Source organism: Streptomyces fragilis (genome assembly GCF_003112515.1).
In the GTDB taxonomy this organism is placed as follows: domain Bacteria; phylum Actinomycetota; class Actinomycetes; order Streptomycetales; family Streptomycetaceae; genus Streptomyces; species Streptomyces fragilis.
The window spans coordinates 172,297-287,639 of record NZ_BEVZ01000004.1 but is presented as its reverse complement, the minus strand read 5'-3'; the positions used below and the strand labels follow the sequence as shown (position 1 = coordinate 287,639).

The 115,343-nt window shown below is 72.8% G+C and carries 94 protein-coding genes, 5 tRNA genes and 2 riboswitches (2 of these 101 only partly in view); of the genes, 67 read left to right on the top strand and 32 right to left on the bottom strand.

Annotated elements, in window-relative coordinates:
* Positions 1 to 1,745 carry the 5' portion of an alpha-1,4-glucan--maltose-1-phosphate maltosyltransferase gene (locus Sfr03f_RS14475; RefSeq protein WP_439959678.1) on the bottom strand. Its footprint begins 823 nt before the window's first position, so only the first 1,745 of its 2,568 coding nucleotides appear in the window; it begins with the start codon at positions 1,743 to 1,745; the stop codon falls past the left edge of the window.
* A 470-nt stretch (positions 1,746 to 2,215) separates the two neighbouring features.
* Here Sfr03f_RS14475 and Sfr03f_RS14470 point away from each other — a divergent pair, with 470 nt between their 5' ends.
* Positions 2,216 to 4,840 (top strand): glycosyltransferase family 1 protein, encoded by a 2,625-nt coding sequence (locus tag Sfr03f_RS14470; protein ID WP_108954308.1) that lies wholly within the window; start codon positions 2,216 to 2,218, stop codon positions 4,838 to 4,840.
* A gap of 39 nt (positions 4,841 to 4,879) precedes the next feature.
* Here the strand turns inward: Sfr03f_RS14470 and Sfr03f_RS14465 are convergent, their stop codons facing one another.
* From Sfr03f_RS14465 to glgX, 7 genes are all read right to left on the bottom strand, one after another.
* Complete coding sequence (locus Sfr03f_RS14465; RefSeq protein WP_108954980.1) at positions 4,880 to 5,392, bottom strand: DUF1990 domain-containing protein; 513 nt, start codon at positions 5,390 to 5,392, stop codon at positions 4,880 to 4,882.
* An 89-nt stretch (positions 5,393 to 5,481) separates the two neighbouring features.
* Positions 5,482 to 7,140, bottom strand: coding sequence for a M4 family metallopeptidase (locus Sfr03f_RS14460; protein WP_108954307.1), 1,659 nt, complete (start codon positions 7,138 to 7,140; stop codon positions 5,482 to 5,484).
* A 556-nt stretch (positions 7,141 to 7,696) separates the two neighbouring features.
* Complete coding sequence (locus Sfr03f_RS14455; RefSeq protein WP_245967616.1) at positions 7,697 to 9,451, bottom strand: ABC transporter ATP-binding protein; 1,755 nt, start codon at positions 9,449 to 9,451, stop codon at positions 7,697 to 7,699.
* A 122-nt stretch (positions 9,452 to 9,573) separates the two neighbouring features.
* Complete coding sequence (locus Sfr03f_RS14450; protein ID WP_245967564.1) at positions 9,574 to 11,376, bottom strand: ABC transporter transmembrane domain-containing protein; 1,803 nt, start codon at positions 11,374 to 11,376, stop codon at positions 9,574 to 9,576.
* A complete protein-coding gene (locus Sfr03f_RS14445) occupies positions 11,373 to 13,346 on the bottom strand; it encodes an ABC transporter ATP-binding protein (protein WP_170145086.1) in 1,974 nt (657 codons plus the stop codon). The genes Sfr03f_RS14450 and Sfr03f_RS14445 overlap by 4 nt, the downstream gene beginning before the upstream one ends.
* The gene (locus Sfr03f_RS14440) at positions 13,343 to 15,223 is read right to left on the bottom strand and encodes an ABC transporter ATP-binding protein (protein ID WP_108954305.1); all 1,881 of its coding nucleotides are present in this window, start codon (positions 15,221 to 15,223) and stop codon (positions 13,343 to 13,345) included. The genes Sfr03f_RS14445 and Sfr03f_RS14440 overlap by 4 nt, the downstream gene beginning before the upstream one ends.
* A 155-nt stretch (positions 15,224 to 15,378) precedes the next feature.
* Positions 15,379 to 17,634, bottom strand: a complete 2,256-nt coding sequence (gene glgX, locus Sfr03f_RS14435; RefSeq protein WP_108954304.1) for a glycogen debranching protein GlgX — start codon at positions 17,632 to 17,634, stop codon at positions 15,379 to 15,381.
* A 400-nt stretch (positions 17,635 to 18,034) separates the two neighbouring features.
* Here glgX and Sfr03f_RS14430 point away from each other — a divergent pair, with 400 nt between their 5' ends.
* The 5 genes from Sfr03f_RS14430 (at position 18,035) to Sfr03f_RS14410 (ending at position 22,092) form a co-directional block, all read left to right on the top strand.
* The gene (locus tag Sfr03f_RS14430; RefSeq protein WP_108954303.1) at positions 18,035 to 19,195 is read left to right on the top strand and encodes a L,D-transpeptidase; all 1,161 of its coding nucleotides are present in this window, start codon (positions 18,035 to 18,037) and stop codon (positions 19,193 to 19,195) included.
* A gap of 91 nt (positions 19,196 to 19,286) precedes the next feature.
* Complete coding sequence (locus Sfr03f_RS14425; protein WP_108954302.1) at positions 19,287 to 20,054, top strand: enoyl-CoA hydratase/isomerase family protein; 768 nt, start codon at positions 19,287 to 19,289, stop codon at positions 20,052 to 20,054.
* Positions 20,055 to 20,254: 200 nt separating this feature from the next.
* Positions 20,255 to 20,761, top strand: a complete 507-nt coding sequence (locus Sfr03f_RS14420; RefSeq protein ID WP_108954301.1) for an ATP-binding protein — start codon at positions 20,255 to 20,257, stop codon at positions 20,759 to 20,761.
* Positions 20,762 to 20,869: 108 nt separating this feature from the next.
* Positions 20,870 to 21,805 carry a helix-turn-helix domain-containing protein gene (locus Sfr03f_RS14415; protein WP_108954300.1) on the top strand — a complete coding sequence of 312 codons (936 nt, stop codon included), beginning with the start codon at positions 20,870 to 20,872 and terminating at the stop codon, positions 21,803 to 21,805.
* 74 nt (positions 21,806 to 21,879) lie between these two features.
* Positions 21,880 to 22,092 (top strand): EF-hand domain-containing protein, encoded by a 213-nt coding sequence (locus tag Sfr03f_RS14410; RefSeq protein ID WP_108954299.1) that lies wholly within the window; start codon positions 21,880 to 21,882, stop codon positions 22,090 to 22,092.
* Positions 22,093 to 22,284: 192 nt separating this feature from the next.
* Here the strand turns inward: Sfr03f_RS14410 and Sfr03f_RS14405 are convergent, their stop codons facing one another.
* Both Sfr03f_RS14405 and Sfr03f_RS14400 read right to left on the bottom strand, forming a co-directional pair.
* Positions 22,285 to 23,475, bottom strand: a complete 1,191-nt coding sequence (locus Sfr03f_RS14405) for a spore photoproduct lyase family protein (protein ID WP_108954298.1) — start codon at positions 23,473 to 23,475, stop codon at positions 22,285 to 22,287.
* Between the two features lie 221 nt (positions 23,476 to 23,696).
* Complete coding sequence (locus Sfr03f_RS14400; protein WP_108954297.1) at positions 23,697 to 24,260, bottom strand: glycoside hydrolase family 25 protein; 564 nt, start codon at positions 24,258 to 24,260, stop codon at positions 23,697 to 23,699.
* 155 nt (positions 24,261 to 24,415) lie between these two features.
* Here Sfr03f_RS14400 and Sfr03f_RS14395 point away from each other — a divergent pair, with 155 nt between their 5' ends.
* Positions 24,416 to 24,994: a nucleosidase gene (locus tag Sfr03f_RS14395; RefSeq protein WP_108954296.1), complete on the top strand. Its 579-nt coding sequence runs from the start codon at positions 24,416 to 24,418 to the stop codon at positions 24,992 to 24,994.
* A gap of 129 nt (positions 24,995 to 25,123) precedes the next feature.
* Here Sfr03f_RS14395 and Sfr03f_RS14390 read toward each other — a convergent pair whose 3' ends face one another.
* From Sfr03f_RS14390 to gcvT, 6 genes are all read right to left on the bottom strand, one after another.
* On the bottom strand, positions 25,124 to 25,789 hold the full coding sequence (locus Sfr03f_RS14390; protein WP_159105648.1) for a hypothetical protein: 666 nt from the start codon (positions 25,787 to 25,789) through the stop codon (positions 25,124 to 25,126).
* Between the two features lie 31 nt (positions 25,790 to 25,820).
* Entirely contained in the window at positions 25,821 to 27,104 is a 1,284-nt protein-coding gene (locus Sfr03f_RS14385) for a hypothetical protein (RefSeq protein WP_159105647.1), read from the bottom strand.
* Between the two features lie 113 nt (positions 27,105 to 27,217).
* A complete protein-coding gene (locus tag Sfr03f_RS14380; RefSeq protein ID WP_108954293.1) occupies positions 27,218 to 28,585 on the bottom strand; it encodes an L-serine ammonia-lyase in 1,368 nt (455 codons plus the stop codon).
* A 204-nt stretch (positions 28,586 to 28,789) separates the two neighbouring features.
* Complete coding sequence (glyA, locus tag Sfr03f_RS14375) at positions 28,790 to 30,061, bottom strand: serine hydroxymethyltransferase (protein ID WP_108954292.1); 1,272 nt, start codon at positions 30,059 to 30,061, stop codon at positions 28,790 to 28,792.
* A gap of 5 nt (positions 30,062 to 30,066) precedes the next feature.
* Positions 30,067 to 30,444 carry a glycine cleavage system protein GcvH gene (gcvH, locus tag Sfr03f_RS14370; protein ID WP_108954291.1) on the bottom strand — a complete coding sequence of 126 codons (378 nt, stop codon included), beginning with the start codon at positions 30,442 to 30,444 and terminating at the stop codon, positions 30,067 to 30,069.
* Positions 30,445 to 30,532: 88 nt separating this feature from the next.
* Positions 30,533 to 31,666, bottom strand: coding sequence for a glycine cleavage system aminomethyltransferase GcvT (gene gcvT / locus Sfr03f_RS14365; RefSeq protein ID WP_108954290.1), 1,134 nt, complete (start codon positions 31,664 to 31,666; stop codon positions 30,533 to 30,535).
* 42 nt (positions 31,667 to 31,708) lie between these two features.
* Positions 31,709 to 31,832: riboswitch (glycine riboswitch) on the bottom strand.
* Positions 31,833 to 31,955, bottom strand: a riboswitch (glycine riboswitch).
* 233 nt (positions 31,956 to 32,188) lie between these two features.
* Between gcvT and Sfr03f_RS14360 the strand changes: the two genes are divergently transcribed.
* The 11 genes from Sfr03f_RS14360 to Sfr03f_RS14310 all read left to right on the top strand — a co-directional run bounded on the left by Sfr03f_RS14360 (position 32,189) and on the right by Sfr03f_RS14310 (position 44,399).
* Positions 32,189 to 32,902, top strand: coding sequence for an AAA family ATPase (locus Sfr03f_RS14360; protein WP_108954977.1), 714 nt, complete (start codon positions 32,189 to 32,191; stop codon positions 32,900 to 32,902).
* Between the two features lie 67 nt (positions 32,903 to 32,969).
* Positions 32,970 to 33,743 (top strand): enhanced serine sensitivity protein SseB, encoded by a 774-nt coding sequence (locus Sfr03f_RS14355; protein WP_108954289.1) that lies wholly within the window; start codon positions 32,970 to 32,972, stop codon positions 33,741 to 33,743.
* A gap of 156 nt (positions 33,744 to 33,899) precedes the next feature.
* A complete protein-coding gene (locus Sfr03f_RS14350; protein WP_108954288.1) occupies positions 33,900 to 34,685 on the top strand; it encodes an enhanced serine sensitivity protein SseB C-terminal domain-containing protein in 786 nt (261 codons plus the stop codon).
* A 576-nt stretch (positions 34,686 to 35,261) separates the two neighbouring features.
* The gene (locus tag Sfr03f_RS14345) at positions 35,262 to 36,929 is read left to right on the top strand and encodes an ABC transporter substrate-binding protein (protein WP_108954287.1); all 1,668 of its coding nucleotides are present in this window, start codon (positions 35,262 to 35,264) and stop codon (positions 36,927 to 36,929) included.
* 108 nt (positions 36,930 to 37,037) lie between these two features.
* Positions 37,038 to 38,042, top strand: coding sequence for an ABC transporter permease (locus Sfr03f_RS14340; RefSeq protein WP_108954286.1), 1,005 nt, complete (start codon positions 37,038 to 37,040; stop codon positions 38,040 to 38,042).
* Positions 38,043 to 38,050: 8 nt separating this feature from the next.
* Positions 38,051 to 39,001 (top strand): ABC transporter permease, encoded by a 951-nt coding sequence (locus Sfr03f_RS14335; RefSeq protein WP_372514396.1) that lies wholly within the window; start codon positions 38,051 to 38,053, stop codon positions 38,999 to 39,001.
* Positions 39,002 to 39,007: 6 nt separating this feature from the next.
* Positions 39,008 to 40,045: an ABC transporter ATP-binding protein gene (locus Sfr03f_RS14330; protein WP_108954284.1), complete on the top strand. Its 1,038-nt coding sequence runs from the start codon at positions 39,008 to 39,010 to the stop codon at positions 40,043 to 40,045.
* Complete coding sequence (locus Sfr03f_RS14325) at positions 40,042 to 41,151, top strand: ABC transporter ATP-binding protein (RefSeq protein WP_108954283.1); 1,110 nt, start codon at positions 40,042 to 40,044, stop codon at positions 41,149 to 41,151. Before Sfr03f_RS14330 ends, Sfr03f_RS14325 begins: the two co-directional genes overlap by 4 nt.
* 194 nt (positions 41,152 to 41,345) lie before the next feature.
* Positions 41,346 to 42,023, top strand: a complete 678-nt coding sequence (locus tag Sfr03f_RS14320; protein ID WP_108954976.1) for a trimeric intracellular cation channel family protein — start codon at positions 41,346 to 41,348, stop codon at positions 42,021 to 42,023.
* A gap of 83 nt (positions 42,024 to 42,106) precedes the next feature.
* Complete coding sequence (locus Sfr03f_RS14315) at positions 42,107 to 42,967, top strand: thioesterase family protein (protein WP_108954282.1); 861 nt, start codon at positions 42,107 to 42,109, stop codon at positions 42,965 to 42,967.
* Between the two features lie 262 nt (positions 42,968 to 43,229).
* Positions 43,230 to 44,399 (top strand): cysteine desulfurase family protein, encoded by a 1,170-nt coding sequence (locus Sfr03f_RS14310; RefSeq protein WP_108954281.1) that lies wholly within the window; start codon positions 43,230 to 43,232, stop codon positions 44,397 to 44,399.
* 61 nt (positions 44,400 to 44,460) lie between these two features.
* On the opposite strand, the gene Sfr03f_RS14305 is transcribed toward Sfr03f_RS14310, so the two are convergent.
* Positions 44,461 to 45,135 (bottom strand): N-acetylmuramoyl-L-alanine amidase, encoded by a 675-nt coding sequence (locus Sfr03f_RS14305; RefSeq protein ID WP_245967614.1) that lies wholly within the window; start codon positions 45,133 to 45,135, stop codon positions 44,461 to 44,463.
* 61 nt (positions 45,136 to 45,196) lie between these two features.
* On the opposite strand from Sfr03f_RS14305, the gene mnmA reads away from it, so the two are divergent.
* The 3 genes from mnmA to Sfr03f_RS14290 all read left to right on the top strand — a co-directional run bounded on the left by mnmA (position 45,197) and on the right by Sfr03f_RS14290 (position 47,378).
* The gene (mnmA, locus tag Sfr03f_RS14300; RefSeq protein ID WP_108954279.1) at positions 45,197 to 46,327 is read left to right on the top strand and encodes a tRNA 2-thiouridine(34) synthase MnmA; all 1,131 of its coding nucleotides are present in this window, start codon (positions 45,197 to 45,199) and stop codon (positions 46,325 to 46,327) included.
* A 135-nt stretch (positions 46,328 to 46,462) separates the two neighbouring features.
* Positions 46,463 to 46,672: a hypothetical protein gene (locus Sfr03f_RS14295; protein ID WP_108954278.1), complete on the top strand. Its 210-nt coding sequence runs from the start codon at positions 46,463 to 46,465 to the stop codon at positions 46,670 to 46,672.
* Positions 46,673 to 46,724: 52 nt separating this feature from the next.
* Positions 46,725 to 47,378, top strand: coding sequence for a class I SAM-dependent methyltransferase (locus Sfr03f_RS14290; RefSeq protein ID WP_108954277.1), 654 nt, complete (start codon positions 46,725 to 46,727; stop codon positions 47,376 to 47,378).
* 120 nt (positions 47,379 to 47,498) lie between these two features.
* Here Sfr03f_RS14290 and Sfr03f_RS14285 read toward each other — a convergent pair whose 3' ends face one another.
* Positions 47,499 to 48,029 (bottom strand): SRPBCC family protein, encoded by a 531-nt coding sequence (locus Sfr03f_RS14285; RefSeq protein ID WP_108954975.1) that lies wholly within the window; start codon positions 48,027 to 48,029, stop codon positions 47,499 to 47,501.
* Positions 48,030 to 48,152: 123 nt separating this feature from the next.
* Positions 48,153 to 49,082 (bottom strand): ketopantoate reductase family protein, encoded by a 930-nt coding sequence (locus Sfr03f_RS14280; RefSeq protein ID WP_108954276.1) that lies wholly within the window; start codon positions 49,080 to 49,082, stop codon positions 48,153 to 48,155.
* 180 nt (positions 49,083 to 49,262) lie between these two features.
* Between Sfr03f_RS14280 and Sfr03f_RS14275 the strand changes: the two genes are divergently transcribed.
* The 11 genes from Sfr03f_RS14275 (at position 49,263) to gatB (ending at position 62,272) form a co-directional block, all read left to right on the top strand.
* Positions 49,263 to 50,258, top strand: coding sequence for an ABC transporter ATP-binding protein (locus Sfr03f_RS14275; RefSeq protein WP_108954275.1), 996 nt, complete (start codon positions 49,263 to 49,265; stop codon positions 50,256 to 50,258).
* Entirely contained in the window at positions 50,255 to 51,001 is a 747-nt protein-coding gene (locus tag Sfr03f_RS14270) for an ABC transporter permease (protein WP_108954274.1), read from the top strand. The genes Sfr03f_RS14275 and Sfr03f_RS14270 overlap by 4 nt, the downstream gene beginning before the upstream one ends.
* Before the next feature lie 118 nt (positions 51,002 to 51,119).
* On the top strand, positions 51,120 to 51,659 hold the full coding sequence (locus Sfr03f_RS14265) for an LOG family protein (protein WP_108954974.1): 540 nt from the start codon (positions 51,120 to 51,122) through the stop codon (positions 51,657 to 51,659).
* Between the two features lie 27 nt (positions 51,660 to 51,686).
* The gene (locus Sfr03f_RS14260) at positions 51,687 to 52,376 is read left to right on the top strand and encodes an SDR family oxidoreductase (protein ID WP_108954973.1); all 690 of its coding nucleotides are present in this window, start codon (positions 51,687 to 51,689) and stop codon (positions 52,374 to 52,376) included.
* A 211-nt stretch (positions 52,377 to 52,587) separates the two neighbouring features.
* A complete protein-coding gene (locus Sfr03f_RS14255; RefSeq protein ID WP_108954273.1) occupies positions 52,588 to 53,592 on the top strand; it encodes a methionine synthase in 1,005 nt (334 codons plus the stop codon).
* Between the two features lie 14 nt (positions 53,593 to 53,606).
* On the top strand, positions 53,607 to 55,892 hold the full coding sequence (gene ligA / locus Sfr03f_RS14250; protein WP_174721587.1) for an NAD-dependent DNA ligase LigA: 2,286 nt from the start codon (positions 53,607 to 53,609) through the stop codon (positions 55,890 to 55,892).
* Between the two features lie 418 nt (positions 55,893 to 56,310).
* Positions 56,311 to 58,599 (top strand): putative bifunctional diguanylate cyclase/phosphodiesterase, encoded by a 2,289-nt coding sequence (locus Sfr03f_RS14245; RefSeq protein ID WP_108954272.1) that lies wholly within the window; start codon positions 56,311 to 56,313, stop codon positions 58,597 to 58,599.
* A gap of 111 nt (positions 58,600 to 58,710) precedes the next feature.
* A complete protein-coding gene (gene gatC, locus Sfr03f_RS14240) occupies positions 58,711 to 59,010 on the top strand; it encodes an Asp-tRNA(Asn)/Glu-tRNA(Gln) amidotransferase subunit GatC (RefSeq protein ID WP_108954271.1) in 300 nt (99 codons plus the stop codon).
* A gap of 2 nt (positions 59,011 to 59,012) precedes the next feature.
* Positions 59,013 to 60,506, top strand: coding sequence for an Asp-tRNA(Asn)/Glu-tRNA(Gln) amidotransferase subunit GatA (gene gatA, locus Sfr03f_RS14235; protein WP_108954270.1), 1,494 nt, complete (start codon positions 59,013 to 59,015; stop codon positions 60,504 to 60,506).
* Entirely contained in the window at positions 60,503 to 60,742 is a 240-nt protein-coding gene (locus Sfr03f_RS14230; RefSeq protein ID WP_108954269.1) for a hypothetical protein, read from the top strand. Before gatA ends, Sfr03f_RS14230 begins: the two co-directional genes overlap by 4 nt.
* A 15-nt stretch (positions 60,743 to 60,757) precedes the next feature.
* A complete protein-coding gene (gene gatB, locus Sfr03f_RS14225; protein ID WP_108954268.1) occupies positions 60,758 to 62,272 on the top strand; it encodes an Asp-tRNA(Asn)/Glu-tRNA(Gln) amidotransferase subunit GatB in 1,515 nt (504 codons plus the stop codon).
* Between the two features lie 100 nt (positions 62,273 to 62,372).
* Here the strand turns inward: gatB and Sfr03f_RS14220 are convergent, their stop codons facing one another.
* Both Sfr03f_RS14220 and Sfr03f_RS14215 read right to left on the bottom strand, forming a co-directional pair.
* Positions 62,373 to 63,530 (bottom strand): PQQ-dependent sugar dehydrogenase, encoded by a 1,158-nt coding sequence (locus Sfr03f_RS14220; RefSeq protein ID WP_108954267.1) that lies wholly within the window; start codon positions 63,528 to 63,530, stop codon positions 62,373 to 62,375.
* 114 nt (positions 63,531 to 63,644) lie between these two features.
* Positions 63,645 to 64,643, bottom strand: coding sequence for an aldo/keto reductase (locus Sfr03f_RS14215; protein ID WP_108954266.1), 999 nt, complete (start codon positions 64,641 to 64,643; stop codon positions 63,645 to 63,647).
* 100 nt (positions 64,644 to 64,743) lie between these two features.
* Here Sfr03f_RS14215 and Sfr03f_RS14210 point away from each other — a divergent pair, with 100 nt between their 5' ends.
* The 6 genes from Sfr03f_RS14210 (at position 64,744) to serA (ending at position 74,833) form a co-directional block, all read left to right on the top strand.
* The gene (locus Sfr03f_RS14210; protein WP_108954265.1) at positions 64,744 to 65,685 is read left to right on the top strand and encodes a 2-hydroxyacid dehydrogenase; all 942 of its coding nucleotides are present in this window, start codon (positions 64,744 to 64,746) and stop codon (positions 65,683 to 65,685) included.
* A gap of 372 nt (positions 65,686 to 66,057) precedes the next feature.
* The gene (locus Sfr03f_RS14205) at positions 66,058 to 69,261 is read left to right on the top strand and encodes a putative bifunctional diguanylate cyclase/phosphodiesterase (protein WP_435841931.1); all 3,204 of its coding nucleotides are present in this window, start codon (positions 66,058 to 66,060) and stop codon (positions 69,259 to 69,261) included.
* Between the two features lie 244 nt (positions 69,262 to 69,505).
* A complete protein-coding gene (locus tag Sfr03f_RS14195) occupies positions 69,506 to 71,356 on the top strand; it encodes an acetolactate synthase large subunit (RefSeq protein WP_174721586.1) in 1,851 nt (616 codons plus the stop codon).
* A gap of 20 nt (positions 71,357 to 71,376) precedes the next feature.
* Positions 71,377 to 71,901 (top strand): acetolactate synthase small subunit, encoded by a 525-nt coding sequence (ilvN, locus tag Sfr03f_RS14190; protein ID WP_108954261.1) that lies wholly within the window; start codon positions 71,377 to 71,379, stop codon positions 71,899 to 71,901.
* A gap of 117 nt (positions 71,902 to 72,018) precedes the next feature.
* On the top strand, positions 72,019 to 73,017 hold the full coding sequence (gene ilvC, locus Sfr03f_RS14185; RefSeq protein ID WP_108954260.1) for a ketol-acid reductoisomerase: 999 nt from the start codon (positions 72,019 to 72,021) through the stop codon (positions 73,015 to 73,017).
* A gap of 226 nt (positions 73,018 to 73,243) precedes the next feature.
* On the top strand, positions 73,244 to 74,833 hold the full coding sequence (serA, locus tag Sfr03f_RS14180; protein ID WP_108954259.1) for a phosphoglycerate dehydrogenase: 1,590 nt from the start codon (positions 73,244 to 73,246) through the stop codon (positions 74,831 to 74,833).
* Positions 74,834 to 75,129: 296 nt separating this feature from the next.
* Here serA and Sfr03f_RS14175 read toward each other — a convergent pair whose 3' ends face one another.
* Complete coding sequence (locus Sfr03f_RS14175; RefSeq protein WP_174721585.1) at positions 75,130 to 76,644, bottom strand: MFS transporter; 1,515 nt, start codon at positions 76,642 to 76,644, stop codon at positions 75,130 to 75,132.
* Positions 76,645 to 76,740: 96 nt separating this feature from the next.
* Between Sfr03f_RS14175 and Sfr03f_RS14170 the strand changes: the two genes are divergently transcribed.
* A complete protein-coding gene (locus Sfr03f_RS14170; RefSeq protein ID WP_108954257.1) occupies positions 76,741 to 77,319 on the top strand; it encodes a TetR/AcrR family transcriptional regulator in 579 nt (192 codons plus the stop codon).
* Positions 77,320 to 77,376: 57 nt separating this feature from the next.
* Here Sfr03f_RS14170 and Sfr03f_RS14165 read toward each other — a convergent pair whose 3' ends face one another.
* The gene (locus Sfr03f_RS14165) at positions 77,377 to 78,507 is read right to left on the bottom strand and encodes a PucR family transcriptional regulator (RefSeq protein ID WP_245967562.1); all 1,131 of its coding nucleotides are present in this window, start codon (positions 78,505 to 78,507) and stop codon (positions 77,377 to 77,379) included.
* 149 nt (positions 78,508 to 78,656) lie between these two features.
* Between Sfr03f_RS14165 and Sfr03f_RS14160 the strand changes: the two genes are divergently transcribed.
* From Sfr03f_RS14160 to Sfr03f_RS14135, 7 genes are all read left to right on the top strand, one after another.
* The gene (locus Sfr03f_RS14160; protein ID WP_108954255.1) at positions 78,657 to 79,583 is read left to right on the top strand and encodes a proline dehydrogenase family protein; all 927 of its coding nucleotides are present in this window, start codon (positions 78,657 to 78,659) and stop codon (positions 79,581 to 79,583) included.
* A gap of 54 nt (positions 79,584 to 79,637) precedes the next feature.
* Positions 79,638 to 81,269 carry an L-glutamate gamma-semialdehyde dehydrogenase gene (gene pruA / locus Sfr03f_RS14155; RefSeq protein WP_108954254.1) on the top strand — a complete coding sequence of 544 codons (1,632 nt, stop codon included), beginning with the start codon at positions 79,638 to 79,640 and terminating at the stop codon, positions 81,267 to 81,269.
* Positions 81,270 to 81,606: 337 nt separating this feature from the next.
* Positions 81,607 to 81,756 (top strand): hypothetical protein, encoded by a 150-nt coding sequence (locus tag Sfr03f_RS30640; protein WP_170145085.1) that lies wholly within the window; start codon positions 81,607 to 81,609, stop codon positions 81,754 to 81,756.
* Positions 81,757 to 81,858: 102 nt separating this feature from the next.
* On the top strand, positions 81,859 to 82,902 hold the full coding sequence (locus tag Sfr03f_RS14150) for a 3-isopropylmalate dehydrogenase (RefSeq protein WP_108954253.1): 1,044 nt from the start codon (positions 81,859 to 81,861) through the stop codon (positions 82,900 to 82,902).
* Between the two features lie 269 nt (positions 82,903 to 83,171).
* Positions 83,172 to 84,266: a branched-chain amino acid aminotransferase gene (locus tag Sfr03f_RS14145; RefSeq protein ID WP_108954252.1), complete on the top strand. Its 1,095-nt coding sequence runs from the start codon at positions 83,172 to 83,174 to the stop codon at positions 84,264 to 84,266.
* A gap of 369 nt (positions 84,267 to 84,635) precedes the next feature.
* The gene (cimA, locus tag Sfr03f_RS14140) at positions 84,636 to 86,234 is read left to right on the top strand and encodes a citramalate synthase (RefSeq protein ID WP_108954251.1); all 1,599 of its coding nucleotides are present in this window, start codon (positions 84,636 to 84,638) and stop codon (positions 86,232 to 86,234) included.
* A gap of 105 nt (positions 86,235 to 86,339) precedes the next feature.
* On the top strand, positions 86,340 to 87,752 hold the full coding sequence (locus tag Sfr03f_RS14135; RefSeq protein ID WP_245967561.1) for a hypothetical protein: 1,413 nt from the start codon (positions 86,340 to 86,342) through the stop codon (positions 87,750 to 87,752).
* Between the two features lie 107 nt (positions 87,753 to 87,859).
* Here the strand turns inward: Sfr03f_RS14135 and Sfr03f_RS14130 are convergent, their stop codons facing one another.
* The 4 genes from Sfr03f_RS14130 to Sfr03f_RS14115 all read right to left on the bottom strand — a co-directional run bounded on the left by Sfr03f_RS14130 (position 87,860) and on the right by Sfr03f_RS14115 (position 91,789).
* Complete coding sequence (locus Sfr03f_RS14130) at positions 87,860 to 88,996, bottom strand: serine hydrolase domain-containing protein (protein ID WP_108954250.1); 1,137 nt, start codon at positions 88,994 to 88,996, stop codon at positions 87,860 to 87,862.
* A 223-nt stretch (positions 88,997 to 89,219) separates the two neighbouring features.
* Complete coding sequence (gene gltX, locus Sfr03f_RS14125; protein WP_372514366.1) at positions 89,220 to 90,695, bottom strand: glutamate--tRNA ligase; 1,476 nt, start codon at positions 90,693 to 90,695, stop codon at positions 89,220 to 89,222.
* Positions 90,688 to 91,464: a fumarylacetoacetate hydrolase family protein gene (locus Sfr03f_RS14120; RefSeq protein ID WP_108954248.1), complete on the bottom strand. Its 777-nt coding sequence runs from the start codon at positions 91,462 to 91,464 to the stop codon at positions 90,688 to 90,690. The genes gltX and Sfr03f_RS14120 overlap by 8 nt, the downstream gene beginning before the upstream one ends.
* 142 nt (positions 91,465 to 91,606) lie before the next feature.
* A complete protein-coding gene (locus tag Sfr03f_RS14115) occupies positions 91,607 to 91,789 on the bottom strand; it encodes a hypothetical protein (protein WP_108954247.1) in 183 nt (60 codons plus the stop codon).
* A gap of 622 nt (positions 91,790 to 92,411) precedes the next feature.
* Between Sfr03f_RS14115 and Sfr03f_RS14110 the strand changes: the two genes are divergently transcribed.
* The 8 genes from Sfr03f_RS14110 (at position 92,412) to Sfr03f_RS14075 (ending at position 102,827) form a co-directional block, all read left to right on the top strand.
* Positions 92,412 to 96,152, top strand: coding sequence for a sensor histidine kinase (locus tag Sfr03f_RS14110; protein ID WP_159105646.1), 3,741 nt, complete (start codon positions 92,412 to 92,414; stop codon positions 96,150 to 96,152).
* Positions 96,153 to 96,575 (top strand): roadblock/LC7 domain-containing protein, encoded by a 423-nt coding sequence (locus Sfr03f_RS14105; protein ID WP_108954246.1) that lies wholly within the window; start codon positions 96,153 to 96,155, stop codon positions 96,573 to 96,575.
* Between the two features lie 107 nt (positions 96,576 to 96,682).
* The gene (locus Sfr03f_RS14100; protein ID WP_108954245.1) at positions 96,683 to 97,075 is read left to right on the top strand and encodes a DUF742 domain-containing protein; all 393 of its coding nucleotides are present in this window, start codon (positions 96,683 to 96,685) and stop codon (positions 97,073 to 97,075) included.
* On the top strand, positions 97,056 to 97,634 hold the full coding sequence (locus Sfr03f_RS14095) for a GTP-binding protein (RefSeq protein WP_108954244.1): 579 nt from the start codon (positions 97,056 to 97,058) through the stop codon (positions 97,632 to 97,634). The genes Sfr03f_RS14100 and Sfr03f_RS14095 overlap by 20 nt, the downstream gene beginning before the upstream one ends.
* 466 nt (positions 97,635 to 98,100) lie before the next feature.
* Complete coding sequence (locus tag Sfr03f_RS14090) at positions 98,101 to 101,142, top strand: sensor histidine kinase (protein WP_108954243.1); 3,042 nt, start codon at positions 98,101 to 98,103, stop codon at positions 101,140 to 101,142.
* Positions 101,143 to 101,152: 10 nt separating this feature from the next.
* Complete coding sequence (locus tag Sfr03f_RS14085; RefSeq protein WP_108954969.1) at positions 101,153 to 101,566, top strand: roadblock/LC7 domain-containing protein; 414 nt, start codon at positions 101,153 to 101,155, stop codon at positions 101,564 to 101,566.
* A 96-nt stretch (positions 101,567 to 101,662) separates the two neighbouring features.
* Positions 101,663 to 102,265: a DUF742 domain-containing protein gene (locus Sfr03f_RS14080; RefSeq protein WP_108954242.1), complete on the top strand. Its 603-nt coding sequence runs from the start codon at positions 101,663 to 101,665 to the stop codon at positions 102,263 to 102,265.
* On the top strand, positions 102,246 to 102,827 hold the full coding sequence (locus tag Sfr03f_RS14075; protein ID WP_108954241.1) for a GTP-binding protein: 582 nt from the start codon (positions 102,246 to 102,248) through the stop codon (positions 102,825 to 102,827). Before Sfr03f_RS14080 ends, Sfr03f_RS14075 begins: the two co-directional genes overlap by 20 nt.
* A gap of 476 nt (positions 102,828 to 103,303) precedes the next feature.
* Here the strand turns inward: Sfr03f_RS14075 and Sfr03f_RS14070 are convergent, their stop codons facing one another.
* The gene (locus Sfr03f_RS14070; RefSeq protein ID WP_108954240.1) at positions 103,304 to 103,501 is read right to left on the bottom strand and encodes an acyl-CoA carboxylase epsilon subunit; all 198 of its coding nucleotides are present in this window, start codon (positions 103,499 to 103,501) and stop codon (positions 103,304 to 103,306) included.
* Positions 103,502 to 103,559: 58 nt separating this feature from the next.
* On the bottom strand, positions 103,560 to 105,092 hold the full coding sequence (locus tag Sfr03f_RS14065) for an acyl-CoA carboxylase subunit beta (RefSeq protein ID WP_174721606.1): 1,533 nt from the start codon (positions 105,090 to 105,092) through the stop codon (positions 103,560 to 103,562).
* A gap of 462 nt (positions 105,093 to 105,554) precedes the next feature.
* Here Sfr03f_RS14065 and Sfr03f_RS14060 point away from each other — a divergent pair, with 462 nt between their 5' ends.
* The 8 genes from Sfr03f_RS14060 to Sfr03f_RS14025 all read left to right on the top strand — a co-directional run bounded on the left by Sfr03f_RS14060 (position 105,555) and on the right by Sfr03f_RS14025 (position 109,146).
* Entirely contained in the window at positions 105,555 to 106,154 is a 600-nt protein-coding gene (locus tag Sfr03f_RS14060; protein ID WP_108954238.1) for a YceI family protein, read from the top strand.
* Positions 106,155 to 106,311: 157 nt separating this feature from the next.
* Positions 106,312 to 107,832, top strand: coding sequence for a hypothetical protein (locus Sfr03f_RS14055; RefSeq protein ID WP_108954237.1), 1,521 nt, complete (start codon positions 106,312 to 106,314; stop codon positions 107,830 to 107,832).
* The gene (locus tag Sfr03f_RS14050; protein WP_108954236.1) at positions 107,829 to 108,575 is read left to right on the top strand and encodes an HAD family hydrolase; all 747 of its coding nucleotides are present in this window, start codon (positions 107,829 to 107,831) and stop codon (positions 108,573 to 108,575) included. The genes Sfr03f_RS14055 and Sfr03f_RS14050 overlap by 4 nt, the downstream gene beginning before the upstream one ends.
* Positions 108,576 to 108,670: 95 nt before the next feature.
* A tRNA-Gln gene (locus Sfr03f_RS14045) sits at positions 108,671 to 108,742 on the top strand.
* Between the two features lie 21 nt (positions 108,743 to 108,763).
* Positions 108,764 to 108,836 (top strand) — tRNA-Glu (locus tag Sfr03f_RS14040).
* A 28-nt stretch (positions 108,837 to 108,864) separates the two neighbouring features.
* Positions 108,865 to 108,937, top strand: a tRNA-Glu gene (locus Sfr03f_RS14035).
* Positions 108,938 to 108,973: 36 nt separating this feature from the next.
* Positions 108,974 to 109,045: transfer RNA gene (locus tag Sfr03f_RS14030), tRNA-Gln, on the top strand.
* Positions 109,046 to 109,073: 28 nt separating this feature from the next.
* A tRNA-Glu gene (locus tag Sfr03f_RS14025) sits at positions 109,074 to 109,146 on the top strand.
* 117 nt (positions 109,147 to 109,263) lie between these two features.
* On the opposite strand, the gene ndgR is transcribed toward Sfr03f_RS14025, so the two are convergent.
* Positions 109,264 to 109,980: an IclR family transcriptional regulator NdgR gene (gene ndgR, locus Sfr03f_RS14020; RefSeq protein ID WP_108954235.1), complete on the bottom strand. Its 717-nt coding sequence runs from the start codon at positions 109,978 to 109,980 to the stop codon at positions 109,264 to 109,266.
* Positions 109,981 to 110,136: 156 nt separating this feature from the next.
* Here ndgR and leuC point away from each other — a divergent pair, with 156 nt between their 5' ends.
* From leuC to Sfr03f_RS14000, 4 genes are all read left to right on the top strand, one after another.
* Positions 110,137 to 111,561 carry a 3-isopropylmalate dehydratase large subunit gene (leuC, locus tag Sfr03f_RS14015; protein ID WP_108954234.1) on the top strand — a complete coding sequence of 475 codons (1,425 nt, stop codon included), beginning with the start codon at positions 110,137 to 110,139 and terminating at the stop codon, positions 111,559 to 111,561.
* A gap of 33 nt (positions 111,562 to 111,594) precedes the next feature.
* Positions 111,595 to 112,188, top strand: coding sequence for a 3-isopropylmalate dehydratase small subunit (gene leuD, locus Sfr03f_RS14010; RefSeq protein WP_108954233.1), 594 nt, complete (start codon positions 111,595 to 111,597; stop codon positions 112,186 to 112,188).
* Positions 112,189 to 112,514: 326 nt separating this feature from the next.
* Entirely contained in the window at positions 112,515 to 112,745 is a 231-nt protein-coding gene (locus Sfr03f_RS14005) for an SCO5555 family protein (protein ID WP_108954232.1), read from the top strand.
* A gap of 136 nt (positions 112,746 to 112,881) precedes the next feature.
* On the top strand, positions 112,882 to 113,556 hold the full coding sequence (locus tag Sfr03f_RS14000) for an HU family DNA-binding protein (RefSeq protein WP_108954231.1): 675 nt from the start codon (positions 112,882 to 112,884) through the stop codon (positions 113,554 to 113,556).
* A gap of 121 nt (positions 113,557 to 113,677) precedes the next feature.
* Here the strand turns inward: Sfr03f_RS14000 and Sfr03f_RS13995 are convergent, their stop codons facing one another.
* Positions 113,678 to 113,890, bottom strand: a complete 213-nt coding sequence (locus tag Sfr03f_RS13995) for a hypothetical protein (protein ID WP_108954230.1) — start codon at positions 113,888 to 113,890, stop codon at positions 113,678 to 113,680.
* A gap of 160 nt (positions 113,891 to 114,050) precedes the next feature.
* Positions 114,051 to 114,692: a 2-phospho-L-lactate guanylyltransferase gene (cofC, locus tag Sfr03f_RS13990; protein WP_108954229.1), complete on the bottom strand. Its 642-nt coding sequence runs from the start codon at positions 114,690 to 114,692 to the stop codon at positions 114,051 to 114,053.
* A gap of 201 nt (positions 114,693 to 114,893) precedes the next feature.
* On the opposite strand from cofC, the gene Sfr03f_RS13985 reads away from it, so the two are divergent.
* On the top strand, positions 114,894 to 115,343 hold the 5' portion of the coding sequence (locus Sfr03f_RS13985) for a lysophospholipid acyltransferase family protein (protein ID WP_108954228.1). Its footprint extends 345 nt past the window's final position; the window shows 450 of its 795 coding nt (coding positions 1-450); its start codon is at positions 114,894 to 114,896; its stop codon lies off the right edge, out of view.

Genomic DNA, 115,343 nt, shown 5'->3' with positions numbered 1-115,343 from the left:
ACCTTCTCCCAGAACACCACCGGCTTGGTGTGCGGGTTGTCGACGCGGAAGATCCGCACCCCGTGGTCCATCCAGAACCGCAGGACGCGGACGGTCTCCTGGACCAGGCCGGGCATGTCCTGGTCGAAGGCGATCGGGTAGATGTCCTGGTACTTCTTCGGCGGGTTCTCCGCGTAGGCGATCGACCCGTCGGGGCGGTGGTGGAACCACTGCGGGTGCTTCTCCACCCACGGGTGGTCCGGGGAGCACTGCAGCGCGAAGTCCAGCGCGATCTCCAGCCCCAGCTCCGACGCCCTCGCCACGAACGCGTCGAAGTCCTCGATCGTCCCCAGGTCCGGGTGGACCGCGTCGTGCCCGCCCTCCTGCGACCCGATCGCCCACGGCACGCCGACGTCCCACTCGTGCGCGGAGAGGGTGTTGTTGGGGCCCTTGCGGTGGGTGCGGCCGATGGGGTGGATCGGCGGGAGGTAGACCACGTCGAAGCCCATCGCGGCGACGGCCGGCAACCGCTCCGCGGCCGTGCGGAAGGTGCCGCTGACCGGCGGCCCGTCCTGCGGCACCACGGCGCCCTCGGAACGCGGGAAGAACTCGTACCAGGACCCGTACAGCGCCCGCTCCCGCTCCACCAGCAGCGGCAGCGGGTCGGAGGCGGTGACCAGTTCGCGCAGCGGGTGGCGGTCCAGTGCCGCGGTCACCTCGGGAGTGAGGGCGGCCGCCAGACGGGAGGCCACCGGGCGCTCCTCGTCGCGCAGCGCGTCCACCGCGGCCAGCACGGCCTCGCGGTCCGGACCCTCGGGGACGCCCCCGGCGGCCCGCTCGTGCAGGCGCGCGCCCTCCTCCAACACCAGGTGGGTGTCGATGCCGGCCGGGACCTTGATGCGGGCGGCGTGCCGCCAGGTGCCCACCGGGTCGCTCCACGTCTCGACGAGGAAGCTCCAGCGGCCGGTGCGGTCCGGGGTGACGACGGCGGCCCACAGGTCGGTGCCGGGAGCGACCTCGCGCATCGGCGTCCACGGGCCGGGCCCGCCGTCCGGGTCGATCAGCACCACGTTGGCGGCGACGGCGTCGTGCCCCTCGCGGAACACCGTCGCGGTGACCTCGAAGCTCTCGCCGACCACCGCCTTCGCGGGACGCCGGCCGTCGGCCACGCGGGGACGGACGTCCTCCACGGGTATGCGCCCCACGGTCGCCGCGGGGGCGAGGGGGCGCGGGGGCCGGGCGGGGGTCCGGCGGGAGGGGGACGTCCTCTCCGGCGACGGTGCCTTCCTGGAGGACCTGCCCGGCGACTTGCCGGGCGACTTGCCGGGCGTCCTGCCCTGGGGCTGGGCGGAGGCCTTGGCGAGGCCCTTCCGCGAGCCCTTCACGTCCTTGCCGTCCTTGCCGTTCTTGCTGTCCTTGCCGTTCTTGCTGTTCATCAGGTTCCGGGTCGAGTCCGAGGGTTCGTCCGCGGCGGGCTTGCCGCCGCCGGGGCCGGCGAGGCGGTCCCCGGTCCCCGGTGGCCGGGGATGCGGGGCGCCGTCCTCACCGGGATGGGCGGCGGCCCGGCCCTCCGCCGTGCCGTCCCCGGTGGGACCGTGCTGCGGGGCGGGATCCTCCGGTGGGGTCGCGCCCCCGGAGCGCGGGGGTGGGGTGTGCGCCGGAGCGGCGCCGTCGGACGCCGGGGCGTCGCGTGGTGGCTGCGGCCGAGGGCGGGCTGCGGCGTCCGGCTCCTGCGGACGGGCCGTCGGACGAGATGTGGCGGGCATGACCACTCCTCCGCGTCAACGTGGGTGGGCGGATGGGGAGATGCGGGGTGGGGGCGGGTGAGGCTTCGCGGGTCGGGGGGCAACGGGCCGAACGGGTGGGGCGGGAGGACGGGAAGGCGGTCCCCACCGGAACCGCCGGAAGGGGGTACCGGGGGAGCCTTCCCACCCTCTTCGGGTGAGCAATCCGGCGCTTTGTTAACTACTCATGCGTATCCGGGAGCACAAGACCGGTCCCGTACCCGATCGCTACGATCCGGACTTGTACATCCATCGACGTATTCCCCCCTGAGCGGCGGGTATTTCACCCGCCCGCGCCGCGTGTCGTGCGCCGTATGCCCCGGCGGCACGCCGGTGAACCCGCACGCCGTGGTTGATCCGTCCGTACGCGGATACCGTCAGGGGTGACGACGGGGACGCATTCGTGCGGATGTGTCCCCCATATTCTCCGCACGCCCAGCCGAGGTGGAAACGTGAAGGCGATCCGTCGATTCACCGTCCGTCCCGTCCTCCCCCAACCCCTGCGGCCACTCAGTGATCTGGCGCGGAACCTGCGCTGGTCCTGGCACGCCGAGACCCGCGACCTCTTCCGGTCCGTGGACCCCGAACGCTGGGCGGCCTGCGGCGACGATCCGGTGCGATTGCTGGGCAGCGTCCCGCCCGCCCGGCTCGCCGAGCTGGCCCAGGACGGAGAGTTCCTGGCCCGGTTGTCCGCGGCCGCCGAGAACCTCGCCGAGTACACCGGCGGTCCCCGCTGGTACCAGGAGCAGTCCGGCCCGCTGCCCTCGGCGGTGGCCTACTTCTCGCCGGAGTTCGGCATCACCGCGGCCCTGCCGCAGTACTCCGGCGGCCTGGGCATCCTGGCCGGCGACCACCTGAAGGCCGCCAGCGACCTGGGTGTCCCGCTGATCGGGGTGGGACTGCTCTACCGGCACGGCTACTTCCGGCAGTCGCTCTCCCGCGACGGCTGGCAGCAGGAGCACTACCCGGTCCTCGACCCGCACGAGCTGCCGCTCACCCCGCTCTCCCGGCCCGACGGATCCACCGCCCACGTCTCGCTCGCCCTGCCCGGCGGCACGTCGCTGCGGGCGCGGATCTGGCTCGCCCAGGTCGGACGGGTGCCGCTGCTCCTGCTCGACTCCGACGTCGAGGACAACGGCGCCGGCGAACGGGGCGTCACCGACCGTCTCTACGGCGGCGGCAGCGAGCACCGGCTGCTGCAGGAGATGCTCCTGGGCATAGGAGGTGTCCGGGCGGTGCGCGTGTACTGCGAGCTCACCGGCCACCCCGAACCCGAGGTGTTCCACACCAACGAGGGCCACGCCGGCTTCCTCGGCCTGGAGCGCATCCACGAACTGGTCAGCCAGGGACTGGACTTCGACTCCGCGCTGGAGTCGGTGCGGGCCGGCACGGTCTTCACCACCCACACCCCCGTCCCGGCCGGCATCGACCGGTTCGACCGCAACCTGGTCGCCCGGCAGTTCGGGCAGGACGCCGAGCTGCCCCGCGTCGACGTCGACCGGGTGCTGCGGCTCGGCGCGGAGACCTACCCGGGCGGTGACCCCGGCGTCTTCAACATGGCGGTGATGGGCCTGCGCCTGGCCCAGCGGGCCAACGGCGTCTCCCTGCTGCACGGCAAGGTCAGCCGCGAGATGTTCGCCGGACTCTGGCCGGGATTCGACCCCGAGGAGGTGCCGATCACCTCCGTCACCAACGGCGTCCACGCGCCGACCTGGGTGGCGCCCGAGGTGCTCAGGATGGCCGGGCGCGGCGTCGGCGAGCAGCGGGCCGAGGAGGCGCTGAGCGTCGGCGGCTCCGAGCGGTGGGACGCCGTCGCCGACGTCCGCGACGACGAGATCTGGCAGCTGCGCCGTTCCCTGCGGGCCCAGTTGGTCGACGAGGTCAGGCGGCGGCTGCGCGACTCCTGGCGTCAGCGCGGCGCCGGCGACGCCGAGCTCGGCTGGATCGACGGGGTCCTCGACCCGGACGTCCTGACCATCGGCTTCGCCCGCCGGGTGCCGTCGTACAAGCGGCTCACCCTGATGCTGCGCGACCACGACCGGCTGCGCTCGCTGCTGCTCCACCCGGAGCGGCCGGTGCAGCTGGTGGTCGCGGGCAAGGCCCATCCGGCCGACGAGAGCGGCAAACGGCTGATCCAGGAGCTGGTGCGGTTCGCCGACGACCCGCGGGTGCGGCACCGGATCGTCTTCCTGCCCGACTACGGCATGGGCATGGCGCAGAAGCTCTACCCGGGCTGCGACATCTGGCTGAACAACCCGCTGCGGCCGCTCGAGGCGTGCGGCACCAGCGGCATGAAGGCCGCGCTCAACGGCTGCCTCAACCTGTCGGTCCTCGACGGCTGGTGGGACGAGTGGTACCAGAGCGACTTCGGGTGGGCGATCCCCACCGCGGACGGGACCGGCACCGGACCGGAGCGGCGCGACGACCTGGAGGCCGCGGCCCTGTACGACCTGCTGGAGCGGCGGGTCACCCCGCGGTTCTACGAGAAGGCCGGCGACAGCGGTCTGCCGGACCGCTGGATCGAGATGGTCCGCCGCACCCTCACCCACCTGGGGCCCAAGGTGCTGGCGGGCCGGATGGTGCGGGAGTACGTCGAGCGGCTCTACGCCCCGGCCGCCCGCTCCCACCGGGCGATGGACGCGGACGCGGCCCGCGAGCTCGCCGAGTGGAAGGCGCGGGTGCGCGGCGGCTGGCCGGGTGTGCGGGTCGGCCACGTGGAGACCTCGTCCGCGACGGCCACCGCCGAGCTGGGCGCCACGCTCACCCTGCGGGTCCGGGTCGCGCTGGGCGGGCTCTCCCCGGAGGACGTCGAGGTGCAGGCGGCGGCGGGCCGGGTCGACGCCGAGGACCGGCTCACCGCCCCGACGACCGTCCCGCTCAAGCCGGCGTCCAACGGGCCCGACACGGAGGGGAACTGGGTGTACGAGGGCCCGCTCACCCTGGACCGCACGGGGCCGTTCGGCTACACGGTGCGGGTGCTGCCCGCGCATCGGCTGCTCGCCTCGGGTGCGGAGCTCGGGCTGGTCGCGCTGCCCTCCGAGGACCTGGTGGAGGCGGCCGGGCTGCTCATGCGCTGACGGGCCCCCGCGCGGCGCCTCCCGGCGCCGCGCGGCCCCTCAGAACTCGGCAGGCGGGTCGGCGAGGCGGCGCAGCACCACGCCGCAGCGCCTGGCGTAGGCGTGCTGGAAGCCGCGGGTCGCCGGACCGCCGGCCTTGGCGTACCACTTGGCGGGGCGGGAGAACGCGGTGACGGTCAGCCAGACGGTGCCGTCGCCGGTGCGGCTGACCACGAAGGCCTCCTCCCCGCTCTCCGGGTGGCCGGGCAGCGTCCCGTAGGCCCAGCCGGCGCGGCGCGGCTCGTCCATCGTCCACACCACCCGGCAGGGCGCCCTGACGATGCCGGCCAGGGTCACCGTGACGTCGACCCCGGGCGCCGCCCGCTCGGCCGAGGTGGTGATCCCCACGCCCATCTCGCGGTGCATCCGCCAGGTCGTCAGGGCCTCGGCGGCCCGGCGGAACACCTCCTCGCCCTCGCCGAGCCGGGTGCGCTCGTGCAGCGAGTGGAAGCCGGGCGGGCAGGGGACGCCGCCGTCGCGTGTGGCGCCGACGTCCTCGTAGGTGAACGACATGAGGCCCAAGACTAAGCGGCACCCGGGGGCATATGCCCTCCGGGTGCCGCTCGGTCGTTCGACGATTTCCGGTCAGTCCCCGACCGGCGTCACTTGACGTTGACCGCGGCCCAGGCCGCGTTCACCGCGTTGTACTCCGCGCTGCCCGAGCCGTACAGCGAGGTGGCGGCGCTCAGCGTGGCGGTGCGGGCGCCCGCGTACTTGGTGGTGGACGTCATGTAGGTGGTCAGCGCCTTGTACCAGATCTGCAGCGCCTTGGCGCGGCCGATGCCGGTGACCGCCGTGCCGCTGTAGGTCGGAGAGTTGTAGCTCACGCCGTTGATGGTCTTGGCGCCGCTGCCCTCGGAGAGCAGGTAGAAGAAGTGGTTGGCCGGGCCGGACGAGTAGTGCACGTCCTTGGAGCCGAGGCTGGAGGACCAGTAGTCGGCGGAGGCGCCGTCCTTGCTGGGCTTGTCCATGTAGCGCAGCGGCGTGCCGTTGCCGTTGATGTTGATCTTCTCGCCGATGAGGTAGTCACCGGTGTCGGTGGCGTTGGCGGCGTAGAACTCGGTGCCGGTGGCCAGGATGTCCGAGGTGGCCTCGTTGAGGCCGCCGGACTCGCCGCTGTAGGTGAGCTTGGCGGTGACCGAGGTGACGCCGTGCGTCATCTCGTGGGCCGCCACGTCCAGCGAGGTCAGCGGGTGGGTGTTGCCCGAGCCGTCGCCGTAGGTCATGCAGAAGCAGGAGTCCTGCCAGAAGGCGTTGACGTAGGCGTTGCCGTAGTGGACGCGGGAGTAGGCGGCCTTGCCGTCGTTCCTGATGCCGCTGCGGTTGAAGGTGCTCTTGTAGAAGTCCCAGGTCTTCTGGGCCCCGTAGGCGGCGTCCGTGGCGGCGGTCTGGTCCGTGGAGGAGCTGGAGGCGACTCCGGTGCCCCAGATGTCGTCCGCGTCGGTGAACAGGGTGCCGGTGCCGGAGGTGCCACGGGCCAGGTTGTACGTCTTGTGGCCGCCCCGGGTGGAGTCGGTCAGCTGGTACGTCGAGCCGGAGAGCGTGGTGTTCAGCGTGACGCTGCCGGAGTACATGGTCTTGCCGGTGCCGGTGTGCACGCCCTGGAACTCGTGGATCTTCTCGCCGGAGACGGCGTCGGTGATCACGTGGAGCTCGTTGGGGGTGCCGTCGGCCTGCAGGCCGCCGACCACCGTCTCGTAGGCCAGTCTCGGCTCGCCGTCGGCGGCCCAGACCACCTTGCGGGAGGACTCGACGGCGGACTTCTCCGCGTCGGCGGCCTCGGAGGCGGACAGCGCCTGGGTCTTCGCCTTGGCCGCGGGGACCTCGGCGGTCAGGTCGGCCTTGATCTCGGCCTTGACGTTCTTGGTGACGCCCAGGTGCTTGCCGGCGCCCGAGGTGTGGACGACGAGGTCGCCGCCGAGGACCGGCAGTCCGCCGAAGGTGCGCTCGTAGCGGGTGTGCACGGAGCCGTCGCGGTCCTGGACCACGTCCCGGACGACCAGTTCCTCCTGGGCGCCCAGGCCTATCTTCCCGGCCGTGTCGGCCGTGCGGCCCTCGGCCGCCTTGAGCAGGGCGGTGCGGGCCGCGGGGGACAGCTGCACCGGCATCGCGGCGGGGACGGCCGCGGTCTGCGCGGCGGAGGCCGCGGCGGTGTCGGGGGCGCCGGTGGCGGTGCCGGCCGTGACGAGCAGGGAGCCTGCGGCGAGTGCGGTGGCAGCGGCCAGCGCGGTGCGCCGATGACGCGCGTAGAAGGCGGACACGCGATCTCCTTGTGTGGAAGTCCGGGCGGCGGCCGGGGTCGGGCCGATCCGGACGGCTTGCAGGGGAAGGCAGTGCGGGAGGTGCGGGAGGTGCGGTGGTGCCGGTGCAGCGGGCTGCCGTGGAACTGTGACACCGGGGGCGCGTACATGTCATGACCGTGAGGTCAGGTTGGCCGGAAAGCGGCAGGCGGGTGAACGTTTCGGGAATGTGACGCGGGGCGGTGATCGGTAAAGCCGCAACCAAGGGCGGCCCGGTCCCGCGCAAAGGAAGATCAAAGAGCCCGACCGCCGTCCCTGGCCCGGCCCTTGGGAGGCCCCGGCGGAGCGGCCGGCGCGGGTCATGGCCCGGCAAACCGGCCGGGGGTTCGAAAAAGACGGACGGCCGGTGAGGGCGTTGGCTGAAAACCGCCGCAACCTGAGGGGCCGACGGCGTGCCGACGGCGTGCCGGGGCGGGTCGGGACCGACGCGGGTCGGGACCGGCGCGGGGCGCGGGGCGGCGCGGTGTGCGGGGGGTCGGCGCGGGGCGGCGCGGGGTCAGGATGGGGTGGGGCGGGGTCAGCGCGGGGTGGGGGCGCCGTGCCAGGTGTGCCAGAGGGCCGCGTAGTCGCCGCCCGCGGCGACCAGTTCGTCGTGCGGGCCCAGCTCCGTGAGCCGGCCGTCCCGCATGACGGCGACCCGGTCCGCGTCGTGCGCGGTGTGCAGCCGGTGCGCGACGGCGATGACCGTCCGGCCCTCCAGCACCGCGGCCAGTGCGCGCTCGGTGTGCCGGGCGGTGGCCGGGTCCAGCAGCGCCGTCGCCTCGTCCAGGACCAGCGTGTGCGGGTCGGCCAGCACCACCCGGGCCAGCGCCAGCTGCTGCGCCTGCGGCCCCGACGTGCGGTACGCGTCCTCGCCGAGCACCGTGTCCAGCCCGTCCGGCAGCGCGGACGTCCACTCCGCGCCCACCGCCTTCAGCGCCGCCCACAACGCCGTGTCCGTCGCGTCCGGGTCGGCGATCAGCAGGTTGTCCCGCACGGTGCCGAGGAAGACGTGGTGCTCCTGGGTCACCAGCACCACCTGCCGCCGCAGCCGCTCCGGCGTCAGCGACACCACCGGCACCCCGCCCACCGTCACGGAACCGGCCGTGGGCGCGTCGATCCCGGCGATCAGCCGGCTCAGCGTCGTCTTGCCCGCGCCGGAGGGGCCCACCACGGCCAGCCGCTCACCGGGCCGCACCGTCAGGTCCACGTCGTGCAGCACCTCGGCCCCGCCCGCGTAGGCGTACCGGGCCGCCCGCACCTCGATCCGGTCGCCGTCCGGCTCCGCCGCGACGGACCGTGCGGCGGCGGGCGCGCGGGAGAGGCCCTCGACCCGGGCGAACGAGGCGCCGCCGGACTGGAGCTGCTCCATGTGGCTGAGCACCTCGTCCAGCGGGCCCTCCAGCTGACGCATGTACAGCGCGGCGGCCACCACCGTGCCCAGCGCGACCGAGCCGCGGGACAACAGCCACCCGCCGATCAGCAGGACGGTGACCAGCGGCAGCGCGTAGGAGATCTCCACCGCCGGGAAGAACACGTTGCGCAGGAACAGCGTCCGCATCCGCGCGCCGCGGGAGACCCCCAGCGCCTCACGGCCGGCGGCGGTCCGCGCCGCGCCGAGCCGGAACGCCTCGACGGTGCGCGCGCCCGAGGAGGTGGCGGAGAGGATCTCGGCCACCTGGGAGTTCGCGGCGCCCTCGGCCAGGTACGCGGTCCGGGCGCGGCGCAGGTACCAGCGCGCCGCCAGGTAGGAGGGGACCAGCCCGGCCAGCGCGCAGCTGCCGAGCAGCGGGTCCGTCAGGACCACCGCGACCAGCAGGAGCACCAGCTGCGCCGAGGCGATGACGATCTGCGGCCCGGAGTCGCGCAGGGTGGCGCCGACGGCTGCCACGTCCGCGGTGCCCCGGGTGGCCAGATCGCCGGTGCCGGCCCGCTCCACCACGGAGGCCGGCAGGGCCAGGCACCGGTCGACGAACGTCTCCCGGACCCGGGCCAGGGCGCGCTCGCCCATCCGGTGGGCGGCGTAGCGGGCCCAGCGGGACAGCAGCAGCTGGACCACCGCGGCGACCACGACCGCCAGGGCGAGGCGGTCCACGACCGACACCGCCGCCCCGGCCCGGACCTCGTCGACGATGCGGCCCACGAGCCAGGGCCCGGCGAGCCCGGACAGCGCGGCGAGGGTGGTCAGGGCGACCACCCCGGCGAAGCCGCGCCGGTCCTCCCGCACGAGCCGGGCCGCCGCACGTCGCACCTCGGCGGGCCGGGCGACGGGCAGTTCACGGCCCGGGGACAGGGCGTCCGCCGGGGTCGCCGTGGTGGCGGACGGCGTGCCGTCCGTCGTCGTGCCGTCCGTCGACGCGGCCGTCGTCGTGCCGTCCGTCGACGCGGCCGGCGGTGGGGTGGTGGGCGGCGTGGTCATCGGACCGGCTCCTCGCTCGTCGGGACGTCCTCGGGGCCGGCCGCGGCACCCGACTCGCGGGCCACCAGGGCGCGGTACCGGGGCTCGCCGACGAGCAGGTCCTGGTGCCGTCCGGTCGCCACCGCCCGCCCGCCCTCCAGCAGGTGCACCACGTCGGCCCGGTCGAGCATCAGCGGCGAGGTGGAGGTGACCACCGTGGTCAGCCCGGCCCGCGCCGCCCGCAGGCGGCCGGCCACCAGGTCCTCCGTGTGGGCGTCCAGCGCCGAGGTGGGCTCGGCCAGCAGCAGGACCTCCGGGCCGGCGAGCAGCGCCCGGGCCAGCCGGATCCGCTGCCGCTGGCCCCCGGAGAGGTTGCGGCCCTGCGCGTCGACCGCCGAGTCCAGGCCGTCGGGCAGCCCGCGCACCACGTCCTCCGCCGCGGCCGTCCGCAGGGCGCGGGCCCGCGCCTCGTCGGAACCGTCCCCCGGGCCCCGGCCGAGCAGCACCCGCAGGGACCCGGCGAACAGGTCCGCCTCGGCCTCCGCGAGCAGGATCCGCTCCCGCACCCGGGCCGTCGCGATCCGGTCGAGCGGCACCCCGCCCCAGGTGGCGGACGTCGGACCGTACCGGGCGAGCCGGTCCAGCACCGCGGTGCCGTCCTCCGGGTCCGCGCAGACCAGCGCGGTCAGGACGCCGGGGCGGACGGTGACGCCGGAGACCGGGTCGTGCAGCTCGGCCGGCCCGTCGGGCGCGTCCATCGCCTCGGCAGGCGCGGGGCCGGGATCCGGCTCCAGGCGGAGGAAGGCGACCACCCGGCGGGCGGCGACCAGTCCGCGGCTGAGCAGCTGCACCCCCTCGACGAGGAAGAACACCGGGTAGACCAGGGCGATCACGTACCCGTAGACCGACACCAGCTGGCCGGGGGTGATCTCGCCGAGGGCGGCAGGCCGGGCGGCCGACCAGATCACCGCGGCGAGCAGCACCGTGGGCAGCCCGAGACCGAGCGACTGCATCCAGCTGGTGACCGCGCCCACCCGGTAGCCCTGCTCCCGCAGCAGCGCGGAGTCGCGGCGGAACGCGTCGGCGAACAGGGCCTTGCCGCCGAGCCCGTTGAGGACCCGCAGGCCGCCCGCCAGGTCGCCGATGCGCGCGGTGAGGGTGTTCTGCCGCTCGCGGTAGACCGTCTCCGCCGCCTGCAGCCGGGACGTCAGCGGACCCAGCGCGAGCGCCAGGGCAGGCACCCCGAGCAGCGCCACCACGGCGGGCAGCGGCGACACCGAGAACAGCAGGGCAGCCACCAGCAGATAGGTGACGACCGCGCCGAACCCGGGGCCCACGACGGTGAGCGCGGCGGCGATGGTCTGCACGTCGCCCACGCCGATGGTCATGACCTCGCCGGCCGAGACCCGGCGGGTCAGGGCCGGGCCCAGCCGCACCGACTGGCCCAGGAGCAGTTTGACCGTGCGGAAGTTGGCGTCCATCCGGACCTTGGTCATGGTGCGGTGACGCAGCAGGCTGACCCCGGCACCGGCCAGCGCCGTCGCCAGCAGGGCCGCCGTCCAGACGGCCGATGCGGTGGGGTCGCCCGGGCCGCGGCCGGGGTGGTCCGCGCCGAAGCCGTCGTCGAAGACCCGCTCGAGGAGGTAGGGCGCCACCGCGAACAGGCCCATCCACACGACGGAGTACACCGCCCCGGCCGCCGACCGGCCCGCCTGACGGGTGACCAGCCACGTCAGGTAGCGCGCCCCGCCCCGCAGGTCCGGATCCCCCGGATCACCGTCGACGTCGACGACGCCCCCGCCGGGGCGCCACCGGATCACGCGAGGCTCTCCCGCCAGGCGCGGTGCAGGTCGGCGAACCGGCCCTCCCCGCCGACGAGCGCGCGGGGCGACCCGTCCTCGACGATCCGGCCCTTCTCCATCACCAGCACCCGGTCGGCGATCTCCACGGTGGAGAGCCGGTGCGCGATGACCACCGCGGTGCGGCCCTTCAGCACCGTCGACATGGCCCGCTGGACGGCCTGCTCGCCGGGCACGTCCAGCGAACTGGTCGCCTCGTCGAGGATCAGCACGGCCGGGTCGGCCAGCAGCGCGCGGGCGAACGCCACCAGCTGGCGCTGGCCGGCGGAGATCCGGCCGCCGCGCTTGCGGACGTCGGTGTCGTAGCCGTCGGGCAGCGCGGCGATGAAGTCGTGCGCGCCGATGGCCTTGGCGGCGTGCTCCACGTCCTCGCGGGTGGCGTCCGGGCGGCCGATGGCGATGTTCTCGGCGACCGTGCCGGAGAACAGGAACGCCTCCTGGGTCACCATGACGACGCCGCGCCGCAGGTCCGCGTTGGCGAGGTCGCGCAGGCCGACGCCGTCGAGCCGGACCTCTCCCTCGGTCGGGTCGTAGAAGCGGGCGAGCAGCTTGGCCAGCGTGGACTTGCCCGCGCCGGTGGAGCCGACCACGGCCACGGTCTGCCCGGCCGGGATCGTCAGGTCGAAGCGCGGCAGCACCTCGCCGCCGGTGCGGTAGGCGAACCGGACGGAGTCGAAGACCACCTCGCGGCCCGGGCGCCCGTCCGCCGTCGGAGGCAGCTCGCGCGGGGCGGCCGGCTCGGGGACGGCCGGGACCTGGGCCAGCAGACCGGCGATCTTCTCCAGCGAGGCGGCCGCCGACTGGTAGGAGTTGAGGAACATGCCCAGCCGGTCGATCGGGTCGTACAGGCGGCGCAGGTAGAGCACCGAGGCGGCGAGCACGCCCAGCGCCAGTGAGCCGTCCGCCACCCGGTAGGCGCCCCACAGCACGATGCCCGCGACGGTGACGTTGGCGACCAGCCGGGAGCCCACCACGTACCGGGCCATCTCGACCAGGGCGTCGCCGTTGGTCCGCTCGTGCCGCTCGTTCAGCGGCGCGAACTCGGCGTCGTTGGCGTCCTCCCGGCGGAAGGCGCGGACCGGGCGGATGCCGTTCATGGTCTCGGTGAACTTGACGATCACCGCGGCGATCGCGGTGGACCGCTCGCGGTAGATCCGCCCCGCGCGGTCCTGGTAGCTGCGCACCAGCAGGGCCAGCGGCAGGAAGGAGGCCAGCGCCACCGCGCCGAGACCGAGGTCCAGCCACAGCAGCAGGGCGGAGATGTAGACGAAGGAGACGACCACCGTGATCAGCTCCTGCAGCCCCTCGCTGAGCAGCTCGCGCAGCGACTCCACGTCGGTGGTGGCCCGGGAGATCAGCCGGCCCGAGGTGTACCGCTCGTGGAAGTCGACGCTCAGGGCCTGCGCGTGCCGGAAGATTCGGCCCCGCAGGTCCAGCAGGGCGTTCTGGTTGACCCGGGCGGAGCAGGTGATGAAGGCGTACTCCAGGCCGCCGCTGGAGGCGGCGGTGATCAGGTAGGCCACCGCGACCAGCAGCAGCGGGCCGTGGTCGCTCACCCGGAACGCGGGCACGGCGGTGTCGATGGCGTACGCCACCAGCAGCGGACCGGCCTGCACGGCGGCCTGCTGGAGCAGCAGCAGGACGACGGCGAGCGCCACCCGGCCGCGGAGCGGCGCGAGCAGCGAGCGCAGCAGACCGGCGGTGGCGCCGGGCGGGGTGGGCAGGACGTCGCGGTCGAAGTCGTCGCCCGCGCCGCCGGAGTCCCCCGTGTCGCCCGCGTCACCGGCGTCGCCCGCGTCCTGCGCGGACGGCGCGGCGGTGAGGGCCTTGCGGCCCTCGGGCCGGGCGTCGTGCCCGTCGGCGGACCGGCCGTCCCGCCGGTCGTCGCGTTCGTCGCGTTCGTCGTGCTTCTGTGCGGCGGGAGCCTTCATCGGCGGGCCTCCTCGGGCTCCAGGGGGGCGCCCGACATCAGCCAGGCGTACTCGGCGTTGGTCCGCAGCAGCTCGTGATGGTCGCCCACGGCGGCGATCCGGCCGCCGGAGAGCAGCGCCACCCGGTCGGCGAGCAGCACCGTGGACGGGCGGTGGGCGACGATCAGCGCCGTGGTGTCGGCCAGCACCTCGCGCAGCGCGGCCTCCACGGCGGCCTCGGTGTGCACGTCGAGCGCGGACAGCGGGTCGTCGAGGACCAGGAAGTCGGGGCTGCCGACGACCGCGCGGGCCAGCGCCAGGCGCTGTCGCTGGCCACCGGACAGGCTCAGGCCCTGCTCGCCGACCTGGGTGTCGACGCCCTGCGGGAGGGCGTGCACGAACCCGGCCTGGGCGACGCCGAGGGCCCGCCCGAGGACCTCGGGGTCCGTCCGCTCGTCCCGGTCGGCGGCGCCCATCAGGACGTTCTCGCCGACGGTCGCGGAGAACAGCGTCGGGTCCTCGAAGGCGACCGCCACCCGCGCGCGCAGTTCCTCGCGCGGCATGGCGGTGATGTCGACGCCGTCCAGGGTGATCCGGCCCTCGGTGATCTCGTGCAGCCGGGGGATCAGGGCGGTCAGGGTGGTCTTGCCGGAACCCGTGGTGCCCACCAGGGCCAGCGACTCGCCGGGACGCACGTGCAGGTCGACGCCGTCCAGGACGGGCGGGGCGTCCGCCGGGGCGTCGGGGTAGCGGAAGCGGACCCCTTCGAGCCGCAGCCCGCCCTCCTTCACCGCGGTGGGCGCCTTCGCCGTCGCCCGGGAGACCGGGGAGGCCGAGGTGGCCGGGGATGCCGGGGATGCCGGGAGGGCCTGGGAAGCCGCGGTGGCCGGGCGGTCGTCGGCCGCGGACTCGGGTTCCGTGTCCATGACCTCGAAGTAGCGCGCGGTGGCGGTGGCCGCCTCCTGGCTCATCGCGAGCAGGAACCCGATGGAGATCACCGGCCAGTGCAGCGCCAGCGCCGTCGACAGGAAGGCCACCAGGGTGCCCGCGGAGAGCGTCCCGTCGGCGACCCGCACGGTGCCCAGCACCAGGCAGGTGCCGATGGCCAGCTCCGGCAGCACCACGATGACGGCCATGATGCCGCCGAGCAGCCGCGCCTTGCGCAGCTCGGTGCCGCGCAGCCTGTGCGTCAGCTCCCGGAAGGCGCGGGCCTGGCTGCGGTGGCGTCCGAAGCCCTTGATCACCCGGATGCCCAGCACGCTCTCCTCGACCAGGGTGGTCACGTCGCCCACCTGGTCCTGCGCGGTGCGGGAGGCCTCGGCGAACCGCTTCTCGAAGACCGTGCAGACGACGATCACCGGGATCACCGGGATCAGGACCAGCAGGCCCAGGGACCGGTCCATGCTCAGCATGACGATCACGCCGGCCAGGATGGTCACCCCGTTGACCAGCAGGAAGGTCAGCGGGAAGGCGAGGAACATGCGGATGATCATCAGGTCCGTGGTGGCCCGGGAGAGCAGCTGCCCGGACGGCCAGCGGTCGTGGAAGGCGATCGGCAGCCGCTGGAGCCGCCGGTAGAGCGCCTCGCGCATGTCCGCCTCCACGGAGGAGAGCGGACGGGCGACCAGCCAGCGCCGCAGGCCGAACAACAGCGCCTCGGCCAGGCCGAGCAGCAGGACCCACAGCGCGCCGAGCCACACCCCGGCGGTGTCACCGTCCGCGATCGGGCCGTCGACCAGCCACTTGAGGACCAGCGGGATGACCAGGCTGGTCAGCGAGGCGAGGACGGCGACGACTGCGGCGGAGAACCATCGCGCCCGGACCGGGCGGAGATGCGGCCACAGGCGCAGGAGGGTGCGGACGGCTGGGGAACGCTCGGTGGCGGCGGTACTGGGCATCAGGAGCGAGCCTAAGCTTCGATCCTGACATCGCCCAGCGAATTTCCGGGGGGCCGGGAGCCCCGGCGGGCGCACCGGTGGCGGGGCGGGGAGCACCGCCCGCGCCCCCGTGACCACCGCCGCACCCCCGTGACCCCGCCGTTGCCTCCCGGCGTTCAGACCGCCCGGAGCAGCAGCACCGTGCGCGGAGGGACCGTCACCGTGGTGCCCGCCCGGTAGGTCTCACCGGGTTCCTCCCGCTGCTCCTCCATCCCGGTGTCCACCACCACCTCGTACCGTTCGGCCCAGGGCGCGTCCGGAAGGGTGAAGGCCACCGGTTCGTGCCCGGCGTGCAGCACGGCGAGGAAGCTGTCGTCGACGACCGGCTCGCCCCGCGCGTCCCGGCCGGGGATGTCCCGGCCGGAGAGGTACATCCCCAGCGTGGTGGTGGAGGCGAACCAGTCGTCCTCGGTCATCTCGGCGCCGTCCGCGGTGAACCAGGCCAGGTCGCGCAGGCCGTGGTCGGCGTGCGGGCGGCCGGAGAAGAAGGCGCGCCGCCGCAGCACCGGATGGCGGTGGCGCAGCGCGATCAGCCGCGAGGTCAGCTCGAACAGCTCGCGCCAGGCGCTCTCCTCGAGCAGCGACCAGTCCACCCAGCCGATCTCGTTGTCCTGGCAGTAGGCGTTGTTGTTGCCGCCCTGGGTGCGGCCCATCTCGTCGCCGGCCACCAGCATCGGCACGCCGGTGGACAGCAGCAGGGTGGTCAGCAGGTTCCGCAGCTGCCGTCGCCGCAGGGCGTTGACGTCCTCGTCCGCCGTCTCGCCCTCGGCGCCGCAGTTCCAGGACCGGTTGTCGCTCGTCCCGTCGCGGTTGCCCTCGCCGTTGGCCTCGTTGTGCTTGTGGTGGTACGAGACCAGATCGCGCAGGGTGAAGCCGTCGTGCGCGGTGACGAAGTTGACCGAGGCGTACGGCCGGCGGCCGCCCCAGGCGTAGAGGTCGCTGGAGCCGGAGAGCCGGTAGCCGAGGTCGCGGACGTCCGGCAGCGCGCCGCGCCAGTAGTCGCGCACGGCGTCCCGGTACCGGTCGTTCCACTCGGTCCACAGCGGCGGGAAGGCCCCCACCTGGTAGCCGCCCGACCCCACGTCCCAGGGCTCGGCGATCAGCTTCACCCGGCGCAGCACGGGGTCCTGGGCGATCACCGCGAGGAAGGGCGAGAGCATGTCGACGTCGTGCATCGAGCGGGCCAGCGCCGCCGCCAGGTCGAAGCGGAAGCCGTCCACGCCCATCTCGGTCACCCAGTAGCGCAGCGAGTCGGTGATCAGCCGCAGCACCTGGGGGCGCACCACGTGCAGGGTGTTGCCGCAGCCCGTGTAGTCGGCGTAGCGGCGGGCGTCGGACTGCAGGCGGTAGTAGCCGCGGTTGTCGATGCCCTTGAGGGACAGCGTGGGACCGAACTCGCCCGCCTCGGCGGTGTGGTTGTAGACCACGTCGAGGATCACCTCGATGCCCGCCGCGTGCAGGGCGCGCACCATCCGCTTGAACTCGCCCACCTGCTGCCCGTCCGTGCCGGTGGCCGCGTAGCCGGCGTGCGGGGCGAAGTAACCGACGGAGTTGTAGCCCCAGTAGTTGGTCAGGCCCCGGCGCAGGAGGTGGTCCTCGTGCGCGAACTGGTGCACCGGCAGCAGCTCCACGGCGGTCACACCGAGGCGGGTGAGGTGCTCGATCGCCGCCGGGTGGGCCAGGCCCGCGTAGGTCCCGCGCAGCTCCTCCGGGATGCCGGGGTGGCGCATCGTGAAGCCGCGGACATGGAGTTCGTAGATGACCGAGTCGGACCACGGCGTCTTGGGCCGCCGGTCGTCCGCCCAGTCGTCGTCGTCGTGGACCACCACGCCCTTGGGGACGAACGGCGCGGAGTCCCGGTCGTCGCGGACGGTGTCCGCGACCTGCTGGTCCGGCCAGTCGCGGACGTGTCCGTACACCTCCGGCGGCAGGCTGAACTCCCCGTCGACGGCGCGGGCGTAGGGGTCGAGGAGCAGCTTGGCGGGGTTCCAGCGCGCGCCGGTCCACGGGTCCCACCGGCCGTGCACCCGGTAGCCGTACCGCTGGCCGGGGCGGACCCCGGGCACGAAGCCGTGCCAGATCTCGTGGGTCAGCTCGCCCAGCGGCAGCCGCCGCTCGGCGCCGTCCGGGTCGAACAGGCAGAGCTCGACCGCCTCCGCGCCGCCCGCCCACAGGGCGAAGTTGGTCCCGGCGACCCCGTCCGGACCCACCCGGTACCGGGCGCCCAGCGGGGTGGACGATCCCGGCCACACCGAGGGCGCGGGCGCCGCGACGCGCGCGGTCCCGGACGGCACGGCGGCCCGGCGGGCGTCGTGGCCCACGTCGGCGGCGTACTGATCCGCCACTGCCTCCTGCTCGGCTGCGCTCGACACCGGTCCGCCTCCTGCGGCTCGTGGGGCGACAACGGGCGGAGGGCCGCGCGTCCCGCGCGACGGCTCCGGTGCGTCGTCCTACCCCAGGTTTCTGCCCATCCCGGGCGTCCAGCTCACGTCCCCGGACGGCGCGCCGACGGGAACGCTCCGGAAGTATTCGCCCTCTGACAGGTTTGGAGCCGAACTTGGGACGAAACGGTGACCTTCCGGCCGGGGAAGGGGAACGATCCTGCCCTTACGATTCGTCATGGCGCGCGTGACGCGCCGGGAGGGGGTCTGACCAGGCCCGATGAGGGGAAAAGGGGGAGCACACGTGAACGTGTGGTCTACGAGGGGAACCACGACCGGACGGCGTCCCGGGGGGAGGCGTGCGGCCACCGCGTCCCTGCTGGCGGGCCTCATGCTGATCACCGCGACCGCCTGCGGCGGCGGTGACGACACGGACGCCAAGGGCAAGGGTTCCGGGAACGGCGCCGCGAGCGCCGCGCCGGCGAGCAAGCAGTCGGACGCCGTGGTGACGGTCAGTCCCCAGGACGGTGCCACGTCGGTGAAGACGACCGGCGCCCTCAAGGTGGCCGTCGAGAAGGGCAAGCTGACCAAGGTCGAGGTCGAGGACGACGAGGGCGGGAAGGTCGCGGGCGAGATCTCCTCGGACGGCGCCGCCTGGATCCCCTCCACCCACCTCGCGTCCGGCGCCAAGTACAGCGTCCATGCGGAGGCCAAGGACGCCGACGGCCGGGTCGCCGTGAAGGACACCAGCTTCACCACGCTGACCCCGGCCAACACCTTCATCGGCCACTTCACGCCGGAGGACGGCTCCACCGTCGGCGTGGGCATGCCGTTCTCCATCCGCTTCACCCGCGGCATCACCGACCCGGCCGCCGTGGAGAAGGCGATTGAGATCAAGACCGAGCCGCAGGTCGAGGTCGAGGGCCACTGGTTCGGCAACGACCGTCTGGACTTCCGCCCCGAGGAGTACTGGAAGTCCGGCACCAAGGTCACCGTCCGGCTCAACCTGGACGGCGTCGAGGGCCGGCCGGGCGTCTACGGCAGCCAGGCCAAGACCGTCTCCTTCACCATCGGCCGCAGCCAGGTCTCCTACGTGGACGCCAAGAAGCTGACCATGAAGGTCGAGCGGGACGGGAAGGTCCTCAAGACCATCCCGGTCACCACCGGCGCCCCGGGCTACGAGACCTGGAACGGCGCGATGGTGATCAGCGAGAAGTACCGCGTCACCCGCATGAACGGCGACACCGTCGGCTACGACGGCGAGTACGACATCGAGGACGTCCCCCACGCCATGCGCCTGACCCAGTCGGGCACCTTCATCCACGGCAACTACTGGGGCGGCGACGCCTTCGGCAACCGGAACGCGAGCCACGGCTGCGTCGGTCTGCGCGACACCCGCGGCGGCTGGGACAAGAGCGCGCCCGCCCGGTGGTTCTTCGAGAACTCGCTGCTCGGCGACGTGGTCGAGGTGAAGAACAGCGCGGACGGCACGGTCGCCCCGGACAACGGCCTCAACGGCTGGAACATGTCCTGGGAGGACTGGAAGAAGTAGGCTCCCCGCCCCTCCTTCCCAGCTCACGGCGGACCCGGTGTGACACAGCGCACCGGGTCCGTTGCCGCTGGTCCCCCGTAATCTGCTGGGCATGACCGTTCATCTCGAAGTCGCCGAAGGCGTCGGCACCCTGCGCCTGGACCGCCCGCCCATGAACGCCCTGGACATCGCGACCCAGGACCGCATCAAGGAACTCGCCGAGGAGATCACCCGGCGCGACGACGTCCGCGCCGTGGTCGTGTACGGCGGGGAGAAGGTGTTCGCCGCCGGCGCGGACATCAAGGAGATGCGCGCCATGGACCACGCGGCCATGGTGGCCCGCGCCAGGGGCCTGCAGGACTCGTTCACCGCGGTCGCCCGCATCCCCAAGCCGGTCGTCGCCGCGATCACCGGCTACGCGCTGGGCGGCGGCTGCGAACTGGCGCTGTGCGCGGACTACCGCATCGCCGGCGACAACGCCAAGCTCGGCCAGCCGGAGATCCTGCTCGGCCTGATCCCCGGCGCCGGCGGCACCCAGCGCCTGTCCCGCCTGATCGGCCCGTCCCGCGCCAAGGACCTGATCTTCACCGGCCGCCACGTCCGCGCCGACGAGGCGCTGACGCTGGGTCTGGTGGACCGCGTCGTGCCGGCCGCCGACGTGTACACCGAGGCCCACGCCTGGGCCGCCAAGCTGGCCCAGGGCCCGGCCATCGCGCTGCGCGCCGCAAAGGAGTCGGTGGACGCCGGGCTGGAGACCGACCTGGACACCGGTCTGGCCATCGAACGGAACTGGTTCGCGGGGCTGTTCGCCACCGAGGACCGCGAGCGGGGGATGAAGTCCTTCGTCGAGGAGGGCCCGGGCAAGGCCAAGTTCCTCTGATCCGCGGGGCGGTGGTTCCGGATCCGGGTGAACCGGCCGGAATCACCCCCTCCGGCGGTTCCCTCCGTGAAAGCTCTGGCCAGCGCTGAGTAATGTTTCCATGGCATATGTCGCCCGAACGGACGGAATCGATCGCTCCGGTGTGCGGATTCCTGCGGAACCGCCCCCGGAGCGCTCCGCGGCCGGTCATGATGGGGGGCATGGCGGGGCTGGAGGGCATCGAGCAGTCACGGGCACCGGGCGGCGTACCCCTGACGCGCTGGTCGCCCGCGGTGGAGGACGAGCGGGCGCTCTCGGCCCTCGTGACCCACGGCAATCCGGCCGAGGCGGAGGTCGTCGTCCCCACCTGCCCCGAGTCCCGGGGCACCGCGCGCCGGCTGGTCCAGATCGTCGTCCTGCGCCACTGGGCGCTGGGCCCCAAGCTCGCCGAGGACTGCACGCTGCTCGTCTCCGAACTCGAGGGCAACGCCGTCCGGCACACCGGCGCCGCCCAGTACGGGCTGCGCATGCGCCGCCGCCGCGGCTGGATCCGCGTCGAACTCCGCGACCCCTCCCGGGGCCTGCCCTGCCTGCTGCCCGTGCAGCCGCTGGACGAGAGCGGGCGGGGCCTGTTCCTCGTCGACCGTATGGCCGACCGATGGGGCGTCGACCTGCTGCCGCGGGGCAAGCGGACGTGGTTCGAGATGCGGGTCGCCGACCGCGTCTAGCCCGGCGGGCCGGGCGGGCGCGCCCGCGGTGCGGGGCCGCCCGTGAGAGCGCGCGGGGGCCGCGTGCCGGTTGAGTCTCCAGCCGGTGGAGACCCCAGACTCGGCGGCATGACCGACGACAGGACCCCCGGCGGGGCGGACGGCCCCCTGCTGACCATCGGCGACCTGGCCCGCGCCACCGGCCTGACGGTGCGCACCATCCGTTACTGGTCGGACGAGGGCGTCCTGCCCCCGGTGGGCCGTTCCGCCGGCGGCTACCGCCTCTACGACGCCGCCTCCGTCGCCCGCCTGGAGCTGATCCGCACCCTGCGCGAGCTGGGCCTCGGGCTGGAGGACGCGCGCCGGGTGGTGTCCGGGGAGACCACGGCCGCCGAGGTGGCCGCGCGCCACGTCGCCGCCCTGGACGCGCAGATCCGCGCGCTGCGGATCACCCGGGCGGTGCTGTCGACCGTCGCCGACCGCGGTTCGACCACCGAGGAGATGACCCTGATGAACAAGCTCGCCCGCCTGTCGGCCGCCGAACGCGCCCGCGTCATCGAGGAGTTCGTGGAGGAGACCTTCCAGGGACTGGACACCGCCGACCCGGTGATCAAGGAGCGGATGCGCGGCGCCGCGGCCGACCTGCCCGACGACCCCACGCCCGAGCAGGTCGACGCGTGGGTGGAACTGGCCGAGCTGCTGCGGGACCCCGAGTTCCGTGCCCGGATGCGTGCCGCCGCCGAGTTCAACGCCCGGGACCACACCGCCGGGACCCCGCCCGGCGCCTCCGTGTGGTTCATGCGGCGCCTGGTCCGACTCGCCTCCGACGCGCGCCGCCGCGGCGTCGCCCCCGAGTCGCCCGAGGCCGGCGAGATCCTGCGCGAGCTGCTCGGCGAACAGGCCGACCTCACCGCCGTCCTGGCCCGCCTGGAGGCCAACACCACCGACAAGCTGTCGCGTTACCGCGAGTTGCTGGCGGTGGTGAAGGGCCGGCGGCCGGACGCGGACCACCGGGAGGAGTTCGGCTGGGTGGTCGCCGCCTTGCGCTCCCGAGCGGCCGGATAATCTTTCCGCGTCAACCAGACATGGACGCAGACGTCATCACGGACGCGCGCACGGCACGAAGGGGAGGGTCCGGCATGGCGGACATCCAGGAAGCACGCAAGGAGTTCGATCGGCTCGACGCCGACGGGGACGGCTTCGTCACCGCCGCCGAGTTCAAGAAGGCGCTCGCGCAGGCCGGCGACTGGAACGTCACCGAGACGGTCGCCGCGACGATCATCGCCCAGCGGGACCTGGACGGCGACAAGCTGCTCTCCTTCGACGAGTTCTGGGCGTACCTGTCCAAGTGACGGCCTGATCACCGGCCACCGGCCGACCGGCCCCGGAACCGCCCCGCGCCCTCGCCGGCCGGGGCGGTTCCGCGTCCCCGGGCCGCCTGGGCCGGGAACGCGTAGCTGGCGGTCGCGGCGGTCGTCGCGGCCGCCGTGGCTGGTAACGCGCCGCCCGTCGGCCGCGGCGGTCGCGCCGGTCGGCCGTGGAGGTCAGAACGCGTACCGGACGCGCAGCCAGGGGGCGTGGACCTCGATGAGCTCGCGCAGGCGGAGCAGGGCGTCGCGCTTGACCTCACGGGCGTAGCGCACGTTGACGGCGCCGTTCTCCGAGCGCTTGGTCTCCTGGGCGGCGGGCTGCCACAGGAGGTCCTCGGCCCGGGGATGCCAGCCCAGGTTCACCTCGTGCAGCTGCTGGTTGTGGGTGAGCATGATGATCTCCGCGGCCGCCTGCTCCTTGACCCGGGCGGGGAGGACGTCGTCCATGTGGCCGAGCAGCTCGGCCCAGTCCCGCTGCCATCCGGGGCGCAGCACCACCGGGGAGAGGTTGAAGTGGACCTCGTAACCGGCGTCGAGGAAGTCGGCCGCGGCGGCGATGCGGTCCGCGACCGGGCTGGTGCGGATGTCCAGCAGGCGCGAGTCGGCGCCCGGCATGACCGAGAAGCGCACCCGGGTCCGGCCCTGCGGATCCAGGGCCAGCAGGTCGGGGTTGACGAACTTGGTCGCGAAGGACGCCTTCGCGGTGGGCAGTCGGCGGAACGCGGCGACCAGGTCCGCCGTGTTGTCGCTGACCAGCGCGTCGACGGAGCAGTCTCCGTTCTCGCCGATGTCGTACACCCACGCCTGGGCGTCGCACTGGTTCGGCTCACGCTTGGGCCCCTGGGCCCGCACGTGACGGCCGACGTGGGCGACGATCGCCTCGATGTTGGTGAACAGCGTGATCGGGTTGGCGTAGCCCTTGCGGCGCGGCACGTAGCAGTAGGCGCAGGCCATGGCGCAGCCGTTGGAGGCGCCCGGCGCGATCCAGTCGGCCGACCTGCCGTTGGGGCGGGTGGTGAGGGTCTGCTTGACGCCCAGGACCAGGGTCTCGGTCTTCACTCTGGCCCACCGGGCGACGTTGCCGTCGTTGCCGTGCAGCGAGGGGATGCGCCAGTGGCCGGCCACCTCCGTGACGGGTACGCCCGGCAGGCGGGCCAGGATCTGCCGGCCGCGGGGAGAGGCCAGCGCGGCTGGCTCCGCGTAGACCTCGCGCACGTCCAGCATCCGCTTGGCTTCCGGGCTGTCCCGGAATCCGCCGCCCGGCGGCGCGGCGGGTACCGCGTCCGCCCAGTCGAAGAGCGACTGCTGTACCGGGGTCTCGGGGCCCGGGGTCTCCGGGGAGGACCCGGCCGGGGTCCGGTCCACAGCGCTGCTCCTGTCCCTGTCTCGGCGGTGAGCCCTCCGTCCGGTGGGCCCGCGGGCGGCGGTGGCCGGCCGTCCCGCCGGGGGAGCTCTCCTTCGACCTTACGCGGCGCGCGGCCGGGACGACGATCCGCGCGACGGGCGCCCGGCGTGACGGGCGGCACGCACCCCCACCGCCGGGCCGTTCCCCGGCACCTGCCCGGTCACCGCAGGTGAGGGACGCCTCACCCGGCGCTCTCCGCCCACTCGCGCAGGGCGTCCGCGCTGGGGAACCGTGCCACGTTCTTGTCCACCGGGTCGTCGGTGTACTGGTGGACGAGCCACTCCGCCTTGATCCCCGGCTTCCCCTTCGCCACGCCGTAGTGGGCGATCCACAGGCCGTCGCCGGCGTAGGAGGTCCGGTCGTGCCGCAGCCAGAACGTCCGGTTGCAGTACAGGAGGGTCCGGTTGCGCGGCCTCAGCGACTTGACCTCCCGGATGAACCGGTCCTTCTCCGCGTTGCTCGCCCGCGTCCCCCGGCCGGTCGTCTCCCAGTCGCAGGCCAGCAGGTCGCCCGGCTCCGCCAGGGCCTTCTGTGTGAAGTACTCGGCCTGCCCGGTGATGTCGCCGGGCCACAGGAAGTGGTAGAACCCGACCACCAGGCCGGCCTCCCGGGCGCGTCCGACCTGCGCCTCCATCCTGGGGTTGACGTAGGAACGTCCTTCGGTCGCCTTGACGATCACGAAGGCGAGCCCGTCGGTGTCGTAGGACGCGGACTGGTGCGAACTGACGTCGATGCCGTGAAGCATGTGGGGGTCTCCCTCAAGTTGCTCCGGGATGAGAGGGGTTGAGGGGAGCATTCCCCTCCTGAACGGGACTGACCCTCCCCATCGACGCATATCGGCCTCCGGGGCGTCCGGCCCCGGACGACGGCGGGTGGGAGGCCGAACGTACCGTTGACGCCATGGAACTGATCGGTGAGATGTCCCCCGAGCGCCCGCTGTACGTCCTGGCGGTCAAGGAGGAGGCGGCGGAGCTGCGCACCGGGGCGCCGGTGCTGCTGACCGGCATGGGCAAAGTCAACGCCGCCGCGGCGCTGGCCGGGGTGCTGGGGCGCGGGGTGCTGCCGCGCGAGGTCGTGAACCTCGGCACGGCGGGGGCGCTGCGGCCCGGGTGGACCGGGACGCACGTGATCACCGAGGTGATCCAGCACGACCTGGACTCCCGGCTGCTGGCGGGCCTGACCGGGGAGGTCTACGGGGCGCCGATCACCCTGGGCGAGGGCGAGGGCCCCGTGCTCGCCACCGGGGACAGCTTCATCTCCGACGACGCCGCCCGCGACCGTCTCGCCGAGCAGGCCGCCCTCGTCGACATGGAGGGCTACGCCCTGGCCCACGTGGCCCGGCAGGCCGGCGTGCCGATCCGGCTGGTGAAGCACGTCAGCGACGACGCGGGCGACGGCGCCGCCCGCACCTGGCGCGAGTCGGTCGCCGCCTGCGCGGTGGAGCTGGCCCGCTGGGCGGAGCAGCACGTCGAGGCGTAGCCGAGGCCGCCCGGGCCCGCCCGCGGGACTCGGGCCCGCACCGGGTGCCCGGCGCGGCCGGGGTGCCCGCACCCGGGGCACCCGGAGAGGCGCACCCGCCCCCGGGCACCCGCACCTCGGCCGCGGCCGTCAGACGGAGCGGCCCAGGAGTTCCGCGCACCCCTCCGCGCAGTTGCCCGCGACGAGGGGGCCCGGCAGTCCCGGGGCGGTCAGGGTGACGATCAGCACCGGGCGGTCCGCCGCGTCGTTGCTGCGCGGCGGGTCGCCGATGACGAGGTCCTCGAAGGAGATCCCCGGCCGCAGCGCCGACTTCGGCAGGGCGACGCGCAGGTCGGTCCACCCGCCGGACCGGAGGTGGAGCCCGCGCGCCTCGTCCGCCCTCCGGCCCTCGCCTTCGCCCTCGCCCTCCTTCGTGACACGGGGCGTGAGTCCCTCGGCCCGGGCCAGCAGCCCGTGGGTGTGCGGGGCGCACACGGTGACGGTGGCCTCCAGCGCCCCGAGCACCAGCGGCCGCTCGCCCGTGCCGAGCCGCAGGCCCGCGCGGAAACGCACCGGGCCGCCCTTCCCGTCGTTCGAGGCGCCGTACGACGAGATCAGCAGGGTCGGGGAGTCGTCCGGGGCGGCGAAGTCCAGTTCCCGCAGCTCGGCGCACTCCTCGGAGACCGGACCGGCGGCGACCGGACCGCCCGCGTCCCGGTTCCCCCGCCCGGTGGTCCCCGCGTACACGAGGACGAGCACGCCCACCACCAGCGCGGCGGCCGTCACCCACGTCCGGGGCCTCACCCGACCGCTCACCCCGACTCCGTCCATCTCGTCCGCTCTTTCCTCAGCGGCGCTTCAGCCGCACCACGACCGGTGCGTCGAAGGGCTCGCCGGACTGGTCGACCTGGACGTGTCCGGCGCCCAGCCACTCGTCGGTGCCGGGCACGCGGTGGACCTCCTCCAGCCACAGCGACTGGCGGGAGGTCTCGCGGGCGCCCGTGGACGCGGGCAGGCGGTGGCGGCCGATCTTCAGGCAGCGCCCCTCGGCGGTCAGGTACCGGTTGCCGTCGAGGAGGAGGCCGCCGTCGTCGTCCCGGCCCAGGGGAACGAGCGGGCCGCACCCGCCGGGCGGTTGCGGCAGCTCCGTCCACCGCGCACCGTCCCAGCGCAGCCGGACGGCCTCCGTCGCGGGCTCGACGTCGCCCTCGCCGTGGTTGAAGTCGTGGCGCCCGTAGGCGCGCACCTCGCCGCCGTCGAGCGCGACGACCTCGTCGAGGCTCGCGCCGGGCTCCGCGGGGAGCGGCTCGGGGAAGCGGTAGCGCGGAGTGTCCACCGTCCGCCAGGCCCCGCCGTCCCAGTGCATGGCGGCGGGCTGCGTGTACGGCAGGCCCTGCGCCGGCTCCGTGCCCGGACCGGTCGTGCGGTGGCCGACCGCCCACACGTCGTGCGGGCCCGCCACGGCGATGTCCGCGGCGCGGTGCGGCAGTGCGGTCGTCGTCCACCGCGTTCCGTCCCAGTGCAGGGCCGAGCGGTCGGAGGCGAGGACCCAGACGTCGTCGGGTCCCGAGGCCGCGACCTTGGGCACCGGGTCCGTCACGCCGGCCGGGAGTAGACCCCGGACCGGCGGCGGGTGGGGCAGCGCCGACCAGCGGACGCCGTCCCACCGGGCCCAGGTGAGGAGCGGCCCGGACGGTGCGGAGGACCACGACCACAGCTCCCCGCCGCCGATCAGCTCGAGCGCCGGCGTACCCGCGGAGTTCCCGAGCGCCTCGGGCAGGGGCTCGCGCTCCCACCCCGTGCCGTCGTGGTGCAGGAGTACGGCGTCGAAGGCGCCGGTGCTCTCCCTCCCGACGGCCCAGACGTCGTCCTCGGCGAGCACGGCGACGTCGGTGAAGCGTCCGTGGAAGTCGGCGAGGTGCTCGAACTCCCACGAGAGGGGGCTCGCCGGGGCCCCCGACGCGCTGCCGGACGCCCCGCCCGACGCTGCCGCCCCGCCCGATGCCGCGCGCGAGCCCGACGGTGCGGGCGACCCCGGCCGCGGGTCGGCGGCGCATCCCGCCGCCCCGAGCGCGACGACCGCCACGGCGGCCACCGCCGCCCTGCGCACCGCTCCCGCGGATCGGCCCACGAGCGTTCCCCTCCCTCGCCGCCCCGCGAGGAACGGCTCCCCGGCCGTCCTCTCCCCGGAGCGGCCTCAGGCGGGTGAGCCTATCCGTGCCCCGTCGTGCGGCGGACGGCCGGTCAGCACTCGATGATGTTGACCGCGAGGCCGCCGCGGGCCGTCTCCTTGTACTTGACCGACATGTCCGCGCCGGTCTCCTTCATGGTCTTGATGACCTTGTCGAGGGAGACCTTGTGCGAGCCGTCGCCCCGCATCGCCATCTTCGCGGCGGTCACGGCCTTCACCGCGGCCATGCCGTTGCGCTCGATGCAGGGGATCTGGACCAGGCCGCCGACGGGGTCGCAGGTGAGGCCCAGGTTGTGCTCCATGCCGATCTCGGCGGCGTTCTCGACCTGCTCGGGGGAGCCGCCCATCACCTCGGCGAGCGCGCCGGCGGCCATCGAGCAGGCGGAGCCGACCTCGCCCTGGCAGCCGACCTCGGCGCCGGAGATGGAGGCGTTCTCCTTGAAGAGCATGCCGATCGCGCCCGCGGCGAGGAGGAAGCGCACCACGCCGTCCTCGTCCGCGCCCGGGACGAAGTTCAGGTAGTAGTGCAGGACGGCGGGGATGATGCCGGCCGCGCCGTTGGTGGGGGCGGTGACGACCCGGCCGCCGGCCGCGTTCTCCTCGTTGACCGCCATGGCGTAGAGGGTGATCCACTCCATGGAGTGGGCCAGCGGGTCGCCGGCCGCGCGCAGCTGGCGGGCGGTGACGGCGGCCCGGCGGCGGACCTTCAGGCCGCCGGGGAGGATGCCCTCGCGGGACATGCCGCGGTCCACGCACTCGCGCATCACCCGCCAGATGTCGAGCAGGCCGCTCCGGATCTCCTCCTCGGTGCGCCAGGCCTTCTCGTTCTCCAGCATCAGGGAGGAGACGGACAGGCCGGTCTCCTTGGTGAGGCGCAGCAGCTCGTCGCCGGTGCGGAACGGGTACTTCAGCACCGTGTCGTCCAGCTTCACGCGGTCCGCGCCGACGGCCTCCTCGTCGACGACGAAGCCGCCGCCGACCGAGTAGTAGGTCTTGTGGAGCAGCTCCGCGCCCGCGTGGTCGTAGGCGGCGACGGTCATGCCGTTGGCGTGGTACGGCAGGGCCTCGCGGCGGTGCAGCACCAGGTCGGCGTCGAAGTCGAAGGGGATCTCCTGCTCGCCGAGCAGGCGCAGGGCGCCGGTCTGCTTGATCTTCTCGACGCGCTCGTCGGCGGACTCGACGTCGACCGTGCGGGGCGAGTCGCCCTCCAGGCCGAGCAGCACCGCCTTCGGCGTGCCGTGCCCGTGGCCGGTGGCGCCGAGCGAGCCGTAGAGCTCGCAGCGGACCGAGGCGGTGGCCTCCAGCAGGTCCTCGTTGCGCAGACGGGCGGCGAACATGCGGGCGGCGCGCATCGGACCCACGGTGTGGGAGCTGGACGGGCCGATGCCTATCGAGAACAGGTCGAAGACCGAGACGGCCACGTCGACTCCTCATTGAATCGTTGGCTGTACATCTGGCGGTACATGGGGGCGGGGCGGTGCGGGGGCTGTGGTCGGGGACGGTGCGGGGAAGGACGCGGGGGCGCCACGCCCACCAGGTGGTGGCGGGCGGACGCCCCCGCGACGTACAGGAATCGTACGTAACACCCAGGCGGTGCGAAAATCGCACCTACCGTACGCGGATGGTCACAGCGACGGGTAGAGCGGGTGCTTGGCGGCCAGCGCCTCGACGCGGACCCGCAGGGCGGTCGCGGTGTCGGCCGGGAACGGCGTCGGGGCCTTGAGGGCCTCGGCGATCACGTCCGCGACCTCGGCGAAGTCCTCCGCGCCGAAGCCGCGGGTGGCCAGCGCCGGGGTGCCGACCCGCAGACCGGAGGTCACCATCGGCGGACGCGGGTCGTTCGGGACCGCGTTCCGGTTGACGGTGATGCCGATCTCGTGGAGCCGGTCCTCGGCCTGCTGGCCGTCCAGCTCGGAGTCGCGCAGGTCGACCAGGACCAGGTGGACGTCCGTGCCGCCGGACAGGACCGAGACCCCGGCCGCCGTCACGTCGTCCTGGACCAGGCGCTCGGCGAGGATCCGCGAACCCTCCAGCGTCCGGCGCTGGCGGTCCTTGAACTCCTCGGAGCCGGCGACCTTGAAGGCCACCGCCTTGGCCGCGATCACGTGCTCCAGCGGGCCGCCCTGCTGGCCGGGGAAGACCGCGGAGTTGATCTTCTTGGCCAGCTCGGCCGTGGAGAGGATCACGCCGCCGCGCGGGCCGCCCAGCGTCTTGTGCGTCGTGGTGGTGACGACGTGCGCGTGCGGGACCGGGCTCGGGTGCAGGCCCGCGGCCACCAGGCCCGCGAAGTGCGACATGTCGACCATCAGGTACGCGCCGACCTCGTCCGCGATCCGGCGGAACGCGGCGAAGTCCAGCCGGCGGGGGTACGCCGACCAGCCGGCGATGATCAGCTTGGGCTGCGACTCCTTGGCGAGGCGCTCGACCTCGGCCATGTCGACCTGGCCGTCCTCGCCGACGTGGTACGGGACCACCTCGTAGAGCCGGCCGGAGAAGTTGATCTTCATGCCGTGGGTCAGGTGCCCGCCGTGGGCCAGGTCGAGGCCCATGATCGTGTCGCCCGGCTTCAGCAGCGCGTGCATCACGGCGGCGTTGGCCTGGGCGCCCGAGTGGGGCTGCACGTTGGCGTGCTCGGCGCCGAAGAGCTCCTTGAGGCGGTCGATCGCGATCTGCTCGATCACGTCGACGTGCTCGCAGCCGCCGTAGTAGCGGCGGCCGGGGTAGCCCTCGGCGTACTTGTTGGTGAGCACCGAGCCCTGGGCCTCCATGACGGCGACCGGAGCGAAGTTCTCCGACGCGATCATCTCGAGGGTGGACTGCTGGCGCGCCAGCTCGGCGTCGATCGCCGCGGCGACGTCGGGGTCGAGCTCGTGGAGGGGAGTGTTGAGGGTCGACATCAGCTTCAGTTCCCGGCGAACTCGGTGTACTCGTCGGCCGTCAGCAGGTCGGTCGGCTCCTCGGAGATGCGGACCTTGAAGAGCCAGCCGCCCTCGAACGGCTCCGAGTTCACCAGGGACGGGTCGTTGACGACGTCCTCGTTGATCTCGGTGACCTCGCCGGACACCGGCGAGTAGAGGTCGGAGACCGACTTGGTCGACTCCAGCTCGCCGCAGGTCTCGCCCTCGGAGACGGACTCGCCGACCTCGGGAAGCTGGGCGTAGACGACGTCACCGAGGGCGTCGGCCGCGAACTTGGTGATGCCGATGGTGGCGACGCCGTCCTCGACGGGCGAGAGCCACTCGTGCTCCTTGCTGTAGCGCAGGTCCGTGGGGTTGCTCATGGCAGAGATTCTCCTGTACGCGGGGAGTTTCCGAAGGGTCCGTAAGGAACCGGGAAAGGAAGGAACGGGGGGTGTGCGGCGGAAGGGGTTACTTCTGGCGCTTGTAGAACGGCAGGGCCACGACCTCGTACGGCTCGTGGGTGCCCCGGATGTCCACGCCCACGCCGGCCGTGCCGGCGGCGGCGTACGCGGCGTCCACGTAGGCCATCGCGATCGGCCGGCCCAGGGTGGGGGAGGGGGCGCCGGAGGTGACCTCGCCGATCACCTCGCCGCCCGCGACCACGGAGTAGCCCGCACGGGGGACCCGGCGGCCCTCGGCGATCAGGCCGACCAGCTTGCGCGGCGGGTTCTGCTCCGCGCGTCCGGCGGCCGCGGTCAGCGCCTCGCGGCCCACGAAGTCACCCTCCTTCTCGAACTTCACGACCCGGCCGAGCCCGGCGTCGAAGGGCGTGAGGGAGGTGGAGAGCTCGTGGCCGTACAGCGGCATGCCGGCCTCCAGGCGCAGCGTGTCCCGGCAGGACAGGCCGCAGGGGATCAGGCCGGCGGGGGCGCCCGCCTCGGTCAGCGCCAGCCACACCTTCTCGGCGTGCTCCGGGGCGGTGAACAGCTCGAAGCCGTCCTCGCCGGTGTAGCCCGTGCGGGCGATCAGCGCCGGCACGCCGGCCACGGTGCCCGGCAGACCCGCGTAGTACTTCAGGCCGTCGAGGTCGGCGTCGGTCAGGGAGGCCAGGATGCCGGGGGAGGCGGGGCCCTGGACGGCGATGAGGGCGTAGGCGTCGCGGTCGTCGCGCACCTCGGCGTCGAAGCCGGCCGCCCGCTCGGTGAGCGCGTCCAGGACGACCTGGGCGTTCGAGGCGTTGGCGACGACCATGAAGATCGGGGAGCCGTCCTCGGCGTCGGCGAGGCGGTAGACGATCAGGTCGTCGAGGATGCCGCCGTCCTCCTGGCAGATCATCGTGTAGCGCGCGCGGCCCACGGCGATCGTGGCGATGTTGCCGACCAGCGCGTGGTTCAGCAGCGCGGCGGCCTGCGGGCCGGTGACCGTGATCTCACCCATGTGCGAGAGGTCGAAGAGGCCGGCGCCGGTGCGCACGGCGTTGTGCTCGTCGCGCTCGGAGCCGTACCGCAGCGGCATGTCCCAGCCGGCGAAGTCGGTCATGGTGGCGCCGAGCGAGCGGTGCAGGGCGTCGAGCGCGGTGTGACGGAGGTCGGAACTGCTCATGGGCGAACTCCCGGTACGGGCGAAGGCATGACGGTGGAGTGTTCCTCCCCATCTGTCATCGGAACCTGAGAGGTTCGCCATGAACGCCGGCCGGGGTGACGGTCCGGGGTCAGAGCTTGCACCGTGGGTGGGACCGCCACGGGGGCGGACCGCTTTTCAGATGTGCCTCGCCCGCGCGGTGACTGGGCCTGAGAGATTCAAGGGAGGGACTTGCTCCTTCGGCGCCCGGGCCGACCGCACGTCCGACAAGACGTGGGTGGGTGCCCCGGGACTCTCCCGCGCGGATTCAAGCGGCCGGTATGCAGTTGACCCGCACATCATCGCACGGCCCGCCGAGCCCCTGGCGGACCCCCGGATGTTGCGGGACTGTGGCGGGAACCGGGCGTAAATGAGACGACCGCGCATTACCTTCTCTTTACACTCGAGGGGGATGCTTCAGGTCCCGAACCTGAGGGGGAGGACGACCACGTGAAGAGGACGATCGCCGGCGCCGCGTACGCCGTGCCCGTGACCGGCCCCGGGGTGCGCCACCGGGCGCGCTCCCGTGCGGGGGAGCGGTCGCGGGCCGGCCGGGCGCGGACCGAGGGCGCGGACCGTCCGGCGCGCTGCGCGGCGGGGGAGACGGCCGCGGGCAGGGTCCGCGACCTGCGCGGCAGGGCCGGCGGCGCCGCCGGCGAGCGGCTGACCTTCGGGGCGCACGACGTGGTGGTGGTCACGGGACTGCCGGGCAGCGGCAAGTCGACCATGATGCGGCGGGTCGTCGGGGAGGGCGCCGTACGGGTGGACAGCCAGGACACCCGGGACCGCTGGGACGCGCGCATGCCCCGCTCGCTCCCCTACGCCGTCTACCGGCCGCTGGTGCGGCTCGACCACTACGCGGGCCTGCGGCGCGCGCTGCGTGGGGCCCGGCCGGTGGTGGTACACGACTGCGGCACCCAGCGGTGGGTCCGCTCCTGGCTGGGGCGCGCGGCGCGGCGGCGGGGCGGGGCGATGCGCCTGGTCCTGCTCGACGTGAGCGCGGGCGAGGCCCTGCAGGGACAGCGGGCACGGGGGCGCGGCGTCTCCCGGTACGCCTTCGCCCGGCACCGCAGGGCGGTGGGGCAGCTGCTCGCGGACGTGCGGGACCGGGGGCTGCTGCCGGACCACTGCGCCTCGGTGGTGCTGCTGGACCGCGCTGCCGCGCGCTCGCTGCGGGGCATCGGGTTCGCCCCCGAACGCCCCGCGGGCGTCCCGTAGTCTGACCAGCCGCAGCAGGACAGACGGCGACAACGGCAGCGGACAGCGCAGAACCCAGGCGGTAGGCATGAACTTCGCGGCGGACGAGCAGGCCCGTGCGGGCGGATGGCCCGGCAACGAGCTGGAGGAGGTGCTGGCGGCCTCGGCGGCCGCCCCGGGGTCACCGGCCACCGGCGCCAGGGTGCTCGAGGTGCTGACCCGCAGCTTCGTGTGGATCCCGCTCCCCGGGGGCGGCGGACGCGACAGCGCCACCCTGGACCTGCCCACCGTCGAGCTGGGCGGGCAGACCTTCGTGCCGGTCTTCAGCTCCCAGGAGCAGTTCCAGCGCCTGGTCGGCTCCCACATGTCGTTCACCATCGCCCCGGTCGTGGAGTTCGCCCGCGGCCTGCCGCCCGAGGTGGGCATCGCCGTCAACCCGGACGGCGCGGTGGGGCTGCCGCTGACGCCGGAGGCGGTCGCCGAACTGTGCCGCGCGGCCGGTCCCGACAGCGCCGGGAACGGCGGCCGGGTCCGGCTGTGGGAGCCGGACTGGCAGGACGACCCGGTCGACTTCCTGCGCTCGGCGTCCGAGGAGTTCGCCGCTCTCGGTGTGGTCGCGAGCGCCCGCCGCTGCCTGGCCGCGGTCGAGACGGCGGAGCCCGCGCTGTTCGTCGGCGTCGAACTCACCACCTGGGACGCCCCGTCCGGCGACGCCCGCGCGCTGCCGCTGGACGCCCTGGGCCGCGCCCTGGGCCGCCACCCGGTCCGCTGGCCCGTCAACCTGGTCCTGCTGGACGCGGTGCCCGACCCGGTCTGCGACTACCTGCGCACCACCGTGCGGCCGTTCTTCGGCGCCCTGTGACCCGAGGGGCTCCGCGGGGCAAATCGCCCGGGACCTCACGGCTCGGTCAAGGTGGTGTCTCTCACCCCGCCTAAGCTGGTTTCATAATCCCGGTCGAACACTCGCTGTCGGACATCGATGGGGCGGAACCAATGTCTTCGCGAAGGGCTGGTTGAGGTGAGCGCGTCGGGCACGGCCGCCGCCGGGCAGGTGGAGCAGATGCTGCGCCAGGTGACGCCCGGGCGCTATGACGCCTACGAGGCGCTGCTGCGCGCCCTCGCGACCCCGTCCGCCGGCCGGCTGTGGATGCTGCTGTGGCAGGGCCGGTCCGGCGACCCCGACGCGCGCTACGGGAGCATGGAGGTCGACGGGTACTTCTACGTCCCCTGCGTGACCTCCGCCCAGGAGCTCTCCGCCAGCGGCTGGACGCGCGGCTACGAGGTGACCGACGCCCTGGAGGCGGCCCGCGCCCTCTACCCCGACCACCACGGCCTCTGGCTCAACCCGCACGCCCCCGGCGGCGGGCTGGGCATCCCGTGGCTGGACCTGCGGCGGGTGACCGCCGGGCTCGACCGCCAGCCGGCCGGGCCGCTGCGGCTGTCCGAACCGGCCATCGAGGTGCCCCAGTTCTACGCCCTGCTGGTGCAGAACGCCCACCGCACCCCGGCGGTGCGGGCGTTGCGCCGTGCCTGGGTGCAGCCGGCGCTCGGCGCTCCCTACCTGGCCGTGGGCCTCGACGTGTACGAGACGTCGCCGGCCGCGGTGGAGTCGGTGCGGGCGATGATGAGCCAGTCCGTCGGCGTGGTGCCGGACGGGCTGGCGGTCTCCACGGTCGCCATGGCCGACGACCACGACCCGGTCGCCCTCTGGATGCGGGCCAACGCCCGTCCCTTCTACGACCGTGACGCCCACGGGCCGGCCGGTTCGGGCCGCGGGGGGTACGGCTACCCGGCCGTGCACTGACACCCCGCACCGGCCGTGCACTGCCCCGGCCCCGCACCGCCCCGGCCCCGCACTGCGCCGGCCGTGCACCGACCTCGGCCGTGCGCACCGGCCGTGCACCGATCTCGGCCGCGCTGCCCCGGTCGTGCACCGACTCCGACCGTGCGGTGCCCGTCGGTGCACCGACCCCGGCCGCGCGCTGCCCTTCGCCGTCGTCCTCGCCCGCCCTTCACCTTCGCCGCCCGGTGGCCTCCGCCGTGCGGCGGGATGTCCCGGTGCCGGTCGCGCCGTGAGACAACCGGGTGTTCGGCCGCGGAACCGTGACTTCCGGGATCCGTGGCCACCTGGCACCGCCAACTTGGGCGCGCGGACGGGGATCTGGGACGTTCGTGCAGCTCGCGGGCGGCGTGCCGGAGGTTTCCCGCATGTAACGCGGACCCCGAACAGGCCCGCGCCGCAGGTGATTTGCCTGGTTCGTCAGCTGTTCAGATCTCAGGTAGGTATCACCACTATGCGGACTGTTCTCCTCGCGTAGAGCGCTGAGTAGTGTTCGATCGGACAGCAGGCACCCACCAGTGAACCCCGGAGTGGCCCCGTATGCGCATAGTCAGATCCCGCGTCGCTCGGGCGATAACGGCCGCCTTGGCGGTCGGCATGATCGCGTCGGCGTGCACCAGCGAGCGCGACAAGGAAGGCTCCGGCGACGGCGCCAAGGACACCTTCGTCTTCGGCGCCCCGGGCGACCCGAGCTCGCTCGACCCGGCGCTCGCCAGCGACGGCGAGACGTTCCGTGTGACCCGCCAGGCCTTCGAGGCCCTCCTGGAGCACGAGTCCGGCGGCAGCAAGCTGGTGGGCGGCCTGGCCGAGACCTGGGAGAGCAACCCCGAGGGCACCGTCTGGACCTTCAACCTCCGCAAGGGCGTGAAGTTCCACGACGGCGAGGCGTTCAACGCCGCCGCGGTGTGCGCCAACTACGACCACTGGTTCAACTGGACCGGCACCTACCAGTCCAGCGCGGTGTCCTACTACTGGCAGACCGTCATGGGCGGCTTCGCCAAGAACGAGGACAAGGAGGCCCCCGAGGCCAACTACAAGTCCTGCACCGCGAAGGACGAGAACACCGCCGTCATCGAGGTCAAGAAGCCCTCCGCCAACCTCCCCGGCGGCTTTTCGCTGAACGCCCTGGCGATCCACTCGCCCAAGGCGATCAAGGAGTACGAGAAGCAGGACGCGACCGCCAAGGGCGACGCGATCACGTACCCCAAGTACAGCCAGGAGGCCGGCACGGTCGCCGGTACCGGCCCCTACAAGATCAAGGGCTGGAACAAGGGCAACAAGGAAGTCACCCTCGAGCGTTTCGACGACTACTGGGGCGACAAGGCCAAGGTCAAGAACATCGTCATCCGCACCCTCGACACCGAGGAGGGCCGCCGCCAGGCGCTCCAGGCCGGTGACATCGACGGCTACGACCTGGTCGCGCCGGCGGACGTGAAGACCCTGGAGAAGGAGGGCTTCCAGGTCCCGACCCGTGGCGTCTTCAACCTCTTCTACGTGGGCATGTCCCAGGGGGCCGACCCGGCCCTGAAGAAGAAGGAGGTCCGCCAGGCGATCGCGCACGCCGTCGACCGCGAGAACCTGGTCGCCACCCAGCTGCCCGAGGGCGGCAAGGTCGCCACGCAGTTCATGCCGGACACCATCGCGGGCTACTCGGACAAGGTCAAGCAGTACCCGTTCGACACCGCGAAGGCCAAGGACCTGCTGAAGAAGGCCGGGGAGGAGAAGCTCAAGATCGAGTTCTGCTACCCGACCGAGGTCACCCGCCCGTACATGCCTGCCCCGCAGGACCTGTTCGAGCTGATGAAGGCCGACCTCGAGAAGGCCGGCATCACCGTCACCCCGAAGCCGATGAAGTGGGCCCCGGACTACCTGGACGCCACCGAGGCGGGCTCCTGCGCGCTGCACATGCTCGGCTGGACCGGTGACTTCAACGACGGCTTCAACTTCATCGGCACCTGGTTCGCCGAGTACGACAAGCAGTGGGGCTTCAAGAACAAGAAGCTCTTCGAGGCCGTCACCGCCGGCTCCACGCTGACCGGCGACGAGCGCACCGAGGCCTACAAGAAGGCCAACGAGGCGATCATGGAGTACCTGCCGGGTCTCCCGGTCTCCTCCTCGCCCCCGGCCATCGCGTTCGGCAAGAACGTCAACCCGCCGAAGGTGTCGCCGCTGACGCAGGAGAACTTCGCCGAGGTCTCCTTCAAGTAAGCAGCGGTCCCCAGGCACCGCATCCCCGCTCCGCCCGGCCGCCGCACCCAAGGCGGCCGGGCGGACGCGTCCATCAGGCAACACGTACGTCAGAAAGGGGCATGCGCGGTGCTGCGTCTCGTCGCACGAAGACTGCTCCAGCTCATACCCACGCTGCTGGGCCTGTCGGTCCTGCTCTTCGTCTGGCTCAACCGGCTTCCCGGCGGCCCCGCCTCAGCGATCCTGGGCGAGCGCGCGACCGACGCCGAGGTCGCGAGGATCAACCGGCTGCTGGGTCTCGACCAGCCGCTCTACGTCCAGTACTGGCGCTTCCTCAAGCGCATCGTGGAGCTGGACCTGGGCACCTCGGTGCAGACCGGGCAGCCGGTCTGGGACGAGTTCACCCTCCGCTTCCCGGCCACCGTCGAACTGTCGCTGCTGGCCATGCTGATCGCGGTCGTGGTCGGCGTCCCGCTCGGCTACCTCGCCGCCAAGCGCCGCGGCGGCTGGCTGGACGTCAGCGCGGTCTCCGGTTCGCTGATCGGCATCTGCATCCCGGTCTTCTTCCTCGCCCTGCTGCTCAAGCAGGTCTTCGCCGTCCACCTGGGCTGGTTCCCCAGCTACGGCCGTCTGTCCACCGGGCTCAACGCCACCGAGGTGACCGGCTTCGCCACCCTCGACGGCCTCCTCACCGGGGAGTTCGACGCCACCTGGGACGCGATCATGCACCTGGTGCTGCCCGCGGTGGCGCTGGCCTCCATCCCGCTCGCCGTGATCGTGCGCATGACCCGGGCCAGCGTCCTGGAGGTGCTCGGCGAGGACTACGTGCGCACCGCCGAGTCCAAGGGCCTGCACCCCAAGGTGGTCCGCGGCCGGCACGTGCTGCGCAACGCGCTGCTGCCGGTGATCACCGCCGTCGGCCTGCTCACCGGCTCCCTGCTCTCGGGTGCCGTGCTCACCGAGTCGGTCTTCTCCTTCAACGGCATCGGCCAGTTCATCCGCACCGCCATCGACGGCCGTGACTACCCCGTCCTGGTCGGCTTCATCATGTTCATCGCGATGACGTACGTCCTGATCAACCTGCTGGTGGACCTCGCGTACAGCCTCATCGATCCGAGAGTGCGGGTGCACTGACCGTGAGTATGACCAAGACCGAGAAGATCCAGCGGCTCGCGGAGCTCACCGCGGGGCAGGAGTCCACCAGCGGCGCCAGCCTCTGGAAGGAGGCCGCGCGCCGGCTGCGGAGCAGCAAGATGGCGCTCATCGGCGGCGCGATCATCCTGCTCTTCCTGATCGTCGCCGTGATCGGCCCGTGGATCGCACCCTTCTCGCCCACCGCGCAAACCTGGCGCGACGAGGTCTTCGCCAACCAGGGCAAGTTCGTGAACCCCCGCGCCGAGAACTGGTTCGGTCTCGACCACCTCGGCCGCGACCTGTTCTCCCGCTTCCTGGTCGGCGCGCGGCAGACCCTGCTCGTCGGCGTGATCTCCACGCTGATCGGCCTGATCGTCGGCGCCCTGATCGGCGGGATCTCCGGCGCGGCCGCCACCCTGGGCGGCGACGCCGGCCGCCGGGTCGACTCGGTGGTCATGCGCTTCATCGACATGATGCTGGCGCTGCCCTCGCTGCTGCTCGCCGTGTCCGTCGCCGCCGTGATGGGCCAGTCCCTGACCACGGTGATGATCGCCGTCGGCGTCGTCCAGGTGCCGATCTTCGCCCGCCTGCTGCGCGGTTCGATGCTCGCGCAGGGCGGTGCCGACTACGTGCTGGCGGCCCGCGCCCTCGGCATCCGCAAGCGGCGGATCGTGCTCACCCAGATCGTCCCGAACTCGCTCAGCCCGGTGATCGTGCAGTGCACGCTCACCCTGGCCACCGCGATCATCGAGGCGGCCGCCCTGTCCTACCTGGGTCTCGGCAACCCCGACCCGGCGGTCCCCGAGTGGGGCGTGATGCTCTCGACGGCGCAGCGCTTCTTCGACAACGCGCCCCTGATGGCCGTCTTCCCGGCGGTCGGCATCATCATCACGGCCCTCGGCTTCACCCTGCTGGGTGAGGCCATGCGGGAAGCCCTCGACCCGAAGCTGCGAGGCTGAACCACCATGCCACTTCTCTCAGTCGACGAACTGACGGTCACGTTCACCGGAGCGCACGGCCGCAGGACGAACCGCGCGGTCGACGGCGTCTCCTTCCAGGTCGACCAGGGCCAGGTCGTGGGTCTGGTGGGCGAGTCCGGCTGCGGCAAGTCGGTCACCTCGCTCGCCCTGATGGGCCTGCTGCCCTCCAAGGGCGTCGAGCTGGGCGGCCGCGCCGACCTCGAGGGCGAGGCCGGCAAGCCTCAGAACCTCCTCACCATGAGCCGGAGCAAGCTGCGCGACCTGCGCGGCCGCAAGATGGCGATGATCTTCCAGGACCCGCTGTCCTCGCTGAACCCGGTGATCCCGATCGGCGTGCAGGTCACCGAGATCCTGGAGCGCCACCGCGGCCTCAAGGGGGAGGCGGCCCGCAAGCGCGCCGCCGAGCTGCTGGACCGGGTCGGCATCCCCGACCCGAGGCGGCGGCTCAAGGAGTTCCCGCACCAGCTGTCCGGCGGTATGCGGCAGCGCGCCATGATCGCCATGGCCGTCGCCTGCGCCCCCGAGCTGCTGATCGCCGACGAGCCGACCACCGCGCTCGACGTGACGATCCAGGCGCAGATCCTGGAACTGCTCAAGGAACTGGTCGACCAGGAGGGCACCGCCCTGCTGATGATCACCCACGACCTGGGCGTGGTCGCCGGCCTGTGCGACCAGGTCAACGTGCTCTACGCGGGCCGGGTCGTCGAGTCCGCGGCCCGCCGTGAGCTGTTCGCCCACCCCTCGCACCCGTACGCCAACGGGCTGCTCGGCTCCATCCCGCGCCTGGACGCCCCCCGCGGCGAGCCGCTGACCCCGGTCCGCGGCTCCATCAACGACCGGATCGCCTGGGCCGACGGCTGCGCCTTCGCCCCGCGCTGCGACCGCTACGAGCTGGACTGCCTGGGCGGCGCCCCCGGCCTGCGCGAGCCCCGTGCCGCCGGCCACCAGGTGCGGTGCGTGCACCCGGTGCTCCACGGCAACGGCGAAACCGACGATCTCCGGACCGAGGAGGTCCCCGCATGAGCCTGCTCGAACTCGACGGAGTGAAGGTCCACTTCCCCGTCAAGAAGGGCGTGATCTTCGACCGCGTGGTGGGCCACGTGCACGCCGTGGACGGGGTGTCCCTCAAGGTGGAGGCCGGGCAGACCTACGGCCTGGTCGGTGAGTCGGGCTGCGGCAAGACCACCCTGGGCCGGGCCGTGCTGCGGCTGGTCGACATCACCGAGGGCGAGGTCGTGCTCGACGGCACCGACCTGGCCAAGCTGCCGCCCGAGGAGATGCGCCGCTTCCGCAGCCGGCTCCAGATGGTCTTCCAGGACCCGCTGGGCTCCCTCAACCCGCGGCAGAACATCGAGTCGATCCTCTCCGAGGGCATGGCCGCCCACGGCATCGGGGCGAACCGCGAGGAGCGGCGGGAGAAGATCAAGGCCATCCTGGCCAAGGTCGGCCTGCCCGCCGACGCGCTCTCCCGCTACCCGCACGAGTTCTCCGGCGGCCAGCGCCAGCGCATCGGCATCGCCCGCGCGCTGGTCCTCGAGCCGGACGTGATCATCTGCGACGAGCCGGTGTCCGCGCTGGACGTGTCCATCCAGGCGCAGGTGATCAACCTCCTGGAGGACCTGCAGGAGGAGCTGGGCCTGACCTACCTGGTCATCGCCCACGACCTCGCGGTGGTCCGGCACATCTCCGACGTGGTCGGCGTGATGTACCTGGGCGCGCTGGTCGAGGAGGCGTCGAGCGACGCGCTCTACGCCGAGCCGCGCCACCCGTACACCAAGGCGCTGATGTCGGCGGTGCCGGTGCCGGACCCGGAGGTCGAGGAGAAGCGGGAGCGCATCCTGCTCACCGGCGACCTCCCCTCCCCGGCCGACCCACCCTCCGGCTGCCGCTTCCACACCCGGTGCCCCTGGGCGCGGGAGCGGTGCGCGACCGAGCGTCCCGAGCTGCTGGACATGGGCGACGGCCACCGGGTGGCCTGCCACTTCGCCTCGGAGATCGCCGCGGGCGAGCTGGAGCGGACCGGCGGCGAGGTGGTCGCGGCCGCGCGGCCCGAGGAGCCGGAAGCGGCTCCGGTGACGGATGACGAGCCCGGCTCCGCGCCGGACGCGGGGGTCGTCACCGCGAAGTGACCTCGGCCGGCGCTCCGGCCGGTACCGCGAGGGGGCGGCGTCCATCCGACGCCGCCCCCTTCGCGTGCGAGCGCCCTGTCACGCTCCTTCCGGGGGTCCTTGCCGTCGAGGACGTGACGCATTGAACTCCAGGCATCTCGCATGCTGGACCTTTCAATGCAAGGTCAATGGCGGACACCCGGCACAATGTCGAGGTGTACCCGCAACTGTTCAGCCCGGGCGTCCAGCACACGCTCGAACTGGTCGGCATCTTCGTCTTCGCCATGTCCGGCGCGCTGCTCGCCGTGCGCAAGAACTTCGACGTCTTCGGCATGGCCGTGCTCGCCGAGGTCACCGCGCTCGGCGGAGGGCTCATCCGTGACGTGGTGATCGGCGCCGTGCCGCCGGTCGCCTTCACCGACCTGGGCTTCTTCCTCACGCCCCTGGCGGCCACCGCCCTGGTCTTCTTCCTCCACCCCCAGGTGGAGCGGATCCAGATCGCGGTGAACGTCTTCGACGCGGCGGGCCTGGGCCTGTTCTGCGTGGCCGGCACCCTCAAGGCGTACGAGTACGGCCTGGGGCTCACGGCCTCCGCCACGCTGGGCATGGCGACCGCCGTAGGCGGCGGCGTGCTGAGGGACATGCTCGCCAACGAGGTGCCCTCACTGCTGCGCTGGGACCGCGACCTGTACGCGGTGCCGGCCGTCGTCGGCTCGGCGATGGCGGCGGTCTGCATCAAGCTGGACGCGCTCACCCCCGCCACCATGGGACTGGCCGTCATGGTCGCGTTCGTGCTGCGACTGCTCGCCATGCGGTACCACTGGCGGGCCCCGCGCGCCTGGCACCGCCGGTCGACGGTCAAGGAGGTCCAGCCGGAGGAGGTCGCGGTGTGACGAGTGGCGCGGTGGCGGTGATGTGGGTCACTGTCGACGCTGGAAAAGCTACCGCTTAGTAACGTGCAGGTTATCGTTCTCCCATGTCAGATGCAGCCTCCGCCCAGGCGACCCGGGCCACGATCGGTGACAGCGAGTTCGACCGGGACAGCACGGTCACCCGCCGGGAGCCCGGCGTGTACGACATCGATCTCTCCGCCGGCTGGACGATCTTCAACGCGGTCAACGGCGGCTTCCTGCTGGCCGTGGCGGCCCGCGCCCTCTCCGACGCGCTCCCGCACGACGACCCGTTCTCCATCACCGCGCACTACCTGACGGCCTCCACGCCGGGACCGGCCGTCGTGCGCACCGAGGTGGTCCGCACCGGCCGCACCCTCTCCACCGGCCAGGCCTCGATCTACCAGCAGGACGCGGACGGCAACGAGGTCGAGCGCATCCGGGTCATCGCCTCCTACGGCGACCTGGACGCACTGCCCGACGACGTCCGCACCAGCGCCGTGCCGCCGGCCTTCCCGCCCCTGGAGCAGTGCTTCGGACCGGACGACTCGCCGGAGCCGCTGCCGGGCGCGTCCGCCATCACCGACCGCCTCTTCATGAAGCTGGACCCCGCCACGCTGGGCTGGGCGCTGGGCGCGCCCTCCGGCAAGGGTGAGGTGCGCGGGTACTTCGGCCTCGCCGACGGGCGGGACGCCGACCCGTTCTCGCTCCTGCTGACCGTGGACGCGCTGCCCCCGACCGCCTTCGACCTGGGGCTCACGGGGTGGGTGCCGACCGTGGAGCTCACCGCCCACATCCGGTGCCGCCCGGCCCCCGGGCCGCTGCGGGTCTCCATCACCACGCGCAACCTCGCGGGCGGCTTCCTGGAGGAGGACGCCGAGGTCTGGGACACCGCCGGCCGCCTCGTCGCCCAGTCCCGCCAGCTCGCCCGGGCCCGCCTGGCCTGATCCGGGAGTCCGCCGGGCCCTTCCGGCCCTGCGGGTGGGCCGGGGGCCGGTCCCCGGCCCTTCCGTTCCGGGGTGGCCCCGGGGTGGCCCTGGGGCGGCCCCGGGGTGGTCCACGCCCCTTCCGTTCCCGCGGGTGGCCACGCAACGGTGTGCGCGGCGACCACCGGACCTCCGCCCCGGGGCGCGCCCGGCACCGTGCCCCGGGGCGGGACCCTTGCCGCCCACGGGGCCACGGGACGCCGCCCCGTAGAATCGAGGCACCATGGCATACCTCGACCACGCGGCGACGACCCCGATGCTGCCGGAGGCGGCCGCCGCGCTGACCGCCCAGCTGGCCGTCACCGGCAACGCGTCCTCCCTCCACGCGGCCGGCCGCCGCGCGCGCCGCACCGTCGAGGAGGCCCGCGAGACCCTCGCGGAAGCCCTCGGCGCGCGCCCCAGCGAGGTCGTGTTCACCTCCGGCGGCACCGAGGCCGACAACCTCGCCGTGAAGGGCCTGTACTGGTCCCGCCGCGACGCCGACCCCGCCCGCACCCGCGTCCTGGCCAGCCCCGTCGAGCACCACGCCGTCCTGGACGCCGTGCACTGGCTCGCCGAGCACGAGGGCGCCACCGTCGAGTACCTCCCCGTCGACGCCCACGGCCGGGTCCACGCCGACGCCCTGCGCGCGGCGATCGCCCGCAACCCCGACGACGTCGCCCTCGCCACCGTGATGTGGGCCAACAACGAGATCGGCACCCTGATGCCGGTCCGGGAGCTCGCCGACGCCGCGGCCGAGTTCGGCGTCCCGCTGCACGCCGACGCGGTGCAGGCCTTCGGCCAGGTGCCGCTCTCCTTCGAGGAGTCCGGTCTCGCCGCCGCCACCGTCTCGGGCCACAAGATCGGCGGCCCCTACGGCATCGGCGCCCTGCTGCTGCGCCGCGAGCACACTCCCGTGCCCGTGCTGCACGGCGGTGGCCAGGAACGCCACGTCCGCTCCGGCACCCTCGACGTCCCCGCCGTGGCCGCCTTCGCGGTCGCCGGGGCGCACGCCGCCGAGCACCAGCCGCTGTTCGCCGAGCGGATCGGCGCCCTGCGGGACGAGCTGGTGGACGCCGTCCGCTCCGCCGTGCCCGACGCCATCCTCGGCGGCGACCCCGACCGGGCCGGCCGGCTCCCCGCCAACGCGCACTTCACCTTCCCCGGCTGCGAGGGCGACTCCCTGCTGCTCCTGCTGGACGCCCAGGGCATCGAGTGCTCCACCGGCTCCGCCTGCACGGCCGGCGTCGCCCAGCCCAGCCACGTCCTGCTGGCCACCGGGGTCGATCCGGACCTGGCCCGCGGCACCCTGCGGTTCTCCCTCGGCCACACCTCGACGCCCACCGACGTCGAAGCCGTCGCCAAGGCGATCGGCCCCGCCGTGGAGCGCGCCCGCGCCGCCGGCCTCAGCTGAACCCACCCCCCGGACCCCCGGACCGCCCGCCCCGGGACCCGGCCCGGGACGCGGTCAGGTGTCAGGCCTGGTTCTGCAGAGCCTCGCGCACCAGCTTCATGTAACGGTCCCAGTCCCAGTGGGGCCCGGGATCCGTATGGTCGGCGCCCGGCACCTCATGGTGGCCGATCACGTGCTCGCGGTCCACCGGTATGCCGTGGCGCTCGCATATCCCGGCCGTCAGGCGCGCCGAACCCTCGTACATGGCCGCGGTGAAGTCCTGCGGACGGTCCACGAAGCCGACGTGCTCGATGCCGACGCTGCGCTCGTTGTAGTCCCGGTTGCCCGCGTGGTACGCCACGTCCAGCTCGCGGATCATCTGCGTGACACGGCCGTCCCGGTCGACGATGTAGTGCGCCGCCGCCTGGTGGCCGGGGTCCTTGAAGACCTTCACCGCCGTGCGGTAGTCGCACTGCGTGATGTGGACGACGACCAGCTCCACCGGGTAGTCGTCGGGCCGGTCGGCCCGGCGGTAGTTGGCCTGCGAGGCGGCCGTCCACCGGGCGCCCGGGAAGTCCACCGCGCCCTCGACCCGGGGCTTCTCGACGCCCGGGACCCGCCACCACGCGCGGCTGAGGTCCTCGCGCGCGAGCAGGCCGGCGCCGGCGGCCGTGGCGAGGCCGCCGATCAGCAGGGTCCGGCGCCTGACGCGACGGTCCCCGTCCTTGCCCTTGCCGGAGCCGGTGGTGGCGTTCACGTATCGCACAACGCATATCCGGGGGCGGCGGTTCCCGGACGCCCCGTACCCTGGAGGGGTTATGACCGATTCCCCGCAGCGCCCCCTCCGCGTCCTCGCCGCCATGTCCGGCGGTGTCGACTCCGCCGTCGCCGCCGCCCGTGCCGCCGAGGCGGGACACGAGGTGACCGGAGTGCACCTCGCGCTCTCCGCCAACCCGCAGTCCTTCCGCACCGGAGCCCGTGGCTGCTGCACCGTCGAGGACTCCCGTGACGCCCGCCGCGCCGCGGACGTCATCGGCATCCCCTTCTACGTGTGGGACCTCGCGGACCGCTTCAAGGAGGACGTGGTCGACGACTTCGTCGCCGAGTACGAGGCGGGCCGCACCCCCAACCCCTGCCTGCGCTGCAACGAGAAGATCAAGTTCGCCGCGCTCCTCGACAAGGCGCTCGCCCTCGGCTTCGACGCCGTCTGCACGGGCCACTACGCCAAGGTGATCGTCCGCGAGGACGGCTCCCGCGAGCTGCACCGCGCCTCGGACATGGCCAAGGACCAGTCCTACGTGCTCGGCGTCCTCGACGACCGGCAGCTCGCGCACGCCCTCTTCCCGCTCGGCGACACCGTCACCACCAAGGACGAGATCCGCGCCGAGGCCGCCCGTCGCGGCCTCGCGGTCGCGAAGAAGCCCGACTCGCACGACATCTGCTTCATCGCCGACGGCGACACCCAGGGCTTCCTCGCCAAGCGCCTCGGCAAGGCCGAGGGCGACATCGTCGACGAGTCCGGCGCCAAGGTGGGCACCCACGAGGGCGCCTACGGCTTCACCATCGGCCAGCGCAAGGGCCTGCGCATCGGCACGCCCGCCCCCGACGGCAAGCCGCGCTACGTCCTGGACATCTCCCCGGTGAACAACACGGTCACCGTCGGCCCCGCCGCCGCCCTCGACGTCACCGCGCTGACCGCGATCAAGCCCCGCTGGTGCGGCACCGCGCCCGCAGGGCCCGGCGCGTACACCGCGCAGCTCCGCGCCCACGGCGACGAGACCCCGGTCACCGCCGAGCTGGTCGACGGCACCCTGCACGTCACCTTCGCCGAACCCGTCCGCGGCGTCGCCCCCGGCCAGGCCGTGGTCCTCTACGACGGCACCCGGGTCGTCGGCTCGGCGACCATCGCCTCCACCGTCCGGGCGACGGAGCCGGCCGCCACGACCTGACGCCTCGGGCGCCCCCGGGGACGAACGGGCCCCGCAGCGACGGGAGTTGGTCCGACTGTTCCGGGGGATGCCGGGCACCCGTGGCTCCGACGACCCCCGCGTCAGGGGAACAGCCCGCAGCTGGAAGGTGCCCTCATGCCTCGCTTGAGCTGGACGATGGAACAGCGGGCCACGGTGAAGAGGTACATGCTCCTCGCCACGCTGTTCACGGTGGCGGGCGTCGCCCTCGGGGTGTTCCTCGTCGCCTCCGGGAACGCCGGAGGGTGGGTGGTGCTCGGGATGTGCCTGTGCATGTGGTCGGCGGGCGCCCTGCTCGTCGGCTCCGTCCGGCGCGACCAGCCATGAGGGTGCGGGCATCGCCCGGGGCGGTGTCGGACCCCACTGCCACCATGGCCGGATGACCTACGCCTCCGCGATCGCCGCCTACTGGAACGCCGCCGCCCGCGAGTTCGACGCGGAGCCCGACCACGGGCTCCGCGAGGAGAGGACCCGCGCCGCCTGGGACCGGCTGCTGCGCCGGTGGGCGCCGCCGCTGCCCGTGGACGTGCTGGACCTCGGGTGCGGCACCGGATCGCTCTCCCTGCTGCTCGCCGGGGCCGGGCACCGGGTGACCGGTGTGGACCTCGCTCCCGCGATGGTCGAGGCCGCCCGCGCCAAACTGGCCGCCGCCGGGCTCGCGGGGACCTTCCTCGTCGGGGACGCGGCGGCGCCGCCGGTGGGGGAGGAACGGTTCGACCTGGTCGTCGTGCGGCACCTGATGTGGACCCTGCCCGAGCCCGGGGCCGCCCTGCGCCACTGGGCGGCCCTGCTCCGCCCCGGCGGCACGCTGCTGCTGGTCGAGGGACGCTGGCGGCAGTCCGCCGGCCCCGCACCGTACGTCGACGGCGCGCAGGCGCTGCCGTGGAGCGGCGGGGTCGGGCCAAAGACCCTGCGGGAGGCGGTGGCCCCGTACGCCTCGGAGATCGAGACCGAGGACCTGGCGGCCGACCCCGACCTGTGGGGGCGCGAGGTCGACGACGTCCGCTACGCGCTGGTCGCCCGCGTGGGGTGAGCCAAGAGGGCCAGGAGGGCCTGGCGCGGCCCGGCCCGGCCGCGTACCCGGAACGTGCGGCTTGACCCGTGGCCGAAGCCGGCGGCGGGGTAAGGGGAGGCCCTCCCGGCCGCGGGCGGCTCACTCCGCCTTCTCGGCCGTCTCCTTGACCGCCGCCAGCGTCGCCTCCATGCCCTCGCCCAGCTCGCGGAGGCGGTAGTCGACCACGTACTCCTCCTTGTCCGGCATCTTGGCGATCACCCGGGTGAGTCCCGAAGGGCCGGGCCCGAGCACCGTCGACTGCCGGAGCAGGGTGCCGCCGTCGACCGGGGTGAGGCTGAACGACCAGGTGGCCATGCGCTTGTCGAGCGCCTCCGCCGGGTCGCCGAAGCGGCCGTCGACGTCCAGGACGGCCCAGGTGAGCCGCCGTCCGGGTTCGAACTCCGTGATGTGGGCCAGCGTCCGGCCCTTGCCGGCGATCGGGTGCTCGTTGTGGCCGATGTACCGCGCGCCGACGGCCGGGCCGCTCGCCCCGTCCAGCCATTCGGTGCGCTTCAGCTCCGGGCTGCCCTTGGACATCTCCTCGATGTCGGTCACCACGGCCCACACCCGGGCCGGTTCAGCCGCGATGCGGATCTCGCGCTCGGTCGCAGGTCCGTCGGAATAGCGCACGTCGTCCCCCACTCAGCGGGGCACGGTCGCTCGCCGGCCCCCGCAGGGCGATGCTAGACCTCCCAACTGTCCCTCGGACCTGTGCGGTTGGCCACACAGGTCACCGGCGGTCCAGGTGGCGGGTCAGGCTCCGGAGCCTCCGTACCGCTGCCCGACCTCGGCCACCAGCCGCGCCGTCACCGGCACCGCGACGCCCTCGCGCTCGGCTGCGCGCAGGACGGCGCCGCCGATGGCGTCGAGCTCCAGGGCCCTGCCCGCCTCGGCGTCCCGGCGCATGGACGACCGCATCCCCGGCGGGCAGTTGTCGTACATGGCCAGGCCCTTCGCCGGGTCCAGGGACGCGCCGCAGGCGGTCGCCACCGCGCTGATCTCCTCCGTCAGCGCGACCAGGTCCTCCCGGTGCGCGGTGCGCACGCCCTCCGCGTCGGTCAGGTGGCGGGTGGTCAGCAGCGCGAAGGGCGCGAGGAAGGCCAGCTTGGCCCAGAGCGCCGAAGCCTCCGACGAGGCGATCCGCACCCCCACTCCCGCCGGACGCAGCAGCTCCGCGACCCGGCCGAGCACCGGCTCGGGCAGCCCGGCCAGGTCGATGTCGCAGAACGGGCTGCCGTGCTCCACCACGCCCGGCGCGACCCGCGTCGCCTCGACCCGGATCACCCCCGCGGCCACCCGAGCGGCACCGTAGCGTCCGCGCAGCGACTCGACGTGCTCCACGCCGTTCAGCAGCGGCACCACCACCGTGTCCGGGCCCATCACCCCGGCCGGCACCCGCTCCAGCGCGGCGTCCAGCGAGGTCTGCTTGACGGCGACGAGGAGAAGGTCCACCGGCTCGCGCAGCTCGGTGTCCGCCTCCACCACGGCGGTGAACTCGCCGAACGCCCCGCTGCGCACGGTGACACCGCTCTCCCGCAGCACCGAGGCCGTCTCCTCGCGGGCCAGGCAGATCACCCGGTGACCGGCGCGGGACAGCACGGCGGCGAGCAGCCCGCCGACACCGCCCGGGCCGAGCACCGCGACGGTGGCGGGGGAGGCGGTCACATGGGTGGGGGACGACATGGCGGTGAGGCTCCTTCCGGACGACCGGGCCCGCGCCCGGGCCCCACCGAGATGATCAGCGCCCGCTGCTCCCAGGACAAGCCCAGGGTTCGATGGCCGTACCCCAGCGACTCCTTGGGTGAGGCCCCGCTTTCCGGAATCCCCCGGCGGTGCGCAGTGATCACCCCTAGGGTGCGCCCCATGACAACCAAGCAGGCGGGTGCGCCCGTTGTGGCGTTCAGGGGTGCCGTCAAGGACTACGGCGCCGTGCGGGCGGTCGACGCGCTGGACCTGGAGTTCACGGCCGGGGAGCGGGTCGCCCTGCTCGGCCGCAACGGCGCCGGGAAGTCGACGTCCATCGCCCTGATGCTTGGCCTCGACGAGCCCACGGCCGGGACGGTCGAACTCTTCGGGGGAGCGCCGCGTGACGCGGTGGAGGGCGGCCGGGTCGGAGCGATGCTCCAGGACTTCAAGCCCGTCTCCCGGATCACCGTCGGGGAACTGGTCGGCTTCGTGGGCTCCGCCTACCCGGCGCCGCTGCCGGTCGCCGAGGTGCTGGAGCTCGCCGGGATCGCCCACCTCGCCAAGCGCCGCGTGGAGAAGCTGTCCGGCGGCCAGATCCAGCGGGTCTGCTTCGCCGTCGCGCTGGCCGGCGACCCGGACCTTCTGGTCCTGGACGAGCCCACCGCGGCGCTGGACGTGCAGGCGCGCCAGGAGTTCTGGCGGTCGATGCGCGCCCTTACCGACCGCGGCAAGACGGTGCTGTTCTCCACCCACTACCTGGAGGAGGCGGACCGCAACGCCGACCGGATCGTGATGATCGACCGCGGCCGGCTGATCGCCGACGGCGGCAGCGCCGAGATCAAGCGGACCGTCGGCACCGGCGTGGTCGCCTTCGACGCGGTGGACGGCACGCTCCCCGAGGGCGTCGCGGCGCTGCCCGGAGTGCGGACCGCCGAGGTGCGGGACGGCAGGGTCCGGCTGCGGACCACCGACCCGGACGCGACCACCATCGGTCTGGTCGGGCTCCTGACACCGCGCGGCCTGGAGGTCACCCAGGCCGGTCTCGAGGAGGCCTTCCTCACCCTGACGTCGGAGGCGTCGGAGGCCTCGGGGGCGGCCCGGACGTCCGGGAACCCGGCCTCCGTGCCCGCGGCCTCCGCCTCCGCCTCCGCAGAGAAAGGTTTCACCCGATGAGCGCCGGTACCGCGGTCGTCTCCCGTTACGTCGGTCTCGAGCTGAGGCGCACCTTCCGTGACCTCGGCTTCGTGATCTTCGGCATCGGCACCCCGGTGCTGATGTACAGCATCTTCACCTCGGTGGGCGACCAGGACCAGGCCGCCGGCGGCTGGGACGTCCTCGCCATGGTCGGCATGGCCTCCTACGGCGCGCTGGGCGCCGCCCTGACCGCCGGGTCGGCCGTCGCCGAGGACAAGGCCAACGGCTGGCTGCGGCAGCTGCGCGTCACCCCCCTCACCCCCGCCCAGGTGGTCGCCGGACGGACGCTGACCGGGTCGCTGATGGTGCTTCCGGCGGTGATGGCGGTCCTGCTCACCGCCCGCCTGCTCAACGGGGTGGACCTGGCGCTGTGGCAGTGGCTCGCCCTGACCGGGCTGCTGTGGCTGGGATCGCTGCCGTTCACCATGCTCGGCATCGCCAACGGCTACCTGCTCTCCCAGCAGGCCGCCAACGTCACCAACGTGACCTGCAACCTGGCGCTCGCCCTCATCGGCGGACTCTGGTTCCCCCTCACCGAGTTCCCCTCCGGCCTGGCCGCCGTCGGCGAGTGGACCCCCGGGTACCTCTTCGCCCGGCTCGGCCACGACACCGTCGCCGGTCACGCCCCCGGCCTGGTCACGGTGGCCGGGCTGGCCGCCTGGCTGCTGCTCTTCGGGGCGTACGCGGCGCACGGCTACCGCAGGGCGGGCCGCCGCGCCTGACCGGCCGGCCCGCGGTGACCGCGACGGGCGGCCCCCCAGCGGCCCCCGCGGGCCGCGGCTGGCGTCCCCGGCGGTGGGCCCGGGGGTGGTCCCGGGGCGAACGAGTACGGTGAACGGCATGAACATCTGCGTCTTCCTCTCCGCCGCCGACCTCGACGAGAAGTACACCCGGCCCGCCCGGGAGTTCGCCGAGCTCATCGGACGGGGCGGCCACACCCTGGTGTGGGGCGGTTCCGACTCCGGCCTGATGAAGGTGGTCGCGGACGGCGTGGAGGAGGCCGGCGGCGGTCTGTACGGCGTCTCCGTCGACTTCCTGGCGGCCAAGGCGCGACCGGGCCTGGACACCATGGTCGTCGCCAAGGACCTGGCCGAGCGCAAGCGGCTGATGCTGGAGCGCGCGGACGCCGTGGTGATCATGGTCGGCGGCACCGGCACGCTGGACGAGGCCACCGAGATCATGGAGCTGAAGAAGCACGGGCACACCGAGATGCCGATCGTGCTGCTCAACACCGCGGGCTTCTACGACGGGCTGCACCAGCAGTTCCTGCGGATGGAGGCCGAGGGCTTCCTGTTCCGGCCGCTCACCGAGATGCTCTTCTTCGCCGAGGAGCCGCTGGGCGCGATGGCCTACCTGGAGGAGAGCCTCGGGCACCTCTGACGGAGGCCGGATGCGAGCATGGGGCACATGGCAACTCATGTGATCACCGGCGCCGGCTCCGGCATCGGCGCCGCCGTCGCCCGCCGGCTCCTGGAGCGCGGCGACGAGCTCGTGCTGCATGCCCGCGACGCCGGCCGGGCCAAGGAGCTCACGACCCGCTTCCCCGGGGCGCGCACCCTGGTCGGCGACCTGAACGACCCGGACAAGCTGTCCTGGGCCTTCTCCCACCAGACCCTGCCCGAGCGGATCGACTCGCTGCTGCACATCGCCGGCGTCGTCGACCTCGGGCCGGTCGGCGACCTCACGCCCAAGGCGTGGCGGCACCAGCTGAACGTCAACCTGATCGCCCCCGCCGAGCTGACCCGGCACTTCCTTCCGCAGCTGCGGGTCGCCAAGGGGCACGTCGTCTTCGTCAACTCCGGCGCCGGGCTCGCAGCCCACGCGCACTGGTCCGCGTACGCCGCCTCCAAGCACGGCCTGAAGGCGCTCGCCGACTCGCTGCGCCAGGAGGAGCACGGCAACGGGGTGCGGGTCACCTCCGTCTACCCCGGCCGGACGGCCACGCCCATGCAGGCCAAGGTCCACCAGCAGGAGGGCAAGGAGTACGACGAGGCCCGCTGGATCGACCCGGAGTCGGTGGCCACCACCATCCTCATGGCCCTCGACCTGCCCCGCGACGCCGAGGTCAACGACCTCACCGTCCGCCCGGGCCGCTGACCCCACCGTCCGGCAACTCCTGCCGACCGGTCCCCTGCGCGGGCGGTGCCGTGCCTCCGCCGCCTGCGCGGGCCGCGCCTCACCCCTGCGGGCGGCCGGGCCGCCCAGCGCAACGATTGCCCGCAGTGACGCGGCTCCGTCCGCCGTGCGGGCCCGGTGACGCGGTGGCCCCCTGGCACCGCCGCCCCGCACGTTTCCGTACCCTTCCGACGTGAGCGAAAAGCGCAGGTACACCTTCGGGGCCGCCACCGGGGTCGGCTCCCTCCCCGGCGAGGACGCGCAGGAGGCCGCGAAGACCGCCGTCGGGTCCTTCGAGACGTTCGCGTTCCTCCCCGAACTGCCCGCCCGCGGCCCGGGCGCCGACATGATCGGCCGGACCGCGGGCCTGCTGGTCGAGATGTACGCCCGCGTCGAGCCCAGCGGCTGGCGGCTCGGTGACCGCCCCGGCCGCGACACCCGCCGCGCCCACGCCTGGCTGCGGCAGGACCTCGATGCCCTCGAGGAGCACACCCAGGGCTACCAGGGCCAGTTGAAGGTCCAGGCCGTCGGGCCGTGGACGCTCGCCGCCGCGCTGGAGCTCAGGAACGGCGAGGCCGTCCTCTCCGACCCGGGCGCCTCCCGGGACCTGACCGGCTCCCTCGCCGAGGGCCTGCGCGACCACCTCGCCGCACTGCGCCGCCGCGTGCCCGGCGCCGAGATCGTGCTGCAGCTCGACGAGCCCTCCCTCACCGCCGTGCTCCGCGGCCAGGTGCGCACCGCCAGCGGCTACCGCACCCACCGCGCCGTCGACCGGCAGGTGGTGGAGGCCGCCCTGCGCGAGGTGATCGGCGTCCACGACGGGCCCGTCGTCGTCCACTCCTGCGCCCCCGACGTCCCCTTCGCCCTGCTGCGCCGCTCCGGCGTCGCCGCGGTGTCCTTCGACTTCTCCCTCCTCACCGAGCGTGACGACGACACGATCGGCGAGGCCGTGGAGGACGGCATGCGGCTGTTCGCCGGAGTCGTGCCGGGAACCGACGCCCCGTTGTCGGACCCTGCGGGTAGCGTCATGGGTGTCAGGACGCTCTGGCGCAGGCTGGGGCTGCGTCCGGGACTGCTCCCGGAAGCGGTCACGATCACGCCTGCGTGCGGACTCGCGGGGGCCACCCCCGGGTACGCGCGCAAGGCGCTCGCGCATTGTGTCCGGGCGGCGACATCGCTCGCGGACAACCCAGAGTGACGGGAGGACCGACAGTGGCCGGCGACCAGCAGGCGAACACGGCGGACGGCGTGGCGGGCGCCACGCCGGAGAGTGCGGTGCCCAGCGAGGCCCGGGACCGGCACGCGCAGCTCGCCGAGCAGATCGAGGAGCACCGCTTCCGTTACTACGTGAAGGACGCGCCCGTCGTCAGCGACGCGGAGTTCGACAAGCTGCTCCGCTCGCTCGAGGCGCTGGAGGAGGAGTACCCCGAGCTGCGCACGCCCGACTCGCCGACCCAGAAGGTCGCCGGGGCGTACGAGACGGAGTTCACCGCGGTCCGGCACCGCGAGCGGATGCTCTCCCTGGACAACGCCTTCGACCCCGAGGAACTCGCCGCGTGGGCCGACCGCGTGGCCAAGGAGATCGGCGCCTCCGCCCACCACTTCCTCTGCGAGCTCAAGGTCGACGGCCTCGCCGTCAACCTCACCTACGAGCACGGCCGCCTCACCCGCGCCGCCACCCGCGGCGACGGCCGCACGGGCGAGGACATCACGCCCAACGTGCGCACCATCGCCGAGATCCCCCACCGGCTGCACGGCGACGACCTGCCCGACCTGGTGGAGATCCGCGGCGAGGTCTACTTCCCGATGGAGGCGTTCGCGGAGCTCAACGCCCGCCTGGTCGCGGCCGGCGACAAGCCGTTCGCCAACCCGCGCAACGCGGCGGCCGGTTCGCTGCGCCAGAAGGACCCCAAGATCACCGCCACCCGCCCGCTGCACATGGTGGTGCACGGCATCGGCGCCCTGGAGGGCTACCGCGGCTCGGGGATGTCCCGGCTCTCCGAGGCCTACGACCTGCTGCGCTCCTGGGGCCTGCCCACGGCCCGGCACAACAAGGTGGTGGGCGACCTCGAGGGCGTGCGCGCGTTCATCGCCTATTTCGGCGAGAACCGCCACTCCGTGGAGCACGAGATCGACGGTGTGGTCGTCAAGCTCGACGAGATCCCGCTGCAGGGCCGCCTCGGCTCCACCTCGCGCGCGCCGCGCTGGGCGATCGCCTGGAAGTACGCGCCCGAGGAGGTCAACACCAAGCTGGTCAACATCCGCGTCGGCGTCGGCCGCACCGGCCGCGTGACGCCGTACGCGCAGGTCGAACCGGTCACCGTGGCCGGCTCCGAGGTCGAGTTCGCCACCCTGCACAACCAGGAGGTCGTCAAGGCCAAGGGCGTCCTCATCGGCGACACGGTGGTGCTGCGCAAGGCCGGCGACGTCATCCCGGAGATCCTCGGCCCGGTCGCCGACCTCAGGGACGGCAGCGAGCGGGAGTTCGTGATGCCCGCCGAATGCCCCGAGTGCGGCACGCCGCTGCGGCCCATGAAGGAGGGGGACATCGACCTGCGGTGCCCCAACGCCCGCAGCTGCCCGGCCCAGTTGCGGGAGCGCCTGTTCTACCTGGGCGGCCGCAAGGCGCTCGACATCGAGCACTTCGGCTACGTCGCCGCCGCCGCGCTCACCCAGCCGCTGGAGCCCTCCGAGCCGCCGCTGCGCGACGAGGGCGACCTCTTCGACCTCACGGTCGAGCAGTTGCTGCCCATCAAGGCGTACGTCCTGGACAAGGACAGCGGCCTGCCCAAGCGGGACCCGAAGACCGGCGAGGACAAGATCGCCACGGTCTTCGCGAACCAGCAGGGCGAGCCGCGCAAGAACGCCCTCGCCATGCTGGAGAACATCGCCGCCGCCAAGGAGCGGCCGCTGGCCCGCGTCCTCACCAGCCTCTCCATCCGTCACGTCGGCCCGGTCGCCGCGGAGGCGCTGGCCCGCGAGTTCCGCTCGCTGGAGCGCATCGAGGCGGCCACGGAGGCCGAGCTGGCCGCCACCGAGGGCGTCGGGCCGATCATCGCCGCCTCGCTCAAGGAGTGGTTCGCCGAGGACTGGCACCAGGAGATCCTCCGCAAGTGGCGCGCGGCCGGCGTCCGCACGGAGGACGAGGCCACCGGTGAGGACGAGGGTCCGCGCCCGCTGGAAGGCCTGACCGTCGTGGTCACCGGGACGCTCGCCGGGTACACCCGGGACGGGGCCAAGGAGGCCCTGGTGAGCCGGGGCGCCAAGGTGACCGGCTCGGTGTCGAAGAAGACCTCCTTCGTGGTGGTCGGCGACAACCCCGGGTCCAAGTACGACAAGGCGATGCAGCTGAAGGTGCCGGTGCTCGACGAGGACGGGTTCGGGGTGCTGCTGGAGCGGGGCCCGGACGCCGCCCGAGAGGCGGCCCTCCCCGCCGAGGGGGCCGCGGGAGCCGAAGGGGCCGCGGCGGCCGAGGGGGCTGCCGAGGACGCCGGGTAGCGGCCCGGGTGCGGCACCGGGGCGCCGCCCTCGCACAGAGTCGTGCGGGGCCGGCGACCGTGCCGGCCGGCGACCGTGCGGGTCGGCGGCCGACGGCGGTGCGCACCGGCGGCCGTGCGGGCCGGAGAGCGTGTGTGCCGAGGCCGTGCCGGCCGGAGGCCGGGCGCGCCGGGCCGTGCGAACCGGTGTGGAACGGGCCTTCCGGGCGGGTCGGGTGCAAGCGGGCAACCGCGGGTGACCGGTGCCCAGGAGGCCGTCCGCCGCCTACTGTTGGGGTGGTGCACCGACCGCCCCCCGGCGTCGGGGCACGCCCACCGCTGCGGGAACCGCCGCGGAGCAGAGGGTTCGGACACGCGCGGCCGCGAGGCCGCGCACCGGCCGTGCGGCGTGGCGCCGCCGGCCGGGAGAGGGACGGGGTATGGAACCGACCGAGAACGCCGCGTCGGGCCCTGGGCTGCGCGCACGCGTGACGGGCGCCCTGCGGCGGTCGTTCTCCCGGCTCGCCCCCACCCCCGCGGGCCGTCCCGACCCGCCCGGCGCGCCCCCTGCGGCCCGCCCGGTCCCCGCGCCCGCGCCCTTCGGCGGGCAGCGGACGGGCGCCGGGCCCGCCACCCTCGCGGCCGTCCCCCTCGTCCGCCCCGCGTCCACCGTGCGCCGGGACGTCGGCGAGGACGGCGACCGGCAGTTGTCCGCCTGGCCCGTCCTGCCCGTGGTGGTCGTCGCCGCCGCGGGCTTCGTGCTCGGGGCCGGGTTCTACCGCGCCTTCTCCGGCCCGCACGCCCTCTTCCCGCCCGGCGCGGTCGGCTGGTCGCTGGCCCTGCTCACCGGCGTGATCGTCGGTCACCTGGTGCTGCTCGGCCGGACCCGCTGGTGGGGCGGCACCGGAGCCGGCGCCGCCCTCACCCTCGCCGTCCTGCTGCTCTACGGCTGGGTGCCGGCCGGCCTGGTCAGCCTCACCGTGGTCGTCTTCTCCGGCATGGCCCGCAGACGCAGCAGACTCCAGAACCTGCTGTACGGCGCCGTCGACATCCTCGGCATCGCCGTGGGGGCCATGGTGCTTGCCCTGTTCGGCGAGTTCCCCTCCGTCGAGGCCCCCTGGCAGGCGCAGTACTGGAGCGGATCCGTCGCGCCCGCGGTCGCCGCGGTGGCCGTCGCCTACCTGGCCGTGACCCGCGTCCTGCTCTGGCACCTCCGGGCCCCCTGCGGCGACAGCCTCCCCGTCCTCACCCGCACCGACGTCACCCGGCAGGGGCTGCTCGCCGCCGCCCTGTTCGGCATCGCCCCGCTGATGTGCGTGGTGGCCTCCGTGCAGCCGATGCTGCTGCCGCTCTTCGCCATCCCGCTGATCGCCCTGGACCGCACCCTGTGGATGGCCCGGGCCCGCGCCGAGGAACAGCTGCGCGACCCGCTGACCGGCCTGCCCAACCGTCAGTGGCTGCTGGAGCGCACCTGGAGCGCCCTGGACGACGCCGAACGGATGGACGCCCGGACCGCCCTGGTCCTCATCGACCTCGACCGCTTCCGCTCGGTCAACGACACGCTCGGCCACCTGGCGGGCGACCGCCTGCTGGTGCAGACGGCCGACCGGCTGCGCCACGCCCTGCCCGACGGGGCCGAGGCCGCCCGGCTCGGCGGCGACGAGTTCGCCGTCCTGCTGCCGCTCACCGATTCCACCACCTCGGCCACCCGGGTCGCCCGCGTCCTGGTCGCCGAGCTGGGCTCCCCGCTCGACCTGGACGGCCTCACCCTGGTCCTGGAGGCGAGCGCCGGCGTGGCGCTCTTCCCCGACCACGCGCCCGACGCCGAAGGGCTGCTGCGCCGGGCCGACGTCGCCATGTACCAGGCCAAGCGGGACCGGACCGGGGTGGAGGCCTACGAGTCCAAGCGGGACTCCAACACCCCCGACCGCCTCGGGCTGCTGGGCGACCTGCGCAGGGCGCTCGACGCCCGCGAGGTCGAGCTCCACTACCAGCCCAAGGTGCGCTTCGACGGGCAGGTCGCCGGACTGGAGGCGCTGGTGCGGTGGGTGCACCCCGACCGCGGGAAGGTGCCGCCCGACGAGTTCATCGCCATCGCCGAGTCCTCCGGACTGATGCCGCACCTCACCGAGTACGTGCTGGAGACGGCCCTCGGCCAGGTCGCCCGGTGGCGGGCGCAGGGCCTGATGGTCCCGGTCGCCGTCAACGTCTCACCGCGTGACGTCCACACCCCCGGATTCGCCGGGTCCGTGGCCGCGCGGCTGGCCCGGCACGGCGTCCCGACGGGCTCCCTGCAGCTGGAGATCACCGAGCACGTGCTGCTGGAGGACCCGCAGCGGGCCGCGGACACCCTGGCGGCGCTCAGCGGCCACGGCGTCAAGCTGTCGCTGGACGACTTCGGCACCGGCTACTCCTCCCTGGTCCACCTGCGCCGGCTCCCGGTCAGCGAACTGAAGATCGACCGTTCCTTCGTGGCCAGGCTCGCGGTGGACTCCCAGGACGCCGAGATCGTGCGCTGCACGATCGACCTGGCCCACTCGCTCGACCTGCTGGTCGTCGCCGAGGGCGTCGAGGACGACGAGACCTGGGAACGCCTGCGGGACCTGGGCTGCGACGCGGTCCAGGGCTGGCTCGTCTCCGCTGCGATGCCGCCCGACGAGACCACCGCGTGGCTCAAGGCCCGGGGCGTCCGCCGCTCCCCGGCCGCCCTCGACCCGGGACGCGGCTGAGGGCGGCGGAGCGGAAACGGCTCCCCGGGGGAAACCGGTGCGTGCCCACGTGGCCGCGAGCCATAGGATTGGGGTCCACACCACAGAACTCTCACCCCAGAGGATCGCTGCATGCCTGGCATCACGCGCGAGGAGGTCGCCCACCTCGCCCGGCTGGCGCGTCTGGAGCTGAAGCCCGAAGAGCTCGACCACTTCGCAGGCCAGCTCGACGACATCATCGGCGCGGTCGCCCGCGTCAGCGAGGTCGCCGACCAAGACGTGCCCCCGACCTCCCACCCGCTCCCGCTGACCAACGTCATGCGCGCGGACGAGGTCCGTCCCTCGCTCACCCCCGAGCAGGCGCTCTCCGGCGCCCCTGCCCAGGAGCAGCAGCGTTTCAAGGTGCCGCAGATCCTGGGTGAGGAGCAGTAGTCATGACCGACATCATCAAGCTCACCGCGGCCGAGACCGCCGAGAAGATCGCCTCCGGCGAGCTCACGGCCGTCGAGGTGACCGAGGCCCACCTGGCCCGCATCGAGGCCGTGGACGAGAAGGTCCACGCCTTCCTGCACATCGACCGCGAGGGCGCGCTCGCGCAGGCCCGCGAGGTCGACGCCAAGCGCGAGCGCGGCGAGAAGCTCGGCCCGCTGGCCGGCGTCCCGCTCGCCCTGAAGGACATCTTCACCACCGAGGGCATCCCGACCACGGTCGGCTCCAAGATCCTCGAGGGCTGGATCCCGCCGTACGACGCCACCCTGGTCAAGCGCCTGAAGGCGGCCGACGTCGTCATCCTCGGCAAGACCAACATGGACGAGTTCGCCATGGGCTCCTCCACCGAGAACAGCGCCTACGGCCCGACCGGCAACCCCTGGGACCTGACCCGGATCCCCGGCGGCTCCGGCGGCGGCTCCTCCGCCGCGCTGGCCGCGTACATGGCCCCGCTGGCCATCGGCACCGACACCGGCGGCTCCATCCGCCAGCCGGCCGCCGTCACCGGCACGGTCGGCGTCAAGCCGACCTACGGCGCGGTCTCCCGCTACGGCATGGTGGCGTTCTCGTCCTCCCTCGACCAGGGCGGCCCCTGCGCCCGCACCGTCCTCGACGCGGCCCTGCTGCACGAGGCGATCGCCGGTCACGACCCGATGGACTCCACCTCCATCGACGCCCCGGTCCCGCCGGTCGTCGAGGCCGCCCGCAACGGCTCGGTCGCCGGCATGCGCGTCGGCGTGGTCAAGCAGTTCCGCGGCGAGGGCTACCAGGCCGGCGTGGTGCAGCGGTTCGAGGAGTCGGTCGAGCTGCTGAAGTCGCTCGGCGCCGAGATCGTCGAGCTGGACTGCCCGTCGTTCGACCTCGGGCTCTCCGCGTACTACCTGATCGCGCCCTCCGAGTGCTCGTCCAACCTGGCCCGCTTCGACGGCCTGCGCTACGGCCTGCGGGTCGGCGACGACGGCGGCAACTCCGCGGAGACGGTCACCTCGCTCACCCGCGAGGCCGGCTTCGGCGACGAGGTCAAGCGCCGCATCATGCTCGGCACCTACGCGCTCAGCTCGGGCTACTACGACGCCTACTACGGCAGCGCGCAGAAGGTCCGCACGCTGATCACGCGCGACTTCGAGAAGGCCTTCGAGCAGGTCGACGTGATCGTCTCGCCGACCACGCCGACCACCGCCTTCCCGATCGGCGAGCGCGCCGACAACCCGATGGCGATGTACCTCGCCGACCTGTGCACCATCCCCACCAACCTGGCGGGCAACGCGGCCATGTCGCTGCCCTGCGGCCTCGCCCCGGAGGACAACCTCCCGGTCGGCCTGCAGATCATCGCCCCGGCGATGCAGGACGACAGGCTGTACAAGGTCGGAGCGGCCGTCGAGGCCGCCTTCGTGGAAAAGTGGGGGCACCCGCTCCTCGAGGAGGCTCCGTCGCTGTGAACTCGCTGAAGAAGGCCAAGGGCTTCAAGAAGTCCCGCAACGGGACGTACCTGTCCATCGCCACCACCGCCTTCGGTGCCGTGACGGTCGTCAAGCAGATCCGCAGGGCCCGTCAGGAGAGCGACACACTGCGGCTCCTGGACGCCGCCGTCTCCGGCGTCGCCATCGTGACCGGCATCGCCCTGCTGCTGCGCGACCTGAAGCAGCTGGGCGACGACGACGTCCTGCTGGGCTGAGAGGGAAGTTACACCGTGACCACCACGACCGACCTGGTGTCGTACGAGGACGCGCTGGCGTCCTACGACCCCGTCATGGGCCTCGAGGTCCACGTCGAACTCGGCACCAACACCAAGATGTTCTGCGGCTGTTCGACCGCGCTGGGCGCGGAGCCGAACACCCAGACCTGTCCGATCTGCCTCGGCATGCCCGGCGCCCTCCCGGTCGTCAACGCGACCGGCGTGGAGTCCGCGATCAGGATCGGTCTCGCGCTGAACTGCGAGATCGCCGAGTGGTGCCGCTTCGCCCGGAAGAACTACTTCTATCCGGACATGCCGAAGAACTTCCAGACCTCCCAGTACGACGAGCCGATCGCCTTCGACGGCTACCTCGACGTGCAGCTGGAGGACGGGGAGACCTTCCGCGTCGAGATCGAGCGCGCCCACATGGAGGAGGACACCGGCAAGTCGACGCACGTCGGCGGTGCCACCGGCCGCATCCACGGCGCCTCGCACTCGCTGCTGGACTACAACCGCGCCGGCATCCCGCTGATCGAGATCGTCACCAAGCCCATCGAGGGCGCCGGTGAGCGCGCTCCCGAGGTGGCGCGGGCGTACGTGCGCGAGCTGCGCGAGCTCATCCGTGCCCTCGGGGTGTCCGAGGCCCGCATGGACAAGGGCCAGATGCGCTGCGACGTCAACCTGTCGCTGCGCCCGCACGGCCGGGAGAAGTTCGGCACCCGCAGCGAGACCAAGAACGTCAACTCGCTGCGCTCGGTGGAGCGCGCCGCCCGCTTCGAGATCCAGCGGCACGCGGCGGTGCTGTCCTCGGGCGGCACCATCGTGCAGGAGACCCGCCACTTCCACGAGGACACCGGGTCGACGACCTCGGGCCGCGTGAAGGAGGAGGCGGAGGACTACCGCTACTTCCCGGAGCCGGACCTGGTCCCGGTCGCCCCGTCCCGCGAGTGGGTCGAGGAGATCCGCGCCTCGCTGCCGGAGATGCCGCTGGCCCGCCGCAACCGGCTGCGCGAGGAGTGGGGCGTGTCGGGCACCGACATGCAGGCCATCCTCAACGCCGGCACGCTGGACCTGATCGTCGAGACGATCGACGCCGGCGCCGACGCGGCCTCCGCCCGCAAGTGGTGGATGGGCGAACTGGCCCGCAGCGCCAACGAGTCGGGTGTCGCGCCCGAGCAGCTGCCGATCACCCCCGCCCAGGTGGCGCGGGTGTCCGAGCTGGTCGCCAAGGGCGAGCTCAACGACAAGCTGGCCCGTCAGGTCATCGAGGGCGTGCTGGCCGGCGAGGGCGCGCCGGACGAGGTCGTGGAGAAGCGCGGCCTGAAGGTCGTCTCCGACGAGGGCGCGCTCGGCGCGGCCGTGGACGAGGCGATCGCCGGCAACCCGGGCGTCGCGGACAAGATCCGCGGCGGCAAGGTGGCGGCGGCCGGCGCGCTGGTCGGCGCGGTCATGAAGGCCACGCGGGGCCAGGCCGACGCGGCCCGCGTCAAGGAGCTCATCCTCGAGAAGCTCGGCGTCACCGAGGGCTGACGCCTTCCACCGACCCGTGACGCACGGCGCCCCGAGCCCTTTCGGCCCGGGGCGCCGTCGCGTCCCGCGCGGCCGCCCCCGCCCGCCGTGCCGCGGGCCGTCAGGTGACCCGGAGCTCCAGGACGCGGTCGTCGCCCTCGCGCGGTTCGCCCCGGGTGTCGGTGTTGGAGGTGACCAGCCACAGCCGGTCCCCGCCCGCCGCGACCACCGTCCGCAGACGCCCGTACTTCCCCTCCAGGAAGGACTGCGGCTTCGCCGACGCCTCGGTGCCGTCCAGCGGGACCCGCCACAACCGCTCGCCGCGCAGCCCGGCCAGCCACAGCGAACCCTCGGCGTGGGCCAGGCCGCTGGGGGAGGCGTCCTCGGTGCTCCACTGGGCGAGCGGGTCCCGGAACTTCCGGCCGCCGCCCTTGCCCTCCTGCTCGGGCCAGCCGTAGTTGCCGCCCGGCACGATGTGGTTCACCTCGTCCCAGGTGTCCTGCCCGAACTCCGCCGCGAACAGCCGCTGCCGGCCGTCGAAGGCCAGACCCTGCACGTTGCGGTGACCCCACGAGAAGACGGGGGAGTCCGGGAACGGGTTGCCCGGTGCGGGCTCGCCCTCCGGGGTCAGCCGGAGGATCTTCCCGCCGAGGGACTTCCGGTCCTGCGACAGGTCCTCCTGGCCCGCCTCCCCGGTGCCGACGTACAGCAGCCCGTCCGGCCCGAAGGCGATCCGCCCGCCGTTGTGCACGAAGGCCTTGGGGATGCCCCGGAACACCGTGTCCGGCTCACCCAGCTGCTGCCCCGCCGGGCGGTCCGGGCGGTAGAGCATCCGCACGATCCGGTTGTCGGACGCCGAGGTGAAGTAGGCGTAGAGATAGTGGTCCGAGGAGAAGCCGGGGGACAGCGCCAGCCCGAGCAGCCCGCCTTCGCCCTCGGGGGACACCCCCGGCACCTCGCCGACCTCGGTCTTCTTCCCGCTCCCGGTGTCGATCCGGGTGATCGTCCCCTCGTCGCGGGAGGCGACCAGCAGCGCGTCGTCGCCGAGCGCCGCCACGCCCCAGGGCGACTTCAGGCCGGTGGCGACCGTCCGCACCACCTCCACCGACCCCTTGGCCGGCGGCGTCCTCGGACCCGGGCTCGCCGACGGCGAGGGGGCCGCCGCCGCGCTGCTCGAAACCGGGGACGGCCCGCCCCCGTCACCGTCACCGGAGGAGCAGCCCGCCGTCAGCAGGAGCACGGACGCGGCCAGGGCGGTCGCGGCGGTCGGACGTCGCACGAGGAGGTCCCTTCGGTCGGGTCGGTCACGTCGGGGGCCGAGCGGTACCGCACGGGTTGCGGGCTCACCCTGTCCTACCCCGGAAGCCCGCCGAAAAGTTCCCGCACCACGCGGTCAGTCCAGCGCCGCCGGCAGGTTCCGCAGTTCCGCGAGGTCCTCGGCGGTGAGCCGCAGCGCGGCCGCGGCGGCGTTCTGCCCGGCCCAGCGTTCCTGCTTGGTCCCCGGCACCGCCACCACGTGCGGCCCCTGGGCGAGCACCCACGCCAGGGCCACCTGCGCGGGGGTGACGTCCTGCCCGTGCCGCGCGGCGACCCGGCGCAGTCCGGCGACGATCGGCTGGTTGGCGGCCATCATCTCCGCGGTGAACCTCGGATGCCGGGCCCGCGCGTCGTCCGGCTCGAACCCCTCGCCCGGGGTGAGCGTCCCGGTGAGGTAGCCGCTGCCCAGCGGCGTCGCGGCCAGGAACGCGACCCCGTGCCCCGTGCACCAGGGCAGCAGCGTCTCCAGCGCCTCCCGCGACCAGACGGACAGTTCCGCCTCGACCGCCGTCACCGGGAACACCCGCTGCAGCCGGCTCAGCTGCTGCAGCGTCCCCCGGTACGGTCCCGCCCCCGGCCGCCGCCCGGAGCGGGCGCCGCCCACCGCGCACAGCCCCAGCGAGCGGACCTTGCCCTCGCGCACCAGCTCGGCCATGGCACCCCAGGTCTCCTCGACCGGCACCTCGGGATCCGCGCGGTGCAGCTGGTAGAGGTCGATCACGTCGGTCTGCAGCCGGCGCAGCGAGGCGTCGCAGGCCCGTCTCACGTAGCCGGGGCGGCCGTTGGCGACCAGATGCCCCTCTCCGACCAGCAGCCCCACCTTCGTGGAGACGAACGCCTCGGAGCGGCGCTCCTTCAGCACCCGGCCCAGCAGCAGTTCGTTGGTGAAGGGCCCGTACATGTCGGCCGTGTCCAGGAGCGTCGCCCCGCCGCCCAGGTCCAGGGCCCGGTGGACGGCGCGCAGCGACTCCCCGCCGCGCTGCCGCGAGGTGCTGTACGCCCAGCTCATCGGCATGCACCCCAGCCCGACGGCGCCGACCTCGAGCGGCGTCGAGCCCATCCTCCTGCGCTCCACCTGCCCGCGACCCTCCCTAGGCCTGCCCTGCCCGCCACCCAGCACGCGGGATCCCAACCTAACGTCTGCCGTCCCGCGTCACTCACCTAGCCTCGGGGGCATGACTGCTGAAGTGTGGCTGCCCTACCGCGAGGACGAGTTGGAAGGACTGCCGGAGGGCCTCGTCCCCAGGTTCTGGGACGGCGAGGGCGCCTACCCGGCGGACCCCGCCGCCTGCGTCCTCTACGTCGTGCCGTACCTGAAGCCCGGTTCCGTGGCCGTCCGCCCGATGCCGGAGATGACCTCGCTGAAGGTGGTGCAGACGCTGTCGGCGGGCATCGACCACATCGAAGCGGGGATCCCCTCGCTGCCCGGCGGCGTCCAGGTCTGCAACGCCCGCGGCGTCCACGACGCCAGCACCGCGGAGCTCACCCTGGCGCTGATCCTCGCCCAGCTGCGCGGCATCCCCGACTTCGCGCGCGCCCAGGAACGGGGGGAGTGGCTGAACGGCTTCCGGCCCGCGCTCGCCGACCGGACCGTGCTGATCGTCGGCCACGGGGCCATCGGCTCGGCGGTCGAGGACCGGCTCGTGCCCTTCGAACCCGCGCGGGTGGTACGCGTCGCGCGCTCCGCGCGCACCACGGCGCGCGGCCCGGTGCATCCGCTCCCCGAGCTCCCGGGGCTCCTGCCGGAGGCCGACGTCGTGGTACTGCTCACCCCGCTCACCGAGACCACCCGGGGCCTGGTGGACGCCGAGTTCCTGGCCGGGATGAAGGACGGGGCGCTGCTGGTGAACGTGGCGCGCGGTCCGGTGGTGGACACCGAGGCCCTGCTCGCGGAGGTGCGGACCGGGCGGCTCCGGGCCGCCCTGGACGTCACGGACCCCGAGCCGCTGCCGCCCGGCCACCCGCTGTGGACCGCGCCCGGCGTGCTGATCACCCCGCACGTCGGCGGCCCCACCAGCGCGTTCGCCCCGAGGGCCAAGAGGCTGCTGGTGGACCAGTTGACCCGGTTCGCCGACGGGCGCCCCCTGCGCAACGTGATGCTGACGACCGGCCGTTGACGCATGGTCCGGTCCGGTTCGGGTACTCTCCGCTGTCCCGTGGATGCGGAACGTTCCGAACTTCCGTACGTCATTACGGAGAGTAGATGAAGTATGTCCCTGAGTGACGATGCTGGTGTATCGTCACTCGGGGGCTGCGCCGCGCACCGGGGCGCCGGAGAGGATCTGGACCGAACTGCGAGGGGGGCGACGGGCGATGTACGGCCGAGCGACCGGACCACGGACCCATCATGCCGCGGCCTGCCGCGCCGCGACCCGCAACTCGGCGCCGCAGGGCCGCCGTCGGCGATCCGGATGCGCGACGGCGCACGCCCGGGCCTTCCGGCGCCGACCCAGCGCCGCCCGCCGCCCCGGCGCCTGCGGGAGGCCCCGGTGAGCTCCCCGTCCCTCTCCCCGCCCGTGCTCGACGGCGGAGGGCGTGCCTCCCAGGAGCCGCGGCTCCCAGCGGTCGCGCCCGTCCCGTCCCGGACGGCGACCGTGCTGCATCGGGCAGCGGCCCTGGCGCCGCTGTTCCTCCTCGCCCTGGTGTGCGCGGGCTACGCGCTGGGTTCCGCGGTCGGCTGGGGCTCGCCGCGCGCGGCCCTGGTGATGGGGGACTTCGGGCTGAGCGCCGCCGGCGCGGCCGCCGCCGTCTCCTGCTTCCTCTACTCCCGCCGCCAGGGCGACGAATTCCGCCCCGCCTGGCTGCTGTTCGCGCTCTCCTCGGCCATGGCCAGCCTGGGCAACCTGGTCTGGGGCTGGTACGAGGTCGTGCTGCAGGCGCAGATGCCGCGGCCCAGCCTCGCCGACCTGTTCTTCCTCTGCTTCGCCCCGCCCGCCATCCTCGGCCTGCTGATGCTGGCGCGGCGCCCGCTGACCAGGGCGGGCTGGGTCTGCCTGGTGCTCGACGCCTGGCTGATCGGCGGCTCGCTGCTGACGCTCTCCTGGAGCCTGGCCCTGGGGCGCAAGGCCGGCGCCGCCGACCAGGGCGTCGCGCACGCCGCCTTCCAACTGGCCTACCCGATACTGGACATCGCCCTGGTGAGCGTGGTCCTCGCGCTGCACTTCCGGCGCACCGCGGCCAACCGCGCCGCCGTCAACACCGCGGTGGGCGCCCTCGCGCTGACCGTGGTCTGCGACGCCATGTTCACCTCGCCGCTGCTCCACCAGAGCTACCGCTCGGGGCAGTTGCTCGACGCGGGCTGGTTCGCCGGCTCACTGCTGCTGGCCTACGCCCCTTGGGCGGCGACCTCCTCGCGTGAGCAGGGCGGCCGCAGCGGTGCGCCCCCGCGCCGGCGCGGGGGCGGGTGCCGGCCCGGGCTGCCGCCGCTGCTGTCGCCGGCGAGGCGCCGCGCGGCCGGGGCCGAGCCGCCGGGCGAGCCCGCGGCGGACGACACCGCCGGGGCCGAGGCGGGTGAGGGGCGCACCTGCCCCTCCACCCCGGGCCCCCCGGCGCCGGGCGTGGACGCCGGCCGCTACGAGCCGACGCGGCCCATAGCGGGATCGCTGGCCGCGCTGCTGCCCTACCTGGCCGCGGCCGTCTGCACCCTGGGCATCCTCTACAACGTCCTGGCCGGCCGCAGCGTGGACCAGGTCGTGCTGCTCACCGCGGGCGCCGTGGTCCTGGCGCTGCTGGTCCGGCAGGGCATCATGCTGCTGGACAACGTGGCGCTCACCCAGAAGCTGGCCGAGAAGGAGAACCACTTCCGGTCCCTGGTGCAGGGCTCCAGCGACGTCATCATGATCGCGGCCCCCACCGGCCGCCTGAAGTACGTCAGCGACGCGTCCCAGGGCGTCTACGGCCTCTCCCCGGAGGAGCTGGTCGGCCGGGAGCTGGCCGGGCTGATCCACCCCGAGGACCTGCCGGGCGTCCTGCACGAGCTGCGCCGCTTCCTGGCCGCCGGCCCGCCCGCCGACCCCACCACCCGGATCGAGTACCGCTTCCGGTCCGGCGGAGGAGGCTGGCTCAACGTCGAGTCGACGGTCAACCGCCACCAGGGCGGCCTCATCCTCAACAGCCGGGACGTCACCGAACGCGTCCGGCTGCAGGCCCAGCTGCAGCACAACGCGGAACACGACCCGCTCACCGACCTGCCCAACCGGGCCCTGTTCACCCGGCGGGTCGGGCAGGCGCTCGCCGGCCGCCGGACCTCCGACCAGGGCACGGCGGTGCTCTTCATCGACCTCGACGGCTTCAAGGCGGTCAACGACACCATCGGCCACCAGGCCGGGGACGAGCTCCTGGTCCAGGCGGCCCGCCGGCTGCAGGAGGCCGTCCGCCAGGGTGACACCGCCGCCCGGCTCGGCGGGGACGAGTTCGCCGCGCTGATCGTCGGGGACGGCGTCAGCGACCGGGCCGCCCGCGAGCGGCACATCGTGGAGCTGGCCGACCGGCTGAGGCTGCGGCTCTCCCAGCCGTACGACATCGAGGGCAACGACGTCCGGGTGGCCGCCTCCATCGGCGTCGCCTTCGCGGAGCCGGGGATCGGCGCGGGCGAGCTCCTGCGCAACGCGGACCTGGCGATGTACCGGGCCAAGGCGGCCGGCAAGGACCGCGTCGAGCTGTACGCGCCCCAGATGCAGCAGGACGTGGTGCGCCGGGCCGAGGTCGCGGCCCGGCTGCGCACCGCCCTGCACCGCAAGGAGTTCGCGCTGCTCCACCAGCCGGTGGTGGCGCTGGCCGACGGCCGGATCACGGCCCTGTCGGCGCAGGCCCGCTGGCGGTCGGGCCAGGGATCCCTCTTCACCCCCGCGGAGTTCCTGCGGGTCGCCGAGGAGGGGGACCGGACCGCGGCACTCGGCCGCTGGATGCTGGAGGAGGCGGTCGCCCAGGCCGCCGACCGGTCCCGCGCCGGATTGCGCACGCCGGTGGCGGTCCGCGTGGCGGCCAGGCGCCTGCTGGACCGGTCGATCCCGCTCACCTCCATAGAGGAGCTGCTGACGCGGCACGGGCTCGCACCCGGCTCCTTGATGATCGAGCTCGTCCAGCTGGGCCCCGGCATCGCGCTGGAGGAGCTGGAGAGCCGTCTGAAGGCGCTGCGCCGGCTGGGCGTCCGGTTCGCCCTGGACGGCTTCGGCACGGGCTTCGGGGGCGTCACGGCCCTGCGGCGGCTGCCGGTGGAGGTGATCAAGCTGGACCGCAGCATGATCGAGGGCGTGGTCGAGTCGGCCCGCCTCTACAAGATCACCAGCGGCCTGCTGAGGATCGCCTCCGACCTCGGGATGCAGACGGTGGCCGACGGCGTGGACCTGCCCGACCAGGTGAGCGTGCTGCGGGCCATGGGCTGCACCCACGGCATGGGCGGCGCGTTCTCCGCGCCGCTCGACGAGTACCGCATCCGCCGGGCGCTCGCCGAGGGCCGCTGCCCCGTGCCGCAGGACGTCGTCCGGCACGGCGCGGGCGGCGGCAGGGCGGGCGGCTCCGGGGCGCACCGCGCCTCCTCCCCGGGCCGTACGGTGCCGTCCACGGCCGGTGCCGGATCGGGCCCGGGCGGCCGGCCGCCTCTGCCTCCCGCCCGCGCCGGGGGAGTGCCGTACGGGGGCTGGCAGTACGGCGGTCTTCGGCCACATAGTGAGACCGTCGTCCCACCCACTTGACACCCGGCAGGCGTCGGGGGGAGGGTCAAGGTCATGCGCACCCGAATTCTCGTACTTGGACAGCGCGTCGGCTGAGCTGGACCTCCGGAGGAGAACCGGAGATCCAGCGCCCTACCGCCCGACGCGCTCCCCTCGCTTGCCTCACGGCACGAGGGGTTTTTTGTTGCACGGGGGCGACGCGCCAACAGAACAAGAACTCGCGAACAGCTCGCACACACCACCTCGCATCGAGAAGAGAATGCCGATGACCGAGCAGGCCACCGGGGCCCACCATCCGCAGCCGCGGCCCCGCAACGGAGGACTCCAGCAGTCGCCGACCGAGCACGTCACGGGCGCCCAGTCGCTCATCCGCTCGCTCGAGGAGGTAGGGGTCGACACGGTCTTCGGCATTCCCGGCGGCACGATCCTTCCGGCGTACGACCCGATGATGGACTCCACCCGGGTGCGTCACGTCCTGGTCCGGCACGAGCAGGGCGCCGGCCACGCGGCCACCGGCTACGCGCAGGCCACCGGCAAGGTCGGCGTCTGCATGGCCACCTCCGGACCGGGCGCCACCAACCTGGTCACCCCGATCGCCGACGCCAACATGGACTCCGTGCCGCTGGTCGCGATCACCGGGCAGGTCGTCTCCGCCGCGATCGGCACGGACGCCTTCCAGGAGGCGGACATCGTCGGCATCACCATGCCGATCACCAAGCACAGCTTCCTGGTCACCCGCGCCGAGGAGATCCCCCGGGTCATCGCCGAGGCCTTCCACATCGCCTCCACCGGCCGCCCCGGCCCGGTCCTGGTCGACATCCCGAAGGACATCCTCCAGACGAAGACCACCTTCTCCTGGCCGCCGGCCGTCGAACTGCCGGGCTACCGGCCGGTGACCAAGCCGCACGCCAAGCAGATCCGCGAGGCCGCCCGGCTGATCACCTCCGCGAAGCGCCCCGTGCTCTACGTCGGCGGCGGCGTCCTCAAGGCCAACGCCACTGCCGAGCTGAAGGTGCTCGCCGAGCTGACCGGGGCGCCGGTCACCACCACGCTGATGGCGCTGGGCGCGTTCCCCGACAGCCACCAGCAGCACCTGGGCATGCCCGGCATGCACGGCTCGGTCGCCGCGGTCACCGCGCTGCAGAAGGCCGACCTGATCGTCGCGCTCGGCGCCCGCTTCGACGACCGCGTCACCGGCAAGCTGGACAGCTTCGCCCCGCACGCGAAGATCGTCCACGCGGACATCGACCCGGCCGAGATCGGCAAGAACCGCGAGGCGGACGTCCCGATCGTCGGCGACGCCCGCGAAGTGATCGCCGACCTGGTCCAGGCCGTGCAGAAGGAGCACTCCGAGGGCCACCGCGCCGACCTGGGCGCCTGGTGGGCGGACCTGGACCGGTGGCGGCAGAACTACCCGCTGGGCTACGAGCTGCCCGCCGACGGCTCGCTCTCCCCCCAGCAGGTCATCGAGCGGATCGGGCAGCTCGCCCCGGAGGGCACGATCTTCACCGCGGGCGTCGGCCAGCACCAGATGTGGGCGGCCCACTTCCTGCAGCACGAGTCGCCGGCCACCTGGCTGAACTCCGGCGGCGCCGGGACCATGGGCTACGCGGTCCCCGCCGCGATGGGCGCCAAGGCCGGCCGGCCGGAGCGCGCGGTCTGGGCGATCGACGGCGACGGCTGCTTCCAGATGACCAACCAGGAGCTCACCACCTGCGCCCTGAACAACATCCCGATCAAGGTCGCCGTCATCAACAACGGCGCCCTGGGGATGGTCCGCCAGTGGCAGACGCTCTTCTACAACCAGCGCTACTCCAACACGGTGCTGCACTCCGGTCCCGGCGCCGACCAGAAGGGCCCGAGCGCCGGCACCCGGGTCCCGGACTTCGTCAAGCTGTCCGAGGCGATGGGCTGCTACGCCATCCGCTGCGAGTCGCCCGAGGACCTCGACAAGGTCATCGAGGAGGCCAACTCGATCAACGACCGCCCCGTCGTCGTGGACTTCATCGTCCACGAGGACGCGATGGTCTGGCCGATGGTCGCGGCCGGCACCTCCAACGACGAGATCATGGCCGCCCGGGACGTCCGCCCCGACTTCGGCGACAACGAAGAGTGATGGGACGAGGAACACCTGACATGTCGAAGCACACGCTCTCCGTCCTGGTGCAGAACACCCCGGGCATCCTGGCGCGGATCGCCGCGCTCTTCTCCCGCCGCGGGTTCAACATCGACTCGCTCGCGGTGGGCGTCACCGAGCACCCCGACATCTCCCGCATCACCATCGTGGTCGGCGTCGAGGACCTGCCGCTGGAGCAGGTGACCAAGCAGCTCAACAAGCTGGTCAACGTCCTGAAGATCGTCGAGCTGGACCCGGTCCAGTCGGTGCGGCGCCAGCTGGTCCTGGTCAAGGTGCGCGCGGACAACGAGACCCGTTCGCAGATCACCCAGATCGTCGACCTGTTCCGGGCCAAGACGGTGGACGTCTCCCCGGAGGCCGTCACCATCGAGGCGACCGGCGGCAGCGACAAGCTCGAGGCGATGCTCCGGATGCTGGAGCCCTACGGCATCAAGGAGCTGGTCCAGTCCGGGACGATCGCCATAGGGCGTGGCGCGCGGTCGATCACCGACCGTTCGCTGCGTGCCGTCGAGCGCGCCTCCTGACCCGCCCCGCACCTCCGGCACCACCGGCCCGCCCGCATGGCGAGACCGTCAACCCTCTTCCGCCGCCCGGTCATACGCTGGGCGCAGCACCTGTGACACAACTAGGAGTGAACCGAAGTGGCCGAGCTGTTCTACGACGCCGATGCCGACCTCTCCATCATCCAGGGCCGCAAGGTCGCGGTCATCGGCTACGGCAGCCAGGGCCACGCCCACGCCCTGTCGCTGCGTGACTCGGGTGTCGACGTCCGCGTCGGTCTGCACGAGGGCTCGAAGTCCAAGGCGAAGGCCGAGGAGCAGGGCCTGCGCGTGGTCACCCCGGCCGAGGCCGCGGCCGAGGCCGACGTCGTGATGATCCTGGTCCCGGACCCGATCCAGGCGCAGGTCTACGAGGAGTCCATCAAGGACAACCTGAAGGACGGCGACGCGCTGTTCTTCGGCCACGGCTTCAACATCCGGTTCGGCTTCATCAAGGCCCCGGCCGGCGTCGACATCTGCATGGTCGCCCCCAAGGGCCCGGGCCACCTGGTGCGCCGTCAGTACGAGGAGGGCCGCGGCGTCCCGTGCATCGCGGCCGTCGAGCAGGACGCCAGCGGCAACGCGTTCGCGCTGGCCCTGTCGTACGCCAAGGCGATCGGCGGCACCCGCGCCGGCGTCATCAAGACGACCTTCACCGAGGAGACCGAGACCGACCTGTTCGGCGAGCAGGCCGTGCTCTGCGGCGGCACCGCGGCGCTGGTCAAGGCGGGCTTCGAGACCCTCACCGAGGCGGGCTACCAGCCGGAGATCGCCTACTTCGAGTGCCTCCACGAGCTGAAGCTGATCGTCGACCTGATGTACGAGGGCGGCCTGGAGAAGATGCGCTGGTCGGTCTCCGAGACCGCCGAGTGGGGCGACTACGTCACCGGCCCGCGGATCATCACCGACGCCACCAAGGCCGAGATGAAGAAGGTCCTCGCCGAGATCCAGGACGGCACCTTCGCGCGGCAGTGGATGGACGAGTACCACGGCGGTCTGAAGAAGTACAACGAGTACAAGGACCAGGACTCCCAGCACCTGCTGGAGACCACCGGCAAGGAGCTGCGCAAGCTCATGAGCTGGGTGGACGAGGAGGCCTGAGCCGCCCGGCGGGGCCGGAGCGCCACTCCGGCCCCGTTGCCCCGTCCGTGCGGCGACCGCACGGACGGGTGATCCTTTCGCAGGGGCGCGGGACGACGACCGGGGTCCCACTACACTGCACTGCATACGCGTCAGGCCCACAGCGTCGTGCGTCTTCCACGCGGCTAGCACCCCTCCACGCCTGCGGCCGTCGGGACGGCCGTCCGCAACGCAATTGAGGACTCACGTGAGCTCGAAACCTGTCGTACTCATCGCTGAAGAGCTGTCGCCCGCCACTGTCGACGCGCTCGGTCCGGACTTCGAGATCCGGCACTGCAACGGAGCCGACCGGAGCGAACTGCTCCCGGCCATCGCCGACGTCGACGCGATCCTGATCCGTTCGGCCACCAAGGTCGACGCCGAGGCCATCGCCGCCGCGTCCCGCCTGAAGGTCGTCGCCCGCGCGGGCGTCGGCCTCGACAACGTCGACGTCTCCGCCGCCACCAAGGCCGGCGTGATGGTCGTCAACGCCCCCACCTCGAACATCGTGACCGCGGCCGAGCTGGCCTGCGGTCTGCTCCTCGCCACGGCCCGCAACATCCCGCAGGCCAACGCCGCCCTCAAGAACGGCGAGTGGAAGCGGAACAAGTACACCGGCGTCGAGCTGGCCGAGAAGACCCTCGGCGTGGTGGGCCTCGGCCGCATCGGCGCCCTGGTCGCCCAGCGGATGTCGGCCTTCGGCATGAAGGTCGTCGCCTACGACCCGTACGTGCAGCCCGCCCGGGCCGCGCAGATGGGCGTCAAGGTGCTGACGCTGGACGAGCTGCTCGAGGTCTCCGACTTCATCACCGTCCACCTCCCCAAGACGCCGGAGACGCTCGGCCTGATCGGCGACGAGGCGCTGCGCAAGGTCAAGCCGACCGTGCGCATCGTCAACGCCGCGCGCGGCGGCATCGTCGACGAGGAGGCGCTGTACTCGGCGCTCAAGGAGGGCCGGGTCGCCGGCGCCGGCCTCGACGTCTACGCCAAGGAGCCCTGCACGGACTCCCCGCTCTTCGAGTTCGACCAGGTCGTCTCCACCCCGCACCTCGGCGCGTCCACGGACGAGGCGCAGGAGAAGGCCGGCATCGCCGTCGCCCGCTCGGTGCGCCTGGCGCTGGCCGGCGAGCTGGTGCCGGACGCGGTCAACGTCCAGGGCGGCGTGATCGCCGAGGACGTCAAGCCGGGCCTGCCGCTGGCCGAGCGGCTGGGCCGCATCTTCACGGCGCTGGCCGGCGAGGTCGCGGTGCGGCTCGACGTCGAGGTGTACGGCGAGATCACCCAGCACGACGTCAAGGTGCTCGAACTCTCCGCGCTCAAGGGCGTGTTCGAGGACGTCGTCGAGGACACCGTCTCCTACGTCAACGCCCCGCTGTTCGCGCAGGAGCGCGGCGTCGAGGTGCGGCTGACCACCAGCTCCGAGTCCCCGGACTTCCGGAACGTGGTCACCGTCCGCGGCACGCTGGGCAACGGCACGGAGGTGTCGGTCTCCGGCACGCTGGCCGGGCCGAAGCACCACCAGAAGCTGGTCGCCGTCGGCGAGTTCGACGTGGACCTGGCGCTCACCGACCACATGGTGGTGCTCCGCTACGCGGACCGTCCCGGCGTGGTCGGCACCGTCGGCCGGGTGCTCGGCGAGTCCGGCGTCAACATCGCCGGCATGCAGGTCGCCCGTGCGGCGGCCGGCGGCGAGGCGCTCGCGGTCCTGACCGTCGACGACACGGTGCCGGCGGCGGTGCTGTCGGAGCTGGCCGAGGAGATCGGCGCGACCTCCGCCCGGGCCATCAACCTGACCTGAGCGACCGCCCGTCGGGGCACGAGGAAGGACCCGTCCACCGCGTGAAGCGGTGGACGGGTCCTTCCCTTTTCCCGGACGACCTGTGACGTCCCCTTCCTGCCCGCCGGGTGCGTCCCTCACGCTGCCGTTGCCGTTGCCGTTGCCGTTGCCGTTGCCGTTGCCGCTGCCGCTGCCGCCCGCCGTTGCCGCCGCCGCCCGTCGGCGTGGATGCCGCCCGTCGGTGCCGGTGCCGGCGGCTCCTGGTCCGCCGCCGGGGACGGTCCGCTCAGTCGCCACCGCCGCCGGGGACGGTCCGTTCAGTCGCCGTCGGCGCAGTCGGCGGACGCCCGGATCCCGCGGAGGGTGACCGCGGCCGCCACCGCGGAGACGGCCAGCAGCGCCGCACCGGTCAGGCCCGCCGCGTGCATGCTGTCGGTGAACGCCGCCCGCGCGGCCCGGGCGAGCGCCTCGCCCGCCCGGCCGGGCAGTTCGGCGGCGGTGGCCAGCGCGCCGCCGAGGGTCTCCCGGGCCGTCCCGGGGGCCGTGGCCGGCATGGCGTCCCGGTAGACGGCGGTGCCCACGGACCCGAGCACCGCCATGCCCAGCGCCCCGCCGAACTCCGCGCCCGTCTCCAGCACCGAAGAGGCGGCGCCCGCCTTCTCCACCGGCGCCGCGCCCAGCGCCAGGTCTGTCATCTGCGACATGACCAGGACGATGCCGCAGGCCAGCACCCCCGCGGCGACCAGGACCAGCACCAGTGAGTCGGTCCCCGGGGTGGCGAGCAGGGCGAAACCGGAGGCGGCGACGGCGAACCCGGCGGTGACCACGGGGACCCGGGACACACCCTTCTGCACCGCAGCGGCGGCCGCCGGCGCGGCCGCGCCGATCGGAAGCGAGGGCACCAGGGACCACAGGGCCGCCTCCAGGGCGCTCATGCCCAGCACCGACTGCAGGTACTGCGTGGTGAACAGGGAGGAGCCCATCATGCCCAGCGCCGAGACGGCGTTCAGCGCCACCGCGGGACCGAAGCCGCGCGAGCGGAACAGGCCGCGCGGGATCATCGGGGAGGCCGCCGTCCTCTGACGCCACACGAAGAGCGCCCCGAACAGGAGCCCGGCCGCGAGGAACGCGCCCTGCTCGCTCCGCCAGCCGTCGGAGGCGAACTCCTTGACCCCGTGGATCAGCGGCAGCACCGCCGCCAGCGAGAGCGGCACGCTCAGCAGGTCGAACCGGCCCGGCGAGGGGTCCCTGGACTCCGGCAGCAGCACCGGACCGAGGACCAGCAGCAGGGCCATGGCGGGCAGGTTGACCAGGAACACCGAGCCCCACCAGAAGAACTCGACCAGCAGGCCGCTCATCACCGAGCCGAGCGCGACGCCGCCGGTCATCACCGCGCTCCACACGCCGATCGCCTGGGCGCGCTGGCCCGGGTCAGTGAACATCGTGCGCACCAGCGCCATGGTGGACGGCATCAGGGTGGCCCCGCCGATGCCGAGGACGGCGCGGGCGGCGATCAGCGTCTGCGCGCTGTCGGCGTAGGCGGCGACCAGCGAGGCCGCCCCGAACGCCCCGGCCCCGAACAGCAGCAGCCGGCGCCGGCCGATGCGGTCCCCGAGCGACCCCATCGTCATCAGCAGGCCGGCCAGGACGAAGGCGTAGATGTCGAACATCCACAGCTGCTCGGTGCCGGTCGGGGCGAGGTCCGCGTTGATCGCGGGGATCGCGAAGAACAGGACCGAGACGTCCATCGAGACCAGCAGCAGCGGCAGCATCAGGACCGCCAGCGCGGTCCACTCACGGCGTCCGGCCCGGGCCGGAGAAGGCGTCGTCATGGCAGTGACGGTACACACGTCTTATACGGCTGTCTAGAACGCTTGTATAAGACGCCCGTCCGTGACGCGTGTACAGGCGCGGCCTAAGGTGGGGGCATGGGTCATCGCGAAGATCTGCTGGAAGGCGCCAAGAGCTGTCTGCTCGAGAAGGGGTTCGCCCGGACCACCGCGCGGGACATCGTGCGGGAGTCGGGAGCCAACCTGGCGTCGATCGGCTACCACTACGGCTCCAAGGACGCGCTGCTCGCCGAGGCCTACGTGGCACTGGTCGAGGAACAGGCGGACCGCTTCGACTGGGACACCGCCCCGGACGGCACCGAGCCCGGCTCGCCCGAGCGGCTGCGGGCCATGATGCGGATGTTCGTCGACTCGATGAAGCGGCCCGACTCCATCTGGCACCTCAGCATCGAGATCATCGCCATGGGCGACCGGCTGCCCGAGATCCGCCGCCACCTCGCCCTCGCCCAGCGCGCGGGCGGGCGCGGCCTCGCGGCGCTGCTGCTGGGCATCCCGGAGGAGAAGGTCGACGACGACCTCACCGACACCGTGGGCGGGCTGGTGATGGTCCTGCTGACCGGCGTGATCGCCCAGCACTCCCTGGACCCGGCCACCACGCCGACCGGCGACCAGCTCACCGACGGCCTGCTCCGGCTGGTCGGCGGCATGTCCGCGTAGGGCGCCGGCGGGAGGCCGGACGCGGCAGGGCGGGCCGGGGGCGTGGGGCGCCGCCGGTCAGAGGCGGGCGGCCTTGACGCCCATGTGCAGCAGGAGGCGGTGCTCGCCGTCGTCGAGGTCGAGGCCGGTGAGCTGCTCGACGCGGGAGAGCCGGTAGTAGAGCGTCTGCCGGTGGACGCCCAGGGCGGCCGCGGTGCGGCCCGCCTGGCCGGCGTGGTCGAGGAAGACCTCCACCGTGCGGGCCAGCTCCGGGTGGGCGAGCAGTTCGCGCAGCGCCGCGTCGTCGGCCGCGCCCGCGGGAAGCCGGGTGAGCAGGCGGTACGGGCCGATCGCCGACCACTGCGCCACCGGCCCCAGCCGTGGCTCGGCCGAGGCGGCGCGGGCCGCGGCCAGCGCCTGGTCCCACAGCTCGCCCGCCTCCCGGGCCCCGCGCCGGGGCCCGCCCACCCCGGCCGCCGAGCCGGGCGCGAGCCGGGCCGCGGCGGTCAGCACCGAGGCCGGCACCTCCGCCCCGGTGCGCACCCGCACCAGCAGCGCCAGCATCTGCGGGCCGCCGGTCAGCGGCGCCGCGCAGGCCGCCGCGGTGCCCGGCACCCGGCGGGCCGAGGGCGGCTCCTCCTCGGTCCACGGCGTCACGCACAGCACCGTGTACAGGTCGCCCGCGTCCGGCCCGAGCGCCGACTGGAGCGCGGTCAGCGCCGTCTCCCGCTCCCGCCCCGCCCCGCCGCTCTCCAGGACCCGGCGGAACTCCCGGGTCACCGCGTCCTCGGCGGAGGACTCCTCGGCGAGCAGGGCGCCGATCCGCCCGGCCACCCGCATGGCCGCCGACAGCTGGGCCTCGGTGGGGCCCGGGTCCGGCTCCAGCAGCCAGACGTACCCCTGGACGACGTCCCGGGAGCGGGCCGGCAGGCAGATCCGGCCCCGCAGCACCCCCGCCTCGGGCGCCGGCGGGATGCGCACCGGACCGGTCGCCCGGGCGATGCCGAAACCCTCGAACCAGGCCCTGACCTGCGCCGACGAGCTGCGCGCCAGGATCGTCCTGGTCCGCACGGGGTCCAGCGCCGCCTCGTCGCCGAGGCCGTCGTGCACCCCGAAGGCGATCAGCGCGAAGTCGCGCCCCTCGAGGGTGGCCGGCACGCCCAGCAGGGCGGAGATCTCGTCGACCAGTTCCTGGTAGTCCGGTTTCACGGCTCCATTGTCCTCCCTCTTCATACAGATGTCTGAGAGGAAAGGCGTCGATCCGTGACAGGTGTCGATAGGTGAAACGGAACCCGGATCCCTACCGTTCGAATCGGCGGTCCACGCCCTCGTCACTTTCGTATCTCCAGGAGGTCCCCGTGCTGGGTCCCGTGATTCTCGCCGCCTCGCGCAGCGACAGGATGCGTCGTCTGGTCACCGCGGCCCCGGGCACCAAGCAGGTCGTCGACCGGTTCATCCCCGGCGAGACCGTCGAGGACGTCCTGCCGATCGTCCGCGAGCTCACCGACCAGGGCCTGGAGCTCACCATGGACGTGGTGGGCGAGGACATCACCACGCCCGAGCAGGCCGAGGCGGCCCGCGACGCCTACCTGGAGCTGATCGCCCGCCTCGAGGAGCTGGAGCTCGGCCCCCGCGTCGAGATGTCCGTCAAGCTCTCGATGTTCGGCCAGGACCTGGAGAACGGCGTCGAGCTCTCCCGCGCCAACGTCCGCCCGGTCGTCGAGGCCGCCGCCGCGATCGGCACCACCGTCACCCTCGACGCCGAGGACCACACCACCATCGACAGCATGCTGGCCACCCACGCCTGGCTGCGCGAGGACTTCCCGCAGACCGGCTGCGTGATCCAGGCGATGCTGTACCGCACCGAGGAGGACGCCCGTCGTCTCGCGGCGAGCGGCAGCCGGGTGCGCATCGTCAAGGGCGCCTACAAGGAGCCGGCCGAGGTCGCGTACCAGTCGAAGGCCGAGATCGACAAGGCGTACGTGCGGATCATGAAGATCCTCATGGAGGGCGACGGCTACCCCATGATCGGCTCCCACGATCCGCGGATGATCTCCATCGGACAGGAGCTCGCGCGGCGCGCAGGGCGCAAGATGGACGAGTACGAGTTTCAGATGCTGTTCGGCATCCGCGGCGACGAATCGCTGCGTCTCGCCGCCGAGGGTCACCGGATGCGTGTCTACACCGCGTACGGCACCGACTGGTACGGCTACTTCATGCGCCGTCTCGCGGAGAAGCCGTCGAACCTGAAGTTCTTCCTGCGTTCGATGGTCAGCAAGGGCTGAGCCCCGCACCGCTCGACCACCCACGTTCAGAGCTCTCACAAGGAGAAGGAACCCATGGACGCTGTGACCCAGGTCCCCACGCCCGTGAACGAGCCGGTGCACGGCTACGCCCCCGGCTCGGCCGAGCGCTCCCGGCTGGAGGCCAAGCTCAAGGAGCTGGCCGACAACCCGATCGAGCTCCCGATGACCATCGGCGGCGTCAAGCGCCTCGGCGGCGGCGAGGAGTTCAAGGTCGTCCAGCCGCACAACCACCGGGCGGTCATCGGCACCGGCCGCAACGCCACCCAGCAGGACGCCCAGGACGCCATCGACGCGGCCCTGGCCGCGGCCCCGGCCTGGCGGGCCATGTCCTTCGACGACCGCGCCGCGATCATCCTGCGCGCCGCCGAGCTGCTGTCCGGCCCGTGGCGCGAGACGCTGGCCGCCTCCACCATGCTGGGCCAGGGCAAGACCGCCCAGCAGGCCGAGATCGACACCCCCTGCGAGCTGGTCGACTTCTGGCGCTTCAACGTGCACTACGCGCGCCAGATCCTCGCCGAGCAGCCCCCGGCCAACTCCCCGGGCGTCTGGAACCGGCTGGACCACCGTCCGCTCGAGGGCTTCGTCTACGCGATCACGCCGTTCAACTTCACGGCCATCGCCGCCAACCTGCCGACCGCGCCCGCCCTGATGGGCAACGTCGTGGTGTGGAAGCCGTCCCCGACGCAGACCCACGCCGCCGTCCTCACCATGCGCCTGCTGGAGGAGGCCGGTCTGCCCAAGGGCGTCATCAACCTGGTCACCGGTGACGGCATCGCGGTCTCGGAGGTCGCGCTGAACCACCGCGACCTGGCCGGCATCCACTTCACCGGCTCGACGAAGACCTTCCAGCACCTGTGGAAGACGGTCGGCGCCAACATCGAGAACTACCGCGCCTACCCGCGTCTGGTCGGCGAGACCGGCGGCAAGGACTTCGTCGTCGCCCACCCGAGCGCCGACCGGGCCGTGCTGAAGACCGCGCTGACCCGCGGCTCCTTCGAGTACCAGGGCCAGAAGTGCTCCGCCAGCTCGCGCGCCTACATCCCGGCCTCCATCTGGAACGACGGGTTCAAGGAGGAGTTCGCGGCCGAGGTCGACGGCATCAAGATGGGTGACGTCACCGACCTGTCGAACTTCGTCGGCGCCGTGATCGACGAGCGCGCCTTCGCCAAGAACAAGGCCGCCATCGACCGCGCCAAGGCCGACGACACCTGCACCGTCGTGGCCGGCGGCACCTACGACGACTCGGTGGGCTACTTCGTCCGCCCGACCGTCATCGAGTGCACCGACCCGGAGAACGAGGTCTTCACGACCGAGTACTTCGGCCCGATCCTCGCCGTCCACGTCTACGAGGACGACAAGTACGAGGAGATGCTGACCCAGATGGAGTCGGCCTCCGACTACGCCCTCACCGGCTCGGTCATCTCCCGCGACCGCGCGGCCGCGGCGTACACGATGGACAAGCTCCGCTACGCGGCGGGCAACTTCTACATCAACGACAAGTCGACCGGCGCCGTGGTCGGCCAGCAGCCGTTCGGCGGCGGCCGCGCCTCCGGCACCAACGACAAGGCCGGCGCCCCGCAGAACCTGCAGCGCTGGACCCTGACCCGGGCCATCAAGGAGACCCTGGTCGCGCCGACCGAGTACGGCTACCCGCACATGGGCTGACCGCCCGCGCCCCACGGCCGCGCCCCCGCCTCCCACCAGGAGGCGGGGGCGCGGCTCTTCGTGCGGCCGGTTCCTCCCGTATTCCGCCGTGTCGCGGGTGCGCGCCGTGCACATCTGAGCCCGTTGGGGTGGCATCTGTCTCGGATAGTAGGACGTCCGACTAATGGTGGAGACAACGGCGCTCGGCTCGCCTAGCTTTGTAGGAGCCGAACATGTCGCCCCATCCGGCGAACGGCGTTGGCGAGCCGCACCACCGCGCAGGCCACCCCTGCGGTGCGACGCTCCCCGCCCCTTCCGGCGCCTCTCGCCACTCTTCCTCCGAAGGAGCCGACGCGTCATGTCCGAGACCCCCGCAGCCCAGCACCCGCACACCGCCCGCTCCCGCGCCCGCCGTGCCCGGATGGCCGACGCCGACCGCCGCAACGCCGCGGCCGCCCTCCAGCGCGCCCTCGACCGCCGTGACAACGGCGGCGCGACCGGCCACTGAGCCGGCCGCCGGGCCGACCGCACGACCAGCACCCGAGGGGTCCGCTGTCCGCATCGCGGACGCCGTGTGCCACTCCTTGGGACAACCCACTAGGGTGCCGACATGTCTCGCAGCATCGATCTCGCAGTGATCCCCGGTGACGGCATCGGGCAGGAAGTCGTGGCCGAAGGCCTGAAGGTCCTCTCCGCCGTCCTCCCGCAGGATGTGAAGCTGGAGACGACGGAGTACGACTTCGGCGCGCGCCGCTACCACGCCACCGGTGAGACCCTCACCGACGAGGACCTGGCCGCGCTCAAGGGCCACGACGCCATCCTGCTCGGCGCCATCGGCGACCCCTCCGTGCCGTCCGGCGTGCTGGAGCGCGGTTTCCTGCTCAAGCTGCGCTTCGCCTTCGACCACCACGTCAACCTGCGCCCGTCCAAGCTCCTGCCGGGCGTCGCCACCCCGCTGGCCGGCGAGCCGCAGATCGACTTCGTGGTCGTCCGCGAGGGCACCGAGGGCCCCTACACGGGCAACGGCGGCACCATCCGCAAGGGCACCGAGCACGAGGTGGCCACCGAGGTCTCGGTGAACACCGCCTACGGCGTCGAGCGCGTGGTCCGCGACGCCTTCGCCCGCGCCCAGGCCCGCCCGCGCAAGAAGCTGGCGCTCATCCACAAGAACAACGTGCTGACCTTCGCCGGACACCTGTGGACCGACGTGTTCAACCGCGTCGCCCAGGAGTTCCCCGAGGTCACCACCGAGTACATGCACGTCGACGCGGCGACCATCTACCTGGTCACCCAGCCGGAGCGGTTCGACGTCATCGTCACCGACAACCTCTTCGGCGACATCGTCACCGACCTCGCCGCCGCCGTCTCCGGCGGCATCGGCGTGGCCGCCTCGGGCAACATCAACCCGAGCGGTCAGTACCCGTCCATGTTCGAGCCGGTCCACGGCTCGGCCCCGGACATCGCCGGCCAGGGCAAGGCCGACCCCACGGCCACCGTCCTGTCCGTCGCCCTCCTGCTGCGCCACCTCGGCCTGGAGGCCGAGGCCGCGCGCATCGACGAGGCGGTCGCCGCCGACCTGGTCGAGCGCACGGGTCTGCCCGCCCGCTCCACCGAGGAGATCGGCGACGCGCTCGCCGCACGAGTAGCCGGCTGACCCCCGGCCCGCTCACCTGAGAAAGCCGCCGGGATGCCCCTCGCACCCGGCGGCTTCCGCCATGTCCCGCCGGGTGCCACCATCGAAACGCAGGGTCGCACCACCGCACCGTCCTTCACCGGGCACCTACTTGCGATAATCGGACGTGGAGTCGCGTTCGATCATCGTTAGAACGTGCCGACCGGGCGTCCCGACGGGCGTCCGACGACGGCGGGGAGCACGAGCGGAGACGCGGCCCGTCACTACAACGGTGAAGGACAGTTCTGCTGATGACGACGACGCCCACGATCGAGCTCAAGCCCACCTCGCACCCGCTGCCCGCGGCCGAGCGGGAGGCCATCCTGGCCAACCCCGGGTTCGGCCGGCACTTCACCGACCACATGGTGTCGATCAAGTGGACCGAGGGCCGCGGGTGGCACGACGCCGAGCTCGTCCCCTACGGCCCGCTCTCCCTCGACCCGGCGAACATGACCCTGCACTACGCGCAGGAGATCTTCGAGGGGCTCAAGGCCTACCGCCGCGCCGACGGCTCGGTGGGCGTCTTCCGCCCGGAGAAGAACGCCCTGCGCTTCCAGGCATCCGCCCGCCGCCTGGCCATGCCGGAGCTTCCGGTGGAGACCTTCATCGAGGCGTGCGACGCGCTGGTCCGGCAGGACGAGGCCTGGGTCCCGGCGCACGGCGGCGAGGAGTCGCTGTACCTGCGCCCGTTCATGATCGCCACCGAGGTGGGGCTCGGCGTCCGGCCGGCCAAGGAGTACCTGTTCCTGGTCATCGCCTCCCCGGCCGGCGCGTACTTCCCCGGCGGGGTCAAGCCGGTCTCCATCTGGGTCGCCGAGGAGCACGTGCGCGCGGTCCCGGGCGGCATGGGCGACGCCAAGACCGGCGGCAACTACGCCGCCTCGCTGATGGCCCAGGCCGAGGCCGCCAAGGTGGGCTGCGACCAGGTCTGCTACCTCGACGCCATCGAGCGCCGGTGGATCGAGGAGCTCGGCGGCATGAACCTGTACTTCGTCTACGAGGACCGGATCGTCACCCCGGCCCTCAGCGGCTCCATCCTCGAGGGCGTCACCCGCGACTCCCTGCTGAGCGTGGCCGCCGACCTCGGGCTCGCCCCCGAGGAGGGCAGGGTCTCCGTCGACCAGTGGCAGGCCGACGCGCAGAGCGGCGCCCTGCGGGAGGTCTTCGCCTGCGGCACCGCCGCGGTGATCACCCCGGTCGGCACGGTCAAGCGCAGCAGCGGCGCCGAGTGGAAGCACGGCACCGGCGAGCCGGGCGAGGTCACCCTGCGCCTGCGCGACGCCCTGCTGGACATCCAGCGCGGCACCGCCGAGGACAAGCACGGCTGGATGCACAAGGTCTGCTGACCTCACGCCCGGCGGACGGCGGACCGGGGAAGCGCACGGCGCTTCCCCGGTCCGCCGTCGCGTGGTGGGACGGTTCGCCCGGATTCTGAGACACCCGGTTTCGACCGTGCAACCTGTGCCAGACTGGCGATGTGCCCTCGTTCGCCATGATTATCGGCAGCAGGCGCGCCGGTCCGCAGTGACCGCCCGTACGTACCCCGTACGCGTGGTCACCCTCGTCGTCGACCCGCGCGCAGACCTCTCGCACCCGCGAGGGGTTTTCTTTGTTTCGGCCCCACCCACGGCCGGGACGGAGGGCGCGCGAGAGTCGGGGACGGTGGAGCCGGTCCTTCCGGTCCGACCGAGACGACCAGTTCAGGAGTTCCTGCCATGACGGAAACCAGCCGACCCGACGACGCCTTCCACGTCTTCGACACCACGCTGCGCGACGGGGCCCAGCGGGAGGGCATCAACCTCACCGTCTCCGACAAGCTCGCCATCGCACGGCACCTGGACGAGTTCGGCGTGGGGTTCATCGAGGGCGGCTGGCCCGGCGCCAACCCGCGGGACACCGAGTTCTTCGCCCGCGCCCGCGAGGAGATCGACTTCCGGCACGCCCAGCTGGTGGCCTTCGGCGCCACCCGCCGGGCCGGCGGCTCCGCCGCCGACGACCCGCAGGTCAAGGCGCTCCTGGACTCCGGCGCCCCGGTGATCACCCTGGTCGCCAAGGCCCACGACCGGCACGTCGAGCTGGCGCTGCGCACCACCCTGGACGAGAACCTCGAGATGATCCGCGACACCGTCGCCCACCTCAGGGCCGCCGGCCGCCGGGTCTTCGTCGACTGCGAGCACTTCTTCGACGGCTACCGGGCCAACCCCGAGTACGCCAAGGCCGTGGTGCGCACCGCGTCCGAGGCCGGCGCCGACGTGGTCGTCCTGTGCGACACCAACGGCGGCCTGCTGCCCGCGCAGATCCACGCCGTGGTCGCCACCGTCCTCGCGGACACCGGAGCCCGCCTCGGCATCCACGCCCAGGACGACACCGGCTGCGCCGTCGCCAACACGCTGGCCGCCGTCGACGCCGGCGCCACCCACGTGCAGTGCACCGCCAACGGCTACGGCGAGCGGGTCGGCAACGCCAACCTCTTCCCGGTCGTCGCCGCGCTGGAGATCAAGTACGGCAAGCGGGTCCTGCCCGAGGGCAGGCTCCGAGAGATGACCCGGATCTCGCACGCGATCGCCGAGGTCGTCAACCTCACGCCCTCCACCCACCAGCCCTACGTCGGCCTCTCCGCCTTCGCCCACAAGGCCGGACTGCACGCCTCCGCGATCAAGGTCGACCCGGACCTGTACCAGCACATCGACCCCGAGCAGGTCGGCAACACCATGCGGATGCTGGTCTCCGACATGGCCGGCCGGGCCTCCGTCGAGCTGAAGGGCAAGGAGCTCGGCATCGACCTCGGCGGCGACCGGGAGCTGGTCGGGCGGGTCGTCGAGCGGGTCAAGGAGCGCGAGCTCAGGGGCTACACCTACGAGGCCGCCGACGCCAGCTTCGAACTGCTGCTGCGCGCCGAGGCGGGCACCCTGCCGGTCTACTTCCAGGTGGACTCCTGGCGCGCGATCACCGAGGACCGCCCCGACGGCAGCCACGCCAACGAGGCCACGGTCAAGCTGGTCGCCAAGGGCGAGGTCATCCACGCCGCGGGCGAGGGCAACGGCCCGGTCAACGCGCTGGACCGGGCGCTGCGCGCGGGCCTGGAGCGGATCTACCCGGAGCTGGCCAAGATCGGTCTGGTCGACTACAAGGTCCGCATCCTGGAGGGCCGCTCGGGCACCGACTCGACGACCCGGGTGCTCATCTCCACCTCCGACGGCCGCACCGAGTGGTCCACGGTCGGCGTCGCCGACAACGTGATCGCGGCCTCCTGGCAGGCGCTCTCCGACGCCTACACCTACGGCCTGCTGCGGGCGGGGGTCGAGCCGGCGTAGCCGCACGTGCCGGGTGGGCCCGGGGTGTCGGACGGGTCCACCGCGCCGGTCGTCCACCGGTGACCCATTTCACCCTTTTGGGTCATCGGGCGTACCTTCGTACGTATGAAGGGCACCCCGACCCGCCGGCGTCTCGGGCGACCGGCCTCCGTAGCGGCCGCAGCGCTGCTCACCACGTCGGCCGCCTTGGCGACCGGCGTGCCCCTTGCCTCCGCCGCGCCCACCGGGACAGTGGCCGCGGCGGAGTCCCGCCAGGCCGCCCCGGCCGCCACCGACATGTCGGAGATCGGCGAGCGCCTGCGGGACAACCCCGTCTACGTCGACCCTCAGGCGGCCGACCAGCTCTCGCAGGCCCAGGCGAAGGACCTCGCCGACCGGATCGAGGACGCGGACCGCGCGGTGTTCCTGGTGGTCCTGCCCGCCGACTACCCGACCGACGACATCTTCGGCGACCTGCGCGCCGCCACCGGCATCACCGGCGTCTACGGCATACGCCTGGGCGACCGGTTCGACGCACGGGCCGACTCGTCGGTCATGTCCCGCCAGGCCGTCAGCAACCTGGCCCGCAGCGTGGACGGCGAGCCGGCCCCGCAGCAGCTGAACGACTTCACCGACCGGGCCCTGGACACCATGAGAGGGTCCGCGCCCGACAGCTGGAACGGGCGGGGGGCCGGCGCGGCCAACGGCGTCGGCGCCCTGGTGACCGTGGGCGCGCTCGCCGCGGTGGTCGGCGGCAGCGCGCTGGTGGTCACCCGCCGCAGCCGCCGCCGGGCCGAGGCGGACCGGCGCGAGGCGCTGGAGCGGCTGCGGGTCGTCGTGGACGAGGACATCACCGCGTACGGCGAGGAACTCGACCGGCTGGACTTCCACCCGGGCGAGCCGGGCGCCGACGACGCCATGCGCGCGGACTACGCGCGGGCGCTGGACAGTTACGAGGACGCCAAGACGAAGATGGCCGCCGCCCGGGGGCCCGAGGACGTCAAGGGCGTCACCGAGACGCTGGAGGACGGCCGCTTCGCGCTCGCCGTGCTCGCCGCACGGCGGGAGGGACGGCCGCTGCCGGCGCGGCGCGCGCCCTGCTTCTTCGACCCGCGGCACGGGCCGTCGGTGGCCGACGCGCGGTGGACTCCGCCCGGCGGCACGACGCGTGACGTGCCGGTGTGCGCGGCGGACCAGGCGCGGCTGGCGGACGGGCTGGAGCCGATGATCCGCGAGGTCGACACCGGGTACGGCACCCGCCGCCCCTACTGGGACGCGGGCCCGGTCTACGGCCCCTGGGCCGGCGGCTACTTCGGCGGCGCGCTGCTGCCGGGACTGCTGATGGGCACGATGCTCGGCGGCATGATGGCGGGACCCGCCTACGGGGCGGGCTGGGGCGCCGGCTACGGCGACGGCGGCGGCTTCGACGGCGGCGACTTCAGCGGCGGCGACTTCAACTCCGGTGACTTCGGCGGGGGGTTCGGAGACGGCGGCGGCTTCGGCGGGGGCGGAGGCGGCGACTTCGGCGGCGGCTTCTGACACCCACCGGCCTGCACGGCACAGGGGGCGGCCCACCAGCCGCCCCCTCGACACGACAGGCCGCCCCCCCCCGCGGCGCGGGGAGGCGCAGGCCCGGTGACTGTGCGTCAGACCGCCGCGTAGACGGCGGAGAGGTACTGCGCGCCCTCCTCCGAGCCGACCAGGCCCGCCTTCATCTCGTTCATCACGTAGCAGAAGGTCATCCTCCGCTCGACGTCCATCACGATCTGCGAGCCGCCCCAGCCGCCCCAGAAGCAGATCCTGCCGTCGGGGACGAACGGCACCCCGGCCGGCTCGGGCAGCGCGTAGCCGATGCCCCAGCGCAGGGGGATGCCCAGCACCCGGTCGACGCCCCGCGCCTGCTCGCGGAAGATCAGCTCCACCGTCTCCGGCGACAGCAGCCGCACCCCGTCGACCTCGCCGCCGCGGGAGATCACGGAGAGGGTCCGCGCGATCGAGGCCGCGTTGCCGTGGCCGTTGGCCCCGCCGATGTCGGCGCTACGCCACTCGGCGGTGTTGGCGACCTCGGCCCGCAGCGGCGCGCCCGTCATCGTCTTCATCAGCACGCTCGACGGGTCGATCGCGCTCTGGTCGATCGGCAGCGGAGGCGGCGGGATGATCTCCGCGCAGCGGTCCCAGTCCTCCTCCCGCGCGCCGATGCGGAAGTCCGTGCCCAGCGGGCCGGCGATCTCCTCGTCGACGAACCGCCTGAGCGGCTTCCCGCTGACCCGGCGGACCACCTCGCCGACGAGGTGCCCGAAGTCGAGCAGGTGGTAACCGGAGCCCTCACCCGGGGTCCACCACGGCTCCTGCGCCGCGAGGTGCGCGGTCGAGCGCTCCCAGTCGAAGATGTCCGCCGCGTCGAACGGCGCCGCCCAGCCGGACACCCCGGACGTGTGGCCCAGCAGGTGCCGGACCAGCACGCCCTCCTTGCCGCCCGCCGCGAACTCGGGCCAGTACTTCGCCACCGGGGCGTCGACGTCCAGCTCACCGCGGTCCACCAGGATCAGCGCCGCCAGCGAGGTCAGCGTCTTGGTCGTCGACCACACGTTGACCAGGGTGTCCCGCTCCCAGGGGCGGGTGCGCGCCCGGTCGGCGTGACCGCCCCACAGGTCGACCACCCGCTCGCCGTCGACGTCCAGGCAGATCGACAGCCCGGTCTCCCTCCCGGCGGCCAGGTTGGCCTCCGCGGCCTCCCGCACCGCCGCGAAGCGCTCGTCCACAAATCCGTTCAGCTCGGCCACGCCGTGCCCCTCGTCCCTTTCCTGCCCGGGGCCGGCCCGACCGCCCGCCCCGCCGACAACGGCACCCTAGAAGGGAAGGTCACGGCAGGGGAACGCGCCGGATGCGATTCGGTGCACCCGCACACACCGGACGGGAAAGGGCGGTGGCCGCTCCCGGAGGTACCGGGAGCGGCCACCGCCCCTTCGTGCGCGCCGCGTACGGCCGGCTGTATCGCCTGGCGCGTCACGCCGCCAGCTTCGCCAGCGCCGCGTCCACGCGGGCCAGGGTCTTCTCCTTGCCGAGGATCTCCAGGGACTCGAAGAGCGGCAGGCCCACCGTGCGGCCGGTGACCGCGACGCGGACCGGGGCCTGCGCCTTGCCGAGCTTCAGGCCGTGGGCCTCGCCGGCGGCCAGGACGGCCTCCTTGAGGGACTCCGCCGAGGACCAGTCGGCGGCCTCGAGCTTCTCGCGCGCCGTGCGCAGCAGCGCGTCCGAGCCCTCCTTCATCGCCTTGTTCCAGGAGGCCTCGTCGAAAACGGGCTCCGGGAGGAAGAGGAAGTCGACGTTCGCGGTGATCTCCGACAGCACCCGCAGACGGGTCTGCGCGTGCGGGGCGATCGCCGCCCACTTCGCCTCGTCGAAGTCCTCCGGCGCCCACGGGGCGAACGGCGCCCGCAGCCACGGCTCGCAGCGGGCCGCGAACTCCTTCGCGTCGAGCATCCGGATGTGGTCGCCGTTGATCGCCTCGCACTTCTTCAGGTCGAAGCGCGCCGGGTTCGGGTTGACGTCCTTCAGGTCGAAGGCGGCCACCATCTCCTCGATCGAGAAGACGTCCCGGTCGGCGGAGAGGGACCAGCCCAGCAGCGACAGGTAGTTGAGCAGGCCCTCGGGGAGGAAGCCCTGCTCGCGGTACAGGTTGAGAGAGGCCTGCGGGTCGCGCTTGGAGAGCTTCTTGTTGCCCTCGCCCATCACGTACGGCAGGTGGCCGAAGCGCGGGACGGCCTTGGCGACGCCCAGCTCGATCAGCGCGCCGTACAGCGCGATCTGCCGCGGGGTGGAGGAGAGCAGGTCCTCGCCGCGCAGGACGTGGGTGATGTCCATCAGCGCGTCGTCGACCGGGTTCACCAGGGTGTACAGCGGCGCGCCGTTGGCCCGGACGATGCCGTAGTCCGGCACGTTCTCCGGGGTGAACGTCAGCTCGCCGCGCACCAGGTCGTCGAAGGTGATCGTGGTGTCGGGCATCCGGAAGCGCACGATCGGCTTGCGGCCCTCCGCCTCGTAGGCGGCGACCTGCTCGGGGGTCAGCTCACGGCAGTGGCCGTCGTAGCCGGACGGGCGGCCGGCCGCGCGGGCGGCCTCACGGCGCTCGTCGAGCTCCTCGGCGGAGCAGTAGCAGTGGTAGGCGTAGCCGCCGTCCAGCAGCTTCTGCGCCACGTCGCGGTAGATGTCCATCCGCTGCGACTGCCGGTACGGCGCGTGCGGACCGCCGACCTCGGGGCCCTCGTCCCAGTCGAAGCCCAGCCAGCGCATCGCGTCGAGGAGCTGCTCGTACGACTCCTCCGAGTCGCGGGCCGCGTCGGTGTCCTCGATGCGGAAGACCAGGGTCCCCTGGTGGCGCCGGGCGTACGCCCAGTTGAACAGGGCGGTGCGCACCAGGCCCACGTGGGGGTTACCGGTGGGGGAGGGGCAGAAACGAACACGGACTGGTGCGCTAGCCACGCTTGACAACCTTGTTGGTGAGAGTGCCGATGCCTTCGATGGTGACGGCGACCTCGTCGCCGTCCTGGAGCGGGCCGACGCCCGCCGGTGTGCCGGTGAGGATCACGTCGCCCGGCAGGAGCGTCATCGCCGCGGAGATGTTGACGACCAGGTCCTCGACGGAGTTGACCATCTGCGCGGTGGTGCCCAGCTGGCGCTGCTGCCCGTTGACCGTGCACTGGACGGCGAGGTCGGAGTGGTCGAGCTCGGTCTCGATCCAGGGGCCGAGCGGGCAGGAGGTGTCGAAGCCCTTGGCGCGCGCCCACTGCTGCTCACGGCGCTGCACGTCGCGGGCGGTGACGTCGTTGGCGCAGGTGTAGCCGAGGATCACGTCCTTGACGCGCTCCCTGGGGACCTCGCGGCACATCCGCCCGATCACCACGGCCAGCTCCGCCTCGTGGTGGAGCTCCTGGGAGAAGGACGGGTACCGGATGACGTCGCCGGAGCCGATCACCGAGGTGGACGGCTTGAAGAAGGCGAACGGGTCCTGGGCCGCCTCCCCGCCCATCTCGGCGGCGTGGTCCGCGTAGTTGCGGCCGAACGCGACGACCTTGCTGGGCAGGACGGGCGGCAGGAGGCGGACCTTGCTCAGCGGGACCTTGGTGCCGGAGAGCTCGAATTCCGCGAACGGGATGCCCTTGATGATGTCGAGGACGAGTTCGTCCTGCTTGTCGCCCTCGACCACGCCGAAGGCGACGTTCCCGTCGATGGAGAATCTGGCGATGCGCACGGGATCCTGGTGCCCCTCACTGAGCTGCCGGCCGGAGTCTGACGCTCCAGGCTAACGCGGAGGAAGGGGCCGGGGTGGTGCGCACCGTCCGGACGGGCCGCCCGAGTACCGGCGGCGGCCCCCGGGCGTGCCGGCGCCGCCGCTACTCGGCGGTCGCGCGGACCGGGACCTCGTCGAGGACCGTGCGGCGGGGGTTGGCCGTCTGGGCCGGCAGGTCGACGGAGTGCTCCAGCTCCTCGCCGAGCAGGTGCGCGGCGTCTTCCAGGTGCGCCAGGGTGGTGCGGCGCGGGTTGGCGGTGTTGCGAGAGCTCATGTTCGTCTTCACTGTCGTCCGGACCCCTCTGATGACGGGTGCTGCTGCGGCGTGGGGCGGGCGCCGGCGGACTGCCGGCGGTCCCTCTCAAGCATCAGGCTAAAACGTCAGGCTAAACGCGCGTTTCACCGCCCAACCGGTGAAGGGTACGTGAATCCTTAGTGATTTTCCTCACTTGAACGCCCGTCATTCCCGGCCAATCCGGCGAAACGGACGGCGGGCGATAGCGGACATAAGCAAGTGAAAGTCTCCATTCCGCTCCTGATCATGGCGACTGGGACACCTGTCCGGGCCAGGCGGTACCTGGGGAAACACCCGTTTTGCCCGGTGTGAGCCTCCACGGCCTGTGACGTGGCCGGTACAACGTGTCATCTGGGTCACGGCCTGCCCTACGGGCCTTGTTGAGGATCGGCCACTGTGCTGGAATTCCACGGACCGTCGTGGGAACCAGCCGACGCCCCGGTGCGCCGACAGCGCCGGGCGGAGGTCAGGAGGGGGAAGAAACGCCGGTCCATCACGACCACGAAGGTCACTTCACGACCACCCAACGGGGGCGCAGCCCGAACGCGCCCTCGCATACGCCGACACCGTCCCTTCCCCCGGAGGGACGCCTGGTCCAGAGGTTGCGACGCTAGTGCAGGGACGTTTCAAGAGGGATGGCAGCGCTTCGGCGGAGCCGGAGCCACACAACGGGACCGCACGCGGTGCCTCGCCCCAGCACGCCCAGGCCCCGGGCCAGGGACCGGCCGGCGATGAGGCCGCCCCGGTGCTGCAGCCGGCAGGCGGCGGATCCACGGGCCCGGGCTCCCGCATGGCCCTGCGCAACTGGCGCATCTCCACCCGTCTGGTCTCGCTGCTCGCGCTGCCCGTGGTCGCCGCGACCACCCTGGGCGGCCTGCGCATCAGCGACTCGCTCGAGGACATGCAGCAGCTGGAGAACATGCAGCTGCTGACCGAGATGACCAAGCAGGCCACCGAGCTCGCCACCGCGCTCCAGGAGGAGCGCGACGTGACGGCCGGCCCGCTGGCCCACGGCGGCTCGGACCGCGACTACAAGGTCAAGACGCCGCGCGAGAAGACCGACCGCGCCCGGACCACGTTCCTCAAGGACACCGAGGCCGTCGACGACCAGCTCACCGAGGGTGAGCTGCAGGGCGTCCGCGACAGCCTCGTCGGCCTCGTCGGCGAACTGCGCGACCTCGACAAGCTGCGCAAGAACGCCTACGACTCCAAGGGCAACGCCACCCAGACGGTGGAGTCCTACCACCGGCTCATCACCCAGCTGCTCGACCTCTCCACCGACATGGCCGAGGCGACCAGCAACCCGGAGATGATCCAGCGCACCCGCGCCCTGGCCGCCTTCTCCTCGGCCAAGGAGTACGCGTCCATGCAGCGCGCGGTCATCGCCGCCGCGCTCCCCAAGGACGCCGCCTCCTTCGCCAAGCTCTCCGAGAACGACCGCCTCTACGGCGAGGCCGCCATCGGCAGCGAGAAGAGCGAGCTGGACGCCTTCACGACGATCTACGGATCCGGCGCGAAGAAGACCCTCGAACCGCTCGGCAACAACAGCGTCATCGAGGCCGCGGACAAGTACGCGGACACCGTGCTCAGCCCCAAGGGCACCCGCAACGTGAACCGGCAGTCCTACCAGGACTGGGTGGACGACGCCTCCACCAAGCTCGAGTCGATGGAGAGCATCGAGCACACGCTCCTCGAGGAGATGGAGCAGAAGGCCCGCGAGCTGCAGACCGAGGCCCAGCGCGAGGCACTGATCTCCGGTGTCCTGATCCTGGTCGTCCTCGGCGTCTCCCTCGTCGGCGCCTTCGTCGTGGCCCGCTCCATGATCCGCTCGCTGCGCCGCCTGCAGGACACCGCCACCAAGGTCGCCAAGGACCGCCTGCCCGAGCTGGTCAAGCAGCTCTCCGAGAACGACCCGCAGGACGTCGACACCACCGTCGAGTCGGTCGGTGTGCACTCCCGGGACGAGATCGGACAGGTGGCCTCGGCCTTCGACGACGTGCACCGCGAGGCGGTCCGCCTCGCCGCCGAGCAGGCCCTCCTGCGAGGCAACGTCAACGCGATGTTCACCAACCTCTCGCGCCGTTCGCAGGGCCTCATCCAGCGCCAGCTGACGCTGATCTCCGAACTCGAGTCCCGCGAGGCCGACCCGGACCAGCTGTCCTCCCTCTTCAAGCTGGACCACCTCGCGACCCGTATGCGCCGGAACGGCGAGAACCTCCTCGTCCTCGCGGGCGAGGAGCCCGGCCGCCGCTGGACCCGCCCGGTCCCGCTGGTCGACGTGCTGCGCGCCGCGGCCTCCGAGGTGGAGCAGTACGAGCGCATCGAGCTGTCCACGGTCCCCCAGACCGAGATCGCCGGCCGCGTCGTCAACGACCTCGTGCACCTGCTCGCCGAGCTGCTGGAGAACGCCACCTCGTTCTCCTCCCCGCAGACCAAGGTCCGGGTCACCGGTCACGCGCTGCCCGACGGCCGCGCGCTGATCGAGATCCACGACACCGGCATCGGCCTCTCGCCGGAGGACCTCTCCGCGATCAACGAGCGCCTCGCGGCGCCGCCCACGGTGGACGTCTCCGTCTCCCGCCGCATGGGTCTGTTCGTGGTCGGCCGCCTCTCGCAGCGCCACGGCATCCGCATCCAGCTGCGCCCCTCGGACTCCGGCGGCACGACCGCGCTGGTCATGCTCCCCGTGGACGTCGCCCAGGGCGACAAGAAGGCAGTTCCCACCAAGGGCCAGGGCGGCGGCGGTGTCGCCGCCGCCGCGGCCGGTGCGGCGGCGGCCCGTCGCGGCGGCGCGGCCCTCGGTTCGGGCGCGCGTCCCGCGCTGCCCGCCCGTGACTCCGGCGGCCCCGGCGGCCCCGGAGCCTTCGGCCAGAGCCCCTCGGGCGGCCGGGGCGGCATGCCCGCCGGCGGAGCCGGCCAGGGCCGTCCCACCGCGGGCGCCGGTTTCGGCGGTCCCTCCGCGCAGGCCCCGCAGGCGGGCTTCCCGGCCGGCCCCGCGCAGCAGCAGAACCGCGGCTCGGTCCCGGCGCAGCGCACCGGCCAGCAGGGCCAGTCCACGGGCCAGGGCATGGGTCAGGGTCAGGGCATGGCCCCGGCCGGCGGGCAGGGCATGAGCCCCGCCGGTGGCCAGGGCATGGGCCCGGCCGGCGGGCAGGGCAGGGGCCAGGGTCCCGGCGCCGGTCCGCAGAACCGCGCCCAAGGCGGCCAGTCCGGTCCGCGCCAGCCGCAGCTGCCGCCTCCGGGCGGTCCGCGGGCCGAGCTCCCGGGCGGCGCCGCCCGCCCGGCCGAGGGCCCGCGCGGTCACGACGACTTCGGCCAGACCTCGCAGCTGCCGCGCGTCGAGGACCAGCAGGGACCGGGCTCCACCGCCCAGTTCCCGCGCCCCGACTTCGACGGCCCCGCGCCGCAGCAGTCCCAGGCGCCCGGCGTCCGGCACCCCCAGCAGGGCGCCCGGCCGCAGGCCCAGCAGCCGCAGGCCCCGCAGCAGTACGGCACCCCCGGCGCTCCCGCCGGCGGCCAGTACCCGCAGCAGGGCTACCCGGCCGCGCCGCAGGACGCCTCGTCCACCGGTCAGTTCCCGGCGGCGGGCCAGTACCAGGACCCGTCGTCCACCGGTCAGTTCCCGGCGCAGGGCCAGTACCAGGACCCCACGTCCACCGGCCAGTTCCCGGCACCGGGCCAGTACCAGGACCCCACGTCCACCGGTCAGTTCCCGCAGCCTCCGGCCGACGGCCGGCAGCAGTACGGCGGCTACGGCGCCCAGCAGCAGCCCGCGCAGGGCGACCTGCCCCCGGTCAACGGCCACACCGACGGCGGGACCCCGCTGTTCGACTCGCTGGAGACCAACTGGTTCCGCGGCCAGCAGCCGGGCCAGGGCCCGCAGGGCCAGCAGCAGTACCAGCAGCCGCAGGCCGGCCGGCCCGCCCCGCAGCAGCAGGCGCCGGGCCAGCCCCGCCGTCCGCAGCAGCCGCAGGCCCCGCAGCGCGCCCCCCAGCAGCCGGCGCAGCAGCCTCCGGCTCCGCAGCGGCCGGGCGCCCAGGCCGCCCAGCGGCCGTCCGCCGCACCCTGGCGCAGCTCGCCCAACGACGAGCTGTCCCGCCAGGCCGAGCGCGCCCGCAAGCCCAGCGCGGGCGGCGTCACCACGTCCGGCCTGCCCAAGCGCGTGCCCAAGGCGAACCTCGTCCCGGGCACGGCCCAGCAGAACCAGCACACCGGCGGGCCGCAGGTCTCCCGCGCGCCCGACGCCGTGCGGGGCCGGCTGACCAATCTCCGCCGGGGCATCGCGCAGGGACGGCAGGCCACCACCGGCCAGACCGGCTCCTTCCCGAACCCCACTCACCAGCAGGAGCGCTAGTTGAGCCCGATGAGCCAGGCTGCACAGAACCTGAACTGGTTGATCACGAACTTCGTGGACAACACGCCCGGGGTCTCCCACACCGTCGTCGTCTCCGCCGACGGCCTGCTCCTGGCGATGTCCGAGGGCTTCCCGCGCGACCGCGCCGACCAGCTCGCCGCGGTCGCGTCGGGCCTGACCTCGCTGACCGCGGGAGCCTCGCGGATCTTCGAGGGCGGGCACGTCAACCAGACCGTCGTCGAGATGGAGCGCGGCTTCCTGCTGATCATGTCCGTCTCGGACGGCTCCTCGCTGGCCGTCCTGGCGCACCCGGAGTGCGACATCGGCCTGGTGGGCTACGAGATGGCTCTCCTGGTCGACCGCGCAGGCGCCGTCCTCACACCCGACCTGCGCGCGGAACTCCAGGGCAGCCTGCTGCGCTGAGCCGCCGCACCATGTGACCGACACCCCCCACCGTCCGGCCGTCATGCACGCAACCCCCCACCGGCCCGCGGCACTTCAACCCGACTTGCTGTCCGCCCGGAGGATCAATGAACCCGCCTTCCGCCGCTCACGATCCGTACAGAGATCAGTACGGTGAAGAGGGGCCGCTGGTCAGGCCCTACGCCATGACCGGCGGCCGGACGCGGCCGCGCTACCAGCTCGCCATCGAGGCGCTGATCAGCACGATCGCGAATCCGGCACAGACCGGGGGACTCCTCCCCGAGCATCAGCGCATTTGTCACCTCTGCCACGAGGTGAAGTCGGTGGCGGAGGTGTCGGCCCTGCTGTCCATGCCCCTGGGCGTGGCGCGCATCCTCGTCGCCGACCTCGCCGAGGCGGGCATGGTCGCCGTCCACCAGCCGGGCGGCGACGAGAACAACGGCGGTGCACCGGACGTGACACTGCTCGAAAGGGTGCTCAGTGGACTTCGCAACCTCTGACGGGAGCCGGGCGACCACCTCGGCGAAGATCGTGGTCGCCGGCGGCTTCGGCGTGGGCAAGACCACGTTCGTCAGCTCCGTCTCGGAGATCGACCCGTTGCGCACCGAGGCGGTCATGACCTCGGCCTCCGCGGGCATCGACGACCTGAGCCACACGTCCGGGAAGACCACCACCACGGTCGCCATGGACTTCGGCCGCATCACGCTGGACCAGGACCTGATCCTGTACCTGTTCGGCACCCCCGGGCAGGACCGGTTCTGGTTCATGTGGGACGACCTGGTCCGCGGCGCCATCGGCGCGGTGGTCCTGGTGGACACCCGGCGTCTGGCCGACTGCTTCCCCGCGGTCGACTACTTCGAGAACTCGGGGCTGCCCTTCGTGGTGGCGCTCAACAACTTCGACGGACAGCAGGCCTACCAGCCGGAGGAGGTGCGGGAGGCGCTGCAGATCAGCAGCGGCACCCCGATCATCTCCACGGACGCCCGCCACCGCACCGAGGCCAAGGGCGCCCTGATCACTCTCGTGGAGCACGCGCTGATGGCGCGACTGCGCCCGTAGACCCGCCGCCTGCGGAAACCCGGTCGCGCCGTAAGCCGGCGCGGCCGGGTTTCCGCTGTGCGGGACCGGCGCGGAATTCGTGGGGGGTGCCGCACCGGAATGTGTTCGTGGTACACATCAAGTGCACCGTCGTGCACAGGCGTTATGACCTGCCGCAAAAGCCCTCTGTGGCCTTGGCCACCCGGGGGCGGAAGTTCATAACATTTCGACAGAGATATCTGTCACCCTGCTGCCACAGGGCGCGGTCGGCCGGTGCCGCTACGCGCACAAACCGCCCGCCATTTGCCGGACGACAGTCCTTATGTCCCTTTTTGGCGGGCCCTTTTCGCGTGCGGATCAGCCCTGTCCGGACGTTTGGAACTGTCCCTATCCACGTGCTGGAATGCCAGAACTGCCCATTGGTCACAAGGGCCCAGAGACACCGCGGCACGACGAAGGTGCCGACCGCCGAGAGGTTGTTGGTCGAGTGAGGCGAAGCAAGAACGGACCCGAGCCGTCGGCGCGGGGCAACTTCACGCCGCCCCCGCGGGTGGGGTCGGACGAGTTGCCCGGTTCCGAGCCGGTGGTCACGCCCGAGGCGGGCGGTGGCCGTCTGTCGCCCCGCAACTGGCGGGTGCGTACGCGTCTGAACGCGATCCTGCTCATACCCGTCGTCCTCGGTCTCATTCTGGCCGTCGTCGAGGTCAAGGGCTCCATCGACACCTGGCAGGAGGCCGAGGACGCGGCCGCCACCGCGCGCGTCGTCCGCGGCGCCCTCGACTACGCCGACGCGCTGTCCGAGGAGCGTGACCTCAGCGCGGCCCCGCTGCTGGAGGGCAAGGGCAAGAACAACCCGGTCGTCAAGCAGCTCCGCGAGCGGAGCGACAAGGCCGCCGTCGAGTTCGACAAGGTCCTCGAGGAACTCCCGGACACCCCGAGCCTCCAGCGCCGCAAGGACCTGTTCGAGCAGGCCAAGGAGATGCTCCCGGTCCTCCGCGAGCGGGCGTACACCAAGCGGCTCCCCGGCACCAGCACCGAGGAGGGGTACGTCAAGGTCATCCACCCCCTCATGGACTTCGCCAACGAGCTGACCCTCGACGACGGAAACGTCGCCTCGTACGGCCGTACCGCGTACGCCATCTCGCTCACCAAGGGCGCCCAGTCGCTGCAGCGCTCCATCGGCACCCACGTCCTGGTCAAGCCGGACGAGGACATCAGCGCGCGGCTGTCGCAGCGCGTCACCCTCTCCTCGTACGCCTACCTCGAGCGCATCGCGATCGAGGAGTACACCGGCGCCGGCCGCGTCGAGGACCAGGAGCGCCTGGAGTCCGAGATGGTGGAGGTGAAGCGCAAGTTCGCGGAGACGGCGGCGCAGACCCCGTTCCACAAGAACCTCACCGACACCACCGAGATCATCCGCATGATCCTCGTCAACGACCCGGGCACGCCCGTGGGCAGGGCGACGCTGAAGCAGCTCGGCATCACCGCGGAGACCTGGCAGGCGGTCAACGACCCCAAGTTCGAGGCCTACGGCAAGATCGAGTCCGACCTGGCCGACGCCGCCGTGGCGGGCTCGCAGCAGGTCGCGGACGACGCGAAGACGGCTGCCTTCGTCGCCGCCGGCGCCGTGCTCCTCGCCCTGATCGCCGCCTTCGTCCTGGCCGGTCTCGTCGCCCGTCAGATGAGCCGCTCGATGCGCGACCTGCGCAACGCGGCCTTCGACGTCGCCGAGCAGCGTCTGCCGATGCTGGTCGACCAGCTCTCGCGCACCGACCCGGGCCGGGTCGACACCCGCGTGGTGCCGATCCCGATCAACACCACCGACGAGATCGGCGAGGTCGCCCGCGCCTTCGACCAGGTCCACCGCGAGGCGGTCCGGCTCGCCGCGGAGCAGGCACTGCTCCGGGGCAACATCAACGCGATCTTCACCAACCTGTCGCGCCGCAACCAGTCCCTGATCGAGGGCCAGCTGACCCTGATCACCGACCTGGAGAACAACGAGGCCGACCCGGACCAGCTGGAGAACCTCTTCAAGCTGGACCACCTGGCGACCCGCATGCGCCGCAACGGCGAGAACCTCCTGGTCCTCGCCGGCGAGGAGCCCGGCCGCCGCTGGGACCAGCCGGTCCCGCTGGTCGACATCCTGCGCGCCGCCTCCTCCGAGGTGGAGCAGTACGAGCGCATCGAGCTGGCCGGCGTCCCGGAGGCCGAGATCCACGGCCGCGCCGTGACCGACCTCGTGCACCTGCTCGCCGAGCTGCTGGAGAACGCGACCACGTTCTCCTCCCCGCAGACCAAGGTCCGCGTCACCGCGACCCGTCTGCCGGACGGCCGCGTCATGATCGAGATCCACGACAAGGGCATCGGCCTCACCGCCGAGGACTTCGCGGACATCAACCACAAGCTGGCCAACCCGCCGACCGTGGACGCCGCGATCTCCCAGCACATGGGCCTCTTCGTGGTCGGCCGTCTGTCCGACCGGCACGGCATCCGCGTCCAGCTGCGCCCCTCGGGCGAGCAGGCCGGCACCACCTCGCTGGTCATGCTCCCGGACAACATCACGCACGGCGGCGCCGCGCAGAACGCGCCGGCCGACGAGTTCACGGTCTCGCAGATCATCCCGGAGCAGTACCAGCAGGCATCCGTCGAGCAGGCCCCGCTGCGGACCGCCGCGGAGCTCGGCTTCGACGACAGCCGCTACCAGCAGCCGGGGGAGGAGGCCCGCGAGCTCGATCCGGTCGGCCGCCAGCTCCTCCGCGAGGAGCGCCGTGCCGCCCTCGAGGCCCAGACGCACCCGCAGGACTTCCAGGCCGGCCAGGGCTACCAGGACGGCCAGGGGTACGACGAGGGTCAGGGCTACCAGGACGGCGGCTACGACCAGCAGGGCTACCCGGAGCAGCAGGGCTACGACGAGCCGTACTACGGTGACCAGGGCTATGCGGAGTCCGGCCAGGCGCAGCAGCAGGGCGGCGGCCAGGACGGTTACCAGAACTACGGCGAGCAGCCCTACCAGGGCGACTGGCAGCAGCAGGGGTACGGCAACGGCTACGCCGAGGGGTACCCCGCGGATGCGGAGTCGCCCCAGGGCGCTGACGCGGGCATGTCGGACGGCGTAGGCTTCGGCCAGGGCCCGGCGACGACCGACTCCGGACTCCCGCGGCGCGGGGGCTTCGGCGGCGGCCCCGGTCAGGGCAACGGCCAGGACCCGGCTGCGGCCGGCGACGACTGGCAGTCCTCCAACGACGGCCGCTGGGAGTCCGCGTCCAAGCTCCGCAAGCCCAAGGCGGGCGGAGTGACCTCTTCCGGCCTGCCGAAGCGGGTACCCAAGGCGAACCTCGTGGAGGGCACCGCCGAGGCGACCCCGCAGGGCGGTCCGCAGGTCTCCCGCAACCCCGACGAAGTACGGGGCCGGCTGAGCAACCTGCGGCGGGGCGTCCAGCGCGGACGCACCGCCGGCAACGAAACGAACGGCCAGGCCGACGGGAACCAATTCCGTGGTCCTGACAGCACCTACAACCAGGAGCGTTAGTGTGAGCCCGATGAGCCAGGCGGCGCAGAACCTGAACTGGTTGATCACCAACTTCGTGGACAACACCCCCGGTGTTTCCCACACCGTGGTGGTCTCCGCCGACGGCCTCCTTCTGGCGATGTCGGAAGGTTTCCCGCGTGACCGCGCGGACCAGCTCGCGGCGGTCGCCTCGGGTCTGACCTCGCTGACCGCGGGAGCCTCGCGGATCTTCGAGGGCGGCCATGTGAACCAGACGGTGGTCGAGATGGAGCGGGGATTCCTCTTCATCATGTCCATTTCGGACGGTTCGTCACTTGCCGTGCTGGCCCACCCCGAGGCGGACATCGGTCTGGTGGGGTACGAGATGGCACTCCTGGTCGACCGTGCAGGTACGGTACTTACGCCGGACCTGCGCGCGGAGCTTCAGGGAAGCCTGCTCAACTAGCAGGACCCGCGTGCGTCTTGGCGTCCCGAGACCGTAAGGTTTCGGGACGCGGTTTCCACACGTCGGGTGCCCGGCACAGTTGGAGGAGGAGAGAGAGTGGCAACACCCCCAGGCGGTCCGAACCAGGGCGGCTGGTCGTACGACCAGGGCCAGAGCGGGCAGCACGGCGAGCAGTCCTACGACTTCTCCTCCGCTGCGGGCCACACGCACCAGCAGCCGTACGCCCCCCAGAACCCGCAGGGTCCGGGACAGCATTCTCCGTACGGGCAGCCGGCTGCGCCGTACGACCGTTCTGCGGCGTCGCAGCGGCGGGCTCACGAGTCGTCGTCCGCCGGCGGCCAGTCGCAGGCGGCCAAGAACAACCCCCTGGTGCGTCCGTACGCGATGACGGGCGGCCGTACCAGGCCCCGGTACCAGCTCGCCATCGAGGCGCTGGTGCACACCACCGCGCAGCCGCACCAGATGCAGGGGCAGCTTCCCGAGCATCAGCGGATCTGCAACCTCTGCCGGGAGATCAAGTCGGTCGCCGAGGTCTCGGCCCTGCTGCAGATCCCTCTCGGCGTGGCCAGGATCCTCGTCGCCGACTTGGCGGAGGCGGGCCTGGTCGCCATTCATCAGCCCGGCGGCGACGAGAGCGCCGGCGGCCAGCCAGACGTGACACTGCTCGAAAGGGTGCTCAGTGGACTTCGCAAGCTCTGACGGTGGTCCTTCCCGCTCCACCACCTCCGCGAAGATCGTGGTGGCGGGCGGCTTCGGCGTGGGCAAGACCACGTTCGTCGGCGCGGTCTCGGAGATCAACCCGCTGCGCACGGAGGCCGTGATGACGTCCGCTTCGGCGGGCATCGACGACCTCACCCACACCGGGGACAAGAAGACCACCACGGTCGCCATGGACTTCGGCCGCATCACGCTGGACCAGGACCTGATCCTGTACCTGTTCGGCACCCCCGGACAGGACCGGTTCTGGTTCATGTGGGACGACCTGGTCCGCGGCGCCATCGGCGCGGTGGTCCTGGTGGACACCCGGCGTCTCGCCGACTGCTTCCCCGCGGTCGACTACTTCGAGAACTCGGGTCTCCCCTTCGTCATCGCCCTCAACGGCTTCGACGGCCACCAGCCGTACCAGCCGGAGGAGGTGCGGGAGGCGCTGCAGATCGGGCCGGACACCCCGATCATCACCACCGACGCGCGGCACCGGGCGGACGCCAAGTCGGCCCTCATCACGCTCGTCGAGCACGCGCTGATGGCCCGCCTCCGGTAGTCCCGCCTCCGGCAGCCGTCCGCAGGACGCGCGGCGCCGGCCGACGAACCGCCCCGAATCCGGCGGCGCCCCTCACGGCGCCGCCGGATTGGGCGTTCGAGCGGTCCGGGCGGTCCCAGGCGGCCGCAAGCGGCCCCGGGCACCCCGGGCGGTCTTCAGGCGGCGCTGGAGGGCGCGGAGCCCGCGCCGCGGCTTCCGGGGCGTGCCGGTGGGCCGGAGCCCCGCGAGCGACGACACGGCACCCCGGGCACCGGTGCGCCGGCCCCGCCCACCGTGCCGGCCCCGCCATCCGCGCCGGCCCCCGCCCACCGTGCCGGCCCCGCCATCCGCGGCAGCCCCCCGCCATCCGCGGCAGCCCCCCCGCCCACCGCGGCGGCGCCTGCTCGTCGCGCACCCGTGCCCGCACCCGTACGCGCCGCGGCCCGCCCTCTCGCGGGGAGAGGGCGGGCCGCGGCGCGTGTGGCGTGTGGGCGGGGTCAGCGCCAGCTGTGGGGCATCCGGAAGCCCGGCTCGCGCTCCAGGCGACGCCAGCCGGCCCGCACCGAGCCGCCGCGGGCGGCGGGCTCGGCGGACGCCGCACCGGTCGCCCGGGCCAGCAGGATGGCCGTGAGCGCGGCGAGCTCCTCGGGCTCGGCGTGACCCTTCTCGACGCGGATGTCGACACCTGCGGTCATCACATGCACTCCTGGTTGAAAGGTTCGGGGAAGAGGGACGAGGCGACGGCGCGGCCCGTCACTGGGGCGGGTTGCCGTGCTTACGCGAGGGCAGGTCCGCGTGCTTGCTGCGCAGCATCTCCAGCGACCGCACCAGCACCTCGCGCGTCTCGGCGGGGTCGATCACATCGTCGACGAGTCCCCGTTCCGCGGCGTAGTACGGGTGCATCAGCTCGGACTTGTACTCCTTGACCATGCGGGTCCGCATGGCCTCCGGGTCCTCGGCGTCAGCGATCTGCCGGCGGAAGATCACGTTGGCGGCGCCCTCGGCGCCCATCACCGCGATCTCGTTGGTCGGCCAGGCGTACGTGAGGTCCGCGCCGATGGACTGCGAGTCCATGACGATGTACGCGCCGCCGTACGCCTTGCGCAGGATCAGCGAGATCCGGGGCACCGTGGCGTTGCAGTACGCGTACAGCAGCTTCGCGCCGTGGCGGATGATGCCGCCGTGCTCCTGGTCGACGCCCGGCAGGAAGCCCGGGACGTCCAGGAAGGTCAGGATCGGGATGTTGAAGGCGTCGCACATCTGGACGAAGCGCGCGGCCTTCTCGCTGGCCTCGATGTCCAGGACGCCCGCCAGCACCTGCGGCTGGTTGGCGACGATGCCGACGACCTGGCCGTCGAGCCGCCCGAGCGCGCAGACGATGTTCCGCGCCCAGCGCTCGTGCACCTCGAGGTAGTCGCCGTCGTCGACGATCTCCTCGATGACCTTGGTCATGTCGTACGGCCGGTTGCCGTCCGCGGGGACCAGGTCGAGGAGCACCTCCGAGCGCCGCTCCACCGCGTCGCCGGAGGGCAGACGCGGCGGGTTCTCCCGGTTGTTCTGCGGGAGCATCGACAGCAGGTACCGCACCTCGGCGATGCAGGTCTCCTCGTCGTCGTACGCGAAGTGGCAGACGCCCGAGGTCTCCGCGTGCACGTCCGCGCCGCCGAGGCCGTTCTGGGTGATCTCCTCGCCGGTCACGGCCTTGACCACGTCCGGACCGGTGATGAACATCTGCGAGGTCTCGCGGACCATGAAGACGAAGTCGGTGAGGGCGGGGCTGTAGGCCGCGCCGCCCGCGCACGGGCCGAGCATCACGCTGATCTGCGGGATGACGCCGGAGGCCTTGGTGTTGCGCTGGAAGATGCCGCCGTAGCCGGCCAGGGCGGAGACGCCCTCCTGGATGCGGGCGCCGGCGCCGTCGTTGAGCGACACCAGGGGCGCGCCGGCCGCGATGGCCATGTCCATGATCTTGTGGATCTTGGTGGCGTGGGCCTCGCCCAGCGCGCCGCCGAAGATGCGGAAGTCGTGGGCGTACACGAAGACCGTGCGGCCCTCGACCGTGCCCCAGCCGGTGATCACGCCGTCCGTGTAGGGCCTCTTGTGCTCGAGGCCGAAGCCGGTGGCCCGGTGCCGGCGCAGCTGCTCGACCTCCTGGAAGGACCCGGGGTCCAGCAGCAGCTCGATGCGCTCCCGTGCGGTCAGCTTGCCCTTGGCGTGCTGGGCCTCGGTGGCCTTGTCGCTCGGTCCGGCCAGCGCGCGCGCCCGGATCTGGTGCAGCTCCGCCACCCGCCCGCGGGCGTCGGCCGGCTCGGTCAGGTCCTCCGTGGGCTCGTCAAGTGCCTCTTCCACAACGGTCATGTAGCGACCATACGAAGCGGGACGGACGGACCGGACCGTCGACTCCGTACAGTGTCCGGCGCCATTTCCTGGTGCTACCGGACAGAAGACCCCAACGGTGCAGGCATTCCTCCTGCCGAACCGCCCGTGCCGTTGTGGGGGTGCCACAAAGCGGCTGCGCCGTCCGGGTGAGGGGCGACGTGGCCGGACGGTGAGGGCCGAGCGGGTGACGCCTTCAGGAAGTCTCCAGCACGCGCCGCGAAAAGTGCGGCAGTAAGTCCTCAGGAACAGAAGCCCGACCGGGACGGTTGAATCTTAAACAGAACCGCGCTACCTTCGTGGTCGTCGGGAGTTGTTGAAACTTCAACCGACAAGGTCCCGTTCCGTCCGCACATCTCCAAGGAGCACGTCATGGGTCTCTTCAACCGCCACAACGACGACGCCGCCGCGACCGCCCCGGTCAGCCCGGACCTCGCCGCCCTGACCGGCGACTACACCGTCGACCCGTCGCACACCACGCTGGGCTTCGTCGCCCGCCACGCCATGGTCACCAACGTCAAGGGCCAGTTCCGGGAGTTCACCGGCACCCTGCACCTGGACGGCTCCGACCCGTCGAAGTCCACCGCCTCGCTGGACATCGTGGTGAACAGCATCGACACCGGTTCCGCGGACCGCGACGGTCACCTCCGGAGCGCGGACTTCTTCAAGACCGACGAGTTCCCGACCATGACCTTCCGCTCCACCGCCGTCGAGGCCGCCGGCGGCGACGACTACCGGGTGACCGGCGACCTCAGCCTCCTCGGCGTCACCAAGGAGGTCACGATCGACCTGGAGTTCCAGGGCGCCGCCAAGGACCCGTTCGGCAACGAGCGCGTCGGCTTCGAGGGCCGCGGCGAGATCTCCCGCTCCGACTGGGGCGTCACCTGGAACGCCGCGCTGGAGACCGGCGGCGTGCTCGTCTCGGACAAGATCAAGCTCCGCTTCGACATCTCCGCGATCAAGAACGCGTGACGCGGGTGGGCTGCGGAAGTCCCCCGCCCCGGACGGGGCGGGGGACACGCGTGGCCGACCCTTCCGGGGGCACACGGGCTACACCCTGTCCCCCTCCTGCGGGACGCCGCCCCCGCGCCGGACCGGCGGCGCGGCCGTCCGCCCGCAAGGTGGCCCCATGCCTCAGCTCGTGGACGCGCGCCCCGCACTCCTGTGGCCCGCGGCGGCCGCCGCCGTCTTCACCGCGGCCCAGCTCGTCCTGGTGCCCGGCACCGGCCTCGGCTGGGACGAGATCGTCTACGTCACCCAGGTCGAGGGTGGCGGCACCCCGGCCGCCTTCTTCTCCGCCCCCCGCGCGCGGGGGGTCAGCTGGCTGAGCGCCCCGGTCGCCGCCCTCACCGGCTCCGCCGCCTCCCCGGCGGCCCTGCGCGTCTACCTGGCCCTGCTCGCCGGACTGGGGCTCCTGCTCGCCCTGCGCGTCTGGCGCGCCCTGCTGCCGCCCCCGGTGCTCGGGGTGGCGGGGCTGTTCTTCGCCGGCCTGTGGATCTCGCTCTTCTACGGCCCCCGCGCCATGCCCAACCTCTGGTGCGCCCTGGGCGCGCTGGCGGCCACCGGCTGGTTCCTGCGCGCGGTGCGCCGCCCCGGCGGGACCCGGGACCGCCGCGCCCCCTGGTGCGCGGCCGCGGCCGTCGCGTTCGTGGCCCTGATGCGCCCCGCCGACGGTCTGTGGCTCGCCCTGCCGCTGTGCGCCGCCGCCCTCCTGGTCCCCGCCTGGCGCCACCGGCGGCTCCTTCCCCTCCTGCTGGCCGGCGGCCTGGCCCTGGGCGCGCTGCCCTGGGTGGTCGAGGCGTACACGTCCTACGGGGGCCTCCTGGCCCGGCTGAGCCGGGCGGGCGACATCCAGGGGGGCATGGGTCTGCGCTTCGCGGTCGACGACCAGATCCGCTCGCTGGTCGGCCGCACCCTGTGCCGCCCCTGCGTCGGTCCCTGGAACCACCGGTGGACCGCCGTCTGGTGGTTCCTGCTGCCGCCGGTCACCGTCGCCGGGACGCTCGTCGCCCGGCGGGCCGGACGCCAGGCGGCCTCCGTCCTCGCCGCCGTCGTCGCCTCCTCCCTCGCCGTCACGTACCTGTTCACCATCGACTACGCGGCCCCGCGCTTCCTGCTGCCCGCCTACGCCCTGCTGGCCGTCCCGGTGGCCGAGGCGGTGGTGGCCGCGACGCGGGCGGTGGGCCGCACCCGGGGCCGCCGCCGCCTCGCGCTGGGCGGAGGGCTCGCGCTGCTCCTGGCCGGTCACCTCGCCGTCCAGCTGGCGGTGGCGGCGGAGGTGACCGAGCGCAGCCGGGCGCAGCACCGGGAGCTGACCGCCGTCGCCGCGGAACTGCGCCGGCTGGGGGTGCGGCCGCCGTGCGTGATCGCCGGGGACCAGTTCGTGCCGGTCGCCTACTACGCCGGCTGCTCCTCCCGGCAACCGGTCGGCGGCCACGACGGCTCCATCACGGTGGCGGGGCTGCTGCGGCTCGGGCACACCAGGCCGCTCGCCGTGATCACCGTGGACGGCCGCCGTCCGCCGGGGTTCGCGGGCGGCTGGCGGCCCGCGGAGCTGGCCGGGGGGCACGTCGCCTGGCTCCCGCCCGGCGGGCCCGCGGGGCCGAACCGGGGACACGGGCCGCTCGCCGGGAGTACGGTCGGACCATGACCGTCAGGGCCGTCCTGTGGGACGTGGACGACACCCTCTTCGACTACCGCACGGCGGACCGCGAGGGCATCGCCGCCCACCTCGCCGCCGAGGGCCTGCTGGCCGGGTTCGACGGCCCCGACCACGCCCTCGCCCGCTGGCGGGAGGTGACCGAGCTGCACTGGGGGCGCTTCGCCGCCCGGGAGGTCACCTACGAGGAGCACCGGCGCGACCGGGTGCGGACCTTCACCGGCCGCGACGACCTCGACGACGCCCAGGCCGACGCCTGGTTCGAGCGGTACGTCGCCCACTACGAGGCGTCCTGGGCGCTCTTCCCGGACTTCCTGCCGGCCCTGGAGGCCCTGGTCCCCAGCCACCGCCACGCGGTGCTCTCCAACTCGAGCCTCCTGGTGCAGGAGCGCAAGCTGCGGACGCTGGGCGTGCTCGACCGCTTCGAGGCCGTCCTCTGCGCGGCCGAGCTGGGCGTTTCCAAGCCGGAGGCCGCCGCCTTCCACGCGGCCTGCGACGCCCTCGCGCTGCCGCCGGGGCAGGTCGCCTACGTGGGCGACCACCCGGAGATCGACGGGCGGGGCGCGGCCGAGGCCGGCCTGCTCTCCGTCTGGATCGACCGCCACGGGGAGGAGCCGCCCGGCGAGGAGGGGGACCGCGCATGGCGGCGCATCCGCTCGCTGGCGGAGCTGCCCGGGGTGCTGGGGGCGCCGGGGGCGGAATCCCGTTTTGGAGCACGGTCAACCTTCGGGTAATGTTCTTCCTGCGCCGAGGGGAACGGGCCAGGAGCCCGGAACCGGAAGCGCACAACTAGAACAAGATCCTCCCGCTCGGGGGGCTTGCGTTCCAGTGGCCTATGGTGTAATTGGCAGCACGACTGATTCTGGTTCAGTTAGTCTTGGTTCGAGTCCAGGTAGGCCAGCTCGCAGAGCTCATCTGCAAAGCCCCCGTTGTGTAGCGGCCTAGCACGCTGCCCTCTCAAGGCAGTAGCGCCGGTTCGAATCCGGTCGGGGGTACTGGTTCTCTTCGGAGGATCGACAAAAGGCCCCCGTTGTGTAGCGGCCTAGCACGCCGCCCTCTCAAGGCGGTAGCGCCGGTTCGAATCCGGTCGGGGGTACAAACTGGTCTAACCACGCATTGGTCAGCCATGCATTGGTCTATGGTGTAATTGGCAGCACGACTGATTCTGGTTCAGTTAGTCTTGGTTCGAGTCCAGGTAGACCAGCTCGGATCTGCGGAAACGTACGATCCTCGCCCCCGTTGTGTAGCGGCCTAGCACGCCGCCCTCTCAAGGCGGTAGCGCCGGTTCGAATCCGGTCGGGGGTACAGATGGAGAAGGGTCCCGTTCGATGAACGGGACCCTTCTCCGTGTGCGGTGGCGGGTGGTGCGGGATGTCGAGGACGGCCCGCGCCCGCGCGGAGGCGGGCACGGGCCGGCAGGGGTCAGCTGGAGCGCCGCAGCGCCTCGGAGAGCCGCGAGGCCGCGTCTATGACGGCCTGCGCGTGCATCCGGCCGGGGTGCCGGGTGAGGCGCTCGATCGGGCCGGAGACGGACACCGCCGCCACCACCCGGTTCGACGGGCCGCGCACCGGGGCGGAGACCGAGGCCACGCCCGGCTCGCGCTCGCCGATGGACTGCGCCCAGCCGCGGCGCCGCACGCCGGAGAGCGCGGTCGCGGTGAACCGGGCGCCCTGCAGGCCGCGGTGGAGCCGCTCCGGCTCCTCCCAGGCCATCAGGATCTGCGCCGACGAACCGGCCTTCATGGTCAGCGTCGACCCCACGGGCACGGTGTCCCGCAGTCCGGACAGGCGCTCGGCGGCGGCGACGCAGATCCGCATGTCGCCCTGCCGGCGGTAGAGCTGGGCGCTCTCGCCGGTGACGTCGCGCAGATGCGTGAGCACCGGGCCGGCGGTGGCCAGGAGCCGGTCCTCGCCGGCCGCTGCGGCCAGCTCGGCCAGGCGCGGCCCGAGAATGAAACGGCCCTGCATGTCACGCGCCACCATGCGGTGATGCTCCAGGGCCACGGCCAGTCGATGTGCCGTAGGCCTTGCCAGTCCGGTCGCCGCGACCAGACCCGCGAGGGTGGCCGGACCGGACTCGAGAGCGCTCAGCACAAGGGCCGCCTTGTCCAGAACGCCGACGCCGCTGCTGTTGTCCATGCAACGATATTCGCGTCTCACTCTGTGAAACGCAAGTTCACTTTCGCGTGGGAGCCGCCACTCTGGACGCATGGCGTCGTGGTCGCTGCTTCGGTCGGCCGCCACCTGAGTCTCACGAAGTGCGGGGCCGACGTGGTCCCCGCCGAAGGGAAAGCGATGGGTAGGACACTGGCGGAGAAGGTCTGGGACGACCATGTCGTCCGGCGCGCCGAGGGCGAGCCCGACCTCCTCTACATCGATCTGCACCTGCTCCACGAGGTGACCAGCCCCCAGGCCTTCGACGGCCTCCGCAAGAGCGGCCGCACCGTGCGCCGCCTCGACCTCACCATCGCCACCGAGGACCACAACACCCCGACGATCGACATCGACAAGCCGATCGCGGACCCGGTCTCCCGCGCCCAGCTGGAGACCCTGCGCAAGAACTGCGCGGAGTTCGGCGTCCGGCTGCACTCGCTGGGCGACGTCGAGCAGGGCGTCGTCCACGTGGTGGGACCGCAGCTCGGACTCACCCAGCCCGGCACCACGGTGGTCTGCGGCGACTCGCACACCTCCACCCACGGCGCCTTCGGCGCGCTGGCCTTCGGCATCGGCACCTCGCAGGTCGAGCACGTGCTGGCCACCCAGACGCTGCCCCTGGCCCGCCCGAGGACCATGGCGATCACGGTGAACGGCGAGCTGCCCGACGGCGTCACCGCCAAGGACCTGATCCTCGCCGTGATCACGAAGATCGGCACCGGCGGCGGCCAGGGCTACATCCTGGAGTACCGCGGCAGCGCCATCGAGAAGCTCTCGATGGAGGCCCGGATGACCATCTGCAACATGTCGATCGAGGCCGGCGCCCGAGCGGGCATGATCGCCCCCGACGAGACGACCTTCGCGTACCTCAAGGGCCGCCCGCACGCCCCCGAGGGCGCCGACTGGGACGCCGCGGTGGAGTACTGGCGGACCCTGCGCACCGACGAGGACGCGGTGTTCGACGCCGAGGTCGTCATCGACGCCGCGGAGCTCGCCCCGTTCGTCACCTGGGGCACCAACCCCGGCCAGGGCGCGCCGCTTTCGGCGACGGTCCCGGACCCGGCCTCCTTCGAGGACCCCTCCGAGCGGTTCGCCGCCGAGAAGGCCCTGGAGTACATGGGCCTGGAGGCCGGCACCCCGCTGCGCGAGGTCGCGGTCGACACCGTCTTCGTCGGCTCCTGCACCAACGGCCGCATCGAGGACCTGCGTTCGGTCGCCGAGATCATCAAGGGCCGCAAGGTCGCCGACGGCGTGCGGATGCTCGTCGTGCCCGGCTCCGCGCGGGTGGGCCTGCAGGCCGTCTCCGAGGGTCTGGACGTGGTCTTCAAGGAGGCCGGCGCCGAGTGGCGTCACGCGGGCTGTTCGATGTGCCTGGGCATGAACCCGGACCAGCTGGCCCCCGGCGAGCGCTCCGCGTCCACCTCGAACCGCAACTTCGAGGGGCGGCAGGGCAAGGGCGGGCGCACCCACCTGGTCTCGCCGCCGGTGGCCGCCGCCACCGCCGTCCTGGGCCGGCTGGCCTCCCCGGCCGACCTGTCCGACGCGCCCGCCACCGCCGGCGTCTGAGCGATCCGGCACCGAGGAACGAGGAACCGAGACATGGAAGCTTTCACCGTTCACACCGGCCGGGCCGTCCCGCTGCGCCGCAGCAACGTCGACACCGACCAGATCATCCCCGCGCACTGGCTCAAGAAGGTGACCCGGGACGGGTTCGAGGACGGGCTCTTCGAGGCCTGGCGCAAGGACCCGGAGTTCGTCCTCAACCGCCCCGAGCGGGCGGGCGCCACCGTCCTGGTGGCCGGCCCCGACTTCGGCACCGGCTCCTCCCGTGAGCACGCCGTCTGGGCGCTGCAGAACTACGGCTTCAAGGCCGTGATCTCCTCGCGGTTCGCCGACATCTTCCGGGGCAACTCGCTGAAGAACGGCCTGCTCACGGTGGTGCTGGAGCAGTCCGTGGTGGACGCGCTGTGGGAGCTGGTGGAGAAGGACCCGACCGCCGAGGTCACCGTCGACCTCGAGGCCCGCGAGGTGCGCGCCGAGGGCGTCACCGCCTCCTTCGAGCTGGACGAGAACTCCCGCTGGAGGCTGCTGAACGGCCTCGACGACATCTCCATCACCCTGAGCAACGAGGCGGACATCTCCGCCTACGAGGCCAAGCGCCCCGCCCACAAGCCCAGGACGCTCGCCGCGTGAGCGACGCCTGAGCGACGCCCGGGCGCTGAGCCCCGAGCCGTCGAGGCCCCCGGAACCGACCTGACCGGTCGGTTCCGGGGGCCTTTTTCGGCCACCGCGCGAAGGGCCCGCAACGCCCCGCCGCCACGATTGGGGGTACCTCCGCGCGGCGTGGCGGAGCCGTGTTGACGGTGCCCGATTCGTTCCCAACTCCTGGTTTTAGCTGCGGTGTTGCGCGGGTATTCGAGCTCTGACGCCGCCTGCGGACGGTGTCGTCGAAGGGCTCGCCGAGACGGCAGTTGCACCCTGCGCAGGCGACAACTCGCCCTAGATGGCACAATCTGTGCATGGAACACGACGGCCAACTCGCGCTCTATGCGGCAGTCGCGGACCGGCTCAAGGAAGCGCACACAAGAGTGCGCGCACTGCAAGTCCCGGAGGGCGTACGGGTGGCGCTGACCCGGAAGCTGCTGATCATCACGGCGGCTGCCAAACACGATCTCGGTGACGCGACGAAGCGGCTGGAGCGGTTCACGGACGACCTCGCGCAGGGGCGATTCCCCGCGGAGAGTCTCTGAGCCCTCCGGGGCGGTCGAGTCCGTTGCGGCACAAGGGTGATTAGCCCGTTTCGTGTTTGATTTGCGGTATATATCTGCCTAACGTGCGAAAACGCTTGAACGGATACGTTCTGGCAATGTCTCCGAAGGGGAAGACGTGAACAAGGCGCAGCTCGTAGAAGCGATTGCCGACAAGGTCGGTGGCCGTCAGCAGGCCGCCGACGCGGTGGACGCGGTCCTGGACGCCATCGTCCGCGCGGTCGTCGCCGGGGACCGGGTGTCGGTCACCGGTTTCGGTTCCTTCGAGAAGGTCGACCGTCCGGCGCGCTACGCCCGCAATCCCCAGACGGGGGAGCGGGTGCGGGTGAAGAAGACCTCCGTGCCGCGCTTCCGTGCAGGTCAGGGCTTCAAGGACCTGGTCAGCGGCTCCAAGAAGCTGCCCAAGAACGACGTCGCGGTCAAGAAGGCCCCCAAGGGCAGCCTCACCGGCGGCGCCGCCGCCACCGTGAAGAAGGCCGCGGCCAAGAAGACCACCGCCGCGAAGAAGGCCTCCGCCGCCAAGACCACGGCCGCGAAGAAGACCACGGCGGCGGCCAAGAAGACCACGGCCGCCGCGAAGAAGAGCACGCCGGCGACGGCGAAGAAGACCTCCGCCGCCACCAAGAAGACCACCCCCGCGAAGACCACCGCGACGGCCAAGAAGACCTCCGCCGCCACGAAGAAGAGCACGTCGGCCCCGGCGAAGAAGGCCACCGCGAAGAAGGCGCCCGCCAAGAAGTCCGCTGCGCGCACGACCGCCGCGAAGAAGACGACCTCGCGCGGCGGCAAGTAGGACCGTCACGCACCCCTGGGACAGCTCGCGCGCCGGGCCGGACTCCTCCTCGGAGTCCGGCCCGCGGCGCGTTCAGGGGCGGGCGGGCCCCGGAGCCCGGGAGGCTCCGACGGGCCGGGTCTCAGAAGGTCTGCAGCGTGATCAGGGTGATGTGCGGGATGCCGTCCGCCGCCGGCTTCTCGCCGACCTCCAGGCGCACCCGCTGCCCGGAGCGCAGCAGCAGGAGGCCGCCCGCGTCGAAGGCGGCGGCGTCGAAGGGGACCGGCGTGCCGTCGTCGAGGAGCACCTGACCGGTGCGGGTGTCCGGGTCGAAGGTGTAAGCGGTGGCCTGCATGCGCTCAGCGTACCGGCGGGGCGGGTCCGCGCCCGGCGCGTCCGCGGGACGCGGGGGTGCGGTGGCGCGGTCGCGGAGGAGTGGTGGCGCGGTGGCTGCGTTCGCGGGCGAGTGGTGGTGCGGTGGCGCGGTCGCGGGGGAGTGGTGGCACCGGTCCCGGTCAGGGGCGGGCCGGCAGGAGGCGCGCGGCCGCGGCCGCCGTGCGCGGGCCCACGCCCAGGGCCCAGGCGGCGCGCAGGTCGGCGCCGGTGTCCACGTCCTGACGGACCGACTCCACGTCCGGCACCAGCAGCTCGGCGGCGCCCGAGGCGGCGTGCCGGGCCCGGGAATCCGGACCGAATTGCGGGCGCAATTCGACGCCGGACGACGCCGTCAGCAAAGTCGTCCCGATTCCCGCCGCGTCCGCCAGAAAGGCGCGGGGGAATTCCTCCGCGGCGTGCAGGACACGGGCCAATTCCATCGGCCGCAGTGCCGGGAGATCGGCGTTCAGCGCCGCTACCTCCGCCCCGGGCCGCTCCCGGCGCACCACCGAGGCGCCATGGGCCAGCGCCGCGTTCAGCCCGCCGCCCGCCGTGGCCTCCGGCACGACGCGTGCGCCCAGGCCGCCCAGTTCGCGCGCGGCCAGCGGGTCGTCCGTGACGACCGCCACATCCCGGACCGCGCCGCAGGCCAGCGCCGCGGCCACCGTGTCCTGCGCGAACGCCAGCGCGAGCCCCGGCCGCAGGACGTCCGGGGCGGCGTCCGACAGCCTGCTCTTGGCCCGCGTGAGGGGCTTCAGGGGGATGACCAGGGTCCAGTGCACGCGCGTTCGTACCTCTCTTGTCGCCCACATTGTCCCCCCGCGGCTCCGGCGGCAGGACGACGGCCGTCGTCGGACGGGGCGTACGGTGTTCTCGACAGACGGTCGGCCCGGAGCCACACTTGTGCGACTCGCGACCGACGTGACCGAAGAACCAGGCCCCGGCCCCGTACGGCCGGACGTGCCCAAGAGGAAGGTGTGCGCGTGCCTCGCCGCAGAATCGGCTTCTGGTACCGCTTCGCAGCGGTCATCGCAAAACCGCCGCTGGTGCTTCTGCTGAAGCGGGACTGGCGGGGAATGGAGAACATTCCGGCCGAGGGCGGCTTCATCACGGTCGTGAACCACATTTCGCACGTGGACCCGCTCGTGTACGCGCACTACCAGTACAACACCGGCCGCCTGCCGCGCTTCCTCGCCAAGAGCGGGCTCTTCAAGAAGGGGTTCGTCGGCACCATGATGCGCGGCACCGGCCAGATCCCGGTCTACCGCGAGTCCACCGACGCCCTCAGCGCCTTCCGCGCCGCGATCGACGCGGTGAACCGCGGCGAGTGCGTGGCCTTCTACCCTGAGGGCACCCTCACCCGCGACCCCGACGTCTGGCCGATGACCGGCAAGACGGGCGCCGCCCGGGTCGCTCTGAGCACCAAGTGCCCG

Excerpts from the sequence above, each read along its gene's own strand:
- Sfr03f_RS14325 (WP_108954283.1), top strand. The coding sequence starts at position 40,042 with ATGAGCCTGCTCGAACTCGACGGAGTGAAGGTCCACTTCCCCGTCAAG.
- Sfr03f_RS14315 (WP_108954282.1), top strand. The coding sequence starts at position 42,107 with ATGTCAGATGCAGCCTCCGCCCAGGCGACCCGGGCCACGATCGGTGAC.
- leuC (WP_108954234.1), top strand. The coding sequence starts at position 110,137 with ATGGGTAGGACACTGGCGGAGAAGGTCTGGGACGACCATGTCGTCCGG.
- gatA (WP_108954270.1), top strand. The coding sequence starts at position 59,013 with ATGACCGACATCATCAAGCTCACCGCGGCCGAGACCGCCGAGAAGATC.
- Sfr03f_RS14395 (WP_108954296.1), top strand. The coding sequence starts at position 24,416 with ATGGAACTGATCGGTGAGATGTCCCCCGAGCGCCCGCTGTACGTCCTG.
- gcvH (WP_108954291.1), bottom strand. The coding sequence starts at position 30,444 with ATGAGCAACCCCACGGACCTGCGCTACAGCAAGGAGCACGAGTGGCTC.
- ndgR (WP_108954235.1), bottom strand. The coding sequence starts at position 109,980 with ATGGACAACAGCAGCGGCGTCGGCGTTCTGGACAAGGCGGCCCTTGTG.
- Sfr03f_RS14465 (WP_108954980.1), bottom strand. The coding sequence starts at position 5,392 with ATGTCGTTCACCTACGAGGACGTCGGCGCCACACGCGACGGCGGCGTC.
- Sfr03f_RS14270 (WP_108954274.1), top strand. The coding sequence starts at position 50,255 with ATGAGCGCCGGTACCGCGGTCGTCTCCCGTTACGTCGGTCTCGAGCTG.
- Sfr03f_RS14445 (WP_170145086.1), bottom strand. The coding sequence starts at position 13,346 with ATGAAGGCTCCCGCCGCACAGAAGCACGACGAACGCGACGAACGCGAC.
- Sfr03f_RS14100 (WP_108954245.1), top strand. The coding sequence starts at position 96,683 with ATGAACCCGCCTTCCGCCGCTCACGATCCGTACAGAGATCAGTACGGT.
- Sfr03f_RS14005 (WP_108954232.1), top strand. The coding sequence starts at position 112,515 with ATGGAACACGACGGCCAACTCGCGCTCTATGCGGCAGTCGCGGACCGG.
- Sfr03f_RS30640 (WP_170145085.1), top strand. The coding sequence starts at position 81,607 with ATGTCCGAGACCCCCGCAGCCCAGCACCCGCACACCGCCCGCTCCCGC.
- Sfr03f_RS14245 (WP_108954272.1), top strand. The coding sequence starts at position 56,311 with ATGGAACCGACCGAGAACGCCGCGTCGGGCCCTGGGCTGCGCGCACGC.
- gcvT (WP_108954290.1), bottom strand. The coding sequence starts at position 31,666 with ATGAGCAGTTCCGACCTCCGTCACACCGCGCTCGACGCCCTGCACCGC.
- Sfr03f_RS14175 (WP_174721585.1), bottom strand. The coding sequence starts at position 76,644 with ATGACGACGCCTTCTCCGGCCCGGGCCGGACGCCGTGAGTGGACCGCG.
- Sfr03f_RS14295 (WP_108954278.1), top strand. The coding sequence starts at position 46,463 with ATGCCTCGCTTGAGCTGGACGATGGAACAGCGGGCCACGGTGAAGAGG.
- Sfr03f_RS14310 (WP_108954281.1), top strand. The coding sequence starts at position 43,230 with ATGGCATACCTCGACCACGCGGCGACGACCCCGATGCTGCCGGAGGCG.
- Sfr03f_RS14280 (WP_108954276.1), bottom strand. The coding sequence starts at position 49,082 with ATGTCGTCCCCCACCCATGTGACCGCCTCCCCCGCCACCGTCGCGGTG.
- Sfr03f_RS14195 (WP_174721586.1), top strand. The coding sequence starts at position 69,506 with ATGACCGAGCAGGCCACCGGGGCCCACCATCCGCAGCCGCGGCCCCGC.
- Sfr03f_RS14210 (WP_108954265.1), top strand. The coding sequence starts at position 64,744 with ATGACTGCTGAAGTGTGGCTGCCCTACCGCGAGGACGAGTTGGAAGGA.
- Sfr03f_RS14265 (WP_108954974.1), top strand. The coding sequence starts at position 51,120 with ATGAACATCTGCGTCTTCCTCTCCGCCGCCGACCTCGACGAGAAGTAC.
- Sfr03f_RS14135 (WP_245967561.1), top strand. The coding sequence starts at position 86,340 with ATGAAGGGCACCCCGACCCGCCGGCGTCTCGGGCGACCGGCCTCCGTA.
- Sfr03f_RS14420 (WP_108954301.1), top strand. The coding sequence starts at position 20,255 with ATGGCGGGGCTGGAGGGCATCGAGCAGTCACGGGCACCGGGCGGCGTA.
- Sfr03f_RS14145 (WP_108954252.1), top strand. The coding sequence starts at position 83,172 with ATGACGACGACGCCCACGATCGAGCTCAAGCCCACCTCGCACCCGCTG.
- Sfr03f_RS14170 (WP_108954257.1), top strand. The coding sequence starts at position 76,741 with ATGGGTCATCGCGAAGATCTGCTGGAAGGCGCCAAGAGCTGTCTGCTC.
- glyA (WP_108954292.1), bottom strand. The coding sequence starts at position 30,061 with ATGTCGACCCTCAACACTCCCCTCCACGAGCTCGACCCCGACGTCGCC.
- Sfr03f_RS14430 (WP_108954303.1), top strand. The coding sequence starts at position 18,035 with ATGCTGATCACCGCGACCGCCTGCGGCGGCGGTGACGACACGGACGCC.
- Sfr03f_RS14410 (WP_108954299.1), top strand. The coding sequence starts at position 21,880 with ATGGCGGACATCCAGGAAGCACGCAAGGAGTTCGATCGGCTCGACGCC.
- Sfr03f_RS14290 (WP_108954277.1), top strand. The coding sequence starts at position 46,725 with ATGACCTACGCCTCCGCGATCGCCGCCTACTGGAACGCCGCCGCCCGC.
- Sfr03f_RS14330 (WP_108954284.1), top strand. The coding sequence starts at position 39,008 with ATGCCACTTCTCTCAGTCGACGAACTGACGGTCACGTTCACCGGAGCG.
- Sfr03f_RS14085 (WP_108954969.1), top strand. The coding sequence starts at position 101,153 with ATGAGCCAGGCGGCGCAGAACCTGAACTGGTTGATCACCAACTTCGTG.
- Sfr03f_RS14260 (WP_108954973.1), top strand. The coding sequence starts at position 51,687 with ATGGCAACTCATGTGATCACCGGCGCCGGCTCCGGCATCGGCGCCGCC.
- Sfr03f_RS14055 (WP_108954237.1), top strand. The coding sequence starts at position 106,312 with ATGCCTCAGCTCGTGGACGCGCGCCCCGCACTCCTGTGGCCCGCGGCG.
- Sfr03f_RS14150 (WP_108954253.1), top strand. The coding sequence starts at position 81,859 with ATGTCTCGCAGCATCGATCTCGCAGTGATCCCCGGTGACGGCATCGGG.
- Sfr03f_RS14275 (WP_108954275.1), top strand. The coding sequence starts at position 49,263 with ATGACAACCAAGCAGGCGGGTGCGCCCGTTGTGGCGTTCAGGGGTGCC.
- Sfr03f_RS14400 (WP_108954297.1), bottom strand. The coding sequence starts at position 24,260 with ATGCTTCACGGCATCGACGTCAGTTCGCACCAGTCCGCGTCCTACGAC.
- mnmA (WP_108954279.1), top strand. The coding sequence starts at position 45,197 with ATGACCGATTCCCCGCAGCGCCCCCTCCGCGTCCTCGCCGCCATGTCC.
- leuD (WP_108954233.1), top strand. The coding sequence starts at position 111,595 with ATGGAAGCTTTCACCGTTCACACCGGCCGGGCCGTCCCGCTGCGCCGC.
- Sfr03f_RS13995 (WP_108954230.1), bottom strand. The coding sequence starts at position 113,890 with ATGCAGGCCACCGCTTACACCTTCGACCCGGACACCCGCACCGGTCAG.
- ilvN (WP_108954261.1), top strand. The coding sequence starts at position 71,377 with ATGTCGAAGCACACGCTCTCCGTCCTGGTGCAGAACACCCCGGGCATC.
- Sfr03f_RS14355 (WP_108954289.1), top strand. The coding sequence starts at position 32,970 with ATGAACTTCGCGGCGGACGAGCAGGCCCGTGCGGGCGGATGGCCCGGC.
- Sfr03f_RS14345 (WP_108954287.1), top strand. The coding sequence starts at position 35,262 with ATGCGCATAGTCAGATCCCGCGTCGCTCGGGCGATAACGGCCGCCTTG.
- Sfr03f_RS14070 (WP_108954240.1), bottom strand. The coding sequence starts at position 103,501 with ATGACCGCAGGTGTCGACATCCGCGTCGAGAAGGGTCACGCCGAGCCC.
- gatC (WP_108954271.1), top strand. The coding sequence starts at position 58,711 with ATGCCTGGCATCACGCGCGAGGAGGTCGCCCACCTCGCCCGGCTGGCG.
- Sfr03f_RS14415 (WP_108954300.1), top strand. The coding sequence starts at position 20,870 with ATGACCGACGACAGGACCCCCGGCGGGGCGGACGGCCCCCTGCTGACC.
- cimA (WP_108954251.1), top strand. The coding sequence starts at position 84,636 with ATGACGGAAACCAGCCGACCCGACGACGCCTTCCACGTCTTCGACACC.
- Sfr03f_RS14335 (WP_372514396.1), top strand. The coding sequence starts at position 38,051 with ATGACCAAGACCGAGAAGATCCAGCGGCTCGCGGAGCTCACCGCGGGG.
- Sfr03f_RS14060 (WP_108954238.1), top strand. The coding sequence starts at position 105,555 with ATGGGTCTCTTCAACCGCCACAACGACGACGCCGCCGCGACCGCCCCG.
- Sfr03f_RS14440 (WP_108954305.1), bottom strand. The coding sequence starts at position 15,223 with ATGCCCAGTACCGCCGCCACCGAGCGTTCCCCAGCCGTCCGCACCCTC.
- Sfr03f_RS14050 (WP_108954236.1), top strand. The coding sequence starts at position 107,829 with ATGACCGTCAGGGCCGTCCTGTGGGACGTGGACGACACCCTCTTCGAC.
- Sfr03f_RS14425 (WP_108954302.1), top strand. The coding sequence starts at position 19,287 with ATGACCGTTCATCTCGAAGTCGCCGAAGGCGTCGGCACCCTGCGCCTG.
- pruA (WP_108954254.1), top strand. The coding sequence starts at position 79,638 with ATGGACGCTGTGACCCAGGTCCCCACGCCCGTGAACGAGCCGGTGCAC.